We start from the raw sequence: 112,834 nt of genomic DNA, 5'->3' as shown, positions 1-112,834 counted from the left end.
TCGCGGCCCTTGAGCGTGATGATCTCACCGATCCCGTCTTCGGGGATCATGGCGATGCCGTAATCCTTCTTGATCCGTTCAGCCGTGGCATCGCCGATCAACAGGTTGTGATGGCGGCGGACATAGGAGACGATAGCTTCGTCCATCTTGTCACCCCCGGTGCGCACCGAGGTGGTATAGGCCAACCCGCGCAAGCTGAGAACGGCGACTTCGGTGGTGCCGCCACCAATATCGACCACCATGCTGCCAACCGGCTCGGTCACGGGCATATCCGCGCCAATCGCCGCTGCCATCGGTTCGAGGATCAGATGCACGTTCGACGCGCCTGCGTTCGACGCCGCATCGCGGATCGCGCGGCGTTCAACCGAGGTGGAGCCAGACGGCACACAGACCACGATTTCAGGGTAACGGAACATGCTCTTCTTGCCGTGCACCTTCTGGATGAAGTGCTTGATCATCTGTTCGGCCACTTCGATGTCGGCGATCACACCATCGCGCAACGGGCGGATCGCTTCGATGCTGTCGGGGGTCTTGCCCATCATCATCTTGGCATCATCGCCCACGGCCTTCACCCGGCGGATCCCGTTGATCGTCTCAATCGCAACCACCGAAGGTTCGTTCAGAACGATCCCTTGATCCTGCACATAAACCAGCGTGTTGGCGGTGCCGAGATCGATCGCCATGTTTTGCGAGCCGAATTTGAAGAGATTGGACAGGAAGCTCATTGGTGGTGTTGTTCCAGTGGTGGCGGGGCGGGGCCGCGGACCGCGTTATGAACGCGATTGCGGGAAAATCGACCCGGTTATGACATGACGTGATGCGCCTAGCGAATCCGCGCACAAAACGCCAAAATATTTGTCCACCGCAGCGGGGATTTTTTGGGGGTTAGCCTCGAAATTGCGACCATTGATCGCTAGCGTGCGACAAATGCCCGAAATCCGCCGCCTCCCGTCCGCTCTGGTGAACCGCATTGCCGCAGGCGAGGTGGTCGAACGCCCGGCGGCGGCGCTGAAAGAGCTGGTTGAAAACGCGATTGACGCGGGTGCGCGGCGAATCGGGGTGGTGCTGGTTGATGGGGGCCTAGCCCGGATCGAGGTGGTTGATGATGGCTGCGGCATGGGGCCTGACGCGCTCGCGCTGGCGCTGGAACGCCACGCCACGTCAAAACTGCCCGATTCGCTGATTGGCGCAGACGGCGCAATCGAACTGGTCACAACGCTGGGCTTTCGCGGAGAGGCGCTGCCATCCATCGCCAGCGTCGCGCGGCTCACCATCGAAAGCCGTGAGGCAGGCGCGGCAGAAGGCTGGCGGCGGGTGGTCGATCACGGCGCGGTGCTGGCCGATGAGCCCGCTGCGCTGCCCCCCGGCACACGGGTGCGGGTAGAGGAATTGTTCGCCAAGGTGCCCGCCCGCCGAAAGTTCCTGCGCACTGCCCGCAGCGAATATGCCGCTTGCCTTGATGTGGTGCGCCGCTTGGCAATGGCGCGGGCCGACATTGCTTTTACGCTAGAAACCCTTGGCGATGCTGGCAAACGCACGGTGCTCTCGCTTCAGGCGGGAGAGGAACTCGCCACCCGCGTGGCGCGGATCATTGCGCATGAATTGAAGGACAATTCGGTTGCGATAGAGTTCAAGCGTGACACCCTGCACGGGGTGATGCGATTGACGGGCATCGCGGGCCTGCCGACTTACAACCGCGGGGTGGCCGATCACCAATATCTGTTCGTCAATGGCCGCCCGGTGAAAGACCGGTTGCTGGTGGGCGCGGTGCGCGGGGCCTATGCCGATATGCTGGCGCGCGATCGCCATGCGGTGCTGGCGCTGTTTCTCGACCTGCCGCCGCAAGACGTCGATGTGAATGTCCACCCAGCCAAGACCGAAGTGCGGTTCCGCGATTCCGCCGGGGTGCGCGGGTTCATCGTCAGCGGTTTGCGGCAGGCGCTCGGCACCGGGGATCGCCGTAGCGCGCAGGGGCCGGATCGCGGGGCGATGGCGCGGTGGGTGAGCGAACCTTCGCTTTCCCCGCTCCCCTCGGGCGAGGGGGTGCTGCCAGCATGGCCCGCTACACTCCACCCCAACCCCTCATCGCAAGGGGAGGGGCTATTGCTGCGTGAGGCCTCGCTGGCGTTCTCCGCACCATTGGGCCGCGCCGAAGAAGCCGCGCCGCTGCCGGAGCAGGCGCACCAATACCCGCTCGGCATCGCGCGGGGGCAAGTGGCGAACACCTATATCGTTGCCGAGGCTGCCGATGGGCTCGTGCTGGTCGATCAGCACGCCGCCCACGAACGCCTCGTGCTCGAACGCCTGCGCGCCGCCGGGGCAGGGGAGTTGGGCCGCCGCAGCCAAGCGCTGCTGGTTCCCGATGTGGTTGAGCTGGACGAGGTCGAATGCGACCGCTTGGAGGACGCGGCAGAAGGCCTGGCGCGTTACGGGCTGGTGATCGAACGCTTCGGGCCGGGCGCGATGCTGGTGCGCGCGCTCCCCGCCGCGCTGCCCAAGGCGGACAGTGGCAAACTGCTGCGCGATCTTGCCGACGATATCGCCAAGCACGGCAAGCAGGAAGACAGCGGCGCGCTGCTGCTGGCAGAACGGCTCGAACTGGTGCTGGCGACGATGGCCTGCCACGGATCGGTGCGGGCAGGGCGCACGCTCAACGTCGCGGAAATGAACGCACTGCTGAGGGAGATGGAAGCGACGCCGAGATCAGGCCAATGCAATCACGGACGGCCGACGTGGGTGAAGCTGAGCATGGACGATGTCGAGAAGCTGTTTGGGCGGCATTAACGTCATCCCAGCGAAAGCTGGGACCTCAGGCGGCAAGTGCTGCGTTTTCCAGCCCTAGACCCCAGCTTTCGCTGGGGTGACGGAAACGGGAAGCCGGACTCCCGCACCACCCGTTCCAAGCCTTTCGCCGCAGCCTGCCCCGCGCACCTATCGCCCGCATCAGCGCCGCAGCGCCGCACGCACATCCGCCAGCTTTCCATCAGCGTCCGCATCCTCGGGCAGCCCGAGCGTCGCGCGCAGCAGTGCTGCCACCGCGACATTGTCGAACACCGCCATCTGCTCGCCCTCGGCAAAAGCCGGGCCGTGGGCGATGAATAGCGCCAGCATTTCCGGATCGGCATTGTCATAGCCATGCGCGCCGCCCTTGACCGGGTAAGCGGGCGGGCCGGACAGGATCGTCCAGCCATTTTCCGCGAGGCAGATGATCGCCGCCACGCGCGGGTTGGTGCCGTATTTCAGCCGCGCGGGCAGGTCTTCCTTGCGGGTGCAGGTCATGTGGCCATGCGGCACCAGCAGTGCATTTGCCACGCGGTCATCGGTGCCAGTCACCGGCTCAATCGCGGCGTAAGGCCCGGTTTCAACCGCGATGTAGCTTTCGCGGTCGATCAGATCATCAAGCTGGATCACCCGGCTCTCGTCAGTCTGGCGCATTCCGTGGTCGGCGACGATCACCAGGTTCACCGGCACACCCAGCGCCGCAATCCCGTCAACCAGATCACCGATCCGTTCGTCGACCTCGGCCAGCGCGGCGTTGACCTCGGCGCTGTCGGGGCCGAAGCGGTGGCCCTGGGTATCGACCGTGTCGAAATAGAGCGTCGCGAAGGCCGGGCGGATCGCTGCCGGTCGCCGCATCCAGTCGAGCAGGGTGTTCACCCGCTGCACATTGCCGATGTTCTGATCGAACCGCAGCCAGTCACTCGGTCGCACGCCGCGGATGGCGACTTCGCTGCCGGGCCAGAACACGGTTGCGGTGCGGATTCCGGCGCGTTCAGCGGTGACCCACACCGGCTCGGCCTCGTCCCACCAGAACGGGTCGAGCGCTTGCCGCGCGTTCCCCATCGTGAACATCTGGCCGGGACGGCGCGGGTCGATCATCGAATTGCCCGAAATGCCGCTGCGATCGGGCACCATCCCTGTGACCATGGCGTAGTGGTTGGGGAAGGTCTTTGTCGGGAAACTCGGCCTCATCGCCCCGCTTGCCCCTTGTGCTGCCAGCGCGCTGAGGCGCGGGGTGATCCCACGGGTCAGGTAATCGCTGCGAAATCCGTCAATTCCGATCAGCAGGGTGACGGGCCGGACTTCGGACGACGTTTCATCCTGCGCCGCGACATGGGCGGGCATGAACAGGACGGCGAGCAGGATCAGGATATGGCGCATAACGGGCTTCCTAGATGCAGGACGCGACAATTGCGAGACGGCAGGATTGATGCGGCGGTTCAGACGTTGAACTTGAACAGCAAGATGTCGCCATCCTGCACGACATATTCCTTGCCTTCCTGCCGCAGCTTGCCCGCTTCTTTCGCGCCCGCTTCGCCGCCCAGCGTGACGTAATCGTCATAGGCAATCGTTTCAGCACGGATGAAACCGCGTTCGAAATCGGTGTGGATCTCGCCCGCTGCCTGCGGGGCCTTTGCGCCGTCATGGAACGTCCAGGCGCGCGCTTCCTTGGGGCCGACGGTGAAGAAGGTTTTGAGGCCGAGCAGCTTGTATCCGGCGCGGATCACGCGGGCGAGGCCGCTTTCGGATAGGCCAAGCGCTTCGAGGAATTCGCCCCGGTCTTCGATTGGCATCGTCACCAGATCGGCCTCAATCGCGGCGGAGACGACCACCGCCTCGGCGCCCTCGGCTGCGGCCTTGGCGAACACCTTGGCCGTCAATTCATTGCCCGTCGCCGCGTCTTCTTCGGCCACGTTGCACACATAGAGCACCGGCTTGGCGGTCAGCAACTGCGCCTGAGCAAACAGCCGCGCTTCCTCGTCATCGCCGGGAACGGTCAGGCGGGCAGGCTTGCCTTCACGCAGCAATTCGAGCGCTTGTCCCAACACGCTCGCCATCGCTTTGGCTTCCTTGTCACCCGCCGCACCGCGCTTGGCCGCTGCGGGGACGCGCTTCTCTAGGCTCTCCAGATCCGACAGCATCAACTCGGTTTCGACCACTTCGGCGTCGGCAATCGGATCGACCTTGTTGGCGACGTGCTGGACATCGTCATCCTCGAAGCACCGGAGCACGTGGACGATCGCGTCTACCTCGCGGATATTGCCGAGGAACTGGTTGCCAAGCCCTTCGCCCTTGCTCGCGCCTTTCACCAGCCCGGCGATATCGACAAAGCCCAACTGGGTTTCGATGATCTTGGCGCTTTTGCCGATGGCCGCGATCTTTTGCAGCCGTTCATCCGGCACCGCGACCTGCCCCACGTTCGGCTCGATCGTGCAAAACGGATAATTGGCTGCCTGCGCCGCCTGCGTTTCGGTGAGTGCATTGAATAAGGTCGACTTGCCGACATTAGGCAGGCCGACAATCCCGCAGCGGAAACCCATACTTCAATCCTTGGTTTTGCCGTCGATGCGCCAGGGAGGAAAGCGTCGGTTCTGGCCGCCCCAGAACAGGCAGATTTCATTGCCTGCGGGATCGCGCAACCGTGCTTCGCGCCATCCCCAGCTTTCATCGACGGGATCAGTTGTGAAACGCAAGCCCGCGCTTTTGAGGATTGCTACCGTCCGGTCAAGCTCTTCGATCTCGAAATAGACCACCGAGGTCGGTGCGGCCACCGCATCGACCTGATGGATCGAGAAGGTTTCGCCGCCCTGAGTTTCAAACCGGGCGTAGCGCGGCGGCGCGTCAACAATCTGGGTCAACCCCAGCAACGTGTAAAACCGCACCGATGCAGCATAATCCGTGCAGCCGACGGTTACCTGATTGAGCCGCATCACCGCTCATGCACGCTGCGCACCAGCGGCCCGACCAGCGGCGATCCGCCGAGCCAGTCGGTCTGCACCTGCGCGGCGACTTCGTTGATCGGCACTTGCGGCTTGTTTCCGGGATGAACCGGCAGGCGCAGCGGGCGGGTGCCGGGTCGCTGTGCGATCAGCCCGGCAATCGCGCGCGCCACATCCATGGGATCGGCACCGCTGCCAGAGCCATCGCCTTGTCCCATGCGTTCAACTTGTTGCGGATAACCATCAGTATGGCGTTCGTGGGCCCGTTCCTTCAACGCGCCGGAATAGGCGTTGCGGTTGACCCAGATTTTGGTGGGATAGCCACCGGGCTGGATGATGCTGACGTTGATATTGTGCGGCACCAGTTCATAGGCCAGCTGTTCGCTCATCGCCTCCAATGCGAATTTGGTGGCGGAATAATGCCCGGAATAGGGTGCGATCACACGGCCCAATTGGCTGGAAATCTGGATGATCTGGCCCGCGCCTTTCTTGCGCATCCCCGGCAGCACCGCGCGCGCCATGCGATGCGCGCCAAACACGTTGGTTTCAAACATCAGCCGGGTGGCTTCCATGTCCTGCACTTCGACCGGAGAGGTGATGCCGATGCCCGCATTATTGACCAGCACATCAATCGGCCCGCCGTTGATCATCTCGGCCTCGGCCACCCCGTCAGCGATCTGATCGTCAGACATCACGTCGATTTCGATGACGTGCAGATCGAGACGCTCGTTCAGTGCAAGGATGCGCAGTTGTTCCGCTTCCCGCCGGGGCAGGCCGCGCATCGTGGCAAACACCCGCGCACCCTGACGCGCGAGCAGTTCTGCCGTCAGCCGTCCGAAACCGGATGAGCAGCCCGTGACGAGCACGCTTTTCCCTGCATAGTTCGCATCAGGCCGATAAACGGGTTCAGCAGCAGCACTGGCGCGCGGTGTTGCGGCCAGCGCACCGGTAGCTGCGGCGGCGGCGATCAGCGAACGGCGATTGATACGGGGCATGGACAGGTTCCTTCGTGACCGGAAACAGGATCACGCAAGGTTATTGTGTTCGCGCCAGAGTGCAAGCGCGCTTGGAGATTCAAGCCGGATGATCTTGTTTGCCCATGGCGCGATGGCGGCCTCGGTGCGCGGGCGCGGGCCGCGGTTCCAGTTCAACACATACCAGAAAAACGCGAGGTCAAAGCGTTCGGGGCAGCCTGCGGGCATATCAGGCCGCGCTTGCCCGCGATGCGTCACGATCCGCCGGATCAACCGCCACAGGCACAGGGCAATCGGGAAATCGAGATATATTACCGTGTCCGCCCGTTTGAGCCGGGGCAGGAGCGTGCTGCCGTAGTTGCCTTCGATCAGCCACTCATCCTGCGCGACGGCTTCGGCTAGCCGGGCGTGCAATTCGGCCTTCTGAGTCTCGACCCAGCCATCCTGCCATCCGAGTTGATCCATGTGGATCAGCGGTAGACCAAGCAGCGGTGCCAGTTCGCGGGCGAGGGTGCTTTTACCCGAACCGCACGGGCCGATGATCAGCACGCGGCGCATGGTCGTCAGTCCGCGCGGACCGGCAACAGGCGGGAATCGCTGATTGCGGCGGTGCGGTGGGCGGCAATCCTCTGGCTTTCAGGATCGCTCGCAAAGGCGAGGAAGCTGGCCTTGCTTTCTTGTCGCACCAGCAAGACATAATCCCAGGTTTCGGTTGCCGGGCCGATCAGGAAGTGCGCGCTGGTTCCGGAAAACAGCACCTCACCGCCGCTGCGTTCCAACAACGGCAGCATGTCCCGCATATAGCGCTTATAGGCCTCGCGCCCGGAAATAGGGGTCTCAGGTGTAAGCTCTGGAGCGTGAGCGTAGTCAGCGCAGTCGCGAAAGCGCAACAGATTTAGCATCACGACCGGGCCTTCGTCGGGCAATCCGAAAAAGGCGGCACCCTGTTCGGGGCTAACATCGCGAAAAACGGCGGTTGTCATGGTGTTTGGTCCTGCATCCTCAAGGCAACATCATTCATGAAGCGCGCGTCATCGCCCTTGGCGAGCCATTCCGCCTCAGCCGCGATGGCTCCGAGCATCGCGGCGAGGTCATCTTCTTCGGTCTTGCCATAATTGCCGAGCACATGGCCGGTCACGCGATCCTTGTGCCCCGGATGGCCGATGCCGAGCCGCACGCGGCGGAAACTTGCCCCGCAATGCTGGTCAATCGATCGCAGGCCATTGTGTCCCGCCGTGCCGCCGCCTTGTTTCACCTTTACCTTGAACGGGGCAAGATCAAGCTCATCATGGAAGACGGTCAAGATATCGGTGCCTAGTTTGTAGAACCGCAGCGCCTCTCCGACACAGCGCCCGCTTTCATTCATGAATGTGGCGGGTTTCAGCAGCAGCACTTTGGAACCGCCGATCCGTCCTTCCTGCGCCCAGCCCTGAAACTTGCTCTGCACCGGGCCAAATCCGTGCATGTGGGCAATGACGTCCACCGCCATAAAGCCAACATTGTGGCGGTGGAGCGCGTAGCGCGGTCCAGGATTTCCAAGGCCAGCCCAGATTTGCATGATGACCCTCTAACGATACCTCACCCAAAACGAAACGCCGGACTTCTTGCGAAGCCCGGCGTTCATCAGCCGTTGGTGGCTGTGTTGGGTTATTCTTCGGTAGCTTCCTCGACAGCAGCGTCGTCGGACGACGCAGCGCCTTCGCTGCGCTTGAGCGCGGACGGGGCGACCAGTGTGGCGATGGTGAAATCGCGATCGGTGATCACGCTGGTCACGCCCTTGGGCAGGGTGACTTCGCTGATATGGATCGCATCGCCAACGTCCTTGCCGGTAACGTCGATCTGAATTTCTTCAGGGATGTTGGCGTTGGGGCACAGCAGATCAAGCTCGTGACGGACAACGTTGAGCACGCCGCCCTTCTTCAGGCCTGGCGAGGCATCTTCGTTGACGAATACCACCGGCACCTGCACTTCGACCTTGCTGTCGCCGGTAAGGCGCAGGAAATCGACGTGGAGCGGACGGTCTGTCACGGGGTGAAACGCCACATCCTTGGGCAATGTGCGAACGGTCTTGCCACCGATCTCAAGATTGACGACCGAGTTCATGAAGTGACCGGTCATCAATTGCTTGACCAGTTCCTTTTCCTCGACGTGGATCATGGTGGGTTCTTCCTTGCCGCCGTAAATCACGGCAGGAGTCCGACCTTCGCGGCGAATTGCACGGGAGGCTCCCTTGCCAGCCCGTTCGCGCGCTTCAGCCGGCAGGTTCAGAGCGTCGCTCATAATAGTGCCTTTCGAATGCGTGTTGAATAAAGACTATCGCGCGCACCGCCTCCAGGGATGACCGGAGCGCCGAAGCGCGGGCCCTTAGAGGCAAGCGCCGCGAAAGGCAACCTGTTTAGGGCAGGCGCCGGAGGCGGTAGCCTGCCGCTTGCAGCAGGCTTGCCAGCCCGTCGACCCCCACCAGATGTGCCGCACCGACCGCAATCAGAGGGCGCGGCTCATCTTCGAGCAGCGGGATAATCGCCTCGGCCCATGCGCGGTTGCGCTGCACCAGCAAAGCCTCACGCAGTTCGGGATCGGCAAGGATGCCGCTGCGGGTCGCCTCATCAAGCGCGGCGACATCACCCGTCAGCCAAGCGCGGCGCAGTTTTTGTGCCTGTGCTTTCGCGTCGCTGGCCTGCGTTATCACAGCAGCCAGCAAGTCACGCTGATCGGCTTCGGGTAGACGGTCGAAAATTGCCAGTTGCGCCCGCGCGCCTTCCAACTCGCGCACCGGACGACCGGAAAATTCGCGGATCAGCGCGCGGTCAACGCCGTTGGCCGGATCGCCTTCCGCGCTGAGTTGCGCCAGCGTCAGCGCCGCAGCCCAGGTTTCTGTCGATGCAAAGCTGCCGCTATCCAACCCGCCACGATCGAGCATATCTGCCAGCGCGGGGGCAAGGGTGGCAGGAACACGCTCGGCGATGGGCGGCAGGCCGGGCGTGGTGCCCAATTCAGCAAATGTCTCGGCCAGCGCGGCGCGATTATCCAGGGCAGCAATTTCCACCAGAAGCAAATCGGCCTCGTTTATGGCAGAGGCAATCGCTGGCGTGCGCCATTTCGTGCCATCGGGCAGGGCATGGATGGTGCCGAGCATCCACCCCTCCACCGTGCCATCGGCGCTGGCGATTTCATACAAGAGCGGGTTGGGCGGTGGGCCGTCTGCCTCATCACCGGGGGCATCACTGCAACCGACGAGGCCAAGCAACAGGATCGGGGCCAGCATCGCTGTGAAGCTGCTGCGCACAAGCTGCACCATGCCGGCCCCGGTCAAGTTCATTGCTATTCCGCTGTGCCGGTTACTTGATGCGCGTCACAGTGATGCCTTTTTCGGCAAGGTAATCCTGCATACTCCTGACCCCGGCAAGGTGGCCCGCGCCAACCGCAATGAACACCGTGCCAGGTTCATCGAGCCGCGTGTCCACCCACTCCGCCCAATTGGCGTTACGGGTATAGAGCAACGCCTCGGCAATTGCCGGATCGGTCATCCCTTCGTTCATGATCGCGGCGAGCTCATCGGCATCGCCCTCGGCCCATTTGGCAACCATCCGGTCAAGCATCGGTTTGACTTCGTCCATGCCTTCAGCCGCCTCCATCAGGAAGGTGATCTGCGCGGCCTGATCCATTCCATCAAAAATGTCGAACTGGAATTCGGCAGTTTCCAATGCACCTTGCGGCTTATCGTCGACCTTGGACAACAACACCTTTTCCACCCCTGCGCCGGGCGTGTAACCCTGCTGCATCAACGGGATCAGCGACAATGTGAGACCGGTAAGCCACGGCTTGAATTGATCAAATGCGGCAGGGGGAGCACCGACCTTGGCCAGCGCGGCTTCATAAATAATCGTCTGTTCCGGGGACAGCAGCGAACGCAGCGTGGTGCCCGCCGGCAGCACTCCCTTGGACATGGCCAGCTGCTGCTGCGCGGCCTCACTGCCCGGATCCATCCGGATTTCGGTAACGATGATATCCGATCCGGTCAGCGCATCGGCGATGGTGGCATCGTACCAGTCGATTCCTTCGGGAAGCACGTGGACGGTGCCGAACAGGTAGATCGTGGTGTCTTCATCAGCCACCTTCCACATCGCGGGACCGTTACCGATAGTTGCGGGCACAACAGCTTCGGTCGTCGCGTGGTCATCAGCGAGCGCGGGGCTGCCCGCAAACAGCGCGAGAGGGGCAGCGGTGAGGGCGAGTAGAGAGGCAAGTTTCACAGGGTTTCCTTTCATCAAGGCATAAAATTTCAGCGATTTAGTCAGTCTGAGAAACGGGTAAGGAGTTGCCTTTGTGCCGATGACCCAAAAGGCAAGCGCGGTAGACGATCAGCTCTTATGAATGATTATTGCCAGCCAAAGACAATCCGGCAAGCCATTTGGCATTGTCCATCTCATGTCCCACCACTTGCTGCATCGCACCATTGACCCTTAGGGGGTGTTGGGCCATGGCGAGCCGCCATGAACGCCGTCCCTTCTTTTACGCCCGCCCAAGGCCTGCCGGCCCGCGATCCGGCTCGTTCGTTTCAGGACATGATCCTGAACCTCCATGATTTCTGGAGCGCGCAGGGCTGCGTGATCCTGCAACCCTATGACATGCGCATGGGGGCGGGGACGTTCCACACCGCGACTACGCTGCGCGCACTGGGGCCGGAACCGTGGAACGCCGCCTTTGTGCAGCCCTGCCGTCGCCCGACAGATGGGCGCTACGGCGAAAACCCCAACCGGTTGCAGCATTATTACCAGTATCAGGTGATCCTGAAGCCTTCGCCGCCAGACATTCAGGAGCTCTATCTCAAAAGCCTCAACGCCATCGGTATCGACCCGCTGGCGCACGATATCCGCTTTGTCGAGGATGACTGGGAATCGCCCACGCTCGGCGCATGGGGGCTGGGCTGGGAGGTCTGGTGCGACGGGATGGAGGTGACGCAGTTCACCTATTTCCAACAGATGGGCGGGTTCGATTGCAAGCCCGTAGCGGGCGAATTGACCTACGGGTTGGAGCGTCTCGCGATGTATATTCAGGGCGTCGACAACGTCTATGATCTGGCGTTCAACACCGCCGGGGTTTCTTACGGTGAGGTGTTCCTTGAGAACGAACGCCAGATGTCGAAATGGAACTTCGAGGTGGCGGATACAGACGCATTGTTCGACCTGTTTGCCAAAGCCGAGGCTGAATGCCGCAATGCCCTTTCCGCAGGCGTTCCGATTGCGGCCTATGAACAGGCGGTCGAAGCAAGCCATGTGTTCAACCTGTTGCAGGCGCGCGGCGTGATTTCGGTGCAGGAACGCGCCAGTTACATGGGACGGGTGCGCGATCTGGCACGGTCTTCGTGTGAGGCCTATGCGCAAAAGATGACGCCCGAATGGGAAGCGAAATATCCGGGGTGGGTGTTGTGAGCGATTTCCTGCTCGAACTGCGCTGTGAGGAAATCCCGGCCCGGATGCAGGCGGGTGCGCGCGCCGAACTCGAAAAGCTGTTCCGGCGTGAACTGGACGCGGCGGGCGTTACGGTGGGTGATCTCACCATCTGGTCAACCCCGCGCCGCCTTGCGCTGATCGCGCGCGGATTGCCGCTGGCGACCGAAGCGGTGAGCGAGGAAGCGAAAGGCCCGCCCGAAGGCGCGCCCGATGCCGCGATTGACGGGTTCTGCCGCAAGGCCGGAGTTGCACGCGATCAATTGGAACTGCGCGACGTCAAAGGCCGGATGACTTACTTCGCGGTGATCGAGCAACCGGGCCGGGCGATGGCAGACTTGCTGGCCGCGGCGATCCCCGCGATTATCCGCGACTTCAGCTGGCCCAAGTCGATGCGCTGGGGCGCAGCGTCGATTGCGACCGAGAGCCTGCGCTGGGTGCGGCCGCTTTCTGGCATTGTCGCATTGCTCGATGGCGAAGTGGTGCCGTGTGCGGTCGATGGCATCGCCAGTGGGCGTGAAACCGCGGGGCATCGTTTCCATCACGAAGGCCTGATCACCATCGGCAGCGCGGACGATTATGCCGAGAAACTGCGCGCCTGCCATGTCATCGTGGATCACGAAGAACGCGCCGCGATCATCCGCAACGGCGCGGCGCAGGCTGCGGCGGACGCGGGTCTGACACTGGTCGCCGATGAAGGGCTGGTGATCGAGAACGCCGGACTGACCGAATGGCCGGTGCCGCTGCTGGGGCGCTTTGACGAGGCGTTCCTGGATGTGCCGCCCGAAGTCATTCAGCTGACCGCGCGGGTGAACCAGAAGTATTTTGTCGCTACGCGAGCTCCCGCGCAGGCGGGAGCCTCAGGCAGTGGCGCACAATTGACTGAGGTCCCCGCCTGCGCGGAGACTCACATTTTGGCGAACGCCTTCATCTGCACCGCCAATATCGATGCGATTGACCCCGCTGTGGTGGTTGATGGCAATCGCAAGGTGCTGGCTGCAAGGCTCTCGGACGCTCGATTTTTCTGGGAGCAGGATCAGAAGAAAACGCTCGCGGAGCACGCGAAGGGGCTGTCGCGGATCACCTTTCACGAGAAGCTGGGCACGGTCGCCGACAAGGTTGATCGCGTGGCGAAGCTGGCGCGGTGGCTGGTTGAGGAGGGGATTGTTGGCCCCGCCGCGAATCCCCGCGAAGGCGGGGACCTCCCGCAGAATGGCACTCCATCGCCTGAGATCCCCGCCTTCGCGGGGACTCGCGAGGCATTGGCCGACATGGCCGATCAGGCCGCGCAGCTGTGCAAGGCCGATCTGGTCACCGAGATGGTCGGCGAATTCCCGGAATTGCAGGGCCTTATGGGCGGATATTACGCCGCCAAGGAAGGCCTGGCGCCAGAAGTCGCCGCAGCGATCCGCGATCACTACAAGCCGGTCGGGCAGGGCGATGACGTACCGACGGCTCCGGTGACGGTGGCGGTATCTTTGGCGGATAAGTTGGATACGCTCGGAGCGTTCTTTTTTATCAATGAAAAGCCTACTGGCTCGAAGGATCCGTTTGCTTTGAGGCGGGCGGTCAACGGAATTTTGCAACTGATATTCGAAAATAATCTGCGGGCTGACTTTAAGAAGGTTTTACAGCCAGTTTTCGATCTGCTTGCATGGCCGCGTTTCTTCGATTTGATGGAGAGCAAGCTTTTCAAGGATGTCTCTAGGAGCCAAGTTTGGTCGGAAATTTGGCGCGACTATCGTAGCTTCACATTGAAGTTCACTGACAGCAAGAACTTCGACGTTCGCTTCAAGGGCGAGCCATATTTAGTCTCATTTTCCGGTAACCCCGGTCAATCGTCTGAATTTGAGAGTTTTAGCGTTTTTTCGAGCTCTTTGCTTTCGTTTGCCATCGATCGCCTCAAAGTCCAGCAACGCGAAGCGGGCGTCCGGCACGACCTGATCGACGCGGTCTTCGCGCTTGGTGGGGAGGATGATCTCGTCCGCTTGCTCGACCGTGTCCATGCGCTGCAGGCCTTTGTCACGATTGAGGATGGGGCGAACCTGCTCGCGGGCTACAAGCGTGCGGCGAATATCCTCAAGAAGGAAGGTTGGGATACGCAACCCCGTCTCCCCGGACTTGATCCGGGGTCCCGCTCCACTTCTGACGCAGATGAAGAAGCGGGATCCCGGCTCGGGGGCCGGGACGACGGGGATATTGGTATCTCATACACCCCCGAACCTGCCGAACAGGCGCTGATCGATGCGCTTGCCGCTGCGGCCCCTCGCGCTGCCGAGGCGGTGGAGGCAGAGCGCTTCGCCGATGCGATGGCGGCGCTTGCGACCTTGCGTGCGCCCATCGACCGCTTCTTCGAAGAGGTGATTGTCAACGCCGACGAAGCGGACAAACGCGCCGCGCGGCTGGCGCTGCTCGCGCGGTTTCGCGATGCGGTGCACCGGGTCGCGGATTTCAGCCGGATCGAGGGATGATTTTCCCTATCGCTCCCAATTAACCAACTGCTCGGGAACTGCCATGACATTGAAGACGGTCTATGTTTTTGGGGGCAAAGCCGACCATTCCGACCCGCGCCAGAAGGATAAAACCATCACCGGAGGCAAGGGCGCAAACCTTGCCGAAATGGCCAGCATCGGCCTGCCGGTGCCGCCGGGCTTCACCATCACCACCGAAGAATGTGTGCGTTATCTGCAAGATGGCGCGGATTTCTCGGACAAATTGCGAGCCGCCGTCGCCGCTGCGTTAACCCATGTTGAGGGGAGCGTGGGCAAGAATTTCGGCGATGCGGGCGATCCGCTGCTGGTATCGGTGCGATCAGGCGCGCGGGTTTCGATGCCGGGGATGATGGACACCGTGCTCAATCTCGGCCTCAACGATGCGACCGTCAAAGGCCTGGCGGCATCATCGGGGGACGCCCGCTTCGCGTGGGATTCCTATCGCCGGTTTATCCAGATGTATTCCGACGTCGTGCTCGGCCTCGATCACGGATTGTTTGAAGAAGCGCTGGAGATCGTCAAGGAAGACAACGGCTTCTATAACGATACCGAGATGACCTCTGAAGACTGGCAGGCGCTGGTCAGCGAATTCAAAGGGATTGTCGAACAGGAACTGGGCCGCCCGTTCCCGCAGGACGTCCACGAACAGCTGTGGGGCGCCATCCGCGCGGTGTTCGATAGCTGGGATAGCGACCGCGCCAAGGTTTACCGCCGGTTGAATGACATTCCCGCCGATTGGGGCACCGCGGTCAATGTGCAGGCGATGGTGTTCGGCAATATGGGCGACACCAGCGCCACCGGGGTCGCCTTTACCCGCGATCCGGCGACGGGGGAGCGCGCCTATTACGGCGAATACCTGATCAACGCGCAGGGAGAGGACGTGGTCGCGGGCATCCGCACACCGCAATACCTCACCAAATCCGCACGCGAAGCCGCCGGGGCCAAGCCGCTGAGCATGGAAGAGGCGCTGCCCGATGCCTATGCCGAGTTGGCCCGCGTGTTCGATCTGCTCGAACTGCATTACAAGGATATGCAGGACATCGAGTTTACCGTGGAACGCGGCACCTTGTGGATGCTGCAAACCCGCTCGGGCAAGCGCACCGCCAAGGCCGCGCTCAAGATGGCGGTCGATATGGTGGCAGAAGGTCTGATCGACACGCGTGAGGCGGTGCGGCGGGTCGATCCGATGGCGCTCGACCAATTGCTCCACCCGACCCTCGATCCCAAGGCCGAACGCCATGTGCTGACCACCGGGCTTCCTGCATCGCCGGGCGCGGCGGCGGGCAAGATCGTGCTTGATGCCGATACGGCTGAACAATGGGCCGGGCGCGGGGAGAAGGTGATTCTCGTGCGCGTTGAAACCTCGCCCGAGGATATTCACGGGATGCACGCCGCACAGGGTATCCTCACCGCGCGAGGCGGAATGACGAGCCACGCGGCGGTGGTCGCGCGCGGAATGGGCCGCCCTTGCGTGTCCGGCGCAGGCGCGGTGTCGATTGACCGCGCGGCCCGCACGCTGCGGATCGGGCAGCACGAACTGGCGGAAGGTGATGCGATCACGCTCGATGGTGCAACCGGGCAGGTCATGCTCGGCATCGTGCCCACGGTTGAGCCGGAACTGGTGGGCGATTTCGGCACGCTGATGGTTTGGGCCGATGAATTGCGGCGGATGAAGGTGCGCACCAATGCCGAAACGCCAGAAGATTGCCGCATGGCGCGGCAATTCGGCGCGGAAGGCATCGGGCTGTGCCGAACGGAACATATGTTCTTTGAAGCGTCCCGGATCAGCCTGGTGCGCCAGATGATCCTTGCCGATGACGAGGCCGGCCGCCGCCGCGCGCTGGATCAACTACTGCCCGAACAGCGCGCTGATTTTACGTCGATCTTTGAGGTGATGGCTGGGCTGCCGTGCACCATCCGCTTGCTCGATCCGCCACTGCACGAATTCCTCCCCCACGCGGATGAGGATTTTGCCGAACTGGCCGATGCGACCGGGCTGGGGGTCGATCATCTCAAGCGCCGGGCGGGTGAGCTGCACGAATTCAACCCGATGCTGGGCCATCGCGGCTGCCGCCTTGGGATCACTTATCCTGAAATCTACGAAATGCAGGCGCGCGCGATTTTCGAAGCCGTGTGCGCGGTGAAGGCTTCAAGCGGTGAGGCGCCGTTGCCCGAAATCATGATCCCGCTGGTCGCGACCAAGCGCGAATTGGCGATCTTGCGCGCGTTGATCGACCGGGTGGCTGAAGCGGTGTTCGCCGAAGTCGGCACGCGAGTGGAATACCTCGTCGGCACGATGATCGAACTGCCGCGCGCAGCGTTGATGGCGGGCGAGATTGCCGAGGAGGGTGCGTTCTTCAGTTTCGGCACCAATGATTTGACGCAGACGACACTGGGTGTGTCGCGCGATGATGCGGCAAAGTTTCTCAGCACCTATGTCGACAAAGGCATTTTCCCGCGCGATCCCTTCGTCAGCCTTGATATCGAGGGCGTCGGCCAGTTGGTCGAACTGGCGGCGCAGCGGGGCAGGGCGACGCGGCCGGGTATCAAGCTGGGCATTTGCGGCGAACACGGCGGCGATCCGGCTAGCATTGCTTTTTGCGAAAAGGTCGGGCTCGATTATGTCAGCGCCTCACCATACCGGGTGCCGATTGCGCGATTGGCAGCGGCACAGGCCGCGCTGGCGAAGGGTTAGGTTCCGGCGAGGGAACGCCGCCCGGTCAGGGTGACGATCTCGAAGGTTTCTGTGGTTTTGCCATCGTCATCGGCCCGTTCAGCGAAAGCGGCGCGGGCGCGGGCCAAGGCGGCTTTGCCAAGCGGCGGGCCGGGGCGTGCCAGCGCATTGCCCAGCCCCTGATCGCGCAGGTCTGCAACCAGTCGGTCGAGATTGGAATAGCGCACGGTCAGCGTGTGGGTATCAACCACCGGGTCTTTCCAGCCTGCGCGCTGGAGCAATTGCGGCGCGGCGCGGGCATCGACCATCGGATGAATGCGCGCAGCCGGACGATCAGGCTCAGCAGCGAGCATCGCAGCACGCAGGGCGCGCAAGCTTTGGCCGCCGATAAAACTGGCGATCACCAACCCGCCGGGGGTTAACGCGTTGCGCAAGTGAATAAGGGCGCCGGGCAGGTCATTGACCGCATCAAACTGACCGATAACGGCGATAAAATCATAGCCGCTTTCGGGCAGCGGCTGCGCCGAATCGGCGGTAGCGCCGAAAGTCAGCGCGGCATCGCCGCACGTCAGATAATCCGCAAGCGTATGGCCGCCGGTGCCGATCACCAATGCGCTCTTGGGCTTGTGCCGGACGAAGCCTAGGCGTTCGATCATGTCATCGGCAATATCATCGATCAGAAAGCTGGCTGTATCACCCCGATGCAGGCGGCGCTTGGCAGAGCGAAGGACGCGTGCCACGCGGCGGCGTTCCGAAAAGATGGTGGGGACTTGGCTCAGGCTCATCATCAGCGCCCTGCCGCGCTTGCCAGTATAGCGCAAGCCATGCGACAGTTGCGTGGATGGCAGTGGTCGCTCAGCTAGCCCAAGGTATTCGTCCTGTGGTGGATATGATCTATCCGCCGCGCTGCCCTGCGTGCGGTGTCGCGCTTGCCGATCAGCACGGGCTGTGCGGTGAATGCTGGGCCTCGCTCGATATCCCGGCGGCTGGGGCGGAGGAGGTAGGCAGCACACCGATTTACGCGGCAACGCTATACAACGACACCTCGCGCAAGCTGGTGCTGGCTTACAAACATGGTGGGCGAATTGCGCTGTCCCGCTTGCTTGCCAGCATGATCGCAGCACGCCTGCCCGCAACCGCCATCCCGCCGTTGCTGGTGCCAGTCCCGCTGCATCGCTGGCGATTATGGCACCGCGGGTTCAATCAGGCAGCATTGCTGGCCAACGAACTGGCTTGCCTGGGAAAGGGTGAACCCTGTGTCGATGGGCTTATCCGCCGAAAGCGCACGCCGAGTTTGGGCGGTCTGGGCCGCGAAGCGCGCGATAGGGCCTTGGCAGGCGCGATCGTATTAAACGCAGCGAGGGCAGGCCTTATGGCGGGACGCGATGTGATCCTGATCGACGATGTCTTTACCAGCGGAGCGACCAGCCGCGCCTGTATCTCTGCGATCGTGCAAACCCGTCCAGCCAGCATTGCGGTGGCCTGCTTTGCGCGGGTTGATACTGACAAACGCCTGATCAATCGATAGCGCCTGCCATAAAAACATAACGCCCGAGGCTTTGTAAGCCTCGGGCGCCACGTGACGAAACGGTGTGGATCCACCCTTCCGGGTTTTATCGGCCACCCCCTAAGTTGGCCGACAGGATCCTGTCCCTTACGTTCAATCGGTCGCACTGGCACCCCGTTGCCAGTTTGCGGCCCGACCACCCCCAAACGTGACACCGGGCGGTGCCGCTATTCGGTTGAGAACCTCCGTTAAGAGATCTAACGCCTTTGTTTCATTGTGTCAGGCAATGCGGAAGGCGAAACCTTGATCTGGCGATTTTTTTACGTGCGCCTGTTGTGAACGTGCAACAATCATCGCTAGGAAGCGATGCGGCCCTTATGAACGGTATCGAACGCCTTTCTTCACGCAACATAAGTTCGCATGGAGCCTGATTTGACCGAGATCCATTTGACAACTGATGAACGTGAGACCGGCACCACTTTCGCGCCCAAATTCGACGCCATTGGATTGTTGACCGCAGTGGTGGTCGATCATGCAACGTCGATGGTGCTGGTTGTGGCGCATATGAACCGTGAGGCACTCGATGCGACGCTTGCCACCGGGCGCGTGCATTTCTGGTCACGATCACGCGGGCGTTTGTGGATGAAGGGTGAGACTTCGGGGAATGTTCTCGAAGTCGAAGAAGTGTTGGTGGACTGCGATCAAGATGCGTTGGTGATCCGCGCGCGGCCTGCGGGGCCGACCTGCCATACCGGACAGCAAAGCTGCTTTTATCGACGCGTGGAAACTGGCGCCGACGGGCCTGTTCTCGTTAAGGTCAAGACTTGACGCTCACGTAAAGGGAAGGTATGGAGCGGCCATGGCTACAGCACCTGCTCAGAACCCCGCCGCGATCTCGGAAACGGACACCGGTCATGAGCCGCGCCGTAACGGCGCCCATCTTGACCGGCCCGACAAGCACGCCCGCGAACAGTTCACGATATCGGATCTCACATCCGAATTCGGCTGCACCGCTCGCGCGCTGCGGTTTTATGAAGACGAGGGGCTGATCAACCCCGCCCGAGTCGGTCTTACCCGCGTCTATTCGAAACGAGACCGTGCGCGTCTGGCGTGGATCATGCGTGCCAAGAATGTTGGCTTTAGTCTGCACGAAATTCGCGAGATGATCGATCTTTATGATCTTGATGATGGCCGCGTTGAACAGCGCCGCGTCACGATCGAGAAATGCCGCACGCACATCGCCAAGCTTAAGGCGCAACGCGACGATATCGATTCTTCGATCAATGAACTCACCGATTTTGTCGCCGAGATTGAAAAGCTCGACCCGCGCTGATCCGATCAGACGGGCGAAACCTTCACTAACCACGATGTTCACCAAAGGGATTAAGTGATGCCGACCTATACCGCTCCAACCCGCGACACGCGTTTCGTCGTCAACGAAGTGCTCGATCTGGCGAGCTACGGCAATCTGCCCGGCTTTGAAAATGCCACCCCGGACATGATCGACACGGTGATAAACGAGGCTGGCAAATTCTGTGCTGAGGTGCTCGCGCCGATCAATCAGGCGGGCGATGAACATGGCTGCACCCGGCATGAAGATGGCAGCGTCACCACCCCTCCGGGCTTCAAGGAAGCCTATCAGGCCTATGTCGAAAGCGGTTGGGGCACGCTGGCACAGCCAGAGGAATTCGGCGGGCAAGGTCTGCCGCATACGCTCGGCTTTGTGCTGGAGGAATATTCCGGCACCGCCAATCAGGCCTTTGCGATGTATCCGGGCCTGACTGCCGGGGCGATTTCGGCAATTACTGCCAAGGGATCGGACGAACAGAAGGCGGCCTATCTGCCCAAGATGATTTCAGGCGAATGGTCGGGCACCATGAACCTGACGGAACCGCATTGCGGCACCGATCTGGGCATGATCCGCACCAAGGCGGTGCCCAATGGTGACGGCTCTTATGCGATTACCGGCACCAAGATTTTCATCTCGGCAGGCGAGCATGATCTCACCAGCAACATCATCCATCTGGTGCTGGCCAAGACCCCCGGCGCACCTGACAGCACCAAAGGTATTTCGCTGTTCATCGTGCCCAAGTTCATCCTCGACGAAAATGGTGAACCGGGCGCGCGTAACGGCGTGACCTGCGGCTCGATCGAAAAGAAGATGGGCATCCATGGCAACGCCACCTGCCTGCTCAACTACGACGGCGCGACCGGCTACATGGTGGGTGAGGAAAACAAGGGTCTGGCCGCGATGTTCATCATGATGAACGCCGCGCGGCTTGGCGTTGGCATTCAGGGCTATGCCCAGGCCGAAGTCGCCTATCAGAACGCGGTTAACTACGCGCTTGATCGCCGTCAGGGCCGTGCGCTGACCGGCCCGGCCGAGCCCGATGCCAAGGCCGATCCGATCTTTGTCCACCCTGACGTGCGCCGCATGTTGATGGACGCCAAGGTGTTTACCGAAAGCATGCGGGCGCTGTGTCTGTGGGGGGCGTTGCAGGTCGATCTGACCCACAAGGCCCAGACTGCAGAAGCGCGTGAAACCGCCGATCTGCTGATCGGCCTGATGACTCCGGTGATCAAGGGCTACGGCACCGACAAGGGCTATGACATCGCCACCAACATGCAGCAGGTTTACGGCGGGCACGGCTATGTGCGCGAATGGGGCATGGAACAGTTCGTGCGCGATAGCCGTATCGCGATGATCTACGAAGGCGCCAACGGCGTGCAGGCGATGGACCTGTGCGGCCGCAAGCTGGCAGCCGGCGGCGGCAAGGCGATCCAGCTGTTCTTCGCCATGATCGACGAGGAAATCGCTGCGGGCAAGCAGGTGGCAGAGTTGAAAGACATTGCCGAACGGCTTGAAAAGGCGCTGGGCGAACAGAAGGCGGCGACCATGTGGTTCATGCAGAACGCGATGGCCAACCCCAATCACCTTGGCGCAGGCGCGCATCACTATATGCACATCATGGGGATCGTGACTCTCGGCTTCTTCTGGTTGAAGATGGCCAAGGTGGCGCTGGCCAAGCTCGCCGATAAACCGTCAGACCATGCGTTTTACGAGGCCAAGCTGGTTTCGGCCAACTACTACGCCGAACGTTTCCTGCCCGATGCGGGCGCGTTGCGGCGCAAGCTGGAGGCGGGGAGCGAATACATGATGAAGCTTCCAGCAGATGCGTTTGCCACTGCGGCATAGGAACGCTTGCACACAACTGCGCCCTTGGGTTGCGCATGGGACATTGACATCAGGCGCATTCGGGCCGCCTTGTTTTTACAGGGCGGTCCGCTTTGTGTGTCGCGCGTGGGTTCGCGTTCAGTTGGCGGGACCCTATCTTGCTGTGGTGAGGAGCAGGCTTTGACTATTCGGCTATTGTTGCAGGCCTTGGCGGTGATGGCGCTGGCTTTTTCCGGGTCGGGGCCAGCAATCGCGGGGCAGGTTGAACCAACCAACGCAGAAACAAGTGGTCGTTATGTGTTTTCCGGCTGGGAAGGACCAGACTTACCGGTGTGGTACCAGCTGCCAGACCTGGTCGCGGCCGATACGCCAGTGGTGTTCGTGATGCACGGCGTGAACCGCGATGCCGATCGCTACCGCGATGAATGGGCGGCGCTGGCCCGTCAGCACGGATTTATCGCGGTGGCGCCCGAGTTTTCCCGTGCCGATTTCCCCGGTTCACGCGGGTATAATACCGGTTATTTTGCCAACACGGATGGCTCGCCGCGGCCACGCGCATTGTGGTCATTTTCCGCAATCGAACCGCTGTTCGACGAGGTGCGACAACGGTTCGGAACGCAGGTGCAGCGTTACACGATCTATGGCCATTCAGCGGGCGCGCAATTTGTCCATCGCTATGTCCTGTTCATGCCCGATGCGCGAATCGAACAGGCCATTGCAGCCAATTCCGGCTGGTACACCATGCCCGATTTTGGCACCGCGTTCCCCTATGGCCTTGCGGCTACTCCGATTGACGAGGCTTCCTTGAAGGCCGCGCTTGGAAAACCGCTTACCGTGCTGTTAGGCACCGCCGATACCGATACCGATGATACAGACCTGCGCAAGACGCCGCAGGCCAACCGTCAAGGCCCGCACCGCTATGCACGCGGGCAGACGTTCTTTGCGAAAGCGCAGAAAACGGCTGCTGCAATGGGGACGACGCTGGGCTGGAGTCTGGAAACCGTGCGCGACATCGGCCACAGCAATGCTGGTATGGCCAAGGCTGCGGCGCAGCGGATCGCTGCGCGGGCAAACAGGGATAAGCAACGATGATGAAGCGGTTGATGACGCAGGCGGCGTTTCTGGCGCTGACAATAGTGCTGCCGGCAGGGTCAGCCACCGCCGAGGTTGCACCGAACGCGCAATTGTCGGCACCATTGCACTCCTATCTGGATAGCCAGTATGATCAGGTGATTGCAGACCTGATCCGCATCACCGAAACCCCCGCTCCGCCGTTCAAGGAGCAGGCGCGCGCGGAATTGTTCGCCGCAATGCTGCGCGATGCCGGGCTGGCCGATGTGACCATTGATGCTGAAGGCAACGTGCTCGCGCTGCGGCCCGGAACCGCAGATGGCCCCGTGTTCGTTGTCTCTGCCCATCTCGACACGGTCTTTCCCGAAGGCACCCCGATCAAGGTGACGCGCGACGGCGATCGCTTGATGGCTCCGGGCATTGGTGACGACAGCCTTGGCCTTGCCTCGATCCTCGCATGGGTGCGCTTGCTGGAGGCAGAGGGTGTCGCGACCAGCCATCCCATCCTGTTCGTGGCCACCGTGGGCGAAGAAGGGCCGGGCGACCTTCGCGGCGTGCGCCATCTGTTTACTAAGGGCGAATATGCGGGCCGCATCGCCGGCTTCCTGTCGATCGACAATGCCGATGCCGGACGTGTGGTCAACGCTGCCGTGGGCTCGCGCCGCTACCGTCTGGCGTTCAAAGGGCCGGGCGGGCACAGCTATGGCGCGTTCGGTATCGTCAACCCGATGGCCGCGATGGCCGAAACCGTCAGCAGGCTTTACGCGATCGACGTGCCATCTGACCCCAAGACGACCTACGCGGCGAGCGTGGTCAGCGGCGGTACGTCAGTCAATACGATCCCCAATGAAATCCTGCTTGAAATCGACATGCGGTCGAGCGATCCGGCAGCACTGGCTAAGCTGGAACAGGCAATGCTGGCCGCAGCCGAAGCGGCAGTGGCGCGTGAGAATGCGGCGCGATCGGTCAATGCTGGCGTCGTTACCCTTACCCCGCAATTGATTGGTGATCGCCCTGCGGGATCGACCGCTGTCGATCACCCACTGGTGCGCGATGCCATCGCTGCCTCACAGGCGGCCGGGTTTACGTCCCGTCTCGATGCGTCGTCTACCGATGCCAATATTCCCATGAGCCTTGGCATCCCTGCGCTGACCATCGGTACCGGGGCTGGTGGCGGGCGGACGCATAGCGTTGACGAATATCTTGAAACCGGGCGCGAACGGTTTGTCACCGGGCTTTCTGTCGGGCTGGGCATTATTCTGGCGCAAACGCAGGCGCGCCCCGGCGACTGATCAGGCCACTTCGATTTTGGCGGCGACTTCTTCAATCGTGCCTGTCACCAGCAAGGGGCTGCCGCCCACCATCCCGACATTGGTCTGGCCGTTTTCGCCTGTGCGCAGCCACGCGATGTTTTGCGCCACGACAAGATAATTGCCGCCACGTGATTCCAGCAGAACGAATTTCATGTGAAGTCTCCCGAGCCGCTGGAGCGATTCCCGGCAGGTCGTCTGCCGGGATAGCGCGACTCGGTTAAGGATACTTATTCAACCGGCAGGAAATCGGGCACCGAGAGATACCGCTCTCCGGTATCATAATTGAAGCCCAGCACGCGGGCACCCGCAGGCAGCTCACCCAGCTTCTTCGCAATTGCCGCCAGCGTCGCGCCAGATGAAATCCCTACCAGCATCCCTTCTTCGCGAGCCGCACGGCGGGCCATTTCCTTTGCCTCTTCAGCGCCGACCTGAATCGCCCCATCAATTGCAGCGGTGTGGAGATTGCCCGGAATGAAGCCCGCGCCGATGCCCTGGATCGGGTGGGGGCCGGGCTGCCCGCCGTTGATGACCGGGGACAGTTCAGGCTCAACCCCGTAAGCCTTGAACCCGGCCCAGTGCTTTTTCAGCTCCTCGGCGCAGCCCGTCAGGTGTCCGCCGGTGCCAACGCCGGTGATCATCACATCAATCGGTGCATCGGCAAAATCAGCGAGGATTTCGTGCGCTGTGGTGCTGGCGTGGATGGCGGGGTTGGCGCTATTGTCGAACTGGCTTGGCATCCATGCGCCGTCGGTCTGATCGACCAGCTCCTGCGCCCGCTCAATCGCGCCTTTCATGCCCTTTTCGCGCGGGGTAAGGTCAAAGCTTGCTCCGTAAGCGAGCATCAATCGCCGCCGTTCGATCGACATCGATTCGGGCATTACCAGTACCAGCCTGTAACCCTTGACTGCGGCCACCATCGCAAGGCCGATACCGGTGTTGCCGCTGGTCGGTTCGACAATCGTGCCGCCGGGCCGCAGCGCGCCGCGTGCTTCGGCATCCTCAACCATCGCCAGCGCGATGCGATCCTTGATCGAACCGCCGGGGTTCGACCTTTCGGATTTTATCCACACTTCGTGATCGGGGAACAGCCGCGCCATGCGGATATGCGGGGTCGCGCCAATGGTCGCAAGGATGCTGTCAGCTTTCATGTCGTTACCTCTCTCTTGAGCGCAGCAGGTTCAAAACTGCGCGCGCGGCGCAGTTCAGGGAAATACCACGCCCATACCAATGTCACGAGTATCGCACCTGCGCCGCCGAATACAACCGCTCCGGTCGCACCCAAGATCGCAGCGGCGACGCCCGATTGCATCTCGCCCAATTCATTGGAGGCAGAAATCGCAAGGCCCGAAATCGCCGAAACCCGCCCGCGCCGGTCATCGGGCGTGAACAATTGCACCAGCGAAGACCGGATGAACACCGACACCATGTCGACCGCCCCCATCACCGCAAGGATTGCCAGCGACAGGATGAAGTTGCGGGAAAAGGCAAAAGCAATAGTGGCCGCGCCGAACGCAGCTACTGCCCACAGCATCTTGATGCCCACTTCGCGCTCCAATGGTCGGAACGACAGCCACAACGCAACACTCGCCGCGCCCAGTGCAGGGGCAGCGCGCATCAGGCCTAATCCTTCCGGCCCGACAAACAGGATGTCGCGCGCGAACACCGGCAACAGCGCGGTTGCGCCAGCCAGCAGCACTGCGAACAGATCGAGCGTGATGCAGCCCAGCAAAAACCGTTCGCGCCACACATAAACCAGTCCTTCGATGATCTGCCGCAGCGGCTTTAACGGCGGGCCTTCGTGCGTGGCGCGAACCGGGCGGACGGTGAGGATCAACACCATCGCCGCCATCAGCATTGCAGCAGACAGCGCGTGAGGCAGCCATTCGGCGCGCGCAAATATCAACCCGCCCACCGCAGGCCCGGCTACGCTGGCGGTCTGCCATGCGATTGATGAGAGTGCGATCGCGCGCGGAAGCATCTGGGAGGGGACAATATTCGGCGCAATCGCGCTCATTGAAGGGCCGACGAATACGCGCGCCGTGCCATGCGCCGCAGCAAGTGCGAACAGGATCGGGATGTTGAGCGCGTCCTGCCAGGTCATCACCGCCAACAGCACTGCAACGCAACCGTCGATCCCATTGGCAAAGGCCGCAACATGGCGGCGATCAAACCGATCAGCCGCCAGACCCGCGACCGGGGTCAGCAAGAACAACGGAATGAACTGCGCGAGGCCTAGTAGCCCAAGCTGGAACGACGCCTCAGCCACGCTCATCCCGTAGTCGGCGCGCGCGGTTTCATAGAGTTGATAACCGAGCAACACGACCATCGACATGGTCGCAAACACCGCGAAGAAGCGGGCGAGCCAATAGCGCCGGTAATCGCCGATCTGCAGCGGTGAGGTTGGTTCGGTCATATCTGCGCCATGGCAGGCGAATATGCGGCTGCCAAGCAGATGAAATCTGTCAGCGGCGAGACTGACCTATCAGGTGTGTCAGCGCGAACGGCGCAGGCGCGGGTTGGGCTGCAACTGATCGATGATCGCAACGAAATCATCGAGCCGGATTATCCGTTCGAACTGAAGCCCCGCGCGGTCATCACGCGTCCACATCACATAGGCTTCGATCCGGCCAACCACGGGGAGGCGAATGATGATGCGGTCGCCGCGCTGCAATTGCCTGACACCATCGACCATAAAGCCGTGCGCGGAAAGGTTACAGACGTGCAAATGCAGATCGCCGTGCACAAAATGCTCGACGATAGCCGGAAAATCGACCGGGTGGCGCGCTGCACGGCGCAGATCGGTAACACTGAGATTAGCTCCACCAGCCACGTCTTGCGATCCTTCCGTCCGCATTGGTCCAGAAGCGAAAGATGCCGCATAAAGGCTGATAATTGGTAAAGAACGTCCGCCAGTCAGTATCAGCAATGCACCAGAGCGTGCCGTTTCCTGCCCAGGCTGATCCTCAACGTCTCACCATCGCCTGGCTGGACGAGGAAGGCTGGATCGGTGATTATCTCGCCGTCCAGCTTGACCGCGCCCTCAGCCAGCTTGCGTTTAGCCTCGCCGTTTGAGGCGGTGAGGCCAAGTTCGGTCAGCAGCGCGGCGATGCGCATCCCGTCGATGCCCACGGCGAGGCTCGGCAGATCCTCTCCTGCGCCGCTTCCGGCAAAAGTCTCACGCGCGGTTGCTTCGGCGCGGGTTGCGGCATCGTCGCCGCGCACCAGCTTCGTCACCTCGTTCGCGAGCACCGCCTTGGCCGCGTTGATCTCCGCGCCTTCAAGCGATTCGAGCCGCGCGATTTCGTCCAGCGGCAAATCGGTGAACAGCCGCAGGAACCGCCCCACATCGCGATCATCGACGTTGCGCCAGTATTGCCAGAAATCGTAGGCCGGAAGCTGATCTTCGTTGAGCCACACCGCGCCCGCCGCCGTCTTGCCCATCTTCGCGCCGTCGGCGGTGGTCAGCAGCGGAGTGGTCAGGCCGAACAGTTCCGTCCCGTCCATTCGCCGGCCGAGTTCGATCCCGTTGACGATATTGCCCCACTGATCGCTGCCGCCCATCTGCAAGCGCGCGCCCATTTCACGCGACAAGTGGCGGAAATCATAGCCTTGCAGGATCATGTAATTGAATTCGAGGAAGGTCATCGGCTGTTCGCGTTCCAACCGCAGCCGCACCGAATCGAAGCTCAGCATCCGATTGATGGTGAAATGCGTGCCCACCTGCTGGAGCAGTTCGATATAGCCCAGCTGACCCAGCCAATCATGGTTGTTGACCATCACCGCGTCGGTCGGCCCGTCACCAAAGGTCAGCAACTTGTCGAACACCGTGAAGATCGAGGCGATATTGGCCTCAATCACCTCATCGGTCAGCATTTTGCGGCTTTCATCGCGCCCCGAAGGATCACCGATCCGCGTCGTGCCACCACCCATCAGCACAATCGGCTTGTGCCCGGCCTGTTGCAGACGGCGCAGCATCATGATCTGCACCAGGCTGCCAATGTGCAAAGACGGTGCCGTGGCGTCAAAACCGATATAGCCCGGCACGACCTGCTTTGCGGCCAGCGCGTCAAGCCCGGTCGCATCGGTCATCTGGTGAATATAGCCGCGTTCGTCCAGCAGGCGCAGCAGGTCGGATTCGTAATTGCTCATGGTCGCGGCGCTTAACAGGGGGGAGGGGCAACGGGAAGTGGCTTGCGAGGGTGGAACCGAAGCGGCAAAGCTGGGCAATGCACACGCTCATGCTCCATCGCACCTGCGACCTCGGCCCGATCCGCGCTGTCACAGCTTCGATAACCGCCACACCGCAGGGGTGCGAGGCGGAGTTCCGGCTCGATGGGCAAGTGCCCGCCATCGTGTTGCCGCGGCCCGCTGCGCCAGAACGCGCTGACAATCTGTGGCGGACCACCTGCTTCGAAATATTCTGGCAGCCGCTGGGCGGGACATATTACCGCGAATTCAACCTCTCACCATCGGGTCGCTGGGCCGCCTATGACTTCGATTCCTTCCGCGAAGGGATGCACGATGCGCCGGTTGATGCGATTGCGCTGGCGTGTTCGCATGATGACAGCGGACTTGTGCTGCGTGCACAGATCGCAGCCGATTTGCCGATCCCTGCGCAAGTTGCGCTCAACGCGGTCGTCGAACATGCTGATGGCGGCAAGCAATATTGGGCGCTCGCTTTCCCGCCCGGCCCGCCCGAATTCCACTCCGAGGCAAACCGAAAGTTGATCATCGCACCTTAAGGCGCAGTGGGCGCGTGACCAATGATACCGTTCATCGGTGCAAATGCCATTGCCTTTGCCGCTTTGCTGCTCCACCCCTTGACGCATGAAGACAGGTATTGACCGGCTGCTGGCCGATCCCGAACTGCTGACGGCGCTCAAGGGCCGCCGCGTCGCGTTGGTAGCCCACCCGGCGAGTGTGACGTCCGATCTTACGCATAGCCTCGATGCGCTGATCGCAGTGGGCGTGAACGTCAACAGCGCGTTTGGCCCGCAGCACGGGTTGAAAGGCGACAAACAGGATAACATGGTCGAAACTGCGGATGCGATGGATCCGCGTTACGGCATCCCGATATTCTCGCTTTATGGCGAAGTGCGCCGCCCGACCGGGCAGATGATGTCGAGCGCCGATGTGTTCCTGTTCGACCTGCAAGACCTCGGCTGCCGGATCTACACCTTCGTCACCACACTGCTGTATTTGCTGGAAGAAGCCGCCAAAGCGGGCAAGGAAGTCTGGGTGCTCGATCGCCCCAACCCGGCCGGACGCCCGGTCGAAGGCACGTTGCTGGTGCCTGGGCAGGAAAGCTTTGTCGGTGCCGCACCAATGCCGATGCGTCACGGATTGACGATGGGTGAAATGGGCCATTGGTTCATCGCCCATTTCGGGCTCGACGTCGCTTACAAGGTGGTGGCGATGGAGGGTTGGCGTCCCGATGCAGATGACGGATGGGGCTGGCCGACGTCACGCTTGTGGATCAACCCTTCGCCCAATGCCGCCAATGTTAACATGGCGCGCTGCTACGCTGGCACCGTGATGCTCGAAGGCACCACGCTGTCAGAAGGCCGCGGCACCACGCGGCCACTGGAGGTGCTGTTCGGCGCGCCCGATGTTGACGCCGGCGCGGTGCTGAGGGAAATGCGCCGCCTCGCGCCCGCGTGGCTGGCAGGCTGCAGCTTGCGCGAATGCTGGTTCGAACCGACCTTCCACAAGCACGCAGGTGTGCTCTGCAATGCATTGATGATTCATGCAGAAGTTGGCTTTTATGATCACTACGCATTCAAGCCCTGGCGCTTACAGGCGCTGGCGTTCAAGGCGATCCGGCGGCTTTATCCGGATTACCCGCTGTGGCGCGAATTCCCTTACGAATACGAACTGAACCGGCTTGCGATCGATGTGATCAATGGCGGGCCTTCGCTGCGTCAGTGGGTTGATGACGCCGCCGCAAAGCCAGATGATCTTGACGTCATGGCGTCCCATGACGAGGCGGCGTGGGTCGCCGAAGTGCGCGAACACCTGCTTTACGCATGAATAAATCTCGCGGCGCCGAAACGCCGTTAGCAAAACAGAATGGCGGCACGACTGCCATCAAGGGAAGGGATTGCAAATGGCGACCACACCGATGAACGTATCGGGTTCCAGATCGGTCAGGGTGACGCTGTGGATACTGTTGATCGTCTATATTTTCAACTTTATCGACCGCCAGATCGTCAATATCCTTGCCGAACCGATCGCCCGCGATCTGGGGCTTAGCGACACCCAGATCGGGTTGATGACCGGGTTGGCCTTTGCGCTGTTTTACACGGTGCTGGGCATCCCGATTGCGCGCTTTGCCGACCGGTCATCCACCAGTCGCCCGGCAGTCATCGCGGTTTCTCTGGCCATATGGTCGGGCATGACCGCGCTGTGCGGGCTGGCGCAGAACTTTTCGCAACTGCTGCTCGCGCGGATCGGGGTGGGCGTGGGGGAGGCGGGTTGCACACCGCCCGCGCATTCGTTGATCAGCGACATCGTGCCGCCGGAAAAGCGCAGTTCGGCGCTCGCCTTCTATTCGCTCGGCATCCCGATCGGCACGCTGATGGGGATGGTGATTGGCGGGATTCTCGCCGATTTCGTTGGTTGGCGAGAGGCATTCCTGATCGTCGGTTTGCCCGGCGTGGCGTTGGCGCTGGTGGTGTGGTTCGTGCTGAAAGACCCGCGCCGCAGTGATGCCCAGATGATCCTGCGTAACCAGAACCAGCCCGCCGCACTGCCGTTGATGGATGCGCTGAGGGTGGTGGTGAGTTCACGGGCGTTCGTGTTGCTGCTATTCGCGGGTTCGGCAGCGTCATTCCTGTCCTATGGCAAGACCACGTGGACCACGATCTTTTTCCAACGTACGCATGATCTGACACCGGGCGAGGTGGGGCTGTGGTTCGGCATCGTCGGCGGGGTAGGGGGCATCGTTGGCACCGTGCTCGGTGGCTATCTGGCTGATCGCTTCGGCGCAAAAAATCGCCGCCATGTGCTTAGCGCGCCCGCAATCGGCATGGCGTTGGCAGTGCCGCTGGCGTTGTTGGCCTATAATTCGCCAAGCTGGCCGATGGCGCTGGTGCTGCTGTTTTTGCCGACGATGTTCAATTCATTCTATTACGGGCCGACCTATTCGGCGGCGCAGGGGCTGGTGCCGATCCGCGCGCGCGCGATTGCGGCGGCGACGCTGTTGTTTTTCCAGAACCTGATCGGGCTGGGGTTGGGGCCGCTGTTCTTCGGAATGTTATCCGACCTGCTTCAGCCAGCCTATGGCACCGAAAGTGTGCGCTATGTGTTGTATGGCGCGGCGTTTCTGGGGCTGGTTCCGGCGTATTTCTTCTGGCGCTGCGGATTGCGGCTGAACGAGGAGCTGGATCAGAAGGATTAGTCGGGCGTGCGCACTGGCTGCACCACCGCCACCAGCACGAAGCTGATCAGCATCAACAGATACCAGCTGCCATATTTGGCGAGGCTGACCATGCGCCATTCGTTTTCCTGCCCCGGATAATTCCAGGCATTGGCGAAGGTGGCGATATTCTCGGCGAACCAGATGAACAGCGCAACGAGGCCGAAGCCGACCAGCAACGGCATCCAGCGATGCTCGCGCCAGTTACGAAAATGGACGCGGGTGCGCCAGAAGATCAACGCCGTGGCGGCAAACAGCCCCCAGCGGATGTCGATGGTGAAGTGGTGGGTGAAGAAATTGATGTAGACTGCTGCCGCCAGCGTCCACGTAATCCAAGCGGGCGGATAGTGACTGAAGCGGAAGTCGAAAATCCGCCACACCCGCGCGATGTAACTGCCGACAGCAGCATACATGAAGCCTGAAAACAGTGGCACGGCGCCGATGTGGAGCACGCTTGCCTCGGGATAAGTCCATGATCCGGCCTGCGTCTTGAACAGCTCCATTACCGTGCCGACGACGTGGAAGATCAGGATCACCCGCGCCTCGCGCCATGTCTCCAGCCGGAAGGCGAGCATCGCGGCTTGAATCGCGATGGCGGCGAGGGTTAGGAAGTCATAGCGGTGGAGAGGGGTGCTTTCGGGGTAGAAAAGGTGCGTCCCCAGCAGCAGCGCCAGCAGCAAGCCGCCAAACAGGCAGGCCCAGCCTTGCTTGAAGCCAAACAGCAGGAATTCATAGAGCCACAGCCGCCAGCCCGTGCCGGGGTCGAAGGCTTCGAGCTTGAGGCGGACCGCCTCGAAGCGGGTGTGGCCAGCTCTCGCCCCCTCTTCAGAGATCATTGGGTTGGCTTTGCCTCACACACCGCTGGTAGCGACCTCCCCGTCAGCACCCGTCGAGCAAGTGACTTGTCATAACCACCCTCATCAAGGTGGATGGCAATGACGGAGGGGAAACGCCGCTCCGTATTGATAACCGCATCGGCGTCTTGCGGGGCATTGCCCTCGTAAATGGTGGCACCGCGTTGCGGATCTGACAGATGGTAGGTCACAAAATCCATCATTCTGTCGAACTTCCGCATCTGCTCATCTTGGTGCAACTCGATGCCGAAACCGATCCCGCAGACTAGGCCGGGGCCAGTGTAAAGAGTGGACTGGACGCCTTCCCTACGCTCAGAATCAGGCACCGGACCTGATGGCGCCATTCTGACATCGCGCTCAGGTCGTGGGCCTGTGCAAGATGCACAAGCCAATGCCGCACCAGCAAGGAAGGTGCGGGCGAACCTCAAGCCCCGTGCTTCCGCGACAGCTCCCGCATCGCGTCGTCCAACCCATCGAGCGTCAGAGGATACATCCGGTCATTGACCAGCTGCTTGATCATCTTGGTCGATTGCGAATAGCCCCATTGCTTTTCCGGCACCGGGTTGAGCCACACGGTCGCGGGGTAAGTGTTGACCACGCGCTGCAGCCACAATGCGCCTGCTTCCTCGTTCATGTGTTCGACACTGCCGCCGGGATGGCTGACTTCATAGGGGCTCATCGCCGCATCGCCCACGAACACGATCTTGTAATCGTGGCCGTATTTGTAGAGCACGTCCCAGGTCTTGGTGCGTTCCTGCCAGCGGCGCTTGTTGTCCTTCCACACGCCTTCATATAGGCAGTTGTGGAAGTAGAAGAATTCAAGGTTCTTGAATTCCGCCGTGGCAGCGCTGAACAGCTCTTCGACCAGCTTGATGAAGGGGTCCATCGACCCGCCGACGTCGAGGAACAGTAGCAGCTTCACCGCATTGCGGCGTTCGGCGCGCATGTGGATGTCGAGCCAGCCCTGCTTGGCCGTGCCCTTGATCGTCGCATCAATATCAAGCTGATCCTGCGCGCCTTCGCGAGCGAAACGGCGCAATCGCCGGAGCGCCATCTTGATGTTGCGGGTGCCGAGTTCCTTGGTGTTGTCGAGGTTCTTGAACTCGCGTTTTTCCCAGACCTTGATCGCGCGCTTGTGCTTGCTCTCCCCGCCAATCCGCACGCCTTCGGGGTTGTATCCCGAATTGCCGAACGGCGAAGTGCCGCCAGTGCCGACCCATTTGTTGCCGCCCTGATGGCGCTTTTCCTGTTCTTCGAGCCGCTTTTTCAGCGTCTCCATGATCTCGTCCCAGTCGCCGAGCGATTTGATCGCTTCCATTTCCTCGGGCGTCAGGAACTTTTCGGCGACCGCTTTCAGCCAGTCTTCAGGGATATCGACCGGGTTCTGGCCGTAATCGGACATGATCCCCTTGAACACCTTGTGGAACACCTGATCGAACCGGTCGAGCAGGCCTTCATCCTTCACGAAGGTGGCGCGGGAGAGATAATAGAACGCCTCGGGCGTTTGATCGATCACGTCCTTGTCGAGCGCCTCCAGCAAGGTGAGGTGCTCTTTGAAACTGGCACCAATGCCGGCGGCCCGAAGCTCGTCGATGAAATTGAAAAACATGGGTGCGTGCTTAACCCGCGTCAGCGAACCTGACCAGTCCCCATTCTTGTGCAGCCTGCGCGCGGCGATTTAACACTTCGCTTACCATCATCGGTTACGTCTGCGCACACACAACAGGGGCCGCGCAGCCATGCAACAATTCGCCATCGACACCGCCAATGCTCACGCACTCGGCATGATCCCCGAAAGTTGCGGGGCGGTAACTGTCGGTTGCACCGATGTGGCGGGCGTGGTCGAGGCGGTGATCGCTTCGTCCAAGGCGCTACGCAGCGAACACGAGGCGCTGCGCGAAACCGTTCTCGCGCTGGAGGCTGACCAGTCGAAGGTCGCCGAAGCGAGCGATGAGGCCCGCCTATTGTCAGAACGCGCGATTGAACGCCTGTCGGAAGGCACCGCGCTGATCCAGTCGTCGCTCGGCCAGATCGCCGGGCTGATCGAGTTGGTCGACACGCTCGGCCAGCACGTCACCAGCTTTTCCGCCGCAATGGAGCAGGTGCGCCGCAGCGCGCAGGATATCGACAATATCGCCGAAACGACCAACATTCTTGCATTGAACGCCACTATCGAAGCGATGCGCGCAGGCGATGCGGGGCGCACCTTTGCGGTGGTGGCGGCCGAGGTCAAAAGCCTCGCCAATGATACCCGCAAGGCGACCGAGGAAATCGCCCAGACGATTGATGCGTTGGGCGGCGAGGCCGAAGTGGTGATCACCCGGATCGAGGCAGGGGCCAAGGCCAGCGGCGAAGCCCGCGCCTCGGTCGCACGGATCGAAAGCAGTCTCTCCAATGTGAGCGCTCTGGTGGAAGAGGTCGACAAGCAGAACGATGTCATCGCCCGGTCAACCGGCACGATCAGCAGCCATGTCGACAAGGTGCAGCGCGTGCTCACCAGCTATGACGCCGCCTCGCGCAGCAACGAAGAACGGCTGCACGGCGCGCACCGCAAGATGGAAGAGCTGGAAATCACCGCCAGCGAAATGTTTGATCGGATCGTTCAGGCAGGCCTCAGCCCTGAAGACAGTGCGATGGTTAGCCAGGCGCAGGAATTTGCCACCGCCGTCGCCGCCCATACCGAAGCGGCGCTGGCATCGGGCGCGCTCGACATGGGGTCACTGTTCGATACGGACTATGTGCCGGTGCCGAACACCAATCCGCAATTGTTCCGCACCCGGCTGACCGATTGGGCGCACGCGGAATGGCGCCCGTTCCTCGACCGCACCAAGGCGGGCGACGCGCGCATTTTGGCGGCGGCCTGCACCGATCTGAACGGATACCTGCCGACCCACCTCACCGAACGTTCACGCAAGCCAACCGGTGATCTGGCGCACGACACCAAATATTGCCGTAACGGGCGTTTGATGTTCGATACGATCGACCGCAAGGCCAAGGCCAGCACTGCGCCCTATATGATGGCGGTGTATCGTCAGGAAGGCGACGGCAACAATTACGTGGTGGTGCGCAACGTCTATGTCCCGCTGGTAATAGGTGGGCGGCGATGGGGTGATGTCGAACTGGCTTACAGTTTCGATTGATGGCTACAAAAAGCCGATGTTTCACGTGAAACATCGGCCTTAAGTCCTTCAAAAAGAGCCTAGCGGGGGTCTAGAGCGACCTAGGCGGGGCCTAAATCCCCCTAAGAAGTCACCCTTAGCTGGGATTGCGCCGCGCCATGAACGCGAGCCGTTCAAACAGCATGATGTCCTGTTCGTTCTTGAGCAGCGCACCATGCAGCGGCGGAATGGCGCTGTTGGGGTTGGCGTTCTGCAACACTTCCAGCGGCATATCCTCGTTCAGCAGCAGCTTGAGCCAGTCGAGCAATTCGCTGGTCGAAGGCTTCTTCTTCAGGCCCGGCACGTCGCGCAGATCGTAGAAGATATCCATCGCCTTTTTGACCAAGGATTTCTGAATATCAGGATAGTGGACGTTGATGATGTCCTGCATCGTGTCGCGGTCGGGGAACTTGATATAGTGGAAAAAACAGCGGCGCAGGAACGCGTCGGGCAGTTCCTTTTCATTGTTCGAAGTAATGACCACGATCGGGCGTTCTTTCGCCTCGATCCGCTCCTGCGTTTCGTAAACGTCGAAGCTCATCCGGTCCAGTTCCTGCAACAGGTCGTTCGGAAATTCGATATCGGCCTTGTCGATTTCATCGATCAGCAGCACCGGCAGTTGCGGGGCGGTGAAGGCTTCCCACAGCTTGCCCTTCTTGATGTAGTTGCGGATATCGTGGACGCGTTCTTCGCCCAATTGGCCATCACGCAGGCGGGCCACCGCATCATATTCATACAGGCCCTGCTGCGCTTTGGTGCTGGATTTGATGTTCCATTCGATCAGCGGGGCATTCAGCGCCTTGGAAATTTCATACGCCAGCACGGTTTTGCCAGTGCCGGGTTCACCCTTGATCAACAACGGGCGGCGCAGCATCACCGCGGCATTCACCGCAACCTTGAGGTCTTCGGTGGCGATATAGGATTTCGTGCCTTCAAAACGTTGCGGGCTATTGGGCTGCTGGCTCATGGATTTTCCTTTGCACTTTCCGTTCGCGTTAAGTGGCTGCGCCACCTTGTGCAAGGGTGACGCAGCGGAACCCGAACAATTGACGGGGCGCGTGCCACGGCTCGCTGAAACTTTTGTGCCTGCACAGCGAATAACCCGTTAGACTGCCGCGCAAGGAGACTGCCGATGCCGACCGAGAACCTCAAGATCACGACCGCGAAAGGGCACACGCTTGCCGCTGCGCTTGAATTGCCCACTGGGCTGGTGCGCGGGGCGGCGTTGTTTGCGCATTGTTTTACTTGCACCAAGCAATCCAAGGCGGCGACTGCCGTCACCCGCGCGTTGGCGCGTGAAGGGATCGCCGCGCTGCGCGTCGACTTTACCGGTTTGGGGGCCAGCGAAGGTGATTTCGGCAGCGCCGGCTTTGCCAGTGATGTCGAAGATCTGGTTGCCTCGGTCGATTATATGATCGCTCAGTTCGATTGCCCGATCCTGCTGGTTGGCCATAGCCTCGGCGGGGCAGCGGTGCTGGCTGCGGCGAGCATCCTTGGCCGCGAAAAGGTTGCTGCGGTGGCAACCATCGGCGCGCCTAGCGACGTTCCCCATGTGCTTCACAACATAAAGGGCGATCTGGCAGAGATCGAGCGCGTGGGTGAGGGCAAGGTCACCATTGGCGGTCGGTCGTTCGTGCTGAGCGCGGAGTTTCTCACCAAGACCCGCGACGTTGAACTGCTCGACCAGATGACCAAGCTGCGCGTCCCGCTGATGATCATGCATTCGCCAACCGATACGATTGTCGGGGTGGAGCACGCGGGCAAATTGTTTGACGCGGCCAAACATCCCAAAAGCTTTGTCAGTCTGGCCGGCGCCGATCATCTGCTGACCAATGATGATGATGCAAATTTCGCTGCGCAAATGATCGCCGCCTGGGCGGTGCGTTATCTGGCGAACAAGGATATGTCACCAAAGCCGGAATCGGGCGTGGTGGTGCAGACCGGAAACGGTAAATTCGGCACCGAAGTTTTCACCTCACGTCACCGCTTTGTCGCGGATGAACCGGCGAGTGCGGGTGGGAATGATACTGGCCCAACCCCGTATGACCTGCTGTTGGCGGCGCTGGGCACCTGCACCGCGATGACGATGAAGATGTATGCCGATCGCAAGCAATGGCCGTTTGAAGGTGCGCGCATTGCGCTGACCCATGATCGCGATCACGCTAAGGATTGCGACCACTGTTCGGATAATGAGGTTTCAGCCAACGTGCAATCGCTCAATCGCAAGATCGAGCTTTTGGGTGATGAACTGACCGCAGAACAGCGCGCGAAAATCATCGAAATCGCGGACAAGTGCCCTGTCCACCGCACGCTGGAGGGGCATCTGCACATTCACACCGAAGCGGTCGAGCATATGTGATCGCAATGCGCGGTGCGATCACAGCCTGCTGGCGGCACCAAGGCAAACAAACGCAAGTTGCGCCGCCAGCATCGCGATTGTGGCGACCTTCCAGCCCGTGCCGGCAGCTTTCATCCCGCGATCCCACGTCCACATTCCGAGCATCCCGGTAATCAGCGCCGCAAGGCCGATCACGATCCAGCCCGATTGATTTTGCAGCACCACAAACAGCGCGAACAGCGTCGTCATCTGGATGAGAAACGCCGCCGCAAACCAGACAATCGGGATCGGGCGATAGGATGCATCGGGGATGATCGAATCCGGCAGCGCGCTGTCGGGGCGAGACACCCGGCGGTCGCCAGCCATGATGTCTTCCTCACGCGGGTCGGGATATTTGCGATCAGGCATCGATCGACGCGCGGTCAATCTCGCCTGCGCGGTTCTGGATGAAGTTGAAGCGGTGTTCGGGGTTGCGGCCCATCAGTTCATCGACCAACCGCGCCACGCCTGCGCGCTGTTCAAACTCCTGCGGCAGCGTGATGCGGATCAACCCGCGCGTTTCGGGGGCCATCGTGGTTTCGCGCAATTGCTGCGGGTTCATCTCGCCAAGGCCTTTGAAGCGCCCCACTTCAACCTTTTTGCCCTTGAACACGGTCGCCTCCAATTCGGCGCGGTGTGCATCGTCGCGGGCGTAGCGGCTCTCTTTGCCCGCGGTCAGCCGGTAAAGCGGCGGCTGGGCGAGATACAGATGCCCCTTGCGGACGATATCGGGCATTTCCTGAAAGAAGAACGTCATCAGCAACGTGGCGATATGCGCGCCGTCAACGTCGGCATCGGTCATGATGATGATGCGGTCGTAGCGCAGCTGATCGGCGTCGCAATCCTTGCGGGTGCCGCAGCCGAGCGCGAGCGCAAGGTCGGCGATTTCGGAATTGGCGCGGATCTTGTCAGCGGTGGCCGATGCGACGTTGAGGATTTTGCCCCGGATCGGCAGGATCGCCTGAGACTTGCGGTCGCGCGCCTGTTTGGCGCTGCCGCCCGCAGAATCGCCTTCGACGATGAACAGTTCCGTTTCACGCCCGCCTTCACCGCTGCAATCGGTCAGCTTGCCCGGCAGGCGCAGTTTCTTGGCATTGGTCGCAGTCTTGCGCTTGATTTCGCGTTCCTGCTTGCGCTTGAGCCGTTCATCCATCCGCTCCATCACCTCACCCAGCAACGCCTTGCCGCGCTCCATATTATCGGTGAGGAAGTGGTCGAAATGATCGCGCACCGCGTTTTCGACAAGGCGCGCTGCTTCGGGTGACGTCAGGCGGTCTTTGGTCTGTGACTGGAATTGCGGGTCGCGAATGAAGACGCTGAGCATCACCTCGGCGCCGGTCATGACATCATCGGCGGTAATATCTTTCGCCTTCTTGGCGCCGACCAATTCGCCAAACGCGCGCAGTCCCCGCGTCAGCGCCGTGCGCAGGCCCTGTTCATGGGTGCCGCCATCGGGGGTGGGCACGGTGTTGCAATACCAGCTGGTCGACCCATCGGAATAAAGCGGCCAGGCAATCGCCCATTCGACCCGGCCTTGCGCCTCGCCGCCGATTTCCGCGAAATCCTGCTTGCCGGTAAAGGGCTGCGCGGTGACACATTCGCGCCCGCCCACCTGTTCGGCCAAGTGATCGGCCAACCCGCCGGGAAACTTGAAGGTTGCCTCTGCCGGGACATCGTCGCTGGCGAGGCTGGCGGCGCATTTCCAGCGGATTTCAACGCCCGCGAACAGGTAGGCTTTCGACCGCGCCAGCTTGAACAATCGCTTGGCGTTGAACTTGCGTTCACCGAAGATTTCCGGGTCAGGGACGAACGTCACCGTGGTGCCGCGCCGGTTGGGGGTCGGGCCAAGATTTTGCAAAGCGCCTTGTGTGATCCCGCGCGAAAACTCTTGCGCATAAAGCTGCTTGTCGCGCGCTACTTCGACCCGGGCATGCACCGAAAGCGCATTGACCACGCTGACCCCGACACCGTGCAGGCCGCCGCTGGTGGCATAGGCCTTGCCTGAAAACTTGCCGCCCGAATGGAGCGTGGACATGATCACTTCCAGCGTCGATTTGCCCGGAAACTTGGGGTGTTCATCAACCGGAATGCCGCGCCCATTATCCGCGACGCTCAGGCGATTGCCTTCATCAAGCCGCATCTCGATCCGCGTGGCATGGCCTGCCACAGCCTCGTCCATCGCGTTGTCGAGCACTTCGGCGGCAAGGTGGTGGAACGCGCGTTCATCGGTTCCGCCGATATACATGCCGGGGCGGCGGCGAACCGGCTCAAGCCCTTCGAGAACCTCGATGGCAGAGGCATTGTAATCGCCGCTGGAGGTGGGGGTATTGGCGAACAGATCGTCTGGGGTGGTATCGGACATAGCCGCAGCTATAGGCCTGCGCTCGGGCCCCTCACAAGCGGCGCTTGCCGGTTTTACTCAGCGCGTAAAGCCGGTTGGCGCAGCATCGACCGCGACAACCTCACCGCCGCGCACTTCGCGCACTTCGAGCGCGCGTTCAATCACGCCGTTGCGGCCAAAGCGGAACGCGCCGTCAACGCCCAGAAAGCCGCCGCGGTCATACAATTCGCTCTTGGGAAAGGGCGTGCCAACCTTCCAGTCACGCGCGATCCGCAAGGTCAGCAGCACAGCATCGTAACCTAGCGTCGCCACCCGGAAGGGCTGCGCCCCAAAGCGCGCTTCGTAACTGTCGGCGAAGCGTTTGAAGCGCTGGTCGGACACGGCGGCGAACAGCGCGCCCTCCATCGATCCGGCGCGGGCCAGCGTCGCCTCTCCGCTCCAGAGTTCGGTGCCGAGAATGCGCGCCCGCGCAGATCCTTCGCGCTGCAATTCATCGGTAGCCTGAATGGCAAGCCGTGCGCTGTCGGCAATCACGACAGTGTCATACCCGCCCGCTGCGCGCAGGCGCTGGGCTGCGCTGACAATCGAGGTATTGCCGCGCGCATAGCTCTCCCGCCCCGCCAGCGCGCCGCCGAAATCGCGTAACGCATTGTCGAGCGCCGATGCTGCGCGGGTGCCGTAATCGCCTTCGGGCAGCAGCGCGGCAAAGCGGTTTGAACCGCGCGCGCGGGCATATTGCACGCTGCGGCGAACCGATTGTTCGGGCACATGGCCGATCACGAACACGTCCGGCCCGGCAACGCTGGTGTCGTTGGAAAAGGAAATGACCGGCACCCCTGCCGGGCGCGCGACGGCCTGCACGGCAGGCACCCCATCGGCCATCAACGGACCAAGGATCAGCTTGTTACCATCAGCAATCGCCTTGCGCGCCGCAGCCGACACTCCCGCGGAGGTATCATAGGTGGTGATCCGCAGATTATCCGCGCTGGTATCGAGCAGCGCCATCGTCGTCGCATTGGCGATCGCCTGCCCGACGGCTGCGGTATCGCCGTCCATCGGCACCAGCAACGCGATGCGGTGGCGGCCCGAATCTGTGGGGAGCGCGGTCGCCGAAGGTTCGGGTGTCGGCGCGGGCGGCGGCGCGGTGGCAACGTCGGACTTCGGGATCACCTGACACCCGGCGGCCAGCATCAGGCCGCCCACCAGCGCAAGATTGCGCCCGGTAAGCAGCCGTGCGCTGCGCATCAGCCTGCGATCTCGTGCGGGTGCCCAAAATGGCAGATTTATGCGCTTCATCCTTGCCGACCTCTCGCTGCTGCTCCATTGATCCGGCCATAATGACCGCAGAGCTTCCATCCATCCCAACAGGGACGCCAGATCCCGGTCTCTACATCGTTGCGACCCCGATTGGCAATCTAGGCGACATGACGTTGCGTGCGCTCGACATCCTGCGCGGCGCAGCGATGATCGCGTGCGAGGATACGCGCGTGACGGGCAAGCTGCTCAAACATTTCGGTATCTCGGCGCGGTTGCAACGGTTGGACGATCACGCCCCGCCCGAAGTGCGCGCGCGGTTGATCGAACTGGCACGCAATGAAGCGGTGGCGCTGGTGAGCGATGCCGGGACGCCGCTGATTTCCGATCCGGGTTATCGACTGGTGAAAGAGGCACGCGCGGCAGGCGTTCCCGTCATCAGCATTCCGGGGGCCTGTGCGGCGGTATCAGCCCTGTCGATTGCCGGCCTGCCGAGCGACCGGTTCCTGTTTGCCGGATTTCTCCCCGTCAAGGACAAGGCGCGGCGTGAAACACTCGAAGCGCTGGCCGGTATCGCCGCCACGCTGGTATTCTACGAAACCGCCCCCCGGATCGAGCGTTCGCTGCGCGCAATTGCCGAATTGTGGCCGCAGCGCGAAGTGGCGGTTGCGCGCGAACTGACCAAGCTGCACGAGGAATGCCGCAACGGCAGCGCCGCCAGCCTCGCCGATCATTACGCAGCGCATCCGCCCAAGGGTGAGATTGTGCTGCTGATCGGCCCGCCAGCCGAGGCCGAAACGCCGGTGGCCGATCCCGACAAGCTGCTGCGCGCAGCATTGGCCGATGCGGGGCCGGGCAAGGCGGCGGGAATCGTCGCCAAGGCCACCGGGCTCGACCGCGCAGCACTCTATGCCCGCGCGCTGGAGTTGAAGGGGGAATGACCCGCGAACGCTCCACCGATGTGCGCCGCGAAGCCGATCAGCGCGGGCGCGAGGGTGAGGCTGAGGCGGCGATGTGGCTCGCCCAGCAAGGTTGGCGCATTGTCGCCGAGCGGGTCAAGACCAAGGCGGGCGAGATTGATCTGATCGCCCGCAAGCCCGGGCTTGTCGCCTTCGTCGAAGTCAAATGGCGCGCACGCAGCGCTGCACTGGCTGACGCGATTGACGAACGGCGGCTGGCGCGGGTGGCCAAAGCGGCGGAAATCGTCGCGCACGAATACGCGGCCGACGGCGAAGATATCCGCATCGACGTGATCCTGCTTGCACCGGGCCGCCAGCCCACCCACATCGAAAACGCGTGGATGCCGTTCTGCTAAACCACATCGGAGTTGATTGAATGACATTGCGCATTGCCGTCCAGATGGACCCCATCGACCGGATCAACATTGCGGGCGATAGCTCGTTCGCGCTGATGCTGGCTGCGCAGGCGCGGGGCTACGCCATTTACGAATACCATGTTGAAAGCCTGACGCTGGACGAGGATGACCGGCTGTTCGCGCACGCGTTCCCGGTAACAGTGCAGCGGGTGGAGGGCTATCACTTCACGCGCGGAAAGCAGGTCAGGCTCGATCTCGGCAAGGATGTCGACGTGGTGCTGATGCGGCAGGATCCGCCGTTTCACATGGGCTATATCACCGCCACTCATATGCTCGAACGCATAGCGCGCGAAACGCTGGTCGTGAATGATCCGGCCAATGTCCGCAATTCGCCCGAAAAGGTGATGGTGCTCAATTACCGGCGCTTCATGCCGCCGACGCTGGTGACACGCTCGGTCGATGAAGTGCGGCGCTTCATGGCCAAGCACGGTGCGATTGTGGTCAAGCCGATCCACGGCAACGGCGGCAAGGCGATTTTCCGCATCGGAGAGAACGGCGAAAACCTCTCCGCTTTGTTCGAAGTGTTCAACCAGACCTGGCCCGAACCGCATATGGTGCAGCCCTTCCTGCCCGAAGTGGCGCAGGGCGATAAACGCATCGTGTTGATTGATGGCGTGGTGGCAGGCGCGATCAACCGGCTACCGGGGGAGGGCGAGTTTCGTTCTAATCTCGCCATGGGCGGCAGCGCACAACCAACCGAATTATCGGCGCGCGAACAGGAAATCTGCGATGCGCTTGGCCCCGATCTCAAACGGCTTGGCCTCACCTTTGTCGGGATTGACGTGATCGGCGGAAAATGGCTGACCGAAATCAACGTCACATCGCCCACCGGGATCGTGGCGATAGACAAATTCAACCAGACCGATACGGCGGGCATGATCTGGGACGCGATCGAGCGGCGATTGGCCGAACGCGGCATCGCAGCCCCCGGCAAATAGTAGAGGCATAATGACCGAACTCCTGCTCGGGCTGCTCGACAAGGGCGGCTATCTCGGCATTTTTGTGCTGATGATCCTTGAAAACGTGTTCCCGCCGATCCCGTCGGAGGTGATCCTTGGCGCTGCCGGGGTGCTGGTGGAACAGGGTAAGATGAACGGGATCACGCTGTGGATCATCGCCACGGCGGGCACACTGGCGGGTAATCTGTTCTGGTATTGGCTCGGCTCGCGCTGGAGCGAGGATCAGCTTAAGCGCGTGATTGATCGCTGGGGCCGCTGGCTGACATTCGAATGGGATGAATTCACCAAGGCGCGCGACATTTTCCGCAAATATGGCGACTGGATCGTGTTCCTGCTGCGGTTCTCACCGCTGCTGCGCACCATCGTGTCGCTGCCTGCCGGGCTGGCGAAGATGAAGCTGTGGCGGTTCGCGCTGTTCACCTTCCTCGGCTCGCTGATCTGGAACGGGTTGCTGATCCTTGGCGGGCGGGCGCTGGCGGGTGTGATTGACCGCTACGAGTCGACTGCGGGCTATGTCATCGTCGCCATCGTGGTGCTGGGCGTGGCCTATTACATCTACCGCGTGGTGACGTGGAAGCCGGTCAAGGCGTTCGAGCCTGAGGAATAGGCGCTATACCTTGCCGCCCCGTGGGTGGGCATTGCGGTAATTTTCCAGCAGGCTGGCAGCATCGACGCGGGTATAAATCTGGGTCGAACCCAGCGACGCATGGCCGAGCAATTCCTGAAGCGATCGCAAGTCCGCCCCGGCGCTGAGCAGGTGCGTGGCAAACGAATGCCGCAGCGCGTGGGGCGTGGCGGTATCGGGCAGGCCCAATGCGCGCCGCGCCTGCGCCATCGCGCGCTGCACCATGCCGGGCGACAACGCCCCGCCCTTGGCCCCGCGAAACAGCGGCTGATTGGCGGACAGCGGCCACGGGCACAGGCGGACATATTCAGCCACGCCCGCGCGGGTGATCGGCAGCACCGGCACCATGCGCTGTTTTCCGCCCTTGCCGGTGACTTGCAGCACGTCGCCCAGCGGCACGTCGCGCCCTGTCAGCGACAGCGCCTCGGCAATGCGCAGGCCCGATCCATACATCAGCAACAACACCGCCCGGTCGCGCGCGCCGATCCAGTCGGTGGCCGCGGTGCCATCGACCATCGCGGCAAGGTTTACCGCCTCATCAGGCGTTACCGGGCGCGGCAGACCTTTCTTCAGGCGCGGGCCGCGCAGGCGGGGCGGGGCGGGGTCGGGATCGCCGCTTTGCTGGCGGGCAAAGGCGATGAAGGCTTTGAGCGCGGAAAGTTCGCGCGCGGCGCTGGCATTGCCCAATCCTTGGGCACGGCGCGCGGCGAGGAAGGTGCGCAGATGGTGTGCCTCGGTGCGGGCAACCGCCTCCCAACTTTCCAGCGCGTTGGCGGCCACCAGCCTTTGTGCCGCCGCGACATAGGCGCGCACGGTATGCGGTGAGCGGCGGCGGTTGTCCGTCAGATGCGCGCGCCATTGCTCGGCCAAGGATGCGCCGCTCATGCCGCCACCAGCGTATCGGCCACCACCTCGGCCAGCAGCGCATCGAGCAGCGCGCGGCCCGGCAGGGCGACCCCGATGCGCGTGCCATCCTGCCACATCAGGCCAAGCGTGATCAGGCGGGTGAGCGCGGCGTCCTCGATCAACCCGGCACGGGGCAGGCCGAACCGCGCTGTCAACGCCGCAAGGTCAACCCCCTCGGTCAGCCGCAGCCCCATCAGCAACGCCTCGGTCGCTTGCTCGGGCACAGACAGGTTTCGCGCCTCGACAATCCCGTCGCCCTGCCGCGCGACAGCGGAAAGGAAGTTCTCGGGCTTCTTGTGCCGCACCGTCGCCATGCCCCCGCGCCGTCCATGCGCGCCGGGGCCGATCCCGACATAATCCTGATACCGCCAATAGACGAGATTGTGGCGGCTTTCCTCACCCATGCGGGCGTGGTTGCTCGTTTCATAGGCAGGCAGGCCCGCCGCTTGCGTCAGGTTTTGGGTGATGGTGAATAATTGGGCAGCGGCGTCATCATCCAGCGGGATCAGCCGCCCGCGCCGCACATCGCTGGCAAAGCGGGTGCCGGGTTCGATGGTGAGTTGATACAGCGACAGGTGCCCGGTGCCTAATGCCAGCGCACGGGTCAGCCGATCATGCCACAATTCGGGCGTGTGGCCGGGCAAGGCGTAGATCAGATCAAAACTCACACGCTTGAAGTGGGCTTGTGCCGTTTCGAGCGCCGCTAGCGCCTCCGTGGCCCCGTGTAGCCTCCCCAAAAACCGCAGTTCCGCATCATCCAGCGATTGCACGCCGAGCGAGACGCGGTTGATGCCCGCGCTTGCCAGAGCCGCGAAATTGGCGGCTTCGACCGATGACGGGTTGGCCTCCAGCGTAATTTCGATGTCCGGCGCGAACCCCCACAGGGCTTCCGCCTCGACCAGCAATGCCGCAACCAGTGCAGGCGGCATCAGCGATGGGGTGCCGCCGCCAAAAAAGATCGAGGTCAGCGGCTCTCCGCCTGCTACCGCAGCCTCGGCGCGCATATCCGCAATCAGCGCCGCCTGCCACGCCGCGACATCGACCCCGGCCCGAACGTGCGAGTTGAAATCGCAATAGGGGCATTTCTTGGCGCAAAATGGCCAATGAATATAAAGCGCGCGGGCCATGATCGGGATTTTCAGCCCTGATTAACCGTTGGATCATAGAATGATTGCATGAAGGGAACCCATCTCGTGCGCGCCATTGGCCTTGCACTGCTTATGACAGCTATGCCCGCGATGCCGCAAGAGCAGCGCGAGCCGCAGGCGGCCGAGCGCGAATGGCTCGCCGCCCATAACGCCGCGCGCGCGGAGGTTGGCCTTGCGCCGCTGCGCTGGAGCAATGCGCTGGCGCGTGATGCCGGGGATTGGGCGACGCACCTTGCCGATCGCCGCACATTTCAACACACGCCCGATCACTTGCGCGGCGGGCAGGGCGAAAACCTGTGGAGCGGCACGCGGGATCACTACTCCCCGTGGCAGATGATTTCCTATTTCGTGGCCGAAAAGCGCGATTTTCGTCCCGGCACCTTTCCCCACGTTTCGCACACCGGGCGCTGGAGCGACGTTGGGCATTATACCCAGATCATCTGGCCCGAAACGCAGGAGGTGGGATGCGCCACCGCGCGCAATCACCGCCATGAAGTGTTGGTGTGCCGCTATTGGCCGGCTGGCAATGTGATGGGCACCCGGCTCGACCCGGCAGAGCGACTCTCACGCCGTTGAGCGTTTAGCCGAATTGGTCAGCGACCAACTTGGCAAAAGCATCGGCGCGGTGGCTGATCGCGTGTTTTTCCTCCGGCGCGATTTCGGCAAAGGTTTGGCTGCGCCCGGCAGGCACGAACACCGGATCATAGCCGAAGCCCAACGTCCCGCGCGGAGGCCATGTCAACGCGCCGTCGCAGCGGCCTTCGTATATGGCGTATTCTCCATCAGGCCAGGCGAGCGCTAGCACGCAATGGAACGCGGCGCTGCGATCAACGTCCGACCCGCGTTCGGCCAGCAACCCTTCAACCTTGCCCATCGCCATATACCAGTCGCGGCCCGGCGCGCCTTCGAACCACTGCCGTTCGGCCCAGTCGGCGGTGTAAACGCCGGGGCGGCCATCGAGCGCGGCCACGGACAGCCCGCTGTCGTCAGCCAGAGCCGCCAATCCCGAAGCCTCCGCCGCCGCGCGCGCTTTTAGCAAGGCGTTCTGCACAAAGGTCGTGCCGGTCTCAGCCGGTTCGGGCAGGCCCAGCGACCCGGCGGACAGGCATTTCACCCCGTAAGGTTCCAGCAGCGCGCCGATTTCCTTGAGCTTGCCCGCATTATGCGTGGCAATCACCAAGGAACCTGAGCCGAGGCGGCGTGTCATTTCACCGCGTCCAACTGCGCGGCGAAAATCCGGTCGCAGCCCATGCGGGCGAGGCGCAGCAGGCGTAGCAGGGCTTCCTCGTCATAGGTTGCGCCCTCGGCCGTGGCCTGCACTTCGGCGATTTTACCACCTGTCAGCAGCACGAAATTGCCATCGGCTTCGGCGTTCGAATCCTCGTCATAATCGAGGTCGAGCACCGGGGTGCCCTTGAATATCCCGCACGAAATCCCGGCCACCTGCGCAAGAATCGGATCATGCTTGATATCGCCCGACGCCATCAAGCCGTTGATCGCCAGCCGCAGCGCAATCCACGCGCCCGAAATCGCCGCAGTGCGCGTGCCGCCATCGGCCTGGATCACGTCGCAATCCAAGGTAATCTGGCGCTCGCCCAGCTTTTGCAAGTCCACCACGGCGCGTAAAGAACGTCCGATAAGACGCTGAATTTCCTGTGTGCGGCCCGATTGCTTGCCCTTGGCCGCTTCGCGCTGCCCGCGGGTGTGGGTCGCGCGCGGCAGCATCGAATACTCGCCCGTCACCCAACCTTCACCCTTGCCGCGCATCCACGGCGGAACCCCGCGTTCGACGCTGGCGGTGCACAGCACCTTGGTATCGCCAAACCCGATCAGCACCGATCCTTCAGCATGGCGGGTAAAGCCGGTTTCGATGGTGATGGCGCGCATTTCATCGGGCGCGCGTCCTGAAGGGCGCATGGGGTTCTCCGTTGATGTGATGCGGGGCAATAGGCGCGGGCCACTTGTCGCCGCAAGCGCAAAGACTAAAGAATAAAGGCATGACCTCGCTCCCCGTAACCGAACTGACCGCCCGCGCCCGCGAAATCTTTCGCCGGGTGGTGGAGGAATATATCGACAGCGGGCAGCCGGTTGGATCGAAGACGTTGGCAGCGGATGGAACGCTCAACCTCTCGCCCGCATCAATCCGGTCGGTGCTGGCTGATCTCGAATCCGCAGGCCTGCTTGCCGCGCCGCATACCAGCGCGGGGCGGCTGCCGACCGACGCGGGATTGCGCATCTTCGTCGACGGGATGATGCGCGTGGCCGAACCGACGATGCAGGAACAGGCCGCGATCGAGGCGCGCTTGGCCGAGGCGGGGCCGGTTGAGGCGGCTCTGGCGCAGGCATCCGCGATCCTCTCAGACCTGTCGGGCGCAGCGGGGATGGTGCTGGTCGCCCCGCGTGAACAGCGGCTGGCGCAGTTCAATCTGGTCGATCTGGGGCAGGGCCGCGCGCTCGCCGTGCTGGTGGGCGAAGATGGCGGGGTTGAAAACCGCATCGTCACGATTGGCGGCGCGATCAGCGCTAGCGCGCTCGATCAGGCGAGCAATTACATCACCGCGCGGCTTGCGGGCCGGACGCTGGCAGAGGCAGCGCAGGCGATGCGCGCTGAAATCAACGCAGGGCGCTCGCAGCTCGATAACGCGAGCCGCGATCTGGTGGAACGCGGGCTGGCGGTATGGAGCGAGGATGCCGCCGCGCGCCCGGTGTTGATCGTGCGCGGCGCGGCCAACCTGCTCGATGAAAGCGCGCTGGGCGATATTGAACGCGTGCGCCGCTTGCTCGAAGATCTTGAGGACAAGCAATCGGTTGCCAGCCTGCTCGATTCCGCGCGTGAGGCCGATGCGACCCGCATTTTCATCGGTTCCGAAAACCGGCTTTTCGCATTATCCGGCTCATCCGTCATCGCCTCGCCCTATCGTGATCGTGAAGGGCGGGTGGTCGGTGTGCTGGGGGTGATTGGCCCCACGCGGTTGAATTACGCGCGGGTTGTCCCCATGGTGGATTTGACCGCCCGTTCATTGGGCAAGCTGATCGCTTGAATGGAAGCACACGACATGACCGAGAATGAAAAGCCGCTGGATCAGGCGGCTGAAGACGAATTGAAGGGCGTGCCTGAGGAATTGCGCGAAGGCGGCGATGAGGCCGAGGCGGATACGCTGACCGAGGCGCTCGAATCGCTCAAGCGCGATCTGGAAAGCGCCAAGCAGGAAGTGCTCTACGCCAAGGCGGAAACCCACAATGTGCGCCGCCGGTTGGAGCGTGAAAAGGACGAAGCGCGCGCCTATGCCGCGACCGGATTTGCCCGCGATATCCTGAGCGTGGCGGATAATCTTTCACGCGCCGTGCAGGCGATCCCCGAAAGCCTGCGCACCGATGACAGCATGAAGGGGCTGGTCACCGGGATCGAGGCGACCCAGCGCGAGCTGGAAAAGGTGTTCGCCAGCCACGGCATCACCCGCATTGCGGCTGTCGGCCTGCCGCTCGATCCGAACCAGCATCAGGCGATGCTGGAGGTGCCAAGCGCCGATCACGAACCCGGCACGGTGGTGCAGGAAATGCAGTCAGGCTGGATGATCAAAGACCGCCTGCTGCGCGCCGCAATGGTGGCGGTGGCAAAGGCGGCGGAATAGGGCGTTTGCGTCAGGGATTGAAGGGCAAAATCGCCTCGTAAATCGCCAGCGGGGGCGCGCCGGTTACGCTCGCCCCCTTTCGCAACAAAAACGCGTGGCGGACGATTTCGGCTTGCTGTTCGATCCCGTATTGGGTCAGCCGCCAGCCCGGCTTGATCGCATAGTCATAACGGCACCACGGGTGGCGGCGTAGCACCAGATACCATTCACCGCGCGTCTGGGTCTGCCAGACGTGCACCATTTCGTGAATGAAATGCGCTTGCAGGCTTAGCGACGCGGCGGCGAAATCATCGCAGTAATGGTGCGCGGCCGGGTGAAAATGCAGGTGGCCGCGCGGGGCCATTGTGACTTTGCGGGGGTGGAACGGAAAGAACTTGCGCCGCTTGATCCGCACCTGTGCGTAGTCAATCGCATCGCCAAAAACACTGCGGGCCAACGCAACCTCGCCCGGCGACAACGAACGCTCCCCGCCGACCGGGCAGATATGCAGAGTGGCATCCAAAGCGTTCAGCGTTCTTCCCCGGCGGCGCGCACATCTGCGGCAAAGCTCTGCGTCGTGCCATCCGACAGGGAGAGTGTGACATTGACAGTGCCGCCCGGCTGCCACGCATCCGAAGGCTGCATCGCCATTACGTGCAGCCCGCCCGGCGCGAAGCTGACCGGCGCACCGGTGGTCAAAGCAATCGGCGCAGCTTCCGTCATCGTCATTGCGCCATCTTTTTCGGCTGTCTGGTGGATCATCGACATTCCCGCGCCTTCAACCGTTACGGTGTTGAGGGTTAGGCCGTCTGCGCCCGCGTAGGAAAGATCGAAATAGACCGCCGCCGGATTGCCTTTGACCGGGGCCAGCACCAGCCGGGGATTGGTGATTGACAGGCCTTTGACCAGAACCGGGGACGCGGAGTCTGTGGGCGCGCCCGTATCGCCTTGATTGCAAGCAGCCAATCCCAACAGGCAAAACGCCGCAAATGCAGTGCAGGCGGCGCGGTTCATCATTGTCACTTCAACTGTCTCCCTTGTGGATTGGCCGCAAAACTAGGGCCGCCTGTCTCTTGTGCCAAGCGAAACCGCACCTATATCGCGCTCACAATCGAGCCGCCAACGCGCTTTGCCCATACCGGGGAAGCGCATCGGCGCGGTGTCCAACAATTGTCCAGATGGATGGGGTAAACATGGGTAAAGTAATCGGTATCGACCTCGGCACCACCAATTCCTGCGTTGCGGTCATGGATGGCGGCAAACCCAAGGTGGTTGAAAATTCGGAAGGCGCGCGCACCACGCCGTCAATCGTCGCCTTCACCAAGGATGGCCAGCGCCTGATTGGGCAGCCGGCCAAGCGTCAGGCGGTGACCAACCCCGACAACACCCTGTTCGCGATCAAGCGCCTGATCGGTCGCCGGTTTGAAGACCCGCTGACCAAGAAAGACATGGAGCTGGTCCCCTACACCATCACCAAGGGCAAGAACGGCGATGCCTGGGTGAACGCGGGCGGCGAAGATTACAGCCCGTCGCAGATTTCCGCCTTCATCCTGCAAAAGATGAAAGAAACCGCCGAAAGCTATCTTGGCGAAGCCGTGACGCAGGCGGTGATTACCGTGCCGGCCTATTTCAACGACGCCCAGCGTCAGGCGACCAAGGATGCCGGGCAGATCGCCGGGCTTGAAGTGCTGCGCATCATCAACGAACCGACCGCAGCCGCGCTCGCCTATGGGATGGACAAGGACGAAGGCAAGACCATCGCGGTCTATGACCTTGGCGGCGGCACCTTCGATATCTCGATCCTCGAAATCGGCGACGGCGTGTTCGAAGTGAAGTCGACCAACGGCGACACCTTCCTTGGCGGCGAAGATTTCGACAACGCGATCGTCGAGTTCCTGGCGGATTCCTTCAAGAAGAAGGAAAATATGGACCTGAAGACCGACAAGCTCGCGCTTCAGCGTCTGAAAGAAGCTGCCGAAAAGGCCAAGATTGAACTGTCGAGCGCCGCTTCGACCGAAATCAACTTGCCGTTCATCACCGCACGCATGGAAGGTGGCAGCACCACCCCGTTGCATCTGGTGGAAACCATCACCCGCGCTGATCTGGAAAAGATGGTCAACGCGCTGATCCAGCGCACGCTTGACCCGTGCAAGAAAGCGCTGGCGGATGCTGGCATTTCGAAAGACCAGATCGACGAAGTAATCCTGGTCGGCGGGATGACCCGGATGCCGCGCGTGCGCGAAGTGGTTGAACAGTTCTTCGGCACCAAACCGCACACCGGCGTCAACCCGGATGAAGTCGTCGCCATGGGCGCGGCCATTCAGGCGGGCGTGTTGCAGGGCGATGTCAAGGACGTGCTGCTGCTCGACGTGACGCCGCTTTCGCTCGGCATTGAAACGCTGGGCGGGGTGTTCACCCGCATGATCGATCGCAACACCACCATCCCGACCAAGAAGACCCAGACTTATTCGACCGCCGAAGACAATCAGAACGCGGTGACGATCAAGGTCTATCAGGGCGAGCGCGAGATGGCGGCGGATAACAAGCTGCTCGGCAATTTCGACCTGATCGGCATTCCTCCGGCCCCGCGCGGCGTGCCGCAGATCGAAGTCACCTTTGACATCGACGCTAACGGCATCGTCAGCGTCGCGGCGAAGGACAAGGGCACCGGCAAGGAACAGACGATCAAGATTCAGGCGTCGGGCGGTTTGACCGACAACGACATTGATCAGATGGTCAAGGACGCTGAAAAGTTCGCTGAGGAAGACAAGAAGCGCCGCGCTGCTGCCGAAGCGCGCAACCAGGCCGACAGTCTTGTTCACGCGACCGAAAAGCAGCTGGAAGAACACGGCGATGCAATCGACGCTGGCACCAAGTCCGACGTTGAGGCTGCGATTGCGGCGGTCAAAACCGCACTTGAAGGCGGAGACGCTGATGACATCAACGCCAAGGCGCAAGCCTTGACCGAAGCTGCGATGAAGATGGGCCAGCAGATCTACGAAAAGCAGCAGGCTGCAGGCCCCGATGGCGACGCGCCAGCTGCGGCCGAAACCGCCGCTGACGAAGACGTTGTCGACGCCGAATTCTCCGAGGTTGATGAAGACAAGAAGGGCTAACGCCCCGATGCATCCCGCTGACCTGCCGCTGCGACCGGATTATCTATCCGGCGCGGCGGCGGGCAGTGGTCACGGGGAATAGGTCAAGACTATGTCCAGCGCCCAGATTGATTATTACCAGACGCTCGAATGCGCCCGCGATGCGGATGGCGCGACGCTGAAAAGCGCCTATCGCAAGCTCGCGATGAAGTTCCACCCGGATCGCAATCCGGGCGATACCGCGTGCGAGGCCAAGTTCAAGGCGATCAACGAGGCCTATGATTGCCTCAAAGACCCGCAAAAACGCGCGGCCTATGATCGCTACGGCCACGAGGCGTTCACGCAGGGAATGAATGGCGGCGGTGGCGGTTTTGGCGGCGGCGCGCGCGGCGATTTTGCCGATATTGGCGATATTTTCGAAACGATTTTCGGCAGTGCCTTTGGCGGCGGCGCGCAGCGACAGCAGAACCGGCGCGGCGCAGACTTGCGTTATGATATGCAAGTCACGCTTGAAGAAGCGTTCCACGGCAAATCGACCGAAATCGAAATCGAAGTTTCGCAAGCCTGCGACACCTGCAAGGGCAGCGGCGCCACGCCCGGCACCAGCGAACGCCAGTGCAACCTGTGCCACGGCAACGGCAGTGTGCGCGCCAAGCAAGGCCTGTTCGTGATCGAACGGCCATGCCCCACCTGCAACGGGCGCGGCAGCGTGATTGAAAACCCGTGCCGCGATTGCCGGGGCGAAGGTCGGGTGGACAAGGCCCAGACGCTTTCCGTCGATATTCCCGCCGGGGTTGATACCGGCACCCGCATCCGCCTGTCAGGCAAGGGTGAGGCTGGCCAGCGCGGTTCGCCTGCTGGCGATCTGTATATTTTCCTCCACGTCGCGCAGCATTCGGTGTTTGAACGCGAAGGCACCACGCTCGCCACCCGCATTCCGGTGAGCTTCACCACCGCATCATTGGGCGGCTGCGTCGAGATTCCCGATCTGGATGGTTCGACCAATCGGCTGGATATTCCTGCGGGGATTCAGTCGGGCAAGCAGTTGCGCATTCGCGGCGCGGGAATGCCGGTGCTGCAAGGGCGCGGGCGGGGTGATCTGGTGGTCGAAATCGCGGTGGAAACGCCGACCAAGCTTTCACGCCGCCAGAAAGAAATCCTCGAAGAATTCCGCGCCACCGAAACCGGTGATGAATGCCCCGAAAGCCGCGGGTTTCTCGATAAGCTCAAGGAAGTCTTCGGGGGTTAACCCAACCGCTCACGCACTTCGAGGCGGATCTGCCCGATCAGCCCGCGCCCGCAGCGTCCCAACCCCTCCTCCTCGTCCAGCACGGCGAGGAATACTGCGCATTTGGCAGCGTCGATGGCTTCGCGCGGCATCCCCCCGCTGACGGTTGAGGCAACCAGATCGATCATCCGTTCGGCCCCGTGCAGGCGCCCCCACAGGTAATCATTCTCACGGTAATCGCGGCTGAAGAACGCACCGAAATTATAAAACTCGATCCCGCGCAAGGTCGCCGCGGTGCCGCCTTCGCGAATGCTGCGTGCGTCTTCGGGCGAGATGCGGTCAATCTTGACCGGGTTGAATTCATCCAGCCCTTCACGCCGCGACAGGGGCAGGGTGGCGACATCGTAGAACGGAAAGCCCAGATAGGTCAGCAGCATCCGCCGCTTGAGATTTTTGGGCATATCTTCAAGCGCATCGATCAGCAGTTCTTCAGCGGCCAGGTCGGTCGTGGGCAACAGGCGTTCGGTGGCGAGGAAATCTAGCACCGCGCCGGGGGCTTGCCGTGCATCGGCGGCCAGTTGCGCGAACCGCGGTGATTGCAGCACGCCATCATCCGCGCGGTAATAGAGCGCGAGTATCTCGTAGAGACGGTCACGTGCTAGGTCGAGCGCTTCGTCGGAAATGTCGGGATCAAGCTGCCAGTCACGCGCCAGTTTGCGCGCCAGCAATTGCAACCGGCGCATGCGAAACCCGGTGTCATGCGCACGGAAAAACGTGATCGCACCCACATTTGCACCGCCATGTTCATCGGTAAGCCGATCAAGCCCGCGTGCCTCCATCTCGCCGCGCAAAGCATGAATGATCGGCGCGGGATCACCTTGAGCCTGCCCGGAGGCCTTCAGCGTCAACCGCGCGAGTTGATCGAGGATGCCTTCAAACTTGGTCAGGGCATAGGCGCCAAATGCGTATCCGGCGCGCTCGGCTGCGGCCTGCTGCGCCTTGGCCCGCCATCCCGCGAGCCGTTTGGGCGTCGGCCGGTCGAGCAGGAAGGTGTAGCCGAACAGCTTTTCCACCGCGAGGTCGATATCGGTCTGCAAATCCATCACGATCCGCTTCTGCCGCGCCGCATCGCGCGATTGCTGATCGATCCGTTCCAGATCATCGCGGATCGGCTGTTCGCGCGGGATGGTGGACAGCGAACCGAAAATCGCCCCGAAAAATCCCACTTCGGCGGTGCGGGTGCCGGGATCGATCCCGCCGCCATCGGGGCGCGGGTCGAGATAGACGAACCGCCGGTCGACCTCGCGTTGCGCCGGGCGGCCATGCAGCGCGGATAGCGCCGCTCCGAACGGTGCGTTGACCAGCACCGATCCATCGATCAGCGCCACGTCGTCAACCGTCCCGCGTGCAACATGGGTCGGCATAATCCGCCCTAGAAATGCCCCGCGCGAGGTCCAGTGATGGCCTTCTGCCTCGGCCAGGTGGTCAATCTCTGCCAGAGTGAGAGGGGGAAATGCTCCCGGAAAGCTCGCCGTGGCGCGCGCGGCGAGCACCAGTTCGAGCCGGTCGGCAAGGCCAATGGCAGGATCATTGCCCACCCGTGCGCGGAAACAGATTGGCAGGCGGTGCTCCGCTTCTTCAATCTGCGGCGGGGAATTGAGCCGCAGAGTTTCGGGATGACCGCGAAAATCGGTAACAGTTACCGCCAGATCAACCGGATAGCCCGGCGGCAGCAGCGCGATGCCATCGCCTTCTGCCGCCATCTTACCCAGCGCCTCATACAGCATCGCCGAAAACTGATACCCGGAGAATGGCGGACTGAACCAGCGCCCGCGCACCAGCCGCGAAACCTTGCGCCGCACCTCGGCGCGGGTTTCGGGTGAGACGGTGGCGCTCACCGCGTTGCCCGGTCTGCGCAGCACCCATTCCGCAATCGGCTGCGCCCAGAACTTGGCATAACGCCACATCGGTTCGGCATCGGGATCGGTCAGTTTGCTGACATCGGCGTTTTCGAGCCACAGGTCGGTCAGCGGTTCAAGGCTGTGCCCGGCATGGATCGCCTGCGCCAGAAACACCGCGTTGATCCCGCCTGCGCTCGCCCCGGTGAGGATATCGGGCAGCACCCGCAGTTTCAGCCCGTGATCGCGCTCAATCGCTTCAAGAAATTCGCGATAGGCCGCCGCCACCCCGCCCAATGTCACGTCAGACGGATGGTGGAACGCCCGGCTTGCGCGGGCGAGGTGCCACACTTCCTTGGTGATGCCGTGCATATATACCGCCAGGCTGACGCCGCCGTAGCAGACAAGGGCAAGACGCAGTTCTTTTTGGCGCATGAAGGGGTTCCTAACGTGCAATCGCTCTCCAATGCAATTGCGTTCTTTATCTGTTCTGGTTACAGAATCGCGCATGGCGAAATCAAAAAAGCGGTTTGTGTGTCAGGCGTGCGGGTCGGTTTCCCCGCGTTGGCAGGGGCAATGCGCCGATTGCAGTGCGTGGAACACGCTGGTGGAGGATGTTCCGGCCACGGTGTTTTCGCAAAAGCATGACCTTTCGCGCGGCGGGCGGGCGGTGGCGTTCGAACCGCTCAATGCGCCGACGCAGCTTCCGGTGCGCAAATCGACCGGGATGGCGGAATTTGACCGCGCGCTGGGCGGCGGTCTGGTGCCGGGCAGCGCGGTGTTGATCGGCGGCGATCCGGGAATCGGCAAATCGACCCTGCTGCTGCAATGCGCCGCCACAATTGCGCGGGGCGGCAATGATGTCGTTTATGTCAGCGGAGAGGAAGCCGCCGGGCAGGTGCGGTTGCGCGCATCGCGCATGGGGGTGGCAGATGCGCCGATCCGGCTCGCTTCGGAAACATCGGTGCGCGATATTCTGACGACGTTAGGTGAGGGCGATCCGCCCGCGCTGCTGGTGATCGATTCGATCCAGACCATGCATTCCGACACCATCGAAGGCGCGCCGGGAACGGTCAGCCAGGTGCGCGGCTGCGCGCTCGAACTGATCCGCTATGCCAAGGAAACTGGCTGCGTGGTGGTGCTGGTCGGCCATGTGACCAAGGATGGCACCATCGCCGGGCCGCGCGTGCTCGAACACATGGTCGATGTGGTGATGAGTTTCGAGGGCGAGCGCAGCCACCAATACCGCATCCTGCGCGCGCTCAAGAACCGGTTCGGCGCGGTCGATGAAATCGGCGTGTTCGCGATGGCGAACGAAGGGCTGGAGGAGGTCGCCAATCCTTCGCTGCTGTTCCTGTCGGGCCGCGATACGCCGCTGGCGGGCAGCGCGGTATTCCCGGCATTGGAAGGCACGCGCCCGGTGCTGGTGGAAATTCAGGCGCTGATCGTCCGGCTGCAATCGGGCGCAACCCCGCGCCGCGCGGTGGTGGGGTGGGATAACGGGCGCATGGCGATGCTGCTCGCGGTGCTCGAATCGCGCTGCGGGCTGAATTTCAGCTCGGCCGAGGTCTATCTGAACATCGCCGGGGGATACCGCCTGACCGATCCGGCGGCTGATCTTGCGGTGGCTGCGGCGCTGGTATCGGCGCTGGCCGATCGGCCACTACCTGACAAGGCGGCGTGGTTCGGGGAAGTGTCATTGGCGGGCGAGATTCGCCCAGTGGCCCATGCTCCGCTGCGCCTGCGCGAAGCGGCCAAACTGGGCTTTGTCCGCTGCTATGGCCCGGCGGGTGCGGCGAACGGCGCACCGGAAGCGGAGTTTCGCGGATTGGGACAATTGGCGAACCTCGTTGACCAGGTGATGGGTAACGCATAATCCTGACGGCCATGACCGGCTTTGACATCATCATCCTGATCATCATTGGCGTTGCCGCAGTGGGCGGATTCATGCGCGGATTGGTGCAGGAAGTGCTGTCGCTTGCATCGTGGATCATGGCGGCAGTCGCGCTCCACTTCATGCATCCGGTGCTGACCGATGGGCTGCGCAATGTTTACAGCGCTGAACCTACGACCCCGCTGCTGGCTTTCGTGCTGCTGTTGCTGATCCCCTATGCGGCGATGAAGGTGATCATCGGCACGGCAAGCGGCGCGTCAGATGGCGCGATCCTCGGCCCGATTGATCGTGTGCTCGGCTTTGGCTTTGGCGCGATCAAAGGCGTGCTGATCGCGATTTTCGCGTTTTCGCTGCTGGCGATCGGGTTTGACGATTCGTGGGGTTACAAGGGGCGGCCCACCTGGATAACCACCGCGCGCACCTATCCTGCCGCCGATACGTTCTCACGCGATTTGTTGCCGATGATTGCGGTGCGGCGTGATGAATTGCGCCGCGAATCCGAAGCGCAGGAAGCCGCAGCGGCCAAGGCGGCAGGCTGATCGCCATGACAGCAACGCGCCCGGCGAAGCTCTATTCGCCCGCGCTGCTTGGTCTGGCGACCGGGTTGGCGCGGTTTCCGTTCAACCCTGCGCTGCCATTGCAGGCCGAAGCCAGATCGCGCACCTGCGGCAGTGCCGTGACGATCGGATTGGCACTGGATCAGCAGGCATGCATCGCCGGGATCGGGATGCAGATCAGCGCCTGCGCCATTGGTCAGGCATCGGCGGCGCTACTGGCCGAAGGTGCAGCAGGCGCCGACGCAGGCTCCATCACCACCACAACCAAAGCGCTGGAACACTGGCTGGCAGGCGAGGGGCCTTTGCCGCCGTGGCCCGGATTGGCTGTGTTGGCTCCCGCGCGCGAGCACACTGGCCGCCATGGTGCATTATTGTTGCCGTGGAAGGCTGCCTGCATGGCGCTTTCAAGCGGCGCGGCCTGCGGCTAGGGATTGAACAACAAGGCCGCTGTAAAGGCTGCGCGAAGGGGATAGAGAAACATGGCTGAAGCGCAGGCGCTCGCGGATCGCGAGCCGAGCGAGAAGGAAATCCGGCTGGTGATCGGCGCATCCAGCGCGGGCACCATCTTTGAATGGTACGATTTCTTCATCTACGGCACGCTCGCCTACATCCTCAAGGATGCGTTTTACGCCACCGATAACGAAACGCTGGGCCTGTTGCTGGTGTGGTCAACGTTCGCCGTCGGCTTCGCCTTCCGCCCGCTCGGCGCAATTCTGTTCGGGTTTCTGGGTGATCGGTTGGGGCGCAAATACACCTTCCTTGTCACGGTAACGCTGATGGGGATTGCCACCGCCGGGGTCGGCCTGATCCCGACAATTGATAGCATCGGCGTTGCCGCGCCGATTATCGTGATATTTCTGCGGATCCTTCAGGGGTTGGCGCTGGGCGGTGAATATGGCGGGGCGGCGATTTATGTCTCCGAACACGCGCCGCCGGAAAAACGCGGGTTTTATACCAGCTTCATTCAGGCCAGCGTTGTCGGCGGATTTGTGCTGTCGATTATCGTGGTGCTCGCCTGCCGGTTCCTGATCCCGGCCGAAGCGTTTGAGGAATGGGGCTGGCGTGTGCCTTTCCTGCTGTCGATCATCCTGCTGGGGATTTCGCTTTGGATGCGATTGAAACTGTCGGAAAGCCCGGTGTTTCAGGCGATGAAAGAAGCGGGCGAAACAGCAGGCAATCCGTTTGTCGAAAGCTTTACCTATCCCGGCAATCGCAAGCGCATCTTCGTTGCGCTGTTCGGCATCACCGGCATCCTGACAACGATCTGGTACACCGCGTTCTTTTCAGGGATGAGCTTTCTGCGCGGGCCGATGCATGTCGACGATCTGACGGTGGAGTTGATCCTGCTGGTATCGGGTCTGATGTCGATGGGGTTCTATGTGGCGGTGGGCAAATGGTCTGACCGGGTCGGGCGCAAACTGCCGATCATGATCGGCGCGGTTGCGTCTCTGGCGCTGCTGTTCCCGCTGTTCTGGATGATGGGCAGCCTTGCCAACCCCGCGCTGGCCGACGCGGCGGAGCGCACGCCGATTGTGGTGAGCGGGCCGCAGTGCCAGACCGATCCCTTTGCCGAATTGTTCCAACGCGATCAGACCGATTGCGGCAAGGTGCTGGAAACGCTGACGGCCTCGGGCGTTCCTTATACCCTGACGCCGGGCGACACCGTGACGCTTTCCGCAGGCGACAACCCGGTGGCGATTGATCCTGCGTGGTTCAGCGATGGCGCAGCTCGGCGGGCGGGCATTCATGCGGCGCTGGCAGAATATGGGTTTGATTTCGCCAAACAGCGTCCGGCCACCGCCAACCTGATCGGGATCGTCGGCGTGCTGTTGGCGCTCGGGTTGTTGTCCGCACTGACCTATGGTTCGGTCGCGGCGCTGCTGTCGGAAATGTTCCCGCCGCGCATCCGCTATTCGTCAATGTCCATTCCCTACCATATCGGCGCGGGCTATCTGGGCGGTTTCCTGCCGCTGATCGCTGGCGTGATCGTGGCCCGCACCGGCGATATATATGCCGGGCTGTGGTACACCATCGCGGTGGTCGCTTTCGGGCTGGTGGTGGCGTGGTGGGGGATTCCCGCCGGGCCGCCCAAAGATTTCGCTGATGATTGACGGGGCGCCGAAAGATAGGCCGGTTTTGCCCCCGCCTAGCCTGCGCTTGACCGTTGATAGGGGGGCGCTTGCTGCCAATTGGTGCGCGTTAGATGCACTCTCGGTCGGGGCTAAAACCGGGGCTGCGGTCAAGGCGGATTGCTATGGCTTGGGCGTCGATGCCTGCGTTCCGGTGCTGCGCGATGCGGGGTGCGAGACGTTTTTTGTCGCGCATTGGAGCGAGGTGGCAGCCGTTGCTCGCCACGTTCCTGCACCGCAAATCGCTGTTTTGCATGGTGTTTTGAGCGAGGCCGAATGCGCCTATGCGCGCAATTCCGGCGCGGTTCCGGTCATCAATTCGCTTGATCAAGCCGCGCTATGGAGCGCCAGCGGGGGCGGCCACTGCCACCTGATGATCGACACCGGCATCAACCGTCTCGGCATCGCGCCAGACGAGGCAGAAGACCAGAGAATTGTGGCACTTGCGGTCGATATCCTGATGAGCCACCTCGCCTGCGCAGATGAAGACAGCCTGATGAACCCGCGCCAACTTGCCGCTTTGCACAGCGTCGCGGCGGTCATCCCGCACCAGCGTTTAAGCATCGCCAACAGCGCCGGGATCGCGCTTGGCACGGACTATGCCCTTGATCTGACACGCCCCGGCCTTGCGCTTTATGGCGGCGTGCCGCGCGGGGAACTCACCGGATTGATCCAACCGGTCGCGCAGGTCGAGGCCGCTATTCTGCAAACCCGGACACTGCGTAACGGAGATAGTGTCGGTTACAACGCTACCTTCACCGCCCCTGCACCAATGCGGGTGGGCACTGTTGCGATGGGCTATGCCGACGGATTCCTGCGCAGCCGCGGCGCCGACAATGCGTTCAGTCACAAAGGCCGCCTCCTCCCCATCCTCGGCAAAGTATCAATGGACATGGTGGTGGTCGACCTCACCGCAGCCCCCGATTTGTCCGCCGGAGATTGGCTGAGCGTGCCTTGGGACATTGCCGATGCTGCGCGGCAAAATGCTCTGTCGCCTTATGAAATGCTGACCACAATCGGCCAGCGCCTGCGCCAGTCCTGACCGGTTCATCAAGGTGATGTTGCACCGCAGCTTGTGCGGGTGCTAAGACGACAATTCAGTGTCATCTTACAAGGTCGGAAATACAATGGCTGGCAGAGCAAAAGCAGCATCGGGCGAGGCAGGCGATGCCATCATTATCAAGAAATACGCCAACCGTCGGCTTTATAACACCTCGTCATCCAGCTACATCACGCTTGACGATCTTGCCAAAATGGTCCGCGAAAACATCGAATTTCAGGTGATTGACGCCAAGAGCGGTGATGACATCACCCATTCGATCCTGACCCAGATCATCATGGACGAAGAAGCCAATGGCGAACAGATGCTGCCTGTCAGCTTCCTGCGCCAACTGATCGGAATGTATGGCAATTCGATGCAGGCGATGATGCCATCATACCTTGAAGCCAGCATGGCCAATTTCCGCGAAAATCAATCCAAAATCCGCGAAGTGTTTGAAAAGGGCATGGCCAGCAATCCCTTCACCGCGATTCATGAAACCAACATGGCGATGATGCGCGCGGCGGCGAATGTGTTTCTGCCGGGCGCGTCCAAACCAAAAGACAAGCCCGCAGCCCCGAATGATCCGGCCAATGATGAGCTGGCCGTGCTTCGCGAACAGATGGCCGCGATGCAAAAGAAGCTGGACGAATTGGGCAAATAACGCGAAGCGCGGCGCGCCTGCGGCGCTTGGCCGTTTAAGCTTAGTCAGGAATTCGTTGGTGTCCCAAATCCGTCACGCCCTTACGATCAAGCGCGAAGATGATTTCGCCAAGTGGTATCAGGAAGTTATCAGCGCCGCTGATCTCGCCGAAGAATCGGGTGTGCGCGGCTGCATGGTGATCAAGCCGTGGGGTTATGGCATCTGGGAACGCATTCAGCGCCTGATGGATGACCGGATCAAGGCCGCCGGAGTGCAGAACTGCTACTTCCCGCTGTTCATCCCGCTCGCCAATTTCACGCGCGAGGCTGAGCACGTCGAAGGCTTTGCCAAGGAAATGGCGGTTGTTACCCACCATCGGCTGATTTCGGATGGCAAGGGCGGACTGATCCCCGATCCCGCAGCAAAGCTTGAAGAACCACTGGTGGTGCGCCCTACGTCCGAAACGATCATCGGCGATGCGATGGCACGCTGGATCCAGTCGTGGCGCGATCTGCCGCTGCTTACCAACCAATGGGCCAACGTGGTGCGCTGGGAAATGCGCACGCGGATGTTCCTGCGCACCAGCGAGTTCCTTTGGCAGGAAGGCCATACCGCGCACGAGAACCGCGAACAGGCTTTGGAAGAAACCCACCGCGCGCTGGAAATGTATCGCGCCTGCGCCGAGGATGATCTTGCCCTGCCGGTGATTGCGGGCGAGAAGCCTGAGAATGAACGCTTCCCCGGTGCGGTTGAAACCTGGTCGATCGAAGCGATGATGCAGGATGGCAAGGCGCTGCAGGCGGGCACATCGCATTATCTCGGCACCAATTTCGCGCACGCAGCGGGCATCCAGTTTCAGGATCGCGAGGGTGCCCAGCAGTTCTGCCACACCACCAGCTGGGGCGTTTCGACCCGGCTGATCGGCGGGGTAATCATGACCCACGGCGATGATGACGGCTTGCGCGTGCCCCCCGCGATTGCGCCGCAACAGATCGTGATTATCCCGATGCTGCGCGAGGCACCCGAGGATGTCGAACTGCTCGCCTATTGCGAAGGCGTGCGCGCCGCGCTCGCGGGCCAATCCGCGCTGGGTGAGCGGGTGCGGGTGATACTCGACAAGAAACCGGGCAAGGCGGCCGCCAAGCGCTGGGACTGGGTGCGCAAAGGCGCGCCGGTGATCATCGAAGTCGGCCCGCGCGACATGGCCGAGGGCAAGCTGGCGGTGCTGCGCCGCGATCAGTTGTGGAATGTGGAGAATGGCAAGCCCGCTTTCTCCTATCCTGCCCATGCCGATTTCGTGGCGGGGGCAGGCGCACTGCTCGAAACAATCCAGACCGCGCTTTACGAAGAAGCCCGCGCCCGCCGCGACGCCAATATCAGACGCGATGTTGCCGATTGGGCGGCAGTGGTCAGCCACTTCGAAAACAGCGGGAAATATCCCGGCTGGGTCGAGGTTGAATGGGCCAAGCCCACCGGCGCGGTGCTGGACAAGATTGTCGAAACATTGAAAATGCACAAACTTACGATTCGCAATGTGCCGCGCGCCTCTGCCGAGGCATCTGGGCAGTGCATATTCACCGGGAACTGTGCGGTTGAACGAATTCTTGTCGCCCGCGCCTATTGAGGGAGTGCAGAGATGATCGAGTCCATTCGTTATTGCCTGGCCAACCTAGCGAACTTTGCTGGTCGTGATACACGTCCGACATTTTGGTACTATGTGCTGCTTCTGGTGGTGATAAATGTTGTCATCAGCATGATTATTTCTGGAATATTTGCTGCCAATTCCATCGGTGCCATGATCGAATCGAGGTCCGACGGGATCAACGAGGCGGCGATCATGCAGCAGATGGCAGAAAGCCTGCCGACCCAAGCGTGGATCGGCGCGGCCATTTCGCTGATCACACTTGGCCTTTACATCGCGACATTCGTGCGTCGGTTACGCGATGCAGCATTGCCAATCGCGATTGCAGCGATCCCCGTCGCGACTACGCTGTTTACGGTCTATAACAGCATTTCGTCGGCCAGCACGATGCAAGCGATCATGGCGACCGGCAATCTCGAGGCATTAAACGAGGCGGCCTTATCCAGTGCTGGACTGGGGATGATCAGCTGGCTCGGTTATCTGGTGGTGATCATCTGCGGTGCCCTACCCAGCAAGGCAGGCTGACTCGGACCTGCCTAACGCATCCTGATCGCGCGCGCTTACTGATCCTGAGTGCGCCCCCGCGCAGGCGGGGGCCTCGGGCGGGTCTGAGCAATTTTGCCTGAGATCCCCGCCTTCGCGGGGACTCACCAAGGTTGCACCAAGGTTGCATTGTCTGAGAGTTCCGGCAAAACATCCTCACATGATCAAACGCGCCCTTTTGCTCGCGGCCCTTGCCGCCGCACCGCTCGCCGCACAGACCCACCCTGCTGACAGCGTTTCTGAAGAACGCCTGCGCGGCGATGTCGAGAAACTGGTCAGTTTTGGCACCCGCCATACGCTATCGGCACAAGACGATCCCGAACGCGGCATCGGCGCGGCGGTCAACTGGGGGCTAGAGGAGTTCCGCCAGATTGGCGAAACCTGCGGCGGTTGCCTTGAGGTGCTGCCTGTGGGTGAGACAGTGAGCGGTCGTCGCATTCCTGTGCCGACGCTGGTGCGCAATGCGGTGGCAATTCAGCGCGGCAGCGAACGGCCGAACGAAGTCGTGATCGTGCAAGGCCATATTGATAGCCGCGTGACCGATCCGATGGACGCGACCTCCGATGCGCCGGGCGCCAATGATGATGGGTCAGGCACCGCGCTGGTGATCGAAGCGGCGCGGGCGCTTAGCGGCACGGCATACCCCACCACGATCATCTACGCGCTGCTCTCTGGCGAGGAGCAGGGCCTGTATGGCGGGCGCATCCTCGCCGATTGGGTGACCGCGCAGGGCTTCACCGTCAAGGCCGTGCTCAACAACGACATCGTCGGCAATTCCTGCGGCAAGGATGGCTATTGCGAGCCGCGGGTGGTGCGCGTGTTCTCCGAAGGCCCGCGCGCTGACCTGAATGATGATCTTCGTGCGGCGCAAAGCCGGTTCGGGGGCGAGAATGACTCGCCGGGACGCAACCTGTCGCGCTGGGTGGCGGGGCTGGCGGAGAAGCACCCTGATGGCCTGCAAGTTCGCCAGATTTGGCGCACTGACCGCATGGGGCGCGGCGGGGATCAGGTGCCGTTCCTGCAAAAAGGCTACCCCGCGATCCGCTTCACCGTCGGCGTCGAGGACTTCGATCACCAGCATCAGGACCTGCGCACGGAGGACGGCGTGTTTTACGGTGACACTATTGAAGAGATGGACTTTGCCTATCTCGCCGGGGTGACGCGGCTGAACGTGCGGGCACTGGACGCGCTCGCCCGCGCACCGATGCCGCCCAAGGTAACGATGGATGCGGCGGTGCGGGTGGATACCGAGATCAAGTGGAAGGCAGTCCCGGGCGCGGGCGTCTACACCGTCGTTTCCCGCGCGACCGATGCGCCCGCATGGGGCAAGGATTTCACCCTCGTCTATATCGATGGCAGCAAGGCCGATAATGACGCGGCAGCAGCGCAGGCACGCGATTTCAGCCACATCAAGAAGCTGCGCGGTGACGACTGGCTGTTCGGTGTTGCCGCTTGCGCGGGCGAATTCTGCTCGCCTGTCTCCAGCGCGGTTCCCGGCGGTGCCTTCGAGCCGGTGGCGCGATGAATTCTTGTTCGCGCCAAGTCGCCAAGGCACCAAGATGAAGGAGCCGCATGCTGAGTTGGACGCGCTGGCTCGTACGATTGTCGACACGGCTTTTCGGCTGCATCGCGATCTGGGGCCTGGTCTGCTCGAAAGCGCCTATGAGGCTTTGCTTGCAGCCCGGCTTGAGCACGATGGTCTTGTGGTTGACCGGCAGGTGCCGGTCGATGCGTGTTTCGATGGGATCGTGTTGCCTGCGGCCTATAAAATCGACTTGCTCATCGAGCGCAGCATCGTCATCGAAATCAAGTCTGTCGAGCGCGCGTCACCCGTCCATGCGAAACAGGCGCTTACTTATCTCAAACTGGGTGGTTTTCCACTCGGCTTCGTGATCAATTTCGGCACGCCGCTGTTCAAGGACGGAATCAAGCGCCTGATCAACAACACCGCCCCCTTGGCGACTTGGCGACTTGGCGCGAACCCGAAGGATTGAAATGCCCAAGTCCCCTAAACTCCCCCAAGGAATGCCGACGCCGCAACAGGTGATCGACTTCATCCAGTCCTCCGAAATCCCCGCGGGAAAGCGCGAGATCGCCAAAGCCTTCGGATTGAAAGGGCACGAAAAGATCAAGCTCAAGGCGCTGCTCAAGGATATGGCCGAAGACGGGTTGATCGACGGCAAGAAGACCGCATTTCACCGCATGGGCGGGGTGCCGAAGGTCACGACCTTGCGGATCGTCGATGTGGACGACGGCGAATTGATCGCCGAACCGGACAATTGGGATCCTGAGGCTCCCGGTAAGCCGCCGCGCCTCACCATCCGCGAACCGCGCCCGCGCCCCGGTGTGAAGCGCCCGCCCGCCTTGAAGCGCGGCGACCGTATCCTCGCCCGAACCGAGGAAACGGATCGCGGCTGGATCGCACATCCGATGAAAAAGCTGCCCTCTCGCACCGAGGGGTTGATGGGCGTTGTCGAAAAGGACAAGACCGGCAAGGCGTGGCTCGCGCCGGTGGACAAGCGCGTGCGCCAGTCCACTCCGATTGCCGATCTGGGTGAGGCCGAAGAAGGCCAGTTGGTGATCGCCGAACGGGTTGGCCGTTCTGACCGCGCGGGCGTGAAGGTGATCGAAGTGGTGGGCGATCCGCTCGCGCCCAAAAGCTTCAGCCTGATCGCCATTGCCAAGCACGGCATCCCGAACGTCTTCCCCGATGATGCACTGGAAGAAGCGCCGCGTGCGGCGAAGGTCAAATTGTCAGGAAAGGCCCGCGAAGACCTGCGCCACTTGCCGATTGTCGCCATCGACCCCGCCGACGCGCGCGATCATGATGATGCGATCTGGGCCGAGCCGGATGGGCAGGGCGGGTTCAATGCGCTCGTCGCCATCGCCGATGTCAGCTTTTACGTCCGCCCCGGTTCTGCGCTTGACCGCGAGTCGCGAAAGCGCGGCAACTCGGTCTATTTCCCCGACCGGGTAGTGCCGATGCTGCCCGAATTGCTGTCGACCGACGTGTGTTCACTGAAAGAAGGTGAAGACCGCGCGGCGATGGTCTGCCACCTGCACATCAGCGGCGAAGGCAAGGTCACCAGCTTCCGCTTCACCCGCGCCCTGATGCGGATTGCGCACAATATCGCTTACGAAGACGCGCAGAAGGCGATTGATAGCGGCAATCCGCCCGCATATCTCGCGCATCTGTGGGACGCATGGAAAGCGCTGGCCGCCGCGCGCCATGCCCGCGATCCTCTCGAACTCGAACTGCCCGAACGGCGCGTGGTGCTGAACGAAAAGGGCCAGATCGCCGAAATCGCGATCCGCGAACGGCTCGACGCGCACCGCGTGGTTGAGGATTTCATGATCGCCGCCAATGTCGCCGCGGCCAAAGCGCTGGAGGCCAAGACCGCCCCCGTGGTTTACCGCGTCCACGAACCGCCGAGCCGCGAAAAGTTGATTTCCCTGCGCGATTACCTCGCCACGATGGGCAAGAAGCTGGCGCTGGGTCAGGTGGTGACGCCGGGCCTGTTCAACCGGATGCTCAAGGACGTCACTGACGAGGCGGAAAAGGCGCTGGTGATGGAGGCGGTGCTGCGCAGCCAGACGCAGGCCTATTACGGCCCCGCCAATGCCGGGCATTTCGGCCTTGCGCTTGGATCATACGCCCATTTCACCTCACCAATCCGCCGCTATGCCGATCTGCTGGTGCACCGCGCCTTGGTGGAGGCATACAAGCTCGAACAGCCCGCTCCACCGGGTTCACTGCCGCCAACATCTGGCCTGTCAGACCGCGACCGTGCCAGCCTGCAACAAGTGTCTGACGCGATCAGCCAGACCGAACGCCGCGCGATGGAGGCAGAACGCGACACCATCGATCGCTATGTCGCCGCATGGCTATCAGCGCGGGTGGGTGAGGTGTTCGACACCCGTATCACCGGCGTGCAATCATTCGGGTTCTTTGCCACCATCGTCGGGTTGGGCGGCGATGGGCTGGTGCCGGTTTCAACGCTGGGCGGCGAATATTTCCGCCACGACGAAGCGGCGCAGGCGCTGATCGGGACGGATTCGGGCAAGACCTATGCCTCGGGCGATCGGGTCAAGCTGAAGCTGGCCGAAGCCAATGCGCTCACCGGCGCGCTCAAATTCGTGCCGGTGGACGCTGACGGCAACGCCATCGAACCGCGCGGCACCCGCTCGTCTGAAAGGCGGCGCGGCGCTGGCGGGCCGCCGAGAAAAGAAGGCAATCACACCGTTGGTCAGCGCGGTCGCCCGGGAAATATTCGCCATCAGGGGCGAAAGCGAAAATAGCCTGCCAGGGGCTGGCAATCCCCGCACATCGTTCGCACATCGTAACGGTAAAGGAGAAACATCATGATCAAGCCAGGAAGTGCCGTACCGGCACTCAAACTTCCGCTGACCAATGGCGAGCATTTCGACCTTGCCCAGCATGGCGGCGAAAACTTCACGCTCGTGCTGTTCTACCGTGGCAAGCATTGCCCGGTATGCCGGATGCAGCTCAAGGATCTTGCCGGCAAGCAGGATGAATTCAGCCAGCGCGGCGTGAATGTGGTTGCGGTATCAATGGACGCTGAAGACCGCGCGATGGACGTCGCCGCCAAATGGGACACCGGCAATGTGCCGCTGGCCTATGGCATGACCGAAGAAACCGCGCGCCAATGGGGGCTTTATATCTCATCCGCGCTGGACGGCAGCGATGAACCGGCGGTTTTTTCCGAACCGGGGCTGTTCCTCGTCCGCCCGGACGGCACGTTGTATTTTGCGAGCGTTCAGAACACGCCATTCACGCGCCCACCGCTGGGCGAATTGTTGCAGGGCATCGATTATGCTCTGAACAAAGGCTATCCGGTGCGCGGTCTGCTGACCTGACGACCGGCAGGCGCGCGCGGGGCGAATTCATGCCTCGTGCGCGCTGGCCTGCTCGTCATAATCGCCGGGGATGATATAGAGCGGGCAAGGCAGGCTGCCGACAGCGGCAGAAAAATGCGCGACCAATGGCCCAGGCGCCGCGTCCTTGGCCGCGCCCAGCACCAATGCGGCGACTTCGGGATGTTCGGCCAGAAATTCGCTGACGATCTTCTGCCCGTTGCCGATCTTGACCGAAATGGTCGGCATGATCCCGCTTTCCGCCAGCAGGTTGCCTGCGACCCCGTGGGCGAGCATTTCGGCCCGATCGCGCGCCTCAGCCTCGATCGTGGCCTGCACTGCGCCGAATGCGCTGAAATTCTGCTGCGGCACCAATGCCAGCAGGTGCACCGCACCGCCCACCGCTGCGGCCCGGCGCGCAGCATAACGCAAGGCGGACAATGCCTCTTCGCTCTCGTCGATGATGACCAGAAATGTGCGCATAATCGTGCCCCGTGCCCTTACGGCTATCAATGCATTCGTATGGTTTGGCAAGTCCCCCAATCTGGCCTTGCCCCTCGCCTCCGAATTGGCCAGAGAATAGGGCGAGATACGTTTTCGGGAGTTTCAGCGGATCATGGCCTTGGAAATCAAGATGCCGGCTTTGTCGCCAACGATGGAAGAAGGCACGCTCGCGCGGTGGCTGGTGAAGGAGGGGGACACGGTTTCCTCTGGCGACATCATGGCCGAGATCGAGACCGACAAGGCGACGATGGAGTTCGAAGCGGTCGATGAAGGCGTGATCGCCAAAATCGCAGTGCCCGAAGGCAGCGAGAATGTGAAAGTGGGCACCGTGATCGCGATCCTCGCCGAAGAGGGCGAAGATGTGAGTGATGCAGCGGGTGCTAAGCCAAGCGCGGCTGCGCCTGCTCCGGCGCCCGCGGCTGAAAAAGAGCAAAAGCCCTCACCCGCAGCGACACCGTCCCCTTCAACAGTTGCATCTGCCCAACCCTCCGGGGACCGGATCATTGCATCGCCGCTGGCAAAGCGGATTGCCCAGCAGAACAATATCGACCTTTCCGGCATCACGGGCAGCGGGCCCAATGGCCGGATCGTCAAGGCCGATCTTGAAGGCGCATCGGCGAAGGCACCTGCCGCTTCCACGCCGCAAGCCGCAGCACCGGCCCCCGCTGCCCCGGCCAAACCCGCCACACTCGGCGGCGATCTTGATGCGCCCTATGAAGCGCAAAAACTCAACAACGTGCGCAAGGTCATCGCGCGCCGCCTGACCGAGGCGAAGCAGACTATCCCGCATATCTACCTCACCGTGGACGTGCGGCTCGATGCGCTGCTCAAGCTGCGCGGCGAATTGAACAAGAGCCTTGAGGCCGACGGCGTGAAGCTGTCGGTCAACGATCTGCTGATCAAGGCATTGGCCCGCGCGTTGCAGCGCGTGCCCAAGTGCAATGTCAGCTTTCAGGGTGACGAGCTGTTCCAATATGCGCGTGAGGATATCTCGGTCGCGGTCGCTGCGCCTTCGGGCCTGATCACGCCGATCATCCGCGATGCGGGCCGCAAGGGGCTGGCGCAGATCAGCACCGAGATGAAGGAATTGGCGGGCAAGGCCAAGGACGGCAAGCTGCAACCGCAGGAATATCAGGGCGGCACCGCCAGCCTGTCGAACCTCGGCATGTTCGGCACCAAGCAGTTCGATGCGGTGATCAACCCGCCGCAAGCGATGATCCTTGCGGTTGGCGCGGGCGAGCAGCGCCCGTGGATTATCGACGGCGCGCTCGGCATCGCCACCGTGATGAGCGCCACCGGCAGCTTCGACCACCGCGCCATCGACGGCGCGGACGGCGCGGCGCTGATGCAGGCGTTCCAGCAGTTGTGCGAGAACCCGATGGGGCTGGTGGTTTGAGGCAACTCGTCGAAGTGGCGCGCTTTGTCGTTACCGCGGCGGCCGTCGGTCTCGCGATACCGTCTTTCTATCTGCTGGTTTCCGTCTTCATCGGCGATCGTTTTTCTTTCGAAGCGTTTATCGCAGTTGGGGCGATAAGCTTCGTTCTGGCAATAATTGGCGGAGTTGTATTCGGGCTTCCGACTCTTTGGTTCCTTAGGCGGCAAGGGTGGGCCGACAAGCAAAAGGCGGTTGCGATTGTTGGCACACTGGTTGGCGCCGTCGGCGGCGTCCTCTTGAGCGCCGCCTTTTGGCAGGGGAATGCTGAATTAATACTGGCTGGACTCTGGGCGTGGGCCTTAATGGGAGCAATTGCAGGTCTGGTCTCCGCGTTGGTTTGGTTTTGGCTTCATGTCAGTGGCAACGAATCTGAGCATGCCTGATCGCTTCCCCCAAATCCGCGTCACCGCGATGCAAACCTCCTCTCCCCTCGCGGGAGAGGAAGGGGCCCGCCGCGCAGCGGTGGGAAGGAGAGGGGGCAGGCATGATCTTCTCCCCCTCGCAAAACGGATGCGGCGTGAGCCGACTGAGGCCGAAGCAAAGCTCTGGTCGATGCTGCGCGGCCAGCGCCTCGGCGGGTTGAAGTTCAAGCGGCAGGAGCAACTGGGCGACTATATCGTCGATTTCGTTTGTTTTAGTGCGCGGCTGATTGTCGAGGCGGATGGTGGACAACATGCCGAAAACAAAGACGATGCGGTTCGCGACGCTTGGCTGACTGAGCAGGGATTTCGCGTATTGCGGTTTTGGAACAATGACATTCTCGGCAATCCTGAAAGCGTTGCGCGCTTGATTCTAGACGCTGCGCAAGGCCCTCTCCCCAACCCCTCTCCCGAAGTGGGAGAGGGGCTTTGAGCGAACGCTCCCCCCAAATCCGCGTCACGGCCATGCCCGCCGACACCAACCCCTATGGCGGGGTGTTCGGCGGGTGGCTGATGGCACAGATGGCGCTGGGCGCGGGCAGCCTTGCAAGCCGGGTGGGGCAGGGCAAGGCGGTGGTGGTCTCCGCGACCGACTTCGCCTTTCCCGGCGCGATGGCGGTGGGGGATGAACTTTCGGTCTATTGCGACGTAGCCGCCACCGGCACCACCTCGCTCATCATCGCGGCCGAGGCGGTCGCGCGGGAGCGCAATGGCGAGGCCACCACCAAGGTTGCCCAAGGCACCTTCAAATTCGTTCTGATCGGCGAAGACAACCGCCCCCGCGCGGTCGCGGCGGCGGCGGCGCTGCCGGGAGCGAAAAAGTGACGCCTGTCCTACACGCAGGTCGCCTGCGATACCCACGTCATGCCCATGGTCTCTCGCCCTTCCTGTCACCCGCTGTCCGCCCCTTTAACCGGGGCCGGTTTTCACTTCCTGGACAGTGTAACATGTGTCTCCAACAGACAGCCAAGCAAAGGATAATCTGAATGTCTGCCTCTTATGATGTAATCGTGCTCGGTTCCGGCCCCGGCGGCTATGTCGCGGCGATCCGCTGTGCGCAGTTGGGGCTGAAGACCGCGATTGTCGAACGTGAAAACCTCGGCGGCATCTGCCTCAACTGGGGCTGCATCCCCACCAAGGCGTTGCTGCGGTCAGCGGAAATCTTCCACTATATGCAGCACGCGGGCGATTACGGGCTGGTTGCCAAGGGGATCGAGGCTGATCTGGCCGCCATCGTCAAACGCAGCCGCGGGGTGGCGAAACAGCTCAATCAGGGCATCGGCCACCTGATGAAGAAGAACAAGATCACCGTCCACATGGGTGAGGGCAAGCTGACGGGTGCAAACAGCCTGACGGTGAAGGGCGAGAAGGGCGAGGAAGCGCTCACCGCCAAGCACGTCATCCTTGCCACCGGCGCGCGCGCGCGCGACCTGCCGTTCGCCCCTGCTGACGGCAAGCGCGTGTGGACCTATCGCCACGCCATGACCCCCGCCGAACTGCCGGCCAAGCTGCTGATCATCGGTTCCGGTGCCATCGGGATCGAATTTGCCAGCTTCTACAACGATATCGGCAGCGAAGTTACTGTCGTGGAAATGCTCGACCGGGTTGTGCCGGTGGAGGACGCGGATGTCTCAACTTTCCTTGAAAAGTCGCTGAAGAAGCAGGGCATCACCATCATGACCGGCGCCGGTGTTGAGGGCATCAAGGTTGGCGAAAAGAGCATCACCGCCACCATCAAAGACAAGAGCGGCAAAAGCGCGAGCCATGACTTCACCCACGTCATCGTCGCCATCGGGATCGTGCCCAACACCGAAAATATCGGGATCGACGGGTTAGCCGAACTGGATCGCGGGTTTATCCAGATCGATCCCTATAGCCGCACCAAGACCAAGGGCCTGTGGGCGATTGGCGATTGCACGCCGGGGCCGTGGCTGGCGCACAAGGCCAGCCACGAAGGCGTCACCTGTGCTGAGGCGATTGCGCAGGAGCTGGGCAATAAAGACGTTCACCCGCACCCGCTCGACCGCAATGCCATCCCCGGCTGCACCTATTGCCACCCGCAAATCGCCAGCGTCGGCCTGACCGAAGCCAAGGCCAAGGAAGCGGGCTTTGACATCAAGGTCGGCAATTTCCCCTTCATCGGCAACGGCAAGGCGATTGCGCTGGGTGAGGCGGAAGGTTTCATCAAAACCGTCTTCGACGCCAAAACCGGCGAGCTGCTGGGTGCTCACATGATCGGCGCGGAAGTAACCGAGCTGATCCAAGGCTACACCGTCGGCAAGGTGCTCGAAACCACCGAAGCGGAACTGATGCAGACCGTATTCCCGCACCCGACGCTATCCGAAATGATGCACGAAAGCGTGCTCGGCGCATACGGGCGGGCGCTGCACATATAGCGCACTGGGGGGGCGATGACCGATTTTCTCGTAATCGCGTTCAGCCTTCTGGTCGCTGGTGTGGTTGCCGTTCCGCTGGCCGCCCGCCTGCGGCTGGGGTCGGTGCTTGGCTATCTGCTCGCCGGGATGGCGATCAGCCCGCTGCTCGTAATCCTTGAGGTCGATCTGGAACGGCTCCAGATCTTCGCCGAATTCGGCGTGGTGATGATGCTGTTCCTTGTCGGGCTCGAACTTGAGCCGAAACGGCTTTGGGAGATGCGCAGGCGGCTGATCGGAATGGGCGGCGGGCAGGTGGTGCTGACCACACTGGTGATTGCCGCCATCGCGCTGATCTATGGCAACGACTGGCGCACCGCCATGGCTATCGGCATGGTGCTGGCGCTGTCCTCTACCGCGATTATCGTCCAGACGCTGCGCGAGAAAGGACTGTTGCGAAGCGAGGGCGGGGAGGCCAGCTTTTCCGTGCTGCTGGTACAGGACGTAGCGGTAATCCCGATCCTCGCGATCCTGCCGCTACTGGCGGTGCCCGAACTGATGGCACAGTCCGGTGGCGGGATAGGTGAGGGCGCGCATGCCGCTGCATGGACGCTGACCGGAGATTTGCCTGCATGGCTGGCCGGGATCGTCACCGTGGCGGCTGTGGGGCTTGTTGTGTTCATCGGCAATACACTGACGCGCCCAGTGTTCCGCTTCATCGCGGGTGCGCAATTGCGCGAATTGTTCACCGGCACCGCGCTGATGTTCGTGATCGGGATTGCGTTGCTGATGTCGCTGGTCGGGCTATCCCCCGCGCTCGGCACCTTCCTTGCGGGCGTGGTGCTGGCGAACAGCGAATACCGCCACGAACTCGAAGCCGATATCGAACCGTTCAAGGGGCTGTTGCTGGGTCTGTTCTTCATCACCGTGGGCGCAGGGGTGAATTTCGCACTGGCCTTTGATCAGATTGGCGCTGTGTTGTTTTGGACCGCGCTGGTGATTGTCGCCAAGATCGCGGTGCTGGCGCTGATCGCGCGGCTGGCCGGGGTCAGGAAGCAGGCTGGCTGGCTGTTTACGTTGAGCCTCGCGCAGGCGGGCGAATTTGCCTTCGTCCTGATCGCCCTTGGCACGGCAAGTTATGTCTTCAGCCAACCGCTGGCTGATTTGCTGCTGCTGGTCGTGGCGTTGTCGATGCTGGTCACGCCGCTGTTGTTCATCTTCTATGACCGGGTGATCGCGGCGGCCTATTGCAAGGGTGAAGCTGCGCCGCCCGATACGATCGAGGAAGTGTTTCCCATCATCATAGCCGGGCGCGGGCGTGTAGGCGGGATCGTTGACCGGATTCTCGACGCGGCGGGCCACAAGGCGACAGTGATCGACCATGATTCGCGCCATCTGGAAAACCTCAAGAAATTCGGAATCAGGACTTATTTCGGCGATGCAACGCGGCCCGACCTGCTCGAAAGCGCGGGGATTGCACGCGCCCGACTGCTGGTGGTCGCGCTCGACGGCAAGGAGCAGATCGACCGGCTGGTGGGCCATGTCGCGCGAACCTATCCGCACGTGCACATCACCGCGCGCGCGATTGACCGCGATCATGTCTATAAGCTGTGGGCGCTGGGTTGCCGTGATATCATCCGTGAGACCTATGACGCCTCGCTGCGGATCGGGCGCTCTGCGCTTGAGGCGCTCGGGCATGATCGCCAATCGGTGCGCGCAATTGTTGACGCCTTCGAGGCGATGGACCGTTCGTCAATGCGCGCATTGGCCGACCTCTATCAGTCCGATTTGCCCGCGCATGAAAACGAACCGCTGATCGCCAAGGTGCGCGAACTTCGTTCCGAATGGGACCCCAAGCTGCGCCAACAGATCGACGAGATCCTCGGACGCGGCGGAAAATAGGGGCCGCGAGCGAGCCGTGCATGGGGGTGGCGGACAGGGTGGGATTCGAACCCACGGTAGGCTTGCACCTACGGCGGTTTTCAAGACCGCTGCCTTAAACCACTCGGCCACCTGTCCGCTTGCGACGCGCCCATAACCATTGTTTACGCCCAAGTCATCCCACTTCGGTTGTTGGGTATTCAGGCAAGGTGTGACATTCCTGTTGGCATGATTCCACGCCTGCTCCCTGCCGCCGCCCTTGCCATTGCCGCGCTTGCCATGATCGGTGCGCCGCCTGCCAATGCTCCGGCGGCTGCACAAATAGGAGGCAGCGACCCACTCAGCTTTGATGCTTACCTCGAACTGCTGAAAGCGCGCGCGCGCGGGGAGGGCGTGAGCGAGGCGACGATCGAACGGATGACTGCCGGTCTCACCCCCAATGACCGCGTGATCCGGCTCGATCAAAACCAGCCAGGCAGCGCCACCACGCGCGGATACCCGCCGATGTCGAATTACATCGCTACCCATGTCAACACAGCACGAATCGGCGGCGGGCGGGCAGTTTTTGCACAGCACCGCGAACTGCTCGCACGGATTGAACGCGAATATGGCGTGCCGGGGCCGATCATCGTGGCGATCTTTGGGCACGAAACCAGCTATGGCCGGATCAAAGGCGATTTTGATCTGTCCCGCAGCCTTGCGACTTTGGCGTGGGAGGGTCGGCGGCGTGAATTGTTCGCGGGTGAATTCGTCGCGTTGATGAAGGTCGCGGACAAGGGTTATCCCCGTTCGCAATTGGTGGGCAGCTACGCCGGGGCGTTTGGTAATCCGCAGTTTCTGCCATCCGTCTATCTGCGCCTTGCTACCGATGGCGATGGTGATGGCCGGGCAGATATTTTCACCAACCGTGCTGACACCTTTGCCTCGATCGCCAACTATTTCCGCGATGCAGGATGGCGGCCCGGCCAGCCATGGGGCGTGCGCGCGGCGGTTCCCGGCGGGTTCGATGTCAACGCCTACCGCACCCGCATCACCGCACCGCAATGCCCGCGCGTGCATGAACGCCTGAGCCGCTGGATGACCGTGGCCGAATGGCGTGCGCTTGGCGTGGTGGCGCAGCGCGGGCTGGCCGATGACGTCATGGTGTCGCTGTTCCAGCCCGATGGCCCCGGAACGCCCGCATGGCTGCTGACCGGCAATTACCGCGCGATCCTCGAATATAACTGCTCAAGCTATTACGCGATGAGCGTCGGGTTGCTGGCTGACGAAATCGTGAACTGAACAGGGCCGGTGCCTCGCCAAGCGCGGGGCGCGCGGCTATAGCCGCCGCTGTGAAAACCTCGATCCTGTCTCTATACATTGCCCTGCTGCTGCCCCTTGCGGCGGCGCTTGTTGCCGTTCCTGCACTCGCGCAGGTGCCCAAGTCTGAAAGTGGCGCGATTGTGCCCGCAGTGCCAACTGCCAATGAAGCCCCTGTGGCGCTGCTGGTTGACCTCAGCAACGGGCAAGTGCTCCACGCCCGCAACCCTGACCGCCGCTTCATTCCGGCATCGGTCACGAAGGTGATGACGCTCTACCTCGCGTTCGAGCTGATTGAAGCGGGGAAGCTTGATCCGGCTCAGGTATTCACGATGACCCCGGCGATCGCCCGTGATTGGCGGCGCAAGGGATCGACCATGTTTCTTGACATCAATGAACAGGTGCGGGTCGATGATCTGCTGATCGGCATTGCCAATGTCTCGGGCAATGATGGTGCGGCAGTGCTGGCAACCGGGCAGGCAGGGTCAATCGCGGCATGGACAGCCGAAATGAACCGCACCGCGCTGGCGCTGGGAATGACAGGGAGCCATTTCGGCACCCCTAATGGCTGGCCCGACGAAGGGCGCACCTTCACCACGGCCAATGATCTGGTGACGCTGGCCCGCGCCATAATTGCGCGCCATCCTGACAAGTTCGGTTATTACATCGGACGCATGGGCTTCGATTACAAAGGGATCGCACAGGTCAATCACGATCCGATGATCGGGCGGATTGCCGGGGCGGACGGGATCAAGACCGGCTTCACCAATGAATCCGGCTTTTCCTATCTCGGAACGGCGCAGCGCAATGGACAGCGGCTGGTGCTGGTTCTGGCGGGGGTAGAGAATGGCAGGCTGCGCGGGCGGTTGGCACGGTCCTACATTGAATGGGGCTTTAGCGCATTTGATCGCCGGCAGTTGTTTGACGCGGGCGCAGTTGTGGGCACCGCGCGGGTGCAGGATGGTTCGGCACGCCGCGTCCCGCTAGTCGCGCGCGGGCCGGTGGTGATCAACCTGCCACGCGGCATGACGGGTGAACTTTCCGCTACAATCCGCTATGAAGGCCCTCTGCGTGCGCCTTTCCCTGCCGGAGAGCAGGTTGCGGTGCTGGAAGTGACCGCTCCCGGTATGGCGCGCGCCACGATCCCGCTGTTCACTGCCGAAGCGATCGCCGCCGCTGGCCCGCTTGACCGCATATTCAACGCCATCGCGGGACTGTTTGCATGACAACCGGGCGCGGCGCATTCATCGCGCTTGAGGGCGGGGAAGGGGCAGGCAAGTCCACCCAAGCGCGCTTGCTAGCCGAAGCGCTCAGGGCGCGCGGCCTGACGGTCGTTATCACCCGCGAACCCGGCGGCACGCCGGGGGCCGAGGCGATCCGCGATTTGTTGCTGTCACCGCCGGGTGCGGGCTGGACTGCCGAGGCCGAGGCGCTGCTGTTTGCTGCGGCGCGGTCTGATCACGTGGCCAACCTCATCGTCCCGGCACTGGCGCGCGGCGAATGGGTGCTGTGCGATCGCTTTGTCGATTCGAGCCGCGCCTATCAGGGCGGAGCAGGCGGACTGGGCGATGACGCGATCCTGAGCTTGCATAATTTCGGCAGCGGCGGATTGCGGCCCGATCTGGTGATCTTGCTGGAAGGCGATGAAGCCGCGATTGCCGCGCGCCTCGCTGCGCGCGATGGCGATACCAGTGATGCAATCGGCAGTCGGCCAGCGGATTATCATCGCGCAGTGGCCTCCGCGTTCCGCGCCTTGGCAGAACGTGACCCCGATGGCTTCGCCCGGATCGATGCCATTGGTGATCCGCTGGCCGTGCATCACCGCGTCCTCGCCGCTGTCGCTCCCTTGATCGAAAGCCCGCGCGCATGACCCGCTGGCCCAACCATGGTGAGGCGTGGCGGCAATGGCGCGATGCCATTGCGGGGGAACGGATGCATCACGGCTGGCTGCTCGCGGGCAAGGCAGGGCTGGGCAAGCGTGACTTCGCCATGGCCGCCGCGCGCGCACTGGTGACTGAGCCGGGTGTTCCGCAACCCGCAGGCGCGCACCCCGATATCATCGTGCTCACCTATGGCCCCAAGGACGACAAGGGCGAGAAAGCACAGGCCGAAGGCAAGCCGTTCGACCTCGCGCGGTCGATTCGTATCAAGCAGATACGCGCGATGCAGAAACGGCTGAACACGCGGCCCACCTTGGGCGCGCGGCGCGCAATCATCATCGATCCCGCCGATGATCTGGAAAAAGCCGCCGCCAATGCTCTGCTCAAAAGCCTTGAGGAACCGCCCGCAGGGACGTTCTTTCTTCTCGTCACCCACCGCCCGGCGCGGTTGCTGCCGACGATCCGTTCGCGCTGCCGCACGTTGCGTTTTCCGGTTTTGAGCGATGCGGAACTGGCCACGATGCTGGAGGATGCAGGGCTGCCGCCCGATCCGGGGGCAATTGCCGCAGCGGACGGATCGTTCGGTTCAGCAATGCGGTTTGCCGCGCAGGATCTGGCACCGGTTTCGCGAACGATCACCGCGCTGATTTCCGGCGGTGAAAGCGGCGCTGCCAAACGCGGCGAACTGGCGCGGCTGATCGGGCCGCGCGCGGATCGTGAACGCGTGCAGGCGGTGCTTGATCTGGCGCAGGCGCTGGTCGCCCGCGCCGCGCGCGAGAATGGCGATTCTACGCAGCGCGCCCGCCTGATCGACACCCACGCCGCTTTGGTGAGCCTTGCCGCAGAGGCACCCACCGCCAATTTCGATCCCGGGCTGCTCCCGTTCGAGATCGGCAGCTTGCTTGTCGCCGCCGCGCCCGCTAGCGAACCGGCCCATGGCTGACCTTGACCCGTGCCCGTTCTACATCACCACCGCCATCAGCTATCCCAATGGACGGCCGCATATCGGCCATGCCTATGAGGCGATCGCGGCCGATGTCATCGCCCGTTTCCAGCGGCTGCGGGGTCGCACCGTCCGGTTCCAGACCGGGACTGACGAACACGGGTTGAAAATGGCGCGCAAGGCCGAGGAACAGGGCCGTAGCCCGCGCGATCTTGCTGATGAAATGTCCGGTTATTTCCGTGAGATGTGCGATACTTTGAATGTGTCGTATGATCGGTTTATCCGCACATCCGAACCTGATCATCACCGCGCCAGCCAGGCCATTTGGCAGGCGATGGAAGCATCGGGCGACCTTTATCTTGACCGCTATGAAGGCTGGTATTCGGTCCGCGACGAAGCCTATTACGACGAAGGCGAGTTGGTTGCAGGCGAGGGCGGCGAAAAACTCTCCCCGCAAGGCACCCCGGTTGAATGGACGGTCGAAGAAAGCTGGTTTTTCCGCCTGTCGAAGTATCAGGACTACCTGCTTCGGTTGCTGCGCACCCCCGGTTTTCTTGAACCCGCAAGCCGCCGCAATGAAATGATCGCCTTTGTCGAACAGGGCCTGCGCGATCTGTCTGTCAGCCGCACCAGTTTTGATTGGGGGGTCAAGGTGCCCGGCAGCGACGATCACGTGATGTATGTGTGGGTCGATGCGCTCACGAATTACATCACGGGTCTGGGCTATCCCGATGATATTCCGAACGGCATGAGCACGTTCTGGCCCGCCGATCTGCATCTGATCGGCAAGGATATTGTGCGCTTCCATTCAATTTATTGGCCTGCGTTTCTCGAAAGCGCCGGTCTGCCTGCGCCCAAAAAAGTGTTCGGCCACGGTTTCCTGCTCAATCGCGGACAGAAGGAATCCAAATCGCTCGGCAACGTCACTGATCCGTTGGAATTGGCCGAACGGTTCGGGGTCGACGCCTTGCGTTACTTCCTGATGCGTGAAGTCGCCTTCGGACAAGACGGGAGCTATTCGCCTGAAGCCATTGTTTTGCGCGCCAATGCGGAACTGGCAAACAGTTTCGGCAATCTTGCGCAGCGCACTCTGTCGATGATCGTGAAGAACATGGATGGGCGGCTGGAAACGTTCGAACCAGACGCGGCTGATGATGCTCTGCTCGCGATCGTCAAGCAGGCCTGCGCAACCGAATTGCCTCGGGATTTCGAAGCCCTGTCGTTTTCGACCGGGATCGAGGCTTGGCTCCGCGCGGTTTATGCCTGCAACCAGTATGTTGATGAACAGGCGCCGTGGGGCTTGAAGAAAACCGATCCCGAACGGATGAAGGCGGTGCTGCAAACGTTGTTCGTGGCGCTGCGCGATCTTGCCATCGCGATTCAGCCGGTGGTGCCGCAGAAATCCGCTGCGCTGCTCGATCAACTCGGCATTCCGGCGGATGAGCGCAGCTACGCGGCGCTGGAAGACCACGGCTGGTTTGACCGGCTTGTCAGTAGCGGCTTCACCGTCGCACCGCCGACGCCACTGTTCCCCCGGCTCGAACTGCCAATCGATGAAGCGACGAGCGACTGATGCTGATCGATAGCCACTGCCACCTTGAATACAAAGGTCTGGTCGAAGATCAGGCCGGCGTGCTCGCCCGCGCGCGTGCGGCAGGGGTAGGGGCGTTCCTCAATATCTCGACCCGGCAAAGCGAGTGGGATCAGGTGGTCGCAACTGCGGCGCGCGAGCCGGACGTGTTCGCCAGCGTCGGCATCCACCCGCACGAGGCCGACGCGCATCAAGATCTGGGCCACGCCGCTTTGCTGGCCGCGACCGAGCATCCGCGCGTGATCGCGATTGGCGAGACAGGCCTCGATTACTATTACGAACATTCGGATCGCGGCGCGCAGCAGCGCCTGTTCCGGATGCATATTGATGTCGCACGCGAAACGCAGTTGCCGCTGATCATCCACACCCGCGATGCCGAGGATGATACCTTTGCGATCCTTGCCGATGAGATGGCGAGGGGGACGTTTCCGGCGCTGATCCACTGCTTCACCGCTTCGGCCGAATTCGGGGCAAAGGTGCTGGAATTGGGCCTCACAATCTCGCTATCGGGTATCGTAACCTTCAAGAATGCCAAGGCCTTGCAAGACGTTGCAGCGACTGTCCCTGAAGACCGGCTGCTGATTGAGACTGACAGCCCCTTCCTGGCACCGGTTCCGCATCGCGGGCGCGTGTGTGAACCGGCCTATGTTGCTGATACGGCGGCTTTCATCGCCAATTTGCGTGGAACCGAGACGCGGGCTCTGGCAGAACAGACCACCGCCAATTTCGCGCAGCTGTTCCAGAAAGCAGGTCTGTGAAACTGGTGATGCTCGGCTCTGGCACCTCAACCGGGGTGCCACGGATCGGCGGGCCAGACGGGACGGGTGACTGGGGTGATTGCGACCCTGACGAACCGCGCAACCGCCGGACGCGGGTTTCAATCCTGGTGGAAAGCAATGATGGCAGGCGGTTGCTGATCGACACGTCGTCCGATTGCCGCGCGCAGTTGCTGGCCAACCGGATCGATAGCATCGACACGGTTTTCTGGACGCATGATCACGCCGATCATTGCCACGGGATCGACGACTTGCGGGCGTTGCGATTTGGCCGTGCGGGGCCAATCCCGGCGTTTGCCGAAACTGAAACCGTGCGGCGGTTGCGGCAACGGTTCGGCTATGTCTTTGCCGGGCAGGATGGTTATCCGACGATCTGCACCCTCGAGACGCTTGATCGTTTGCGGATGACCGCCGGGTTCGGAGTGGATTGGTGCCAGATGGAACATGGCAGCGGTGAGACAACAGGCTACAGATTTGAAGCTGATGGCAAGTCCATCGGGTATGCCACGGATTTTAGTGCCATTTCTGACGATATGATCAATCTGTTTTACGGTGTCGACATTCTGGTGAGTGATTGTCTGCGCCGTGAACCGCATCCAACCCATGCGCATCTTGCGATGGCAATCCAGTTTGGCGAAAAGTGCAAGGCTGGGCGTGTGGTGTTAAGCCATCTCGACAAAAGCATGGATTACCGCAGCCTGTGCAACGAAGTTCCAGACTTCGTGGTGGTCGGATACGACGGGTTGGAGATTGTCGCATGAACCCAGAACTGATGTTGCCGATTATCGCGAGCATCGGATGGTTGATTCTGGTTGGCGCAGGTCTCGCATCCTATCGGCTCAAGTGGAGTCAGATGGTCAAGATGGCGCTGGTGTGGATCGCCATTTTTCTTGGGCTTTATCTGCTGGTGGAGTGGTTCATGATAGCGCGGAACACCACCAGCGCACTGATTTAGATTTTACATAATATATATTATCCATCTTGAGGATCGGGATGAGCGACACCCCCAATCAGTCCCCCATTGCCCACTTGCTGGCAATCATGGCGCGCCTGCGCGATCCGCAGTCTGGTTGTGCATGGGATCTGGAGCAAGATTTCGCGAGCATCGCTCCCTATACCATCGAAGAAGCCTACGAAGTCGCTGACGCCATAACGCGTAACGACATCGATGATCTCAAGGATGAACTCGGCGATTTGCTCCTTCAGGTCGTATTTCACGCTCGCATGGCCGAGGAAGCCGGACATTTCGCCTTTGACGATGTCGCCGCCGCGATCAGCGCAAAAATGGAAGCCCGGCATCCGCACATTTTCAGCGATGCTAGCGGAATTATGGACGAAACACGCTGGGAAGATCTCAAGGCCGAAGAACGCAACGCCAAAGGGGTCACCAGCGCATTGGACGGCGTGGCACTGGCGCTGCCCGCCCTGATGCGCGCACAAAAGCTTCAGAAGCGCGCCGCGCGAACCGGGTTTGACTGGCCCGATCCGTCCGGTTCCGAAGCCAAAATTCACGAAGAAATCGAGGAACTAAACACCGCCTCTTCAGAGCAGGACAAGCTTGAAGAAGCCGGCGACCTGCTGTTTGCGGTGGTCAATTTCATCCGCGCCCACGGGATCAGCGCCGAAGACGCGTTGCGCGCGGCCAATGCCAAATTCGAACGTCGATTCCGGGGGATGGAGGCCATTGCCGGCGCGAACTTCCCCAAATTGTCGCTCGCCGCGCAAGAGGAGTTGTGGCAGCAGGTTAAAAAGACTGAATAATCAGAATTACTTACTCAGACAGGCTAGCGAATTGCCCCAATTCCTTGGGGTTGAGCCGGACAGTGAAGCGCCGCATCGGGCCATCCTCCCCTTCCCCGGCATCCTCTTCAGCCAGCACATCGCCATGCGCGTGGAGCCAGGCGATCCGGCGGCCATCGTTCAACGGAAGTATGAACGAAACTTCCCGCGCGCCGCCTGTCAGCAACCGGGCCAATTCAGCCTCAAGCGACTCCACCCCCTCGCCCGTCACAGCCGACAGGATCACCGCCCCCTGCCCCTCGACCGAGTTCCGCAATTCTTCAATCTGTTCAGCATCTAACAAGTCACACTTGTTCCAGACTTCAAGAATCGGAATGGCGCTTGTGCCAGTGTCCTTATCGATCACCCCAAGATCCCCGAGCACGTTAATGACCTGCTTCTTCTGCGCCGCATGGCTGGGGTTGGCCATATCACGCACATGGCAGATCACATCGGCAGCCGTCACTTCTTCCAACGTGGCGCGGAAAGCCGCCACCAGCTGCGTTGGCAGGTCGGAAATAAAGCCCACGGTGTCGGACAGGATCGCTTTTTCAACACCCGGAAGGCTGATCGCCCGCATGGTCGGGTCGAGCGTGGCGAAGAGCAGGTCTTCGGCCATCACTTCCGCGCCCGTCAACCGGTTGAACAGCGTCGATTTGCCCGCATTGGTATAGCCGACCAGCGCAATCACCGGCCACGGTGCCCGGCCGCGCCGATCCCGGTGGAGGGTGCGCGTTTTGCGAACTTGGTCAAGTTCACGGCGCAACCGGCTCATACGCTGGCGAATCATCCGGCGGTCAGCCTCAATCTGCGTCTCACCCGGACCGCCAAGAAAGCCAAAGCCGCCGCGTTGGCGTTCAAGGTGGGTCCAACTGCGCACCAAGCGGCTCTGCTGGTAATCGAGATGGGCAAGCTCAACCTGCAAGCGGCCTTCCGCCGTCGCGGCACGCTCCCCGAAAATCTCGAGGATCAGGCCGGTGCGGTCGATCACCTTGCGTTTCAACTTGTCTTCAAGGTTGCGTTGCTGAATCGGGGTGAGAGCACCGTCCACAATCACCAGGTCGGCTTCGTATTGTTCGCACCAAACCGCGATATTCTGCACCTGCCCGGAACCGAACAAGGTGTTGGGCTGCATTTTTCGCACCGGCAGGATCGCCGCATGAGCAATCACCACGCCTATCGCGAGCGCCAGCCCTTCTGCCTCGGCCAGACGTTCGGCTGCGTCCAGATCATAGCGCAGCGCGCGGATATCCGGGCACAGCACCAGCGCCCGCGCGCCGCGGGTCACCTCTTCCTGAAGATCGCTATCGAAGCTCAGCCGCTTGCCCCGTTATCATCGTCATCATCATCAACGATGAGATCAACTGGGCCCACGGGCTGAATAGTGGAAACCGCGTGTTTGTAGGCCAATTGCACCGCGCCGTCGCGTTCGAGCAGCATGCAGAACAGGTCATAGGCAGCAATCCGGCCCTGCAACATCACGCCGTTGACCAGGAACATCGTGACCTCGACATGCGCTTCAGCCACGCGGCTGAGGAACACATCTTGCAGCATTTTCTGCTTTTTGCCGCCAGATTGGCTCGCGAACTGTGCAGGATCGAGCGATTGGCCGGGCATGATCGTCGAAATGGAGTGCTTGTATACCAACTGCGATTGTCCATCGCGGCGCAGCAGGATCGAAAAATTGTCGAACCAGGTGACAATTCCCTGCAATTTCACGCCTTTCACCAGAAACATGGTGACGGGAATCTTGTTCTTTCGCAGGAGATTGAGAAAAGCGTCCTGAAGACTGCCTTGCCTGCCTGCCGATCCGCCGCCTTCATCGCTGCGCGCTTCGCTTGGCGCGGCAGGGCGTGATATTATTCGAGGGGTGAGCGTTCGCCCGCTGGTCATGGTCTTTGCTCCTGTTTTTGGCGGTGCCTTTGCGCTCCGCGATCTTGGGCGTTCGGCCGCATAAAAAAGCGCGACCTGTTGCCATACTGCATAATGGCAATTGCACAGCAAAGCGACAAGGCTTGATTTCGCAGGAGGTTCCGACAGCTAGCGGTCGTTCAATCGTCCTCGTCGCGCCGGTCAACCATGCCGAGCAGCTTCAGCTTGCGGTGCAAGGCCGAACGTTCCATCCCGATAAAGCTCGCCGTTCTGGAGATATTGCCCGAAAACCGGCGGATCTGGATGGTGAGGTATTCACGTTCAAAGCTTTCGCGCGCCTCGCGCAGTGGAACGCCCATGATCGCGGTCAGGCTTTCGCCTGTCATTCCGATCTGGCCCCCGACAATCTCTGGCGGCAGCATATCTGGCTCCACCACACCAAGCTTGTCGCGCGGGGTCATGATAATCGTTCGTTCGACCACATTGCGCAGTTGGCGAACATTGCCGGGCCAATCATAGGCCTGAAGCGCCGCCATCGCCTCGGTTGAGATATCGGGCGGGACAAGCCCTTGATCGTTCGAATAGCGGGTGAAGAAATGTTCGGCCAAAGCCGGGATGTCCTCACGCCGCTGCGCCAGCGAAGGCAGCGCTACCGGCACCACGTTGAGCCGGTAGAAAAGATCTTCGCGGAACCGTTTTTCGGCCATTTCCACGGTCAGATCGCGCGTGGTCGAAGACACCACCCGCACGTCCACCCCGATCTGACGCGTGCCGCCGACCCGCACAAAGCTCTGATCGGTCAAGACTCGCAATATCCGCGCCTGGGTGGAGAGCGGCATGTCGGCAATTTCATCGAGATAGAGCGTACCGCCATCGGCCAGTTCGAGCAGTCCGGGGCGCACCTGCTTGCCGCCCGATTCCTCGCCAAACAATTCCTGTTCGAACCGTTCCGGAGTGATACGCGCCGAATTGACCAGCACGAACGCCCCGTCGGCACGCGTGCTCCAAGCGTGGAGCAGGCGCGCGGCAACTTCTTTCCCCGCGCCGGGAGGGCCGGAGATCAGCACACGGCTGCCGGTGCTCGCCACCCGCTTCAAAGTCGCGCGCACCGCATTGATGGCTGGCGAATTGCCGGTGAATTCGGCGCTACCCCAACTGCCTTCGCGCAAACGGCTGTTTTCACGCCGGAGCCGATCAGTCTCGGTCGCGCGTTCAACCAGCAGCAGCAGACGTTCAGCCTCAAACGGCTTTTCGATGAAGTCCATCGCCCCGCGACTGACAGCCGCCACCGCGGTATCGATATTGCCGTGGCCGGAAAAGATAATCACCGGCAGGTTCGGTTCGCGCACCTTGATCGCATCGAGCAGTTCCAGCCCGTCCATCGCACTGCCGTGCAGCCACACATCCAGCAGCACAAGGCTGGGGCGGCGTTCATCGATTGCAGCAAGCGCTGCGGTGCTATCGGCAGCGGTGCGGCAGGCATAACCCTCGTCTCCGAGCACGCCAGCCACCAATTCGCGGATATCACGTTCGTCGTCGACGATCAGGATTTCGAGCGCCATGGGCACAGTCCTTTGGCTTGAGATTCGGGTTTCAGTCGGGCCAGCATCATACTGCCCCGCCATCGAGAGGTTGCGGATTGCGGGCAAAGCGCAAGGTGACACGGGTGCCACCTTCAGACGTGCTGGCAAAGCTCATGTCGCCTTCATGTTCGTCGACGATCTTGTTGACGATGGCGAGTCCCAACCCTGTGCCTTTTTCGCGGGTAGTCATATAGGGTTCGGTGATGCGTTCGCGGTCGTTAGGTAGGCCTATACCATTGTCTTCGATAGTGATGGCGATCGCATCACCGGCATCGCGCATCGTTACCGCGATTTCGCCAGCATAGAGGCCAAGCGCTTCAGCCGCGCGCGCCTCGACCGCCTCGACCGCATTCTTGAGCACATTGGTCATTGCCTGGCCGAACTGGTGCCGGTCACACCGCAGCTCACGATCGGCAAGTTCTGAGGATGTGACGCTGAAGGCGATACCCGAATGTGCAACTTCCTGCAGGAACACCGCCTGGCGCACCAGATCAAGCGCATCCTCGTCGCGGAACACAGGTTTGGGCAGGCGGGCGAAGGATGAGAACTCATCCACCATCTTGCGCAAATCGCCGACCTGCCGGACAATCGTGTTGGTAAGTTCATCGAACAGGTCGCGGTCTTCATCACCCACCTGCGTACGATACCGCCGCTTGAGCCGTTCGGTGGCCAGCTGAATGGGTGTTAGCGGGTTCTTGATCTCATGCGCGATCCGGCGGGCAACATCCGACCACGCCGCCTGGCGTTGATCGAGCAGCTGCCGGGTAATATCCTCGAACGTGATAACATGCCCGCTGGTGCCCGGCGCGGCCGTGACTGCAAGCGTCAACAATTCGGTTCCCTTGGCATGGGTGATGATCGCCCGTTCCTTGCCGTCCGCAATCATGCGGCTCAATTCGGGCGCCAGTGCATGGAGCGATTGCCCGATCATGCTGGTGCCGTCGCCGCCTAGAATGCTCCCCTGCGGCGCCAGTAGCGTCTGCGCCGATGAGTTCATCAGTGTCACGCGCATCTTGTCGTCAACCGATATCACGCCTGCGGTGACCGATTCCAGCACGGCTTCGGTAAAGGCGCGGCGATCATCGATCTGGCGATTGGCGCTGACCAGCGCCTGCGTCTGCTTATCGAGCTGCGCGGTCATGCGATTGAATGCGCGGTTCAATAGGCCAATCTCGTCCGCTCCCGTGCGTCCTTCAAGGCGCAGCGCAAAATTACCTTGCCCAACCTTGCGCGCAGCAGCCACAAGATCGGTGAGCGGTTCCACTTGCCGATCGGCAAAGCGCAGCGCGAACCAGATCGCCACCCCGACCAACAGCAGGCTGACCGTCACCAGCGCAATGTTGAAGCGCAGTTGCAAGGTTCGTGCGCTGCTTGTCAGCCGACCATAGGCGGTCACAATCGACTGCGCGCGCGCCCAAGAATTGAACATCTTTTCTTCGGTGGTACGGGCATTGTAGAGGAACACCCCGCTATCGGGGTCAATCGCCACCAAAGCCTCGATCCGCTCAGGGCTGCCAGCGACGACGGCAAACTCGCCTTGGTCAAGCCGGGGCAAGGCGGCACGGCTGAATTCGAGCGGGCTGTTGTCCTCGGTCAGATTGAGGATTGCAGCCGTGCGCAAGCTGCCGTCTGGCATCCGCTGAAGAACCGCGCTCTCGGAGATTTCGCGTGCCTGCGCCTGATAGGCGTAAAAATCCGGAAAGTCCGGATCGGTAATCGGCACTCGCACAAGGATCTCGCGCATGTCGGTCGCCATCGTGATGGTGTTCTGTTCGACGTCGCGCTGGTTGGCATCGTAGTAATTCTGCGCCAGCGCATTGGCATTTTCCATCAGCCCGCGCGAATCGTCGGAAAACCAGAAATCGACCCCGGTCTGGAACAGGAACGCGGCGAATCCCGCCACCAGCAAAGTGGGTAGCGCGGCCACCATAGAGAAGAAGAATACGAGCCGGACGTGCAACCGCGCAGTGCTCCCCGCAGCACGGCGCAGCGCCAATCGGCGGCCGATCAGCACCAGCAGCGCCATCGCGGGCACCAGCGTTGCCATCAGCAACACCGAAACCTGCATGGTTGGCAGAAAACCATCCGGCGCAGCGGTGCGATTGAACGCAAAATAGGTCGCGATCACTGAACCTACCAAGGCCGCGATAGACACGAGTTCAAGCCACAGAAACACGTTGGCCCGGCGCGCAGCGATCACAAACCGACGCCACCAACGTGGTGGCTGCCAGTGCGTCAGGCCTATTGTGCGCGGTGAGGGATCATCCATCGTTGCTCACTTACAACAATGGTGTGGCAAATATGCAAGATCATTCTGACAAACCGCTATTCAGGCACGATTTCAGTGCGTCGAAAAGCGATCCGGCTCCAGCCCCAACTCGCCAATCCGCTTGCGTAAGGTGTTGCGGTTGATGCCGAGCAGTTGGGCGGCACGCAGCTGATTACCGCCAGTGCGGCCCAGCGCATATTCGATCAGCGGCTTTTCAAACGCCGCCAACGCGCGGTGGTAAAGCGTGCCTGACGGCGGAGACTCGCCAGCCAGCCACTGCGCCAGAGCAGCGGAAAACCCGCCCTGCCCGCCGTTTGCCGCCTGGTTCGGAGCCGAAATTTCCTGACCGATAATGTCGCTGACGCTGCTCGCATCGATCCGATCCTCGCGCGCCATCAGGGCGAGGCGGTAAACCACATTGCGCAGTTCGCGAACATTGCCGCGCCAGTTCCGCACTTCTAATTGCGCCATCGCTTCGGGTGTCATCTGACGTCGAGGTAAGCCATCTTCGGCGGCCAGCGTCAGGAAATGCTGCGCCAGCGCGGCAATATCCTCGCGCCGTTCGCGCAGTGGCGGCAATTCGATCGGCACGACGTTGAGGCGATAGAACAAATCCTCGCGGAACGTGCCTGCCGCAATCATCGGGGCCAAATCGCGATTGGTGGCAGCGATGATGCGGACGTTGACCGCAATTTCCTGCCGCCCGCCAACGCGCCGGATGCGCCCCGATTGCAGCGCGCGCAGCAGCCGGGTTTGGGCTTCGGCCGGCATATCGCCAATTTCGTCAAGGAACAGCGTGCCGCCATTGGCCTGTTCAAACTTGCCGATCGCCTGCGCTATGGCTCCGGTGAACGCACCCTTTTCGTGGCCGAACAGTTCGCTTTCAACCAGATCGGCAGGGATCGCAGCAGTGTTGACTGCCACGAACGGCCCGGTGCGGCGGTTGCCGAGTTGATGGATCGCTTCGGCCACCAGTTCTTTGCCGGTGCCGCTTTCGCCCGTAATCAGCACGGTGAGATCATTGCGCAGCACGCGGGTGATCATGCGATAGACGCCCTGCATCGCCGGGCTGCGGCCTACCAGCGGCATTCGCTCACCTTCGCCGCCGGACAGCGTATCTTCATTCATATCCGCAGCAGGCGCGCGCACACCGGCCGCCTGCCGCACCGCGTGAACCAGTTCATCGAGATCAAACGGCTTGGGGAAATATTCGAACGCGTCGCTTTCACTCGCGCGCACCGCCGTATCGAGCGTGTTCTGTGCCGACAGCACGATGATCGGCATGTCCGGCGCAGCTCTTCGCACGGCAGAAAGGCTTGCCAGCCCGTCTCCGTCTTCGAGGATGACATCGGTCAACATGACAGCGAATGTGTGCCCGTCCAGCAGCCGGTCACGTGCGGCGATGGTGCTGCATTGCGCGATGGCAAAGCCTTCGTCTTCCAGGGCGGCGGTAATGACTGTCGCGATGGCGGCATCATCCTCCACCAGCAGGATCATATCGGACGGGAGATGGGCCATGGTCTATGTTGCGTCCTGCGCCTGCGGCAAATGCAGCCGGAAATGGGTGAGGCCTGCGCGAGCATCGCGTTCGTGACTGACATTGCCGCCCATGTCGCGCATCAGCTTGCGCACCAGCGCAAGGCCAAGCCCCTGACCCGAAGGTTTAGACGAAACGAATGGTTCGAACACATGGTCGCGCAAAGCGGGGTCAATGCCGGGGCCATTATCGCTGATGGTGATTTCAATCGGTAAAGTCACGGCGCGGCCATGCCGAACCGCACTGAACGCAAACCCGCTGACGAACCGCGTCTGAACCGTGACAACCGCCGCTTCGTCGGTGCCCAGTGCGGCATCGCGGGCATTGGAAATCAGGTTGATCAGCACCTGTTCAAGCGCATCACGGTTGACCAGCACTGGCGGCAGCGAGGGATCAAACGCCTCATGGATTTCAAACGCGGCATGATTTCCGCTGGCCGCGCGCACAGTCGCCACCGCTGCGCGGATCGCCTCGTGCGGGTTGCAGGCATCGACCGGGCCGGTGCGAGTGCTGCCAAGCTGCTGCATCCGGTCGATCAGCCGGGCGATCCGGTCGACCTCTCCGGTGATCATCCGTGCAAGTTTCTTGTCAGCATCGGGCAGCTTGCGTTCAACCAATTGCCCTGCCCCCCGGATCGCGGCGAGCGGGTTCTTGATTTCATGCGCCAACACAGCAGGCGCGCCCAGAATTGCCTCGGCATCGGATGAATGGGCTGCGTCATCATGCCCGATCTGCGACAGGGTCACCACCCGCCAACCGGGAAACCCGCCGAGCGGCGATGCGGTAAGATTGATCCTGGTTTCGCCTTGGCCAACCCGGATTACCAGATCGCGCGCGACCAATGCATCATCACTTGATCCAAGCCTTGCTTCGACGCGGGGATCGAGCGGGCCGATCCGGTCAATCAGACGGGTACCGATCAGGCGGTTGGCACTCGTGCCGAGCAAGGCTTCGGCGGCATGATTGGCCTCGGCAATGCGGCCCTGATCATCGATTAGCAGCAGCGCAAAAATCAACCCGGAAAGCTGCGCGCGGGCATCGGGCGCGATATCGGCTCCTTGCTCCCTGCTGCGTATCGCCACCACTCAGGCCGCCTGTTGCATCAGAAACGGTGTGTAAAAGCGTTCAATCTCGCCCAGCACCTGATCTGCATCGTCGATGAAGATGGCCTTGTTGCGGAAGTCGGCCGAGCCATGCAGGCCTTTGGTGTACCAGCCCAGATGCTTGCGCGCCATCTTGACCCCGGTATCGCGGCCATAGTGATCGAGCATCCGGCGGTAATGTTCCACCACCAGCGCGTATTGTTCGTCAATCCCCGGTGCGGGCCACGCTTCGCCGGTGCGCCACCAGTGCATGACCTGCCCCAGCAGCCACGGCCTGCCATAGGCGCCGCGTCCGATCATCACCCCATCCGCGCCCGATTGACCCAGCGCATTGGCCGCGTCTTCGATGGAGCAGATATCGCCGTTGACGATCACCGGAATGTTCACCGCATCCTTAACCTTACGCACGAACGCCCAGTCGGCGCTGCCTTTGTACATCTGATTGCGGGTGCGCCCGTGGACGGTGACCATCTGCACGCCGATATCCTCGGCCATGCGGGCAAGGTCAGGCGCGTTCAGGCTATCGTGGCACCAGCCCATCCGCATCTTGACCGTGACCGGCACCTTCACCGCTTTCACCGTCGCTTCCATCAGCCGCACCGCCAGCGGCACTTCGCGCATCAACGCGCTGCCCGCCAGCTGGCCGACAACCTTGCGCACCGGGCAGCCGAAATTGATGTCGATAATCGCCGCGCCATTGCCTTCCTGAAGCTTGGCAGCTTCGGCCATGCTGGCAGGATCGCAGCCAACCAGCTGCATCGACACCGGTTCTTCAATCCGGTCCCACGCGGTTTTCTGCACGGATTGGCGGGTTTCACGGATCGCCGCCTCGCTCGCGATCATTTCGGTGACGTTTAGGCCCGACCCGTAACGCCGCACCAGCGTGCGAAACGGCATGTCGGTCACCCCGGTCATCGGCGCGAGCACCACCGGATCGGCAACCGTAACCGGGCCGATGGCAAGCGGCCTGATCGCCGGAGGGGTGGGAAGCATGGTCATGGTGGATGTGTGCCTAATAATTGGGCAGGCGCATAGTGGATTGCCGAAAGCCCGTCCAGACCTTAAGCGACTGCGGCGATGGCAAGCTTGCCCCCCCTTCCCCCCTTTGCAGCAATCGTGGTCGCCGCGGGCAGAGGCCTTCGCGTGGGCGGCGATACGCCGAAACAGTTCAGGATATGGCGCGGGAAACCGCTGCTCCGGCACTCGGTTGAAGCGCTGCGGTCAGCGGGGGCCGATCCGCTGGTGGTGGTGATTGCCGCTGATGCGCTGGCCGATGCGGCGGAGGCGCTTGGCGGTGTCGATGGCGTGCAGTTCGTTACCGGCGGCGCGACCCGGCAGGATTCGGTGCGTAACGGGCTTGAGGCACTGGCCGATGCAGCGCCGCAGCGGGCGCTGATTCACGATGCTGCCCGCCCTGACCTGCCGCACGAGGTGATCGCCCGATTGCTTGCCGCGCTGGACAATCATCCCGGTGCAGTTCCGGTGCTGCCGGTGGTCGATAGCCTAGCGGTGGCAGGCGATAGCGGGCTGATGGCTGGCAAGGCGGAGCGCGAAAGCCTACGCCGCGTCCAGACCCCGCAGGCGTTCCGATTTGCCGATATTCTCGCCGCGCACCGTATCTGGACGGGCGCAACCAATGCGGGCGATGATGCGCAGGTGCTGACAGACAGCAGCGGTTCAGTTGCGTTGGTCGATGGAGACGAGCGCCTCAGGAAAATCACCTTCGCGGAGGATTTCGTGGATACCGATGCAACTCCCGCATTTCGCATTGGTCAGGGTTATGACGTTCACCGACTGCAGGTTGGCGAGGAACTGTGGCTGTGCGGGGTACAGATACCCCACGACAAGGGGCTATCCGGCCATTCCGATGCCGATGTTGCGCTCCACGCGATTACCGATGCCGTGCTCGGCGCGATTGGCGCGGGCGATATCGGCACGCACTTCCCCCCGAGCGACCCGCAATGGGCCGGTGCCCGTTCGGCGCGCTTTCTCGAGCACGCCGTCAACCTCGCGCGCGATGCTGGCTACAAAATAGGCAATGTGGATCTGACCTTGATTTGCGAAGCGCCCAAAATCGGGCCGCATCGCATCGCCATGCGCAGCGCCGTTGCCGAAATAATGGGCGCATCCGAAATTGCCATCAGCATCAAGGCGACCACCACAGAAAGGCTCGGCTTCACCGGCCGCGGCGAAGGTATCGCCGCACAAGCCATTGTTCTTATGATCGTTACTTAAGAAGGAGTTGCTCCATGCCCCGTCAAATTCTTGCCCCTGCCCTTGCCTTCGCGGCGCTCGCCTCTGCACAAACCGCCCACGCTCAGCAGCAGGCCTGCGTCGCTCCGGCTGACCTTGGCGATGCCGTGGTTTACGCCATGCCGATTGCCTTTGACGCGGCCCGCAATGCCTGCGCCAACCGTCTGTCGCGCGATGGCTTCATGGCAAAAGGCGGCGAGGCGTTCATCGCCAATTTCCGTTCGCAGCAGAACGCCGCCTGGCCGGGCGCGTTTCGATTGCTCAAGACCTTCATGGCTGACGAAAGCAGGGAAGGCAGCGATGTAGACATCAACGCCTTGGTCGCGGCCCTACCCGAAGAATCGCTGCGCCCGTTTGTCGATGGCATGGTCGGCCAGATGATCGCGCAGGAAATCAAAGGCGATAGCTGCGACAAGATTGAACGCGGACTTGAACTCATCAGCCCGCTGCCGACGGAGAATGTCGGCGGACTGTTTGCGTTTATTGCCGAAATGGCCGATTTGAAGAAACCGTCGATCTGCGCGGTCACTCCCTCTCAGGCGAAGAAGTAGACCAATGCCCTTAACGCTGTTGCCCGATGATATCACCGCGCTTGCCGCCAAGGTTGTGGCAGAAAATGCCGCCGCCGGGCGCACGGTGGCGATCGCGGAAAGCTGCACGGGCGGGTTGGTGGCCGGAGCCTTGACCGAAATCGCTGGCTCCTCCTCTGTGCTGGATCGCGGCTTTGTGACCTATTCCAATGAAGCCAAGATGGAGATGCTTGGCGTTGCCAGCGACATCATCGAAACCTTTGGCGCGGTGTCAGTGGCGTGCGTCTGGGCGATGGCCAAAGGTGTGCTCGAACGATCAAACGCAGATGTGGCGGTTGCGGTCAGCGGCGTGGCCGGGCCGGGTGGCGGAACCTTGCACAAGCCGGTCGGCACTGTCGTATTCGCCCGCGTGATCCGCGATGCTGATAGCGAACCCGATGGCGAGCTTAAGTTCTTCGAAGGCGGCGAAGGCCCCGATGGCCGCGCCACCATTCGCCATCAGGCGACGCTTTGCGCGCTGGAACTGCTGTTGCCGTAAAGCTGCGCGGCGCGGGCCTCGAACGCTTCGACCATCTTGCGGAACGCGCGGTCGAAATATTGCCCGGCAATTTTTTCGAACAGGCGGTTTTTGAAGGTGAATTCGACCAGAAAATCGATTTCGCAGGTGTGATCGTCCACCGCACGGAACGTCCAGACATTGTCGAGATCGCTTAGCGGGCCATCAACATAATGCACCGCAATCTTGTGGGGCCGATCCTTGGCCACGCGCGACGTGAAGGTTTCGCGCAACGATTTGAACCCGACCACCATATCGGCAACCAGTTCGGTTTCGGTATTCGATCGCACCCGCGTCGCAATTACCCACGGCAGAAATTCGCCATAGCGGCCAACATCTGCGACCAGATCGAACATCTGCTGCGCGCTATACGGCAGCCGCCGGGTTTCATGAATGCCCGGCATTATGCCCCGGCTTTCGCAGCCGCCCGCGTCAGCTTTTCTTCTCGTGCGGCGCGCATTACCGCGAAATCATCACCCGCATGATAACTTGAACGGGTAAGCGGGCTGGATGCGACTTGCAGGAACCCTTTGGCCCGCGCAATCGCGCCGTAAGCGGCGAAGGCCTTGGGGGTGACGAATTCCTCGACATTGGCGTGCTTGGGCGTGGGCTGGAGATATTGGCCCATGGTGATGAAATCGACTTCGGCCGACCGCATATCGTCCATCACCTGATGCACTTCGAGCCGCTGTTCGCCCAGCCCCAGCATGATCCCCGATTTGGTGAAGATCAGCGGGTTGTGCGCCTTCACCTCTTCCAGCAACCGCAGCGATGCATAATAGCGCGCGCCTGGCCGGATGGTCGGATAGAGACGTGGCACCGTTTCGAGGTTATGATTGTAAACATCTGGTCCTGCTTCACAAATAGCCTCAACCGCGCGGCGCATTTTGCCGCGGAAATCCGGCGTCAGGATTTCGATGGTGGTGTTGGGCGTATTGCGGCGTAGCGCCTCGATCACCTTGACGAACTGTGACGCGCCGCCATCGGGCAGATCATCGCGGTCCACCGAGGTGATGACGATATGTTCCAACCCCATCTTCGCGGCGGCAATGGCGGTGTTTTCCGGCTCCATCGAATCGACCGCGCGCGGCATCCCGGTCTTTACGTTGCAAAACGCGCAGGCGCGCGTGCAAACATCGCCGAGAATCATCACGGTGGCGTGCTTTTTCGTCCAGCACTCACCGATATTGGGGCAGGCGGCTTCCTCACACACGGTATTGAGGTTCAGTTCGCGCATTAGCCGCCGGGTTTCGTGATACCCCTCGCTCACCGGCGCACGCACGCGGATCCAGTCAGGCTTTCGCTGACGTGCGGGGCGATCGGATTGCTGGTCGGGCTGCGGCTGGCTGGAGAGATCGTTCATGCCCTGCCATTTAGGAGCGCGAACCGAGTCCCGCAAGCAGGTGCGGGTTCATCGGGCAAATACGCCGCTTGTCGATGCGCATCAGTCGCTGCATATCGGGACTATGGCCCATTCAACGCTCAAGAACATCGCCCTGCTCATCGATGCGGACAATACAACCCCGGAAGGGATCGACCCGGTGCTGACCGTGATGGCCGAACTGGGGCAGGTCAATATTCGCCGTGCCTATGGCAATTTTGCCAAGGATAACCTGTCCCGCTGGGGTGAAATCAGCAACAAGTACGGCATCCGCCCACAACAGCAGTTTGACGTGTCCAAGGGCAAAAATGCGACCGATATGGCGATGACGATCGATGCGATCGACCTGCTTTATCAGGGCAAGGTTGACGGGTTCGGGCTCATGACCTCTGACAGCGATTTTACCCCGCTGGTCACGCGGCTGCGGCAGGACGGAATTATCGTTTACGGCTTTGGCGAGGAAAAGACGCCGCTGGCATTCAAATCGGTTTGCACCCGCTTCATCGAAATCAAGCAGTTGATCGCCAGCTACGCCGCTGACAAGCCGGGGGCAAAGGCTGACACCGCAGCCCGCGCTGCCGCGGACAGCAGTAGCGCTGTCGATGACGAATTGCTTGAGCTTATTACCGCTGCCTATTCCGAAGCCAAACGCGATGACGAAGGCTATGCCCTGCTGCAACAGGTGGGGCAGATCGCTGGAAACCGCTCCAGCTTCGATGTGCGCAATTACGGGTTCAAACGATTGTCCGACCTGTTTGCCTCGCTCGGCAATTTCAAGCTTGAACGGCGGGCCGACGGGCAGGTTTACGTCAAACGGCTGCGCTGATCGCCTGCGCCTGCCGCTGCATACGAAAAGAGCGCCGGATTCGTCATCCAGCGCTCGGTTCAAGGTCAGGGACTGTTACCTGAGTGGTCAGCTGACCGTGGCCGGGGTCTCTGTTGCCAAGCTGCCTTCGGTCGCAACGTCTTGAGGCGCGGCGGAATCTTTCAACAGCTGCGCCGCATAGGATCCCCACAGTCTGGCAACAGGAATGCGCACGCCTTCCACCTTGGCAAGATTTTGGCTGGCCGCAGCCGCATCACCCATCGCAATCTGGGCAATGCCGAGCCGCGTCAGTGCGAGATTGCGGTCAACGCCGGGGAGCGAAAGGCTCTTTTCATAAAACCGCACCGCCTTGGCATATTCACCATAGTTCAGGAACGCATCGCCCGCTGCCAACACCGTCCGCATCTGCGCCGACGCCGCGCCAGCATCACGTTCGAGCGCCGGCAGATCGGCCCGATCAGCGGCAATGCGTCCGGATGCGATCCGGTACTGTTCATCAACAAAGCTATCCGAACCCTTGGGGATGATGCCGCTTGAATAAGCGCTATCGATCAGTTCCTTGACCTCCAGCGGCAGGCGACGGGAATCAGCGGCTTCGATGTAATAAATGTAATCGCTCTTTTCCGTGAGCGTGCCCACCTTCTTACCAAGCCGCAGCAGGTCAAGCAGCACTTGCGGATCAAAATCGTTGAGATTGCGCGTGAGGTTCACCCCGTCGCGCCAGTTTTCCGGAGTTGGATAATCGCCCACCCAATCCGAAACGAAATCATAAACCTGCGGCACGATTTCGTTGGTGTAAGCGATCGCTACCCCGCGCTTGTACCACCGTTCATCGACAGGCAGGGCCTGTTCCTTGCGCTGGGCAATCGCCGAACTGAGATAGGCCAGTCCTTCGGAATAAAGATCATCGCTGAAATAGGTTTCAGCCATGTTCATCTGCAAATCAGCCATGCTGACGTTTGCACTGGTATAGTTGAGATCAATGGCACGCTGCAGATAGGTGCGCGCTTTTTCGTGCTGGTTCAGATTGGAAGCAATCTGAAACGCGACCAGATTAAAGCGGCCCTGTTCAGCGGGCTGGATATTGTCGCTATCAAGCATCATTTCCACGCCCTGCAACTGCATCGGCAGATCCTTGCCGAGAATCGCAGCGTTGAAGATCATTCCACCCAGCGCCTGCTTTTCATCGGACGACACTGCCAGCGGCACCATCGCAAGGATCTGCGGTTTAAGCGCGGCAAAATCCGCTCCTTCTGCCTTGATCGCGGCGTCAATAGGCTGATAAGCAGCGACGAATTCCTTGGAATAGGCCGCCTTCGCTTCCTCTTTCTTGTCATCCTTCTTTTTCTTCTGCGCATGGGCCGCGTCGGTGAAGCCCGGCACAGCCAATAACGCGGTGCCGCTGGCAAGTGCGAGTGCGAGCGCAAATTGCCGGGCAAAGCCAAGGGAACGACGGTGGGGCGAAAACAAAGTGGTCACAGCATCCTCCAATTGTAGGGCAGCATTGCACCGATTTGGCCAGGGTGCCGCCTGAATCTCCTAGGCAGCCTTTGGACGGCTCACGCCAGATTTGCAATTCCCGCTAGGCAGTCCGTGCTGAACGGCCTTTGAATGGTGGTATGTGCTCCCGTTCAGCCGCTTGCAAATGTGGAAAAATGCACGCTGTTCGCGCTGTGTTCGTCTCCGAAGGTGGCGAAAGCGCGGGCGCAGGCCTAGATAGAGACTATTGCATGGCCCCTCGCGGTCATTGCCGCCACAGCGGCTCCCTAATACGTCCAGAAGAACACCAACAGAAACGGCACCACCCTTGAGCGACGACAGTGAAATCCTCGATTCCCCCGTTCCTTCCCCGATGGGGGGGTTTGAACGCATCGATATCGTCGATGAAATGAAATCGAGCTATCTCGATTACGCGATGAGCGTGATCGTCAGCCGCGCGCTGCCCGATGTGCGCGACGGGTTGAAGCCGGTGCACCGCCGCATCCTGTTCGCCAGCCAGGAAGGCGGCTTCGTCGCGGGCAAACCTTACCGCAAGAGCGCCAAGATCGTTGGCGACGTGATGGGCAATTACCACCCGCACGGCGATAGCGCGATTTACGATGCGCTCGCCCGGATGACGCAGCCGTGGTCGATGCGGGTGCCCTTGATCGACGGGCAGGGCAATTTCGGTTCGATGGACCCCGATCCGCCAGCGTCAATGCGCTATACCGAGGCACGGCTGGCGCGGGTGGCGAACAGCCTGCTTGATGATCTCGACAAGGATACCGTCGATTTTGTCGAAAACTACGACGGCAGCCGCAAGGAGCCGAGCGTTCTGCCGGCGCGTTTCCCCAATCTGCTGGTCAACGGCGCGGGCGGGATCGCGGTTGGCATGGCAACCAATGTGCCGCCACACAACCTTGGCGAAGTGATCGATGCCTGCTTTGCCTATATGGACAATCCGGCGATCACGTCCGAAGAACTGATCGCCTATATCCCCGGCCCCGATTTTCCCACTGCGCCGCTGATCCTCGGCACCCACGGCGCACGCTCGGCCTATACCACCGGGCGCGGGTCGATCCTGATGCGCTGTCGCCACGAGATTGAAACCGGGCGCAATGACCGGCAGAGCATCGTCTTCACCTCAATCCCGTTTCAGGTCGGCAAGAACAACCTTGTCGAGAAAATTGCTGAGGCGGCCAAGGACAAGCGGATCGAAGGGGTTGTCGATATCCGCGACGAATCCTCGCGCGAAGGCGTGCGGGTGGTGGTCGACCTCAAACGTGATGCAACGCCCGATGTGGTGCTCAACCAGATCTGGCGGCACACGCCCGCGCAATCATCCTTCCCCGCCAATATGCTGGCCATCCGCGGGGGGCGGCCCGAAACGCTGATGTTGCGCGATTTTATCGCGGCTTTCATCACCTTCCGCGAGGAAGTGATCACCCGGCGCACCAAGTATGAACTCGCCAAGGCGCGTGAGCGGGCGCATCTGTTGCTGGGTCTGGTGGTCGCGGTTTCCAACCTTGACGAAGTGGTGGCGATGATCCGCAGCGCGCCCAACCCCGCCGCAGCGCGCGCGCGCTTGCTGGCGAAGGAATGGCCGATTGGCGATATTGCGCAATATATCCGGCTGGTCGAAGCGATTGAGCCTGACGCCGATCAGGCAGGCGGCACCTATTGCCTGTCCGAACGGCAGGTGAAGGCGATCCTCGAACTGCGCCTGCACCGCCTGACCGCGCTGGGCCGCGACGAAATCGGTGATGAATTGAAGGGCCTGGCGCTGTCGATCGAGGGATATCTTGCGATCCTTGGCGACCGGGTCAAACTTTACGCCGTGATGCGCGAAGAACTGGCGGAAATCCGCGCTACCTACGCCACCCCGCGCCTGTCGGAAATCGCCCCCGCTTGGGATGGTCTGGAAGACGAAGACCTGATCGAGCGTGAGGAGATGGTCGTCACCGTCACGCATGATGGCTATATCAAACGCACCACGCTCAACACTTTCCGGGCGCAGGCGCGCGGCGGCAAGGGCCGCAGCGGCATGGCGACCAAGGATGAAGACGCGGTGGTCGAACTGTTCGTCACCAGCACCCACAACCCCGTTCTGTTTTTCACCAATACCGGGCGCGTGTACCGCATGAAGGTATGGAAGCTGCCTGAAGGCGGGCCGCAGACCAAGGGCCGCCCGATGGTCAACCTGCTCCCCTTGGGCGAGGACGAGCGTGTCACCAACGTTCTGCCGCTGCCGGAGGATGAGGCATCATGGGCCAATCTCAACATCGTGTTCGCGACCGAGCGCGGCATGGTGCGGCGCAATTCGATGGACGCCTTCACCAATGTGCCGACCGCGGGCAAATACGCGATGGGCTTTGTCGAAGGATCGGGTGATCGGCTGATCGGGGTGCAATTGCTCACCGAAGACCAGCAGATTTTCCTCGCCAGTGATAGCGGCAAGGCGATCCGTTTTTCCGCCACCGATGCGCGCGAAACCAAAAGCCGCACCGGTATCGGCGTGCGCGGCATGGCCTTGAAAGGCGGCGCCAAGGTGGTGAGCATGGCGGTGCTCGATCCGCTGACCGCCGATATGGAGACGCGCGAGGCCTATTTGCGCGCCGCCGCGTGGAAAAACAACGATGCGGTCCCCACCCTGCCTGCCGAGCAAATGGCGGCAATGGCGGATGGGGAAGAGTTCATTCTCACCCTCACGGCCAATGGTTATGGCAAGATTTCCTCGGCCTACGAATATCGCACCACGTCGCGCGGCGGCCAGGGGATCACCAATATCGGCACGCCTGACAGCAATCCGGAACGCAACGGCCCGGTGGTGGCGAGTTTCCCGGTGCGCCACGGTTCGCAGCTGATGCTAGTCACTGATCAGGCCAAACTGATCCGGCTGGGGATTGATCTGCGCCATCTGGTCGAAGACGGGTTTGAAAACCTCAAAGGCTTTTCGATCAGCGGGCGCAGTTCGTCAGGCGTCCGCATTTTTGACGTGGCCAAGGGTGAACATATCGTTGGCGCTGCGTTGATTGATGAGAGCGCAGAACCGGAAAACCCCGCAGAGGAAGCCATCGCCGCCGAAATGTCGAGCGAGAGTGAGCCGCCCGCAACCTGACGGGCTTCTCGCCGCGCAGGCCCACCATGCGAACAGCCCGTGCTTTTATCTTACGGGCTGTTCACCGCGCAGGCATTGCACGATCCCGGTCGCGATCATCACCTGCCCGGCGTAATAGGTCGGCCAGATCAGCAGATCGGGCAACACGCCCAGATCGAACTGGCCCAGTCGCGAAAAAATCAGCCAGTTGCTGATCACAAACAGCACTGCGCCCATCCCGACCCGGTAGCGCGGGAAACGGCTGCTCCACGCCGCCGCCGCCATTACGCCCAGAAAGGCCGCATAAATCGCGACATTCACCTGCCCGCTGAGGAAATAGCTCACCAAAGGGGTGGCGATCAGCAAGACCAGCCCCAGCATCCGCTGGCTTGGCGAAGGGCGCGCTCGCAGGTTGCGCAGGTAAAGCGCCACAGCGACGCCATGGGAAGCGGCAAAGAACGCGCCGCCCGCGATCAGATCAAGTTCGATCGCCATGTCGCCCGCCGCCGCCAGCACCAACGCCAGCACCAGCAATCCGCCATCAAGACCGCGTCGGTCATGCGGCATCCGCATAAATACATAGATCGCAAGCAGGCCAGCCGCCGCGCCTTTGACAAGGAGCCCCCACGTCCCCTCACCCACCGGATTATCGCGCAGGAAATAGAACGCAGTCGCCGCCGCGATGCTCGCCAACAGCCACGGCCTCTGTTCGATCAATGCCCGTTTCGCCATTCTCGCCCTTCCCCTGTCCCGATCCTGCCGGCCCGATCCTGCCGGCCCAATCCTGTCGGTTTGACTTGCAGGCGCGCTATCACGCAATTACCTGCGCTGCCATGAGCGCGATACCAGCAAATCACGATGTGCACATTATCGGCGGCGGGCTCGCGGGAAGCGAGGCGGCGTGGCAGCTGGCGCAGCGCGGGTTTAAGGTGCGCCTTTCAGAGATGCGCGGCAGCGGCACGATGACCCCGGCGCACCAGACCGATGGCCTGGCCGAAATGGTGTGTTCCAATTCGTTCCGCTCGGACGATGATGAAAAGAACGCGGTTGGCCTGCTGCACCATGAAATGCGCGCGCTGGACAGCCTGATCATGCGCGCCGGCCATATCGCGCGGGTGCCTGCGGGCAGTGCAATGGCAGTGGATCGCGATGTGTTCTCGGCCGAGGTTGAAAAAGCCCTGCAAGAACACCCCAATGTCACCATCCTGCGTGAGCGGGTGGATGCCCTACCCGCCAGCGGCCTTACCATCGTCGCCACCGGGCCGTTGACGGCCGAGGCGCTTGCCGCGAGCATCGTGCAGGCGACGGGCAGCGAACGGCTGGCCTTTTTCGACGCCATCGCCCCGATCATCCACCACGATAGCATCGACATGAGCAAATGCTGGATCCAGTCGCGCTGGAACAAACGCACCGATGCATCGAACGAAGGCGGCGATTACATCAACTGCCCGATGTCGCAGGAACAATACCTCGCCTTCCATCGGGGGTTGATCGAAGGCGAGAAGACCGAGTTCAAGCAGTGGGAAAAGGACACGCCCTATTTCGATGGCTGCATGCCGATCGAGGTGATGGCGATGCGCGGGGTGGAAACGCTGCGCTATGGCCCGATGAAGGGTGTGGGGCTGGATAACCCGTTCGATACTACCCCGGAATTTCCGCAGGGGCGCTGGCCCTATGCGGTGGTGCAGCTGCGGCAGGACAACAAGCTGGGCACGCTGTGGAACATGGTGGGTTTTCAGACCAAGCTGAAATATGCCGCTCAGATTGAGCTGTTCCGCACCATTCCGGGGCTGGAAAACGCCGAATTTGCACGGCTGGGCGGTTTGCACCGCAACACCTTCCTCAATTCGCCGCAGGTGCTCGACCGCCAACTGCGACTGCGCGCCGCGCCGCACATCCGCTTTGCCGGGCAGGTCACGGGCTGCGAAGGCTATGTAGAAAGCGCGGCCATCGGGCTGGTTGCAGGGATGATGGCCGCGGCTGAACTGGCCGGGCGCAATTGGCAGCCGCTGCCTGCGACCACCGCGATGGGCGCGCTGCTCAGCCACATCACAGGCGATGCCGAGGCGAGCACGTTTCAGCCGATGAACGTCAATTTCGGGCTGTTCCTGCCGCTCCACGATGTCGGCAAGAAAGTGCGCAAGGAAGCCTATACTAACCGCGCCAAGGCCGATCTGGCACGCTGGATTGCCCAGCAGCAGGAGCGAATCCCCGCGTAGGCGGGGATCTCCGGCAAAATCGCACAACCGCCCGAGGTCCCCGCCAGCGCGGGGATTCGCAAACGCTGAAGAATCAACACTTGCAGGCGGGCTTCTTTGCCGCCGGTTTGGGCGCGGTGGTGGCAAATTCGCGCGGGGTGAGCCGCCCGTTGCCATCGGCGTCGGCGCCTTCAAAACGGTTTACGGTCGTCACCGCCCATTCCTCAAAGGTCAGCAGGTTGTTGCCATCGACATCCAGTGCGCGGAACGCATCTGACCGGGTCGAAAGCATCTCGTTGCGGGTGATCAGCCGGTCGCGGTTGCGGTCGTAACGGAAGAACCGCTGCTCCTCGCGCGTGAGTTCGCTGGGTTCGGGCGGCGTAGGGCCTTCCATTGCGCCCGGATCGGTGATCGGCAGGCTTTCAGGGCCGGGCGCAGGTGCTTCGGGCGACGGCGGCGGCGGGGCGTTGGCTTCTACTGCCGCACGGCCCTGCCACCAGAATACCCCCACCCCGGCAAGGGCAAGCCCCGCAAACACTCCGACAACGGCTTCGCGCAACGATCTGCCCCTTGTTGCTGATTTACTACGGTATTATACGTAGTCAGCGCAGAAAGATAGCCGCCCGCAAAGCCGCCAGCGACGCGCCCCGCCCTTCCATCAGCGGCCGCCCGCCACGCCGCAGTGCCCGCAGCGCCAGCGCATCGAGCACAGCAAGGCCGCGCAGTTCGCGGGGTAAGCGCCCGCCTTCTCCGGCCCGCGCCAGACCAGCTTCGATCAGCAATGCCCGTTCTGAGCCGTCAGACACACCCGCGGCCGCATCCGCAATCGCCCAGCGGGATGCCGCCGCCGCAACGCTATCATGGTCAACGCGACTGCGATCATCGTGCAAGGCATTGAAAAACGCCGCACGCTGCGTCCCAAACGCCTCGACTTCCAACGGGCCAAGCTGCTCGGCAGTCACCAGCACTTCCCAGCCATCGACCATCGCGATCAACGCCGCCTCACGCCCGGCCCAATGCTCCGCAATCGCATCCAGCACGGCATCCCCGCGCGGTCGCTCTGACGGCGGCTTGGCCAGCGCCTCGCGCCACCAGGCGAGCCGCATCTGCCCCAACATCGGTTCGGTCGTGTGGGCAACAATCCGGGCAAGTCGCCGATCAAGCTGAAAGGCTGTGGTTAACGGCCCGCGAAGCTTTGCCGGGCTCCACGCCAGCGCCAAATCTGCCTCAGGCGGGATAGGATCAAGGCGGTCGTCAGTCATCTCCTGTGCGCCTAGCCGCCCCCTTTCGCCAGTGGCAAGCAAACTGTCTCTTTGCGGGACGCCAAGGCAAACAGAAAAGCCGGAAAGCGCCATTAACACCCTGCTAACCATGCTCTTTCGCAATCCGCTTACCGTGGTGCCTTATGGCGATGCAATGTTTCTGGAGATCCCGGGCCGCTCTGGCACGGAATGCCACGGAAAGGACATGTGCGATGGGGCGGAAAAGTAGGGTTGCACGCCCTTTATTCGATTTTTCTGGCACCTGCCAAGCCAGCGAAGATCAGCATGTCCCACGCATTACAGGAGGCTCAAGGATGACGTTTCTAGGAAACCTGGTTTCGAAACTGAAGGCTTGCACGAGTGGCAACGCCTTGATCATCGTGGCGACGGGGCTTCCGGCGTTGATCGGTGGTGCCGGCTTGGCGGTTGACACCGCGCAATGGTACATGTGGAAACGCGAACTGCAGCACGCGGTTGATCAGGCCGCCTATTCGGGTGCCTGGGCCCTGTCCAATCCTGACAGCGCCGGCAATTACGCCGTTCGCGCAGAGCAGGAATATGATGGCAACCTTGGCGTTGTCAGAGACTTTGCGTCCGACCCCACAATCCTGCGTGCCGATTTTGCCGGTGGATCGCAGAACAGCGTCGTCGTCGCAGCGAGCGCCACGCGCCTCCTGCCATTCTCGAGCTTTCTTACAGGCAGTGCCGCAACGGTAAGCGTTCGCGCTCAGGCGATCTTTCAGGCCGGCATGTCCTTCAACGCCTGCCTGATTTCACTTCGCGAAGATGGCACTGGCACAGACATCGGCGGGAATGCGACCATCCGCGCACGCTGCGGCTTGGCCGCGCTTTCTTGCGACGATGACGCGGTGGTGATCGATGGGTCGGCTAACGTCGAGACCGACTCAATCGCGGCTTGCGGGACAGTAAATTCGACCGACCCAGACCACCAAGGGATTATCGCCGAAAACGTGCGGGGGCTAAGCGATGCCTATGCTGATATCGAGCCGCCCACCAACGACACGCCGCGCTCATATAACTGCACCGGAAAGGGTCAGAACCAGCAGGCATCGCTGCTGCCGGGCACCTATCGCGGCCTGCGCATAACATGCAACACGACCTTTGCCCGCGGGATCTACGTGATCGACGGGGGAGAGCTTGATCTTACCCACAATGCGTCGGTTACGGGCAGCGGGGTAATGTTCGTGTTGAAGAACGGTGCCACGTTGAAACTTGGCGGCATGGGTAATGCCAACGCCATCAGCCTGTCACCGATGACCGCCGCCGATTTCGTGGGCACTCCCTACGCATCGCGAGCAGACGAACTCGCTGGTTTCCTGGTGTTCGAACACCGCGACAACAACGCCTCGGGAGAGCACATCTTCAACGGCAATTCCAATTCGCTGATCGAAGGGCTGATCTATCTTCCCGATGGCGATCTTCGGGTAAACGGCACCGCGAACGTGGCTGCGCAGTGCCTCCAGATATCCGCCTACACCATCAAAATCCTCGGTAATGCGTTCCTCGAAACGCTTTGCCCGATTGATGATGCCACCAATGCTGGCACGGCATTGCCGCTCGTACGGATGGTGGCTTGATCATGGCCGGGCTGTTCCAACGCATCGTCAGGGATCGGCGCGGGTCTTTCGCGATCGAGACCGCCTTTGTCGCCCCCGTGTTGATCCTGATGACGCTCGGCATTGCCGAGACCGGAACCATCGTCGCACGCCAGCACGAATTGCAAAGTGTCGCCAATGAAAGCGAGATCATCATCCTTGCAACAAACCAGGGTGCAACGACCAATGTCGAAACGATCAAGGAGATCGTGCAGGAATCGGTCAATCTGTCGGCCGAAGATGTTACCATGACCCAGCTTTACCGCTGCGGTGTTGAAGACGCCCTCGTTGCCAATGCAACCATGTGCGATTCTGACGACGTCGTGTCGTCTTACATCCTTGTTAATATTACCGAAGAGTACCAACCGACCTGGACCTATATGGGAATCGGGTCACCGATTACCTTCTCGGTCGAACGCAGGGTGCAGGTGTCATGATGATGCGTATGTCAGGTAAACCCGCAAGCTCGGTGGCCCACCGTCTTATTCGCTCGCAAAGCGGCGCAGCGATTATTGAATTTGCGCTGTTGGGGCCGCTATTCCTCATGATGCTGATCGGGGTGCTGCAGGTCGGGATATATTTGCAGAATTACAACGCGGTGCAGTCGCTTGCATCGGATTCGGCTCGGCATGTGATGGTCGAATCGCAAAAGCAGAACATCCTGAGCGACGAACAGATCCGCTCTGTATTGCTCGGGATGTCGACCAATTCGCCCTATCTGCTCGACTCTGACCGGCTCGAAATTCTCATCGACCGGTCAGACGTAAGCCGCGTTACCGGCGCGACCGAGATCGATATGGAACTGCGTTACCAGCTGACCGATTTCATACCGGGGGTGGAGCTGCCGCTGAGCGTGATCACTTATTCCCGCTCGGTCTGGGTGGTCGACGAAGCATAAGCCACCACCGGGATCAAACCCCGGCGGCGCACCGGCTTTCAATAATCCGTTCACTTAAATGTAGCACACCTTGCGGGCTGCCTCGGCAATGCGGGCCGCATCGATTAGCGCCAACTTTTCAAGGTTGGCGGCATACGGTAGCGGCACGTCTTCGTTGCACACCCTGAGCACCGGTGCATCGAGGTGGTCGAACCCTTCCTCCATGCAGATCGAAATCACCTCGCTGGCGATCGAACAGGTCGGCCAGCCTTCCTCGGCGATGATCAACCGGTTGGTCTTGGCAAGGCTGGTGAGCACCGCCTGCTTGTCGAGCGGACGTAGCGTGCGAAGGTCGATCACCTCAGCATCAATGCCTTCACCCGCCAGTGTCTGCGCCGCTTCGAGCGCCATGCCGACCCCGATCGAATAGCTGACGATGGTGACGTCCTTGCCTTCACGAATGATCCGCGCCTTGCCAATCGGCAGCACGTAATCATCCATATCCGGCACATCGAAGCTGCGGCCATAGACCAGCTCGTTTTCGAGGAACACGACCGGGTCTTCACACCGGATCGCGGCCTTCATCAGCCCCTTGGCGTCGGCGGCATCAAAGGGCGCGATGACGATCAGGCCGGGGACGCTGGCATACCACGGGCCATAATTCTGGCTGTGCTGCGCGCCGACGCGGCTGGCAGCACCGTTGGGGCCGCGAAACACGATCGGACAGCGCATCTGGCCACCCGACATATAATTGGTCTTGGCGGCAGAATTGATAATATGATCAATCGCCTGCATGGCGAAGTTAAAAGTCATGAATTCGACAATCGGGCGCAATCCGCCCATCGCCGCGCCGGTGCCGATCCCGGCAAAGCCATATTCGGTGATCGGCGTGTCGATCACCCGCTTCGGCCCGAATTCGGCGAGCAAGCCTTGCGTGACCTTGTATGCGCCCTGATATTCGGCGACTTCCTCACCCATCACGAACACGCGGGGATCGCTGCGCATTTCTTCGGCCATCGCATCGCGCAATGCCTCACGCACCGTGGTGCTGATGAAGCTGGTGCCTTCCGGGATGGCAGGGTCTTTGGCAGCGGTTGCGGGTGCCGGTGCGGGCTTTTCAGCCTTGGGAGCAGGCGCGGGTGCAGGCGTGTCCGATTTTGCAGGAGCGGGCGCTGGAGAGGCCTCCTCCCCTTCCACCTCGATCAGCGCAATCACCGTGCCGACCGCGACATCCTCGGTGCCCGCCGCGATCATGATCTTCGACAACACACCTTCGTCGATGGCTTCAAACTCCATCGTTGCCTTGTCGGTTTCGATCTCGGCAATAATGTCGCCCGGTTCGATCCGGTCGCCTTCGGCCTTGAGCCATTTGGCGAGCGTGCCCTGCTCCATCGTCGGCGACAGGGCCGGCATTTTCAGTTCAATCGCCATGGCTCAATACTCCTCCACCAGCACATCGGTGTAAAGTTCACCCGGTGTCGGTTCTGGCGAATTCTCGGCGAAATCTGCCGCGCCAGCGACTTCCGCGCGGATCGCCTTGTCGATTGCTTTCAATTCATCCTCGGTTTTGCCGCCCTCGATCAGGGTTTTCTTCAAGCCCTCGATCGGATCGTGGTGGTCGCGCTGTTCCTGCACTTCCTCGCGGGTGCGGTACTTGGCCGGGTCGGACATCGAATGCCCGCGATAACGATAGGTGTTGCATTCCATCAGCACCGGGCCGTTGCCAGCGCGCACGTGGGCGAAGGCGACTTCGGCAGCGGCGCGCACTTCGAGCACGTCCATGCCGTTCACCTCCATCCCCGGAATGCGGAACGCAGTGCCGCGGCGAGAAAAACGGGTTTCCGCCGATGACCGCTTGCTGGCGGTGCCCATCGCATATTGGTTGTCCTCAACCACAAACACGATCGGCAGCTTCCACAAGGCCGCCATGTTGAAGGTTTCGTAAACCTGCCCCTGATTGGCCGCACCATCGCCAAAATAGGCAAGGCAGATGCCGCCATCTTCGTTGTATTGATGCGCCAGTGCGAGACCCCCGCCCAGCGCCACCTGCGCGCCGACGATGCCGTGCCCGCCGTAAAACTTATGCTCGGTGCTGAACATATGCATCGAGCCGCCCTTGCCCTTGGAAATCCCGGCTTCGCGCCCGGTCAGTTCCGCCATGATCACCTTGGGATCGATCCCGTAGGCGAGCATATGGCCGTGATCGCGGTAGCCGGTGATCACGCTGTCGCGATCATTATCGAGCGCCGATTGCAGCCCGATCGCGACCGCTTCCTGCCCGATATAGAGATGGCAGAATCCGCCGATCAGCCCGAGTCCGTAAAGCTGCCCCGCCTTCTCCTCAAACCGCCGGATCAGCAGCATCTGGCGGTAGAATTCCATCATCTCCGCATCGCTCGCCGCGTAGCGTTTCTTCGCTTCGAACGCGTCTTGCAACGAATGGAGCATGAATTCGGTGTCGTCCGCCGCGCGGGCGGTCTTTTTTGCCGCTGAGGACGGCTTTGCAGGCTGCTTGGCCAAGATCGGGTTCCTCTCTGTGGCGCACTCATGGGGAGGAGAAGCGCATCACCTCGCTATAGGCGGGGAAATATGCAGGGCGCAACGCCAAGCCGTAGCGGAAGTGCCCAGCGCATACGAAATCAGCGGATTGCGGGGCGGGTTGAGCTACTCGTCTTCGAGCGTGATAACGATTTCGTCCTCACGCATCACGCCCAATTGTTCGCGCACCAACTCGCTCGCCAGATCAGGATCAGCCGCTTCGGGATCGAGTAGCATTACCCGGTTGCGCATGGCATCACGCTGTGCAGTGAGGTCAGCAATTTGTGCTTCACGTTGATCGAGCGCGGACACGTTCTCGCTCCAGGCGAGCAGCCCGGTCGGGCCAGCCACAGCAAAGCCCGTCAGCAGCACCAGCGCTATCAGCGCCGCTGCCTGTTTCAGTCTTTCGCCGGATCCGACGTTACGCATTACTGGCTCGTTCCCCCTTGCCGCTTTGCCCACAGAATCACACTTGCCGCTCCGCTGCAAGAACATTGCGCTGCCATGAGCACAAATCCATGCAAATTGGCCCGATTTCAGTAAGAGCGCGGCAGGCCGAGCACATGTTCGGCAAGATAGGACAGGATGAGGTTGGTAGAGATCGGAGCGACGGTATAAAGCCGCGCCTCGCGGAACTTGCGTTCGACGTCATATTCCTCGGCAAAACCGAACCCGCCGAAGGTCTGCACACACATGTCGGCTGCGGCCCAGCTGGCTTCGGAGGCAAGCAGTTTGGCCATGTTGGCTTCCGCACCGGGATTACCGCCCTCATCATAGGTCTGCGCAGCGTGGTGCACCATCAGTTCCGCCGCGCGCATCTGCGCATAGCAGCGCGCGATCGGGAACTGCACGCCCTGATTCTGGCCGATGGGCCGCGCGAACACGCTGCGGTCTTTGGCGTAGGCGGTGGCTTTTTCGATGAACCATTTGGCATCGCCAATGCATTCCGCCGCGATCAGGATGCGTTCGGCGTTCATGCCTGACAGGATGTAGCGGAACCCCTTCCCCTCTTCGCCCACCAAGGCCGATGCGGG

Annotated in this window: 109 protein-coding genes and 1 tRNA gene (1 of these 110 cut by a window edge); 60 read left to right on the top strand and 50 right to left on the bottom strand. The window is 61.6% G+C overall.

The features are described from left to right. Positions 1 to 725, bottom strand: partial view of a rod shape-determining protein gene (locus ACSSV3_RS12935; RefSeq protein WP_354326477.1) — the 5' portion only. It extends 319 nt beyond the left edge of the window; only the first 725 of its 1,044 coding nucleotides appear in the window; it begins with the start codon at positions 723 to 725; the stop codon falls past the left edge of the window. A gap of 202 nt (positions 726 to 927) precedes the next feature. Here ACSSV3_RS12935 and mutL point away from each other — a divergent pair, with 202 nt between their 5' ends. Then, positions 928 to 2,784, top strand: coding sequence for a DNA mismatch repair endonuclease MutL (gene mutL, locus ACSSV3_RS12930; protein WP_354326474.1), 1,857 nt, complete (start codon positions 928 to 930; stop codon positions 2,782 to 2,784). A 159-nt stretch (positions 2,785 to 2,943) separates the two neighbouring features. Here mutL and ACSSV3_RS12925 read toward each other — a convergent pair whose 3' ends face one another. The 10 genes from ACSSV3_RS12925 to ACSSV3_RS12880 form a co-directional block, all read right to left on the bottom strand. After that, entirely contained in the window at positions 2,944 to 4,161 is a 1,218-nt protein-coding gene (locus ACSSV3_RS12925) for an alkaline phosphatase family protein (protein WP_354326473.1), read from the bottom strand. Positions 4,162 to 4,220: 59 nt separating this feature from the next. Next, positions 4,221 to 5,321, bottom strand: a complete 1,101-nt coding sequence (ychF, locus tag ACSSV3_RS12920) for a redox-regulated ATPase YchF (RefSeq protein ID WP_354326471.1) — start codon at positions 5,319 to 5,321, stop codon at positions 4,221 to 4,223. 3 nt (positions 5,322 to 5,324) lie between these two features. After that, positions 5,325 to 5,711 (bottom strand): VOC family protein, encoded by a 387-nt coding sequence (locus ACSSV3_RS12915; protein ID WP_354326469.1) that lies wholly within the window; start codon positions 5,709 to 5,711, stop codon positions 5,325 to 5,327. Beyond that, complete coding sequence (locus ACSSV3_RS12910; protein ID WP_354326468.1) at positions 5,711 to 6,715, bottom strand: SDR family oxidoreductase; 1,005 nt, start codon at positions 6,713 to 6,715, stop codon at positions 5,711 to 5,713. The genes ACSSV3_RS12915 and ACSSV3_RS12910 overlap by 1 nt, the downstream gene beginning before the upstream one ends. 30 nt (positions 6,716 to 6,745) lie before the next feature. Then, positions 6,746 to 7,252 (bottom strand): AAA family ATPase, encoded by a 507-nt coding sequence (locus ACSSV3_RS12905; protein WP_354326466.1) that lies wholly within the window; start codon positions 7,250 to 7,252, stop codon positions 6,746 to 6,748. Positions 7,253 to 7,257: 5 nt separating this feature from the next. Beyond that, the gene (locus ACSSV3_RS12900; RefSeq protein WP_354326464.1) at positions 7,258 to 7,677 is read right to left on the bottom strand and encodes a DUF1330 domain-containing protein; all 420 of its coding nucleotides are present in this window, start codon (positions 7,675 to 7,677) and stop codon (positions 7,258 to 7,260) included. After that, positions 7,674 to 8,252, bottom strand: a complete 579-nt coding sequence (gene pth, locus ACSSV3_RS12895) for an aminoacyl-tRNA hydrolase (RefSeq protein WP_354326462.1) — start codon at positions 8,250 to 8,252, stop codon at positions 7,674 to 7,676. Before pth ends, ACSSV3_RS12900 begins: the two co-directional genes overlap by 4 nt. Before the next feature lie 89 nt (positions 8,253 to 8,341). Beyond that, a complete protein-coding gene (locus tag ACSSV3_RS12890) occupies positions 8,342 to 8,974 on the bottom strand; it encodes a 50S ribosomal protein L25/general stress protein Ctc (protein WP_354326460.1) in 633 nt (210 codons plus the stop codon). Positions 8,975 to 9,089: 115 nt separating this feature from the next. Then, complete coding sequence (locus tag ACSSV3_RS12885) at positions 9,090 to 10,013, bottom strand: TraB/GumN family protein (protein ID WP_354326458.1); 924 nt, start codon at positions 10,011 to 10,013, stop codon at positions 9,090 to 9,092. 19 nt (positions 10,014 to 10,032) lie between these two features. Continuing rightward, positions 10,033 to 10,947 carry a TraB/GumN family protein gene (locus tag ACSSV3_RS12880; RefSeq protein ID WP_354326456.1) on the bottom strand — a complete coding sequence of 305 codons (915 nt, stop codon included), beginning with the start codon at positions 10,945 to 10,947 and terminating at the stop codon, positions 10,033 to 10,035. 240 nt (positions 10,948 to 11,187) lie between these two features. Here ACSSV3_RS12880 and ACSSV3_RS12875 point away from each other — a divergent pair, with 240 nt between their 5' ends. From ACSSV3_RS12875 to ppdK, 3 genes are read left to right on the top strand one after another with little or no spacing between them, the layout of a single operon-like run. Further along, on the top strand, positions 11,188 to 12,126 hold the full coding sequence (locus ACSSV3_RS12875; protein ID WP_354326455.1) for a glycine--tRNA ligase subunit alpha: 939 nt from the start codon (positions 11,188 to 11,190) through the stop codon (positions 12,124 to 12,126). Further along, complete coding sequence (glyS, locus tag ACSSV3_RS12870; protein WP_354326502.1) at positions 12,123 to 14,615, top strand: glycine--tRNA ligase subunit beta; 2,493 nt, start codon at positions 12,123 to 12,125, stop codon at positions 14,613 to 14,615. Before ACSSV3_RS12875 ends, glyS begins: the two co-directional genes overlap by 4 nt. Positions 14,616 to 14,658: 43 nt before the next feature. After that, positions 14,659 to 17,331: a pyruvate, phosphate dikinase gene (gene ppdK / locus ACSSV3_RS12865; protein ID WP_354326453.1), complete on the top strand. Its 2,673-nt coding sequence runs from the start codon at positions 14,659 to 14,661 to the stop codon at positions 17,329 to 17,331. Here ppdK and ACSSV3_RS12860 read toward each other — a convergent pair. Next, complete coding sequence (locus ACSSV3_RS12860; RefSeq protein ID WP_354326451.1) at positions 17,328 to 18,050, bottom strand: methyltransferase domain-containing protein; 723 nt, start codon at positions 18,048 to 18,050, stop codon at positions 17,328 to 17,330. The two genes, ppdK and ACSSV3_RS12860, sit on opposite strands and share 4 nt — an antisense overlap. A 101-nt stretch (positions 18,051 to 18,151) precedes the next feature. On the opposite strand from ACSSV3_RS12860, the gene ACSSV3_RS12855 reads away from it, so the two are divergent. The 6 genes from ACSSV3_RS12855 (at position 18,152) to ACSSV3_RS12830 (ending at position 24,355) form a co-directional block, all read left to right on the top strand. Next, positions 18,152 to 18,838, top strand: coding sequence for a ComF family protein (locus ACSSV3_RS12855; RefSeq protein WP_354326449.1), 687 nt, complete (start codon positions 18,152 to 18,154; stop codon positions 18,836 to 18,838). 411 nt (positions 18,839 to 19,249) lie between these two features. Beyond that, positions 19,250 to 19,645, top strand: coding sequence for a phosphoribosyl-AMP cyclohydrolase (gene hisI, locus ACSSV3_RS12850; RefSeq protein ID WP_354326448.1), 396 nt, complete (start codon positions 19,250 to 19,252; stop codon positions 19,643 to 19,645). Between the two features lie 31 nt (positions 19,646 to 19,676). Beyond that, positions 19,677 to 20,150, top strand: coding sequence for a MerR family transcriptional regulator (locus ACSSV3_RS12845; protein WP_354326446.1), 474 nt, complete (start codon positions 19,677 to 19,679; stop codon positions 20,148 to 20,150). A gap of 57 nt (positions 20,151 to 20,207) precedes the next feature. Next, a complete protein-coding gene (locus tag ACSSV3_RS12840) occupies positions 20,208 to 22,013 on the top strand; it encodes an acyl-CoA dehydrogenase C-terminal domain-containing protein (protein WP_354326444.1) in 1,806 nt (601 codons plus the stop codon). 159 nt (positions 22,014 to 22,172) lie between these two features. Further along, positions 22,173 to 23,084: a hypothetical protein gene (locus ACSSV3_RS12835; protein WP_354326442.1), complete on the top strand. Its 912-nt coding sequence runs from the start codon at positions 22,173 to 22,175 to the stop codon at positions 23,082 to 23,084. After that, the gene (locus tag ACSSV3_RS12830; protein WP_354326440.1) at positions 23,081 to 24,355 is read left to right on the top strand and encodes a M20/M25/M40 family metallo-hydrolase; all 1,275 of its coding nucleotides are present in this window, start codon (positions 23,081 to 23,083) and stop codon (positions 24,353 to 24,355) included. The genes ACSSV3_RS12835 and ACSSV3_RS12830 overlap by 4 nt, the downstream gene beginning before the upstream one ends. Here ACSSV3_RS12830 and ACSSV3_RS12825 read toward each other — a convergent pair whose 3' ends face one another. The 5 genes from ACSSV3_RS12825 to tyrS form a co-directional block, all read right to left on the bottom strand. Then, the gene (locus ACSSV3_RS12825) at positions 24,356 to 24,529 is read right to left on the bottom strand and encodes a hypothetical protein (protein WP_354326439.1); all 174 of its coding nucleotides are present in this window, start codon (positions 24,527 to 24,529) and stop codon (positions 24,356 to 24,358) included. Positions 24,530 to 24,603: 74 nt separating this feature from the next. Beyond that, positions 24,604 to 25,524, bottom strand: a complete 921-nt coding sequence (cysK, locus tag ACSSV3_RS12820) for a cysteine synthase A (RefSeq protein ID WP_354326437.1) — start codon at positions 25,522 to 25,524, stop codon at positions 24,604 to 24,606. After that, positions 25,521 to 26,789 (bottom strand): MFS transporter, encoded by a 1,269-nt coding sequence (locus ACSSV3_RS12815; RefSeq protein WP_354326435.1) that lies wholly within the window; start codon positions 26,787 to 26,789, stop codon positions 25,521 to 25,523. Before ACSSV3_RS12815 ends, cysK begins: the two co-directional genes overlap by 4 nt. A gap of 78 nt (positions 26,790 to 26,867) precedes the next feature. Continuing rightward, on the bottom strand, positions 26,868 to 27,206 hold the full coding sequence (locus ACSSV3_RS12810; protein ID WP_354326433.1) for a PilZ domain-containing protein: 339 nt from the start codon (positions 27,204 to 27,206) through the stop codon (positions 26,868 to 26,870). Between the two features lie 89 nt (positions 27,207 to 27,295). Beyond that, positions 27,296 to 28,525, bottom strand: a complete 1,230-nt coding sequence (gene tyrS / locus ACSSV3_RS12805) for a tyrosine--tRNA ligase (protein WP_354326431.1) — start codon at positions 28,523 to 28,525, stop codon at positions 27,296 to 27,298. Positions 28,526 to 28,602: 77 nt separating this feature from the next. Between tyrS and ACSSV3_RS12800 the strand changes: the two genes are divergently transcribed. From ACSSV3_RS12800 to ACSSV3_RS12790, 3 genes are all read left to right on the top strand, one after another. Then, entirely contained in the window at positions 28,603 to 29,118 is a 516-nt protein-coding gene (locus ACSSV3_RS12800) for a DOMON domain-containing protein (RefSeq protein WP_354326429.1), read from the top strand. 85 nt (positions 29,119 to 29,203) lie between these two features. Beyond that, positions 29,204 to 30,406, top strand: a complete 1,203-nt coding sequence (locus ACSSV3_RS12795; protein WP_354326427.1) for an exo-beta-N-acetylmuramidase NamZ family protein — start codon at positions 29,204 to 29,206, stop codon at positions 30,404 to 30,406. Between the two features lie 76 nt (positions 30,407 to 30,482). Continuing rightward, on the top strand, positions 30,483 to 31,775 hold the full coding sequence (locus ACSSV3_RS12790) for a spinster family MFS transporter (protein WP_354326426.1): 1,293 nt from the start codon (positions 30,483 to 30,485) through the stop codon (positions 31,773 to 31,775). Here ACSSV3_RS12790 and ACSSV3_RS12785 read toward each other — a convergent pair. From ACSSV3_RS12785 to ACSSV3_RS12775, 3 genes are all read right to left on the bottom strand, one after another. Next, the gene (locus ACSSV3_RS12785) at positions 31,772 to 32,629 is read right to left on the bottom strand and encodes a DUF817 domain-containing protein (protein WP_354326424.1); all 858 of its coding nucleotides are present in this window, start codon (positions 32,627 to 32,629) and stop codon (positions 31,772 to 31,774) included. The genes ACSSV3_RS12790 and ACSSV3_RS12785 overlap by 4 nt on opposite strands. Beyond that, positions 32,626 to 32,850 (bottom strand): hypothetical protein, encoded by a 225-nt coding sequence (locus ACSSV3_RS12780; RefSeq protein ID WP_354326422.1) that lies wholly within the window; start codon positions 32,848 to 32,850, stop codon positions 32,626 to 32,628. The genes ACSSV3_RS12785 and ACSSV3_RS12780 overlap by 4 nt, the downstream gene beginning before the upstream one ends. Positions 32,851 to 33,071: 221 nt before the next feature. Further along, complete coding sequence (locus ACSSV3_RS12775; RefSeq protein WP_354326420.1) at positions 33,072 to 34,256, bottom strand: vWA domain-containing protein; 1,185 nt, start codon at positions 34,254 to 34,256, stop codon at positions 33,072 to 33,074. A 130-nt stretch (positions 34,257 to 34,386) separates the two neighbouring features. Here ACSSV3_RS12775 and ACSSV3_RS12770 point away from each other — a divergent pair, with 130 nt between their 5' ends. Continuing rightward, a complete protein-coding gene (locus ACSSV3_RS12770) occupies positions 34,387 to 35,787 on the top strand; it encodes a methyl-accepting chemotaxis protein (protein ID WP_354326418.1) in 1,401 nt (466 codons plus the stop codon). Positions 35,788 to 35,902: 115 nt separating this feature from the next. On the opposite strand, the gene ACSSV3_RS12765 is transcribed toward ACSSV3_RS12770, so the two are convergent. Then, a complete protein-coding gene (locus tag ACSSV3_RS12765; protein WP_354326417.1) occupies positions 35,903 to 36,772 on the bottom strand; it encodes an AAA family ATPase in 870 nt (289 codons plus the stop codon). A 165-nt stretch (positions 36,773 to 36,937) separates the two neighbouring features. Here ACSSV3_RS12765 and ACSSV3_RS12760 point away from each other — a divergent pair, with 165 nt between their 5' ends. Beyond that, positions 36,938 to 38,164 (top strand): bifunctional alpha/beta hydrolase/OsmC family protein, encoded by a 1,227-nt coding sequence (locus ACSSV3_RS12760; protein ID WP_354326415.1) that lies wholly within the window; start codon positions 36,938 to 36,940, stop codon positions 38,162 to 38,164. Between the two features lie 18 nt (positions 38,165 to 38,182). Here ACSSV3_RS12760 and ACSSV3_RS12755 read toward each other — a convergent pair whose 3' ends face one another. From ACSSV3_RS12755 to ACSSV3_RS12745, 3 genes are read right to left on the bottom strand one after another with little or no spacing between them, the layout of a single operon-like run. Further along, positions 38,183 to 38,551 (bottom strand): hypothetical protein, encoded by a 369-nt coding sequence (locus ACSSV3_RS12755; protein ID WP_354326413.1) that lies wholly within the window; start codon positions 38,549 to 38,551, stop codon positions 38,183 to 38,185. After that, on the bottom strand, positions 38,544 to 40,544 hold the full coding sequence (gene parE / locus ACSSV3_RS12750) for a DNA topoisomerase IV subunit B (protein ID WP_354326411.1): 2,001 nt from the start codon (positions 40,542 to 40,544) through the stop codon (positions 38,544 to 38,546). Before parE ends, ACSSV3_RS12755 begins: the two co-directional genes overlap by 8 nt. Before the next feature lie 57 nt (positions 40,545 to 40,601). After that, on the bottom strand, positions 40,602 to 41,768 hold the full coding sequence (locus ACSSV3_RS12745) for a penicillin-binding protein activator (RefSeq protein WP_354326409.1): 1,167 nt from the start codon (positions 41,766 to 41,768) through the stop codon (positions 40,602 to 40,604). Positions 41,769 to 41,860: 92 nt separating this feature from the next. Between ACSSV3_RS12745 and rsmI the strand changes: the two genes are divergently transcribed. The 4 genes from rsmI to ACSSV3_RS12725 are packed head-to-tail and all read left to right on the top strand — an operon-like array spanning position 41,861 to position 44,718. After that, complete coding sequence (gene rsmI, locus ACSSV3_RS12740) at positions 41,861 to 42,718, top strand: 16S rRNA (cytidine(1402)-2'-O)-methyltransferase (protein ID WP_354326408.1); 858 nt, start codon at positions 41,861 to 41,863, stop codon at positions 42,716 to 42,718. Further along, positions 42,715 to 43,092, top strand: a complete 378-nt coding sequence (locus ACSSV3_RS12735; RefSeq protein WP_354326406.1) for a YraN family protein — start codon at positions 42,715 to 42,717, stop codon at positions 43,090 to 43,092. The genes rsmI and ACSSV3_RS12735 overlap by 4 nt, the downstream gene beginning before the upstream one ends. 20 nt (positions 43,093 to 43,112) lie before the next feature. After that, a complete protein-coding gene (gene gshB / locus ACSSV3_RS12730) occupies positions 43,113 to 44,090 on the top strand; it encodes a glutathione synthase (RefSeq protein ID WP_354326405.1) in 978 nt (325 codons plus the stop codon). Positions 44,091 to 44,100: 10 nt separating this feature from the next. Further along, entirely contained in the window at positions 44,101 to 44,718 is a 618-nt protein-coding gene (locus tag ACSSV3_RS12725; protein WP_354326404.1) for a DedA family protein, read from the top strand. 3 nt (positions 44,719 to 44,721) lie between these two features. Here ACSSV3_RS12725 and ACSSV3_RS12720 read toward each other — a convergent pair whose 3' ends face one another. Then, positions 44,722 to 45,621 carry a tyrosine recombinase XerC gene (locus ACSSV3_RS12720; protein ID WP_354326402.1) on the bottom strand — a complete coding sequence of 300 codons (900 nt, stop codon included), beginning with the start codon at positions 45,619 to 45,621 and terminating at the stop codon, positions 44,722 to 44,724. Continuing rightward, on the bottom strand, positions 45,618 to 46,769 hold the full coding sequence (gene hemW / locus ACSSV3_RS12715; RefSeq protein WP_354326401.1) for a radical SAM family heme chaperone HemW: 1,152 nt from the start codon (positions 46,767 to 46,769) through the stop codon (positions 45,618 to 45,620). Before hemW ends, ACSSV3_RS12720 begins: the two co-directional genes overlap by 4 nt. A gap of 48 nt (positions 46,770 to 46,817) precedes the next feature. On the opposite strand from hemW, the gene ACSSV3_RS12710 reads away from it, so the two are divergent. Continuing rightward, a complete protein-coding gene (locus ACSSV3_RS12710; RefSeq protein WP_354326400.1) occupies positions 46,818 to 47,366 on the top strand; it encodes a CAP domain-containing protein in 549 nt (182 codons plus the stop codon). A 4-nt stretch (positions 47,367 to 47,370) separates the two neighbouring features. Here ACSSV3_RS12710 and rdgB read toward each other — a convergent pair whose 3' ends face one another. Beyond that, positions 47,371 to 47,997 (bottom strand): RdgB/HAM1 family non-canonical purine NTP pyrophosphatase, encoded by a 627-nt coding sequence (gene rdgB / locus ACSSV3_RS12705; protein WP_354326399.1) that lies wholly within the window; start codon positions 47,995 to 47,997, stop codon positions 47,371 to 47,373. Further along, complete coding sequence (gene rph, locus ACSSV3_RS12700) at positions 47,994 to 48,707, bottom strand: ribonuclease PH (RefSeq protein ID WP_354326398.1); 714 nt, start codon at positions 48,705 to 48,707, stop codon at positions 47,994 to 47,996. Before rph ends, rdgB begins: the two co-directional genes overlap by 4 nt. Positions 48,708 to 48,787: 80 nt before the next feature. Here rph and hrcA point away from each other — a divergent pair, with 80 nt between their 5' ends. Together hrcA and ACSSV3_RS12690 are read left to right on the top strand one after the other, a co-directional pair. Beyond that, positions 48,788 to 49,831 (top strand): heat-inducible transcriptional repressor HrcA, encoded by a 1,044-nt coding sequence (gene hrcA / locus ACSSV3_RS12695; RefSeq protein WP_354326396.1) that lies wholly within the window; start codon positions 48,788 to 48,790, stop codon positions 49,829 to 49,831. A 15-nt stretch (positions 49,832 to 49,846) separates the two neighbouring features. Continuing rightward, a complete protein-coding gene (locus tag ACSSV3_RS12690; RefSeq protein ID WP_354326500.1) occupies positions 49,847 to 50,422 on the top strand; it encodes a nucleotide exchange factor GrpE in 576 nt (191 codons plus the stop codon). Positions 50,423 to 50,432: 10 nt separating this feature from the next. Here the strand turns inward: ACSSV3_RS12690 and ACSSV3_RS12685 are convergent, their stop codons facing one another. Continuing rightward, complete coding sequence (locus tag ACSSV3_RS12685; RefSeq protein ID WP_354326394.1) at positions 50,433 to 50,924, bottom strand: vgr related protein; 492 nt, start codon at positions 50,922 to 50,924, stop codon at positions 50,433 to 50,435. Positions 50,925 to 50,929: 5 nt separating this feature from the next. Further along, complete coding sequence (locus ACSSV3_RS12680; RefSeq protein WP_354326392.1) at positions 50,930 to 51,418, bottom strand: copper chaperone PCu(A)C; 489 nt, start codon at positions 51,416 to 51,418, stop codon at positions 50,930 to 50,932. A 176-nt stretch (positions 51,419 to 51,594) separates the two neighbouring features. Here ACSSV3_RS12680 and dnaK point away from each other — a divergent pair, with 176 nt between their 5' ends. Together dnaK and dnaJ are read left to right on the top strand one after the other, a co-directional pair. Further along, on the top strand, positions 51,595 to 53,517 hold the full coding sequence (gene dnaK, locus ACSSV3_RS12675) for a molecular chaperone DnaK (RefSeq protein ID WP_354326390.1): 1,923 nt from the start codon (positions 51,595 to 51,597) through the stop codon (positions 53,515 to 53,517). Between the two features lie 91 nt (positions 53,518 to 53,608). Next, positions 53,609 to 54,745 carry a molecular chaperone DnaJ gene (gene dnaJ, locus ACSSV3_RS12670; RefSeq protein WP_354326388.1) on the top strand — a complete coding sequence of 379 codons (1,137 nt, stop codon included), beginning with the start codon at positions 53,609 to 53,611 and terminating at the stop codon, positions 54,743 to 54,745. On the opposite strand, the gene ACSSV3_RS12665 is transcribed toward dnaJ, so the two are convergent. Next, positions 54,742 to 57,057: a patatin-like protein gene (locus tag ACSSV3_RS12665; RefSeq protein ID WP_354326386.1), complete on the bottom strand. Its 2,316-nt coding sequence runs from the start codon at positions 57,055 to 57,057 to the stop codon at positions 54,742 to 54,744. The two genes, dnaJ and ACSSV3_RS12665, sit on opposite strands and share 4 nt — an antisense overlap. A 73-nt stretch (positions 57,058 to 57,130) precedes the next feature. On the opposite strand from ACSSV3_RS12665, the gene radA reads away from it, so the two are divergent. The 12 genes from radA (at position 57,131) to ACSSV3_RS12605 (ending at position 69,947) form a co-directional block, all read left to right on the top strand. Next, entirely contained in the window at positions 57,131 to 58,498 is a 1,368-nt protein-coding gene (radA, locus tag ACSSV3_RS12660) for a DNA repair protein RadA (protein WP_354326384.1), read from the top strand. Between the two features lie 11 nt (positions 58,499 to 58,509). After that, positions 58,510 to 59,055 (top strand): CvpA family protein, encoded by a 546-nt coding sequence (locus ACSSV3_RS12655; protein WP_354326383.1) that lies wholly within the window; start codon positions 58,510 to 58,512, stop codon positions 59,053 to 59,055. 5 nt (positions 59,056 to 59,060) lie between these two features. Continuing rightward, on the top strand, positions 59,061 to 59,501 hold the full coding sequence (locus tag ACSSV3_RS12650) for an iron-sulfur cluster assembly scaffold protein (RefSeq protein ID WP_354326381.1): 441 nt from the start codon (positions 59,061 to 59,063) through the stop codon (positions 59,499 to 59,501). A gap of 51 nt (positions 59,502 to 59,552) precedes the next feature. Continuing rightward, positions 59,553 to 61,184: an MFS transporter gene (locus tag ACSSV3_RS12645; RefSeq protein ID WP_354326380.1), complete on the top strand. Its 1,632-nt coding sequence runs from the start codon at positions 59,553 to 59,555 to the stop codon at positions 61,182 to 61,184. After that, positions 61,177 to 62,244 (top strand): alanine racemase, encoded by a 1,068-nt coding sequence (gene alr, locus ACSSV3_RS12640; protein WP_354326378.1) that lies wholly within the window; start codon positions 61,177 to 61,179, stop codon positions 62,242 to 62,244. The genes ACSSV3_RS12645 and alr overlap by 8 nt, the downstream gene beginning before the upstream one ends. An 85-nt stretch (positions 62,245 to 62,329) precedes the next feature. Further along, positions 62,330 to 62,905, top strand: a complete 576-nt coding sequence (gene phaR, locus ACSSV3_RS12635) for a polyhydroxyalkanoate synthesis repressor PhaR (protein ID WP_354326376.1) — start codon at positions 62,330 to 62,332, stop codon at positions 62,903 to 62,905. Positions 62,906 to 62,963: 58 nt separating this feature from the next. Further along, positions 62,964 to 64,508 carry an aminoacyl--tRNA ligase-related protein gene (locus ACSSV3_RS12630; RefSeq protein WP_354326375.1) on the top strand — a complete coding sequence of 515 codons (1,545 nt, stop codon included), beginning with the start codon at positions 62,964 to 62,966 and terminating at the stop codon, positions 64,506 to 64,508. Positions 64,509 to 64,520: 12 nt separating this feature from the next. Continuing rightward, entirely contained in the window at positions 64,521 to 65,051 is a 531-nt protein-coding gene (locus ACSSV3_RS12625) for a DUF805 domain-containing protein (RefSeq protein WP_354326374.1), read from the top strand. Between the two features lie 178 nt (positions 65,052 to 65,229). After that, positions 65,230 to 66,594: a M20/M25/M40 family metallo-hydrolase gene (locus ACSSV3_RS12620; protein ID WP_354326372.1), complete on the top strand. Its 1,365-nt coding sequence runs from the start codon at positions 65,230 to 65,232 to the stop codon at positions 66,592 to 66,594. Between the two features lie 34 nt (positions 66,595 to 66,628). Continuing rightward, a complete protein-coding gene (locus ACSSV3_RS12615) occupies positions 66,629 to 67,063 on the top strand; it encodes a GxxExxY protein (protein ID WP_354326370.1) in 435 nt (144 codons plus the stop codon). Between the two features lie 31 nt (positions 67,064 to 67,094). Beyond that, the gene (rnr, locus tag ACSSV3_RS12610; RefSeq protein ID WP_354326369.1) at positions 67,095 to 69,368 is read left to right on the top strand and encodes a ribonuclease R; all 2,274 of its coding nucleotides are present in this window, start codon (positions 67,095 to 67,097) and stop codon (positions 69,366 to 69,368) included. A 63-nt stretch (positions 69,369 to 69,431) separates the two neighbouring features. Further along, positions 69,432 to 69,947: a peroxiredoxin-like family protein gene (locus ACSSV3_RS12605; RefSeq protein ID WP_354326368.1), complete on the top strand. Its 516-nt coding sequence runs from the start codon at positions 69,432 to 69,434 to the stop codon at positions 69,945 to 69,947. A 27-nt stretch (positions 69,948 to 69,974) separates the two neighbouring features. On the opposite strand, the gene ACSSV3_RS12600 is transcribed toward ACSSV3_RS12605, so the two are convergent. Further along, positions 69,975 to 70,427 (bottom strand): universal stress protein, encoded by a 453-nt coding sequence (locus ACSSV3_RS12600; protein WP_354326366.1) that lies wholly within the window; start codon positions 70,425 to 70,427, stop codon positions 69,975 to 69,977. A 133-nt stretch (positions 70,428 to 70,560) separates the two neighbouring features. Here ACSSV3_RS12600 and ACSSV3_RS12595 point away from each other — a divergent pair, with 133 nt between their 5' ends. From ACSSV3_RS12595 to ACSSV3_RS12570, 6 genes are all read left to right on the top strand, one after another. Then, positions 70,561 to 71,844: a pyruvate dehydrogenase complex dihydrolipoamide acetyltransferase gene (locus tag ACSSV3_RS12595; protein ID WP_354326364.1), complete on the top strand. Its 1,284-nt coding sequence runs from the start codon at positions 70,561 to 70,563 to the stop codon at positions 71,842 to 71,844. Further along, the gene (locus tag ACSSV3_RS12590; RefSeq protein ID WP_354326362.1) at positions 71,841 to 72,266 is read left to right on the top strand and encodes a hypothetical protein; all 426 of its coding nucleotides are present in this window, start codon (positions 71,841 to 71,843) and stop codon (positions 72,264 to 72,266) included. The genes ACSSV3_RS12595 and ACSSV3_RS12590 overlap by 4 nt, the downstream gene beginning before the upstream one ends. Beyond that, positions 72,259 to 72,735 carry an endonuclease domain-containing protein gene (locus ACSSV3_RS12585; RefSeq protein ID WP_454184818.1) on the top strand — a complete coding sequence of 159 codons (477 nt, stop codon included), beginning with the start codon at positions 72,259 to 72,261 and terminating at the stop codon, positions 72,733 to 72,735. Before ACSSV3_RS12590 ends, ACSSV3_RS12585 begins: the two co-directional genes overlap by 8 nt. A gap of 32 nt (positions 72,736 to 72,767) precedes the next feature. Continuing rightward, positions 72,768 to 73,127 carry an acyl-CoA thioesterase gene (locus ACSSV3_RS12580; protein ID WP_354326361.1) on the top strand — a complete coding sequence of 120 codons (360 nt, stop codon included), beginning with the start codon at positions 72,768 to 72,770 and terminating at the stop codon, positions 73,125 to 73,127. A gap of 161 nt (positions 73,128 to 73,288) precedes the next feature. Next, the gene (lpdA, locus tag ACSSV3_RS12575) at positions 73,289 to 74,698 is read left to right on the top strand and encodes a dihydrolipoyl dehydrogenase (protein WP_354326359.1); all 1,410 of its coding nucleotides are present in this window, start codon (positions 73,289 to 73,291) and stop codon (positions 74,696 to 74,698) included. A 15-nt stretch (positions 74,699 to 74,713) separates the two neighbouring features. Then, entirely contained in the window at positions 74,714 to 76,576 is a 1,863-nt protein-coding gene (locus tag ACSSV3_RS12570) for a cation:proton antiporter domain-containing protein (RefSeq protein ID WP_354326358.1), read from the top strand. 27 nt (positions 76,577 to 76,603) lie between these two features. Here the strand turns inward: ACSSV3_RS12570 and ACSSV3_RS12565 are convergent. Further along, a tRNA-Ser gene (locus tag ACSSV3_RS12565) sits at positions 76,604 to 76,693 on the bottom strand. 90 nt (positions 76,694 to 76,783) lie between these two features. On the opposite strand from ACSSV3_RS12565, the gene ACSSV3_RS12560 reads away from it, so the two are divergent. Genes ACSSV3_RS12560 through mazG form a run of 9 tightly spaced genes read left to right on the top strand, consistent with a single transcriptional unit; the run spans position 76,784 to position 84,805 of the window. Continuing rightward, entirely contained in the window at positions 76,784 to 77,836 is a 1,053-nt protein-coding gene (locus ACSSV3_RS12560; protein ID WP_354326356.1) for a lytic murein transglycosylase, read from the top strand. A gap of 50 nt (positions 77,837 to 77,886) precedes the next feature. Then, complete coding sequence (locus ACSSV3_RS12555; protein WP_354326354.1) at positions 77,887 to 79,080, top strand: D-alanyl-D-alanine carboxypeptidase family protein; 1,194 nt, start codon at positions 77,887 to 77,889, stop codon at positions 79,078 to 79,080. Further along, positions 79,077 to 79,724: a dTMP kinase gene (tmk, locus tag ACSSV3_RS12550; RefSeq protein WP_354326353.1), complete on the top strand. Its 648-nt coding sequence runs from the start codon at positions 79,077 to 79,079 to the stop codon at positions 79,722 to 79,724. The genes ACSSV3_RS12555 and tmk overlap by 4 nt, the downstream gene beginning before the upstream one ends. Further along, positions 79,721 to 80,677 (top strand): DNA polymerase III subunit, encoded by a 957-nt coding sequence (locus tag ACSSV3_RS12545; RefSeq protein ID WP_354326351.1) that lies wholly within the window; start codon positions 79,721 to 79,723, stop codon positions 80,675 to 80,677. The genes tmk and ACSSV3_RS12545 overlap by 4 nt, the downstream gene beginning before the upstream one ends. Then, on the top strand, positions 80,670 to 82,250 hold the full coding sequence (metG, locus tag ACSSV3_RS12540; protein ID WP_354326350.1) for a methionine--tRNA ligase: 1,581 nt from the start codon (positions 80,670 to 80,672) through the stop codon (positions 82,248 to 82,250). Before ACSSV3_RS12545 ends, metG begins: the two co-directional genes overlap by 8 nt. Further along, a complete protein-coding gene (locus ACSSV3_RS12535; protein ID WP_354326348.1) occupies positions 82,250 to 83,026 on the top strand; it encodes a TatD family hydrolase in 777 nt (258 codons plus the stop codon). The genes metG and ACSSV3_RS12535 overlap by 1 nt, the downstream gene beginning before the upstream one ends. Further along, positions 83,023 to 83,805, top strand: coding sequence for an MBL fold metallo-hydrolase (locus ACSSV3_RS12530; protein WP_354326346.1), 783 nt, complete (start codon positions 83,023 to 83,025; stop codon positions 83,803 to 83,805). Before ACSSV3_RS12535 ends, ACSSV3_RS12530 begins: the two co-directional genes overlap by 4 nt. Continuing rightward, a complete protein-coding gene (locus ACSSV3_RS12525) occupies positions 83,802 to 83,999 on the top strand; it encodes a hypothetical protein (protein WP_354326345.1) in 198 nt (65 codons plus the stop codon). Before ACSSV3_RS12530 ends, ACSSV3_RS12525 begins: the two co-directional genes overlap by 4 nt. A 38-nt stretch (positions 84,000 to 84,037) precedes the next feature. Beyond that, positions 84,038 to 84,805, top strand: a complete 768-nt coding sequence (gene mazG / locus ACSSV3_RS12520; RefSeq protein ID WP_354326343.1) for a nucleoside triphosphate pyrophosphohydrolase — start codon at positions 84,038 to 84,040, stop codon at positions 84,803 to 84,805. A gap of 10 nt (positions 84,806 to 84,815) precedes the next feature. On the opposite strand, the gene hflX is transcribed toward mazG, so the two are convergent. The 7 genes from hflX to dusB form a co-directional block, all read right to left on the bottom strand. Then, a complete protein-coding gene (gene hflX, locus ACSSV3_RS12515) occupies positions 84,816 to 86,111 on the bottom strand; it encodes a GTPase HflX (protein WP_354326342.1) in 1,296 nt (431 codons plus the stop codon). A 26-nt stretch (positions 86,112 to 86,137) separates the two neighbouring features. Beyond that, positions 86,138 to 86,716, bottom strand: a complete 579-nt coding sequence (gene hfq, locus ACSSV3_RS12510; RefSeq protein ID WP_354326340.1) for an RNA chaperone Hfq — start codon at positions 86,714 to 86,716, stop codon at positions 86,138 to 86,140. 158 nt (positions 86,717 to 86,874) lie between these two features. Then, a complete protein-coding gene (ntrX, locus tag ACSSV3_RS12505) occupies positions 86,875 to 88,257 on the bottom strand; it encodes a nitrogen assimilation response regulator NtrX (RefSeq protein ID WP_354326339.1) in 1,383 nt (460 codons plus the stop codon). 46 nt (positions 88,258 to 88,303) lie between these two features. Further along, positions 88,304 to 90,547: a sensor histidine kinase gene (locus ACSSV3_RS12500; protein ID WP_354326337.1), complete on the bottom strand. Its 2,244-nt coding sequence runs from the start codon at positions 90,545 to 90,547 to the stop codon at positions 88,304 to 88,306. 72 nt (positions 90,548 to 90,619) lie between these two features. After that, the gene (locus ACSSV3_RS12495; protein ID WP_354326335.1) at positions 90,620 to 92,065 is read right to left on the bottom strand and encodes a sigma-54-dependent transcriptional regulator; all 1,446 of its coding nucleotides are present in this window, start codon (positions 92,063 to 92,065) and stop codon (positions 90,620 to 90,622) included. 3 nt (positions 92,066 to 92,068) lie between these two features. Beyond that, on the bottom strand, positions 92,069 to 93,169 hold the full coding sequence (locus tag ACSSV3_RS12490; protein WP_354326334.1) for a two-component system sensor histidine kinase NtrB: 1,101 nt from the start codon (positions 93,167 to 93,169) through the stop codon (positions 92,069 to 92,071). Continuing rightward, positions 93,170 to 94,186, bottom strand: coding sequence for a tRNA dihydrouridine synthase DusB (dusB, locus tag ACSSV3_RS12485; protein ID WP_354326332.1), 1,017 nt, complete (start codon positions 94,184 to 94,186; stop codon positions 93,170 to 93,172). A 78-nt stretch (positions 94,187 to 94,264) separates the two neighbouring features. Between dusB and ACSSV3_RS12480 the strand changes: the two genes are divergently transcribed. From ACSSV3_RS12480 to ACSSV3_RS12470, 3 genes are read left to right on the top strand one after another with little or no spacing between them, the layout of a single operon-like run. Further along, entirely contained in the window at positions 94,265 to 95,422 is a 1,158-nt protein-coding gene (locus ACSSV3_RS12480) for a bifunctional 2-C-methyl-D-erythritol 4-phosphate cytidylyltransferase/2-C-methyl-D-erythritol 2,4-cyclodiphosphate synthase (RefSeq protein ID WP_354326330.1), read from the top strand. Positions 95,423 to 95,436: 14 nt separating this feature from the next. Then, positions 95,437 to 95,991, top strand: a complete 555-nt coding sequence (locus ACSSV3_RS12475; protein ID WP_354326329.1) for a hypothetical protein — start codon at positions 95,437 to 95,439, stop codon at positions 95,989 to 95,991. A 4-nt stretch (positions 95,992 to 95,995) separates the two neighbouring features. Next, positions 95,996 to 96,508, top strand: coding sequence for a CinA family protein (locus ACSSV3_RS12470; protein ID WP_354326327.1), 513 nt, complete (start codon positions 95,996 to 95,998; stop codon positions 96,506 to 96,508). Here the strand turns inward: ACSSV3_RS12470 and ACSSV3_RS12465 are convergent. Both ACSSV3_RS12465 and lipA read right to left on the bottom strand, forming a co-directional pair. After that, a complete protein-coding gene (locus tag ACSSV3_RS12465) occupies positions 96,469 to 96,930 on the bottom strand; it encodes a type II toxin-antitoxin system RatA family toxin (RefSeq protein WP_354326325.1) in 462 nt (153 codons plus the stop codon). The two genes, ACSSV3_RS12470 and ACSSV3_RS12465, sit on opposite strands and share 40 nt — an antisense overlap. Then, positions 96,930 to 97,889: a lipoyl synthase gene (gene lipA, locus ACSSV3_RS12460; RefSeq protein WP_354326323.1), complete on the bottom strand. Its 960-nt coding sequence runs from the start codon at positions 97,887 to 97,889 to the stop codon at positions 96,930 to 96,932. Before lipA ends, ACSSV3_RS12465 begins: the two co-directional genes overlap by 1 nt. A 103-nt stretch (positions 97,890 to 97,992) precedes the next feature. Here lipA and ACSSV3_RS12455 point away from each other — a divergent pair, with 103 nt between their 5' ends. Beyond that, complete coding sequence (locus ACSSV3_RS12455; protein ID WP_354326321.1) at positions 97,993 to 98,733, top strand: NYN domain-containing protein; 741 nt, start codon at positions 97,993 to 97,995, stop codon at positions 98,731 to 98,733. Positions 98,734 to 98,820: 87 nt separating this feature from the next. On the opposite strand, the gene ACSSV3_RS12450 is transcribed toward ACSSV3_RS12455, so the two are convergent. Next, complete coding sequence (locus ACSSV3_RS12450) at positions 98,821 to 100,212, bottom strand: hypothetical protein (protein ID WP_354326319.1); 1,392 nt, start codon at positions 100,210 to 100,212, stop codon at positions 98,821 to 98,823. A 328-nt stretch (positions 100,213 to 100,540) separates the two neighbouring features. Between ACSSV3_RS12450 and gyrA the strand changes: the two genes are divergently transcribed. Next, entirely contained in the window at positions 100,541 to 103,330 is a 2,790-nt protein-coding gene (gene gyrA / locus ACSSV3_RS12445; RefSeq protein WP_354326318.1) for a DNA gyrase subunit A, read from the top strand. Positions 103,331 to 103,375: 45 nt separating this feature from the next. Here the strand turns inward: gyrA and ACSSV3_RS12440 are convergent, their stop codons facing one another. Continuing rightward, positions 103,376 to 104,041 carry a lysoplasmalogenase family protein gene (locus ACSSV3_RS12440; protein WP_354326316.1) on the bottom strand — a complete coding sequence of 222 codons (666 nt, stop codon included), beginning with the start codon at positions 104,039 to 104,041 and terminating at the stop codon, positions 103,376 to 103,378. A gap of 101 nt (positions 104,042 to 104,142) precedes the next feature. On the opposite strand from ACSSV3_RS12440, the gene trmFO reads away from it, so the two are divergent. After that, positions 104,143 to 105,528, top strand: coding sequence for a methylenetetrahydrofolate--tRNA-(uracil(54)-C(5))-methyltransferase (FADH(2)-oxidizing) TrmFO (trmFO, locus tag ACSSV3_RS12435; protein ID WP_354326314.1), 1,386 nt, complete (start codon positions 104,143 to 104,145; stop codon positions 105,526 to 105,528). A 73-nt stretch (positions 105,529 to 105,601) separates the two neighbouring features. Here trmFO and ACSSV3_RS12430 read toward each other — a convergent pair whose 3' ends face one another. Both ACSSV3_RS12430 and ACSSV3_RS12425 read right to left on the bottom strand, forming a co-directional pair. Then, on the bottom strand, positions 105,602 to 106,066 hold the full coding sequence (locus tag ACSSV3_RS12430; protein ID WP_354326312.1) for an EF-hand domain-containing protein: 465 nt from the start codon (positions 106,064 to 106,066) through the stop codon (positions 105,602 to 105,604). A gap of 43 nt (positions 106,067 to 106,109) precedes the next feature. Next, complete coding sequence (locus ACSSV3_RS12425; protein WP_354326310.1) at positions 106,110 to 106,769, bottom strand: squalene/phytoene synthase family protein; 660 nt, start codon at positions 106,767 to 106,769, stop codon at positions 106,110 to 106,112. A gap of 371 nt (positions 106,770 to 107,140) precedes the next feature. On the opposite strand from ACSSV3_RS12425, the gene ACSSV3_RS12420 reads away from it, so the two are divergent. From ACSSV3_RS12420 to ACSSV3_RS12410, 3 genes are read left to right on the top strand one after another with little or no spacing between them, the layout of a single operon-like run. Then, entirely contained in the window at positions 107,141 to 108,367 is a 1,227-nt protein-coding gene (locus ACSSV3_RS12420) for a Tad domain-containing protein (RefSeq protein WP_354326308.1), read from the top strand. Between the two features lie 2 nt (positions 108,368 to 108,369). Next, positions 108,370 to 108,822, top strand: a complete 453-nt coding sequence (locus ACSSV3_RS12415; RefSeq protein ID WP_354326307.1) for a TadE/TadG family type IV pilus assembly protein — start codon at positions 108,370 to 108,372, stop codon at positions 108,820 to 108,822. Next, positions 108,819 to 109,283, top strand: coding sequence for a TadE/TadG family type IV pilus assembly protein (locus ACSSV3_RS12410; protein ID WP_354326305.1), 465 nt, complete (start codon positions 108,819 to 108,821; stop codon positions 109,281 to 109,283). The genes ACSSV3_RS12415 and ACSSV3_RS12410 overlap by 4 nt, the downstream gene beginning before the upstream one ends. Positions 109,284 to 109,337: 54 nt before the next feature. Here the strand turns inward: ACSSV3_RS12410 and ACSSV3_RS12405 are convergent, their stop codons facing one another. The 4 genes from ACSSV3_RS12405 to ACSSV3_RS12390 form a co-directional block, all read right to left on the bottom strand. Next, positions 109,338 to 110,693, bottom strand: coding sequence for a pyruvate dehydrogenase complex E1 component subunit beta (locus ACSSV3_RS12405; protein ID WP_354326303.1), 1,356 nt, complete (start codon positions 110,691 to 110,693; stop codon positions 109,338 to 109,340). A 3-nt stretch (positions 110,694 to 110,696) separates the two neighbouring features. Next, positions 110,697 to 111,782, bottom strand: a complete 1,086-nt coding sequence (gene pdhA, locus ACSSV3_RS12400; RefSeq protein ID WP_354326302.1) for a pyruvate dehydrogenase (acetyl-transferring) E1 component subunit alpha — start codon at positions 111,780 to 111,782, stop codon at positions 110,697 to 110,699. Between the two features lie 144 nt (positions 111,783 to 111,926). Then, positions 111,927 to 112,229: an FtsB family cell division protein gene (locus tag ACSSV3_RS12395; protein WP_354326301.1), complete on the bottom strand. Its 303-nt coding sequence runs from the start codon at positions 112,227 to 112,229 to the stop codon at positions 111,927 to 111,929. A gap of 107 nt (positions 112,230 to 112,336) precedes the next feature. After that, on the bottom strand, positions 112,337 to 112,834 hold a 498-nt coding region (locus tag ACSSV3_RS12390), incomplete at its 5' end, for an acyl-CoA dehydrogenase family protein (protein WP_354326300.1).

Source organism: Porphyrobacter sp. MBR-49 (assembly GCF_053628655.1).
Note: the sequence above shows the minus strand (reverse complement) of the source record. Positions and strands in the feature narration are given on the sequence as shown.

Excerpts from the sequence above, each read along its gene's own strand:
- ACSSV3_RS12625 (WP_354326374.1), top strand. The coding sequence starts at position 64,521 with ATGATCGAGTCCATTCGTTATTGCCTGGCCAACCTAGCGAACTTTGCT.
- alr (WP_354326378.1), top strand. The coding sequence starts at position 61,177 with ATGATTGACGGGGCGCCGAAAGATAGGCCGGTTTTGCCCCCGCCTAGC.
- ACSSV3_RS12875 (WP_354326455.1), top strand. The coding sequence starts at position 11,188 with ATGAACGCCGTCCCTTCTTTTACGCCCGCCCAAGGCCTGCCGGCCCGC.
- ACSSV3_RS12825 (WP_354326439.1), bottom strand. The coding sequence starts at position 24,529 with ATGAAATTCGTTCTGCTGGAATCACGTGGCGGCAATTATCTTGTCGTG.
- ACSSV3_RS12770 (WP_354326418.1), top strand. The coding sequence starts at position 34,387 with ATGCAACAATTCGCCATCGACACCGCCAATGCTCACGCACTCGGCATG.
- ACSSV3_RS12795 (WP_354326427.1), top strand. The coding sequence starts at position 29,204 with ATGAAGACAGGTATTGACCGGCTGCTGGCCGATCCCGAACTGCTGACG.
- dnaJ (WP_354326388.1), top strand. The coding sequence starts at position 53,609 with ATGTCCAGCGCCCAGATTGATTATTACCAGACGCTCGAATGCGCCCGC.
- tmk (WP_354326353.1), top strand. The coding sequence starts at position 79,077 with ATGACAACCGGGCGCGGCGCATTCATCGCGCTTGAGGGCGGGGAAGGG.
- ACSSV3_RS12890 (WP_354326460.1), bottom strand. The coding sequence starts at position 8,974 with ATGAGCGACGCTCTGAACCTGCCGGCTGAAGCGCGCGAACGGGCTGGC.
- ACSSV3_RS12580 (WP_354326361.1), top strand. The coding sequence starts at position 72,768 with ATGCCCGCCGACACCAACCCCTATGGCGGGGTGTTCGGCGGGTGGCTG.
- ACSSV3_RS12570 (WP_354326358.1), top strand. The coding sequence starts at position 74,714 with ATGACCGATTTTCTCGTAATCGCGTTCAGCCTTCTGGTCGCTGGTGTG.
- ACSSV3_RS12425 (WP_354326310.1), bottom strand. The coding sequence starts at position 106,769 with ATGACTGACGACCGCCTTGATCCTATCCCGCCTGAGGCAGATTTGGCG.
- ACSSV3_RS12785 (WP_354326424.1), bottom strand. The coding sequence starts at position 32,629 with ATGATCTCTGAAGAGGGGGCGAGAGCTGGCCACACCCGCTTCGAGGCG.
- rdgB (WP_354326399.1), bottom strand. The coding sequence starts at position 47,997 with ATGACACGCCGCCTCGGCTCAGGTTCCTTGGTGATTGCCACGCATAAT.
- ACSSV3_RS12495 (WP_354326335.1), bottom strand. The coding sequence starts at position 92,065 with ATGGCCCATCTCCCGTCCGATATGATCCTGCTGGTGGAGGATGATGCC.
- ACSSV3_RS12585 (WP_454184818.1), top strand. The coding sequence starts at position 72,259 with ATGCCTGATCGCTTCCCCCAAATCCGCGTCACCGCGATGCAAACCTCC.
- trmFO (WP_354326314.1), top strand. The coding sequence starts at position 104,143 with ATGAGCGCGATACCAGCAAATCACGATGTGCACATTATCGGCGGCGGG.
- ACSSV3_RS12415 (WP_354326307.1), top strand. The coding sequence starts at position 108,370 with ATGGCCGGGCTGTTCCAACGCATCGTCAGGGATCGGCGCGGGTCTTTC.
- ACSSV3_RS12655 (WP_354326383.1), top strand. The coding sequence starts at position 58,510 with ATGACCGGCTTTGACATCATCATCCTGATCATCATTGGCGTTGCCGCA.
- ACSSV3_RS12745 (WP_354326409.1), bottom strand. The coding sequence starts at position 41,768 with ATGCGCAGCGCACGGCTGCTTACCGGGCGCAATCTTGCGCTGGTGGGC.
- ACSSV3_RS12600 (WP_354326366.1), bottom strand. The coding sequence starts at position 70,427 with ATGCGCACATTTCTGGTCATCATCGACGAGAGCGAAGAGGCATTGTCC.
- ACSSV3_RS12765 (WP_354326417.1), bottom strand. The coding sequence starts at position 36,772 with ATGAGCCAGCAGCCCAATAGCCCGCAACGTTTTGAAGGCACGAAATCC.
- lpdA (WP_354326359.1), top strand. The coding sequence starts at position 73,289 with ATGTCTGCCTCTTATGATGTAATCGTGCTCGGTTCCGGCCCCGGCGGC.
- rph (WP_354326398.1), bottom strand. The coding sequence starts at position 48,707 with ATGCGCCCTTCAGGACGCGCGCCCGATGAAATGCGCGCCATCACCATC.
- ACSSV3_RS12410 (WP_354326305.1), top strand. The coding sequence starts at position 108,819 with ATGATGATGCGTATGTCAGGTAAACCCGCAAGCTCGGTGGCCCACCGT.
- ACSSV3_RS12620 (WP_354326372.1), top strand. The coding sequence starts at position 65,230 with ATGATCAAACGCGCCCTTTTGCTCGCGGCCCTTGCCGCCGCACCGCTC.
- ACSSV3_RS12780 (WP_354326422.1), bottom strand. The coding sequence starts at position 32,850 with ATGATGGATTTTGTGACCTACCATCTGTCAGATCCGCAACGCGGTGCC.
- ACSSV3_RS12900 (WP_354326464.1), bottom strand. The coding sequence starts at position 7,677 with ATGACAACCGCCGTTTTTCGCGATGTTAGCCCCGAACAGGGTGCCGCC.
- ACSSV3_RS12840 (WP_354326444.1), top strand. The coding sequence starts at position 20,208 with ATGCCGACCTATACCGCTCCAACCCGCGACACGCGTTTCGTCGTCAAC.
- gshB (WP_354326405.1), top strand. The coding sequence starts at position 43,113 with ATGACATTGCGCATTGCCGTCCAGATGGACCCCATCGACCGGATCAAC.
- ACSSV3_RS12595 (WP_354326364.1), top strand. The coding sequence starts at position 70,561 with ATGGCCTTGGAAATCAAGATGCCGGCTTTGTCGCCAACGATGGAAGAA.
- rsmI (WP_354326408.1), top strand. The coding sequence starts at position 41,861 with ATGACCGCAGAGCTTCCATCCATCCCAACAGGGACGCCAGATCCCGGT.
- ACSSV3_RS12760 (WP_354326415.1), top strand. The coding sequence starts at position 36,938 with ATGCCGACCGAGAACCTCAAGATCACGACCGCGAAAGGGCACACGCTT.
- ACSSV3_RS12475 (WP_354326329.1), top strand. The coding sequence starts at position 95,437 with ATGCCCCGTCAAATTCTTGCCCCTGCCCTTGCCTTCGCGGCGCTCGCC.
- ACSSV3_RS12395 (WP_354326301.1), bottom strand. The coding sequence starts at position 112,229 with ATGCGTAACGTCGGATCCGGCGAAAGACTGAAACAGGCAGCGGCGCTG.
- ACSSV3_RS12465 (WP_354326325.1), bottom strand. The coding sequence starts at position 96,930 with ATGCCGGGCATTCATGAAACCCGGCGGCTGCCGTATAGCGCGCAGCAG.
- hfq (WP_354326340.1), bottom strand. The coding sequence starts at position 86,716 with ATGACCAGCGGGCGAACGCTCACCCCTCGAATAATATCACGCCCTGCC.
- ACSSV3_RS12845 (WP_354326446.1), top strand. The coding sequence starts at position 19,677 with ATGGCTACAGCACCTGCTCAGAACCCCGCCGCGATCTCGGAAACGGAC.
- mazG (WP_354326343.1), top strand. The coding sequence starts at position 84,038 with ATGAGCGACACCCCCAATCAGTCCCCCATTGCCCACTTGCTGGCAATC.
- ACSSV3_RS12405 (WP_354326303.1), bottom strand. The coding sequence starts at position 110,693 with ATGGCGATTGAACTGAAAATGCCGGCCCTGTCGCCGACGATGGAGCAG.
- dnaK (WP_354326390.1), top strand. The coding sequence starts at position 51,595 with ATGGGTAAAGTAATCGGTATCGACCTCGGCACCACCAATTCCTGCGTT.
- tyrS (WP_354326431.1), bottom strand. The coding sequence starts at position 28,525 with ATGAGCAATTACGAATCCGACCTGCTGCGCCTGCTGGACGAACGCGGC.
- ACSSV3_RS12800 (WP_354326429.1), top strand. The coding sequence starts at position 28,603 with ATGCACACGCTCATGCTCCATCGCACCTGCGACCTCGGCCCGATCCGC.
- ychF (WP_354326471.1), bottom strand. The coding sequence starts at position 5,321 with ATGGGTTTCCGCTGCGGGATTGTCGGCCTGCCTAATGTCGGCAAGTCG.
- ACSSV3_RS12645 (WP_354326380.1), top strand. The coding sequence starts at position 59,553 with ATGGCTGAAGCGCAGGCGCTCGCGGATCGCGAGCCGAGCGAGAAGGAA.
- hrcA (WP_354326396.1), top strand. The coding sequence starts at position 48,788 with ATGACCTCGCTCCCCGTAACCGAACTGACCGCCCGCGCCCGCGAAATC.
- ACSSV3_RS12775 (WP_354326420.1), bottom strand. The coding sequence starts at position 34,256 with ATGTTTTTCAATTTCATCGACGAGCTTCGGGCCGCCGGCATTGGTGCC.
- ACSSV3_RS12710 (WP_354326400.1), top strand. The coding sequence starts at position 46,818 with ATGAAGGGAACCCATCTCGTGCGCGCCATTGGCCTTGCACTGCTTATG.
- ACSSV3_RS12605 (WP_354326368.1), top strand. The coding sequence starts at position 69,432 with ATGATCAAGCCAGGAAGTGCCGTACCGGCACTCAAACTTCCGCTGACC.
- ACSSV3_RS12720 (WP_354326402.1), bottom strand. The coding sequence starts at position 45,621 with ATGAGCGGCGCATCCTTGGCCGAGCAATGGCGCGCGCATCTGACGGAC.
- parE (WP_354326411.1), bottom strand. The coding sequence starts at position 40,544 with ATGTCCGATACCACCCCAGACGATCTGTTCGCCAATACCCCCACCTCC.
- ACSSV3_RS12830 (WP_354326440.1), top strand. The coding sequence starts at position 23,081 with ATGATGAAGCGGTTGATGACGCAGGCGGCGTTTCTGGCGCTGACAATA.
- ACSSV3_RS12470 (WP_354326327.1), top strand. The coding sequence starts at position 95,996 with ATGCCCTTAACGCTGTTGCCCGATGATATCACCGCGCTTGCCGCCAAG.
- ACSSV3_RS12885 (WP_354326458.1), bottom strand. The coding sequence starts at position 10,013 with ATGAACTTGACCGGGGCCGGCATGGTGCAGCTTGTGCGCAGCAGCTTC.
- phaR (WP_354326376.1), top strand. The coding sequence starts at position 62,330 with ATGGCTGGCAGAGCAAAAGCAGCATCGGGCGAGGCAGGCGATGCCATC.
- dusB (WP_354326332.1), bottom strand. The coding sequence starts at position 94,186 with ATGACCATGCTTCCCACCCCTCCGGCGATCAGGCCGCTTGCCATCGGC.
- ACSSV3_RS12680 (WP_354326392.1), bottom strand. The coding sequence starts at position 51,418 with ATGATGAACCGCGCCGCCTGCACTGCATTTGCGGCGTTTTGCCTGTTG.
- ntrX (WP_354326339.1), bottom strand. The coding sequence starts at position 88,257 with ATGGCGCTCGAAATCCTGATCGTCGACGACGAACGTGATATCCGCGAA.
- pth (WP_354326462.1), bottom strand. The coding sequence starts at position 8,252 with ATGCAAATCTGGGCTGGCCTTGGAAATCCTGGACCGCGCTACGCGCTC.
- ACSSV3_RS12905 (WP_354326466.1), bottom strand. The coding sequence starts at position 7,252 with ATGCGCCGCGTGCTGATCATCGGCCCGTGCGGTTCGGGTAAAAGCACC.
- radA (WP_354326384.1), top strand. The coding sequence starts at position 57,131 with ATGGCGAAATCAAAAAAGCGGTTTGTGTGTCAGGCGTGCGGGTCGGTT.
- ACSSV3_RS12665 (WP_354326386.1), bottom strand. The coding sequence starts at position 57,057 with ATGCGCCAAAAAGAACTGCGTCTTGCCCTTGTCTGCTACGGCGGCGTC.
- ACSSV3_RS12915 (WP_354326469.1), bottom strand. The coding sequence starts at position 5,711 with ATGCGGCTCAATCAGGTAACCGTCGGCTGCACGGATTATGCTGCATCG.
- ACSSV3_RS12755 (WP_354326413.1), bottom strand. The coding sequence starts at position 38,551 with ATGCCTGATCGCAAATATCCCGACCCGCGTGAGGAAGACATCATGGCT.
- ACSSV3_RS12910 (WP_354326468.1), bottom strand. The coding sequence starts at position 6,715 with ATGCCCCGTATCAATCGCCGTTCGCTGATCGCCGCCGCCGCAGCTACC.
- metG (WP_354326350.1), top strand. The coding sequence starts at position 80,670 with ATGGCTGACCTTGACCCGTGCCCGTTCTACATCACCACCGCCATCAGC.
- ACSSV3_RS12560 (WP_354326356.1), top strand. The coding sequence starts at position 76,784 with ATGATTCCACGCCTGCTCCCTGCCGCCGCCCTTGCCATTGCCGCGCTT.
- ACSSV3_RS12725 (WP_354326404.1), top strand. The coding sequence starts at position 44,101 with ATGACCGAACTCCTGCTCGGGCTGCTCGACAAGGGCGGCTATCTCGGC.
- ppdK (WP_354326453.1), top strand. The coding sequence starts at position 14,659 with ATGACATTGAAGACGGTCTATGTTTTTGGGGGCAAAGCCGACCATTCC.
- lipA (WP_354326323.1), bottom strand. The coding sequence starts at position 97,889 with ATGAACGATCTCTCCAGCCAGCCGCAGCCCGACCAGCAATCCGATCGC.
- rnr (WP_354326369.1), top strand. The coding sequence starts at position 67,095 with ATGCCGACGCCGCAACAGGTGATCGACTTCATCCAGTCCTCCGAAATC.
- mutL (WP_354326474.1), top strand. The coding sequence starts at position 928 with ATGCCCGAAATCCGCCGCCTCCCGTCCGCTCTGGTGAACCGCATTGCC.
- ACSSV3_RS12525 (WP_354326345.1), top strand. The coding sequence starts at position 83,802 with ATGAACCCAGAACTGATGTTGCCGATTATCGCGAGCATCGGATGGTTG.
- ACSSV3_RS12815 (WP_354326435.1), bottom strand. The coding sequence starts at position 26,789 with ATGACCGAACCAACCTCACCGCTGCAGATCGGCGATTACCGGCGCTAT.
- ACSSV3_RS12535 (WP_354326348.1), top strand. The coding sequence starts at position 82,250 with ATGCTGATCGATAGCCACTGCCACCTTGAATACAAAGGTCTGGTCGAA.
- cysK (WP_354326437.1), bottom strand. The coding sequence starts at position 25,524 with ATGAAAGCTGACAGCATCCTTGCGACCATTGGCGCGACCCCGCATATC.
- ACSSV3_RS12480 (WP_354326330.1), top strand. The coding sequence starts at position 94,265 with ATGGCAAGCTTGCCCCCCCTTCCCCCCTTTGCAGCAATCGTGGTCGCC.
- ACSSV3_RS12545 (WP_354326351.1), top strand. The coding sequence starts at position 79,721 with ATGACCCGCTGGCCCAACCATGGTGAGGCGTGGCGGCAATGGCGCGAT.
- ACSSV3_RS12735 (WP_354326406.1), top strand. The coding sequence starts at position 42,715 with ATGACCCGCGAACGCTCCACCGATGTGCGCCGCGAAGCCGATCAGCGC.
- ACSSV3_RS12500 (WP_354326337.1), bottom strand. The coding sequence starts at position 90,547 with ATGGATGATCCCTCACCGCGCACAATAGGCCTGACGCACTGGCAGCCA.
- ACSSV3_RS12790 (WP_354326426.1), top strand. The coding sequence starts at position 30,483 with ATGGCGACCACACCGATGAACGTATCGGGTTCCAGATCGGTCAGGGTG.
- ACSSV3_RS12615 (WP_354326370.1), top strand. The coding sequence starts at position 66,629 with ATGAAGGAGCCGCATGCTGAGTTGGACGCGCTGGCTCGTACGATTGTC.
- ACSSV3_RS12925 (WP_354326473.1), bottom strand. The coding sequence starts at position 4,161 with ATGCGCCATATCCTGATCCTGCTCGCCGTCCTGTTCATGCCCGCCCAT.
- ACSSV3_RS12455 (WP_354326321.1), top strand. The coding sequence starts at position 97,993 with ATGGCCCATTCAACGCTCAAGAACATCGCCCTGCTCATCGATGCGGAC.
- hemW (WP_354326401.1), bottom strand. The coding sequence starts at position 46,769 with ATGGCCCGCGCGCTTTATATTCATTGGCCATTTTGCGCCAAGAAATGC.
- ACSSV3_RS12690 (WP_354326500.1), top strand. The coding sequence starts at position 49,847 with ATGACCGAGAATGAAAAGCCGCTGGATCAGGCGGCTGAAGACGAATTG.
- ACSSV3_RS12855 (WP_354326449.1), top strand. The coding sequence starts at position 18,152 with ATGGCAGTGGTCGCTCAGCTAGCCCAAGGTATTCGTCCTGTGGTGGAT.
- ACSSV3_RS12440 (WP_354326316.1), bottom strand. The coding sequence starts at position 104,041 with ATGGCGAAACGGGCATTGATCGAACAGAGGCCGTGGCTGTTGGCGAGC.
- ACSSV3_RS12650 (WP_354326381.1), top strand. The coding sequence starts at position 59,061 with ATGACAGCAACGCGCCCGGCGAAGCTCTATTCGCCCGCGCTGCTTGGT.